98 protein-coding genes, 1 tRNA gene and 1 riboswitch (1 of these 100 running past the window's edge) are annotated in these 115343 nt (G+C 62.5%); of the genes, 47 read left to right on the plus strand and 52 right to left on the minus strand.

Annotated features, from left to right (window positions below):
* Positions 1 to 271: 271 nt before the first annotated feature.
* Positions 272 to 1729 (plus strand): NAD-dependent succinate-semialdehyde dehydrogenase, encoded by a 1458-nt coding sequence (locus AC07FD_RS20065; RefSeq protein WP_378922012.1) that lies wholly within the window; start codon positions 272 to 274, stop codon positions 1727 to 1729.
* A gap of 776 nt (positions 1730 to 2505) precedes the next feature.
* Here AC07FD_RS20065 and AC07FD_RS20070 read toward each other — a convergent pair.
* The 4 genes from AC07FD_RS20070 to AC07FD_RS20085 form a co-directional block, all read right to left on the minus strand.
* Positions 2506 to 2727 carry a hypothetical protein gene (locus tag AC07FD_RS20070; RefSeq protein WP_465264470.1) on the minus strand — a complete coding sequence of 74 codons (222 nt, stop codon included), beginning with the start codon at positions 2725 to 2727 and terminating at the stop codon, positions 2506 to 2508.
* A complete protein-coding gene (locus AC07FD_RS20075; protein WP_342586850.1) occupies positions 2651 to 2986 on the minus strand; it encodes a toll/interleukin-1 receptor domain-containing protein in 336 nt (111 codons plus the stop codon). Before AC07FD_RS20075 ends, AC07FD_RS20070 begins: the two co-directional genes overlap by 77 nt.
* Positions 2987 to 3396: 410 nt before the next feature.
* Entirely contained in the window at positions 3397 to 4749 is a 1353-nt protein-coding gene (locus tag AC07FD_RS20080) for a HipA domain-containing protein (RefSeq protein WP_095082132.1), read from the minus strand.
* Positions 4750 to 4753: 4 nt separating this feature from the next.
* Positions 4754 to 5536: a helix-turn-helix transcriptional regulator gene (locus AC07FD_RS20085; RefSeq protein WP_206073678.1), complete on the minus strand. Its 783-nt coding sequence runs from the start codon at positions 5534 to 5536 to the stop codon at positions 4754 to 4756.
* Between the two features lie 720 nt (positions 5537 to 6256).
* Here AC07FD_RS20085 and AC07FD_RS20090 point away from each other — a divergent pair.
* The 5 genes from AC07FD_RS20090 (at position 6257) to AC07FD_RS20110 (ending at position 11737) form a co-directional block, all read left to right on the plus strand.
* The gene (locus AC07FD_RS20090) at positions 6257 to 6580 is read left to right on the plus strand and encodes a hypothetical protein (RefSeq protein WP_143748679.1); all 324 of its coding nucleotides are present in this window, start codon (positions 6257 to 6259) and stop codon (positions 6578 to 6580) included.
* 827 nt (positions 6581 to 7407) lie between these two features.
* Positions 7408 to 8640: an IS701 family transposase gene (locus AC07FD_RS20095; protein WP_245331023.1), complete on the plus strand. Its 1233-nt coding sequence runs from the start codon at positions 7408 to 7410 to the stop codon at positions 8638 to 8640.
* A gap of 217 nt (positions 8641 to 8857) precedes the next feature.
* Positions 8858 to 9256 carry a hypothetical protein gene (locus AC07FD_RS20100; protein ID WP_143748680.1) on the plus strand — a complete coding sequence of 133 codons (399 nt, stop codon included), beginning with the start codon at positions 8858 to 8860 and terminating at the stop codon, positions 9254 to 9256.
* Positions 9257 to 10448: 1192 nt separating this feature from the next.
* Entirely contained in the window at positions 10449 to 10886 is a 438-nt protein-coding gene (locus AC07FD_RS20105) for a hypothetical protein (protein ID WP_095082202.1), read from the plus strand.
* Positions 10887 to 11482: 596 nt separating this feature from the next.
* A complete protein-coding gene (locus AC07FD_RS20110; RefSeq protein ID WP_206073701.1) occupies positions 11483 to 11737 on the plus strand; it encodes a hypothetical protein in 255 nt (84 codons plus the stop codon).
* Positions 11738 to 11761: 24 nt separating this feature from the next.
* On the opposite strand, the gene ggt is transcribed toward AC07FD_RS20110, so the two are convergent.
* The 3 genes from ggt to AC07FD_RS20125 form a co-directional block, all read right to left on the minus strand.
* Entirely contained in the window at positions 11762 to 13501 is a 1740-nt protein-coding gene (ggt, locus tag AC07FD_RS20115) for a gamma-glutamyltransferase (RefSeq protein ID WP_478351267.1), read from the minus strand.
* Between the two features lie 92 nt (positions 13502 to 13593).
* Complete coding sequence (gene rhaI, locus AC07FD_RS20120; RefSeq protein ID WP_478351268.1) at positions 13594 to 14886, minus strand: L-rhamnose catabolism isomerase; 1293 nt, start codon at positions 14884 to 14886, stop codon at positions 13594 to 13596.
* 113 nt (positions 14887 to 14999) lie between these two features.
* Positions 15000 to 17102, minus strand: a complete 2103-nt coding sequence (locus AC07FD_RS20125) for a bifunctional rhamnulose-1-phosphate aldolase/short-chain dehydrogenase (protein WP_478351269.1) — start codon at positions 17100 to 17102, stop codon at positions 15000 to 15002.
* Positions 17103 to 17287: 185 nt separating this feature from the next.
* On the opposite strand from AC07FD_RS20125, the gene AC07FD_RS20130 reads away from it, so the two are divergent.
* From AC07FD_RS20130 to AC07FD_RS20160, 7 genes are all read left to right on the plus strand, one after another.
* Positions 17288 to 18097: a DeoR/GlpR family DNA-binding transcription regulator gene (locus AC07FD_RS20130; protein WP_457151000.1), complete on the plus strand. Its 810-nt coding sequence runs from the start codon at positions 17288 to 17290 to the stop codon at positions 18095 to 18097.
* 55 nt (positions 18098 to 18152) lie between these two features.
* Positions 18153 to 19148, plus strand: a complete 996-nt coding sequence (gene rhaS / locus AC07FD_RS20135; RefSeq protein WP_457150999.1) for a rhamnose ABC transporter substrate-binding protein — start codon at positions 18153 to 18155, stop codon at positions 19146 to 19148.
* Between the two features lie 114 nt (positions 19149 to 19262).
* A complete protein-coding gene (locus AC07FD_RS20140; protein ID WP_478351270.1) occupies positions 19263 to 20819 on the plus strand; it encodes a sugar ABC transporter ATP-binding protein in 1557 nt (518 codons plus the stop codon).
* Positions 20816 to 21796: an ABC transporter permease gene (locus tag AC07FD_RS20145; protein ID WP_478351271.1), complete on the plus strand. Its 981-nt coding sequence runs from the start codon at positions 20816 to 20818 to the stop codon at positions 21794 to 21796. The genes AC07FD_RS20140 and AC07FD_RS20145 overlap by 4 nt, the downstream gene beginning before the upstream one ends.
* Positions 21793 to 22788 (plus strand): ABC transporter permease, encoded by a 996-nt coding sequence (locus tag AC07FD_RS20150; RefSeq protein WP_478351272.1) that lies wholly within the window; start codon positions 21793 to 21795, stop codon positions 22786 to 22788. The genes AC07FD_RS20145 and AC07FD_RS20150 overlap by 4 nt, the downstream gene beginning before the upstream one ends.
* Complete coding sequence (gene rhaM, locus AC07FD_RS20155) at positions 22788 to 23105, plus strand: L-rhamnose mutarotase (protein ID WP_478351273.1); 318 nt, start codon at positions 22788 to 22790, stop codon at positions 23103 to 23105. The genes AC07FD_RS20150 and rhaM overlap by 1 nt, the downstream gene beginning before the upstream one ends.
* A complete protein-coding gene (locus AC07FD_RS20160; RefSeq protein ID WP_478351274.1) occupies positions 23102 to 24493 on the plus strand; it encodes an FGGY-family carbohydrate kinase in 1392 nt (463 codons plus the stop codon). The genes rhaM and AC07FD_RS20160 overlap by 4 nt, the downstream gene beginning before the upstream one ends.
* Here AC07FD_RS20160 and AC07FD_RS20165 read toward each other — a convergent pair whose 3' ends face one another.
* The 3 genes from AC07FD_RS20165 to galE all read right to left on the minus strand — a co-directional run bounded on the left by AC07FD_RS20165 (position 24494) and on the right by galE (position 28675).
* Positions 24494 to 26320, minus strand: coding sequence for an alanine racemase (locus AC07FD_RS20165; RefSeq protein WP_478351275.1), 1827 nt, complete (start codon positions 26318 to 26320; stop codon positions 24494 to 24496). It abuts the gene before it with no gap.
* A 2-nt stretch (positions 26321 to 26322) separates the two neighbouring features.
* Positions 26323 to 27573, minus strand: a complete 1251-nt coding sequence (locus tag AC07FD_RS20170) for a D-amino acid dehydrogenase (protein ID WP_478351276.1) — start codon at positions 27571 to 27573, stop codon at positions 26323 to 26325.
* A 106-nt stretch (positions 27574 to 27679) separates the two neighbouring features.
* Positions 27680 to 28675, minus strand: a complete 996-nt coding sequence (gene galE, locus AC07FD_RS20175) for a UDP-glucose 4-epimerase GalE (RefSeq protein WP_478351277.1) — start codon at positions 28673 to 28675, stop codon at positions 27680 to 27682.
* A gap of 266 nt (positions 28676 to 28941) precedes the next feature.
* On the opposite strand from galE, the gene hemA reads away from it, so the two are divergent.
* Positions 28942 to 30219, plus strand: coding sequence for a 5-aminolevulinate synthase (gene hemA, locus AC07FD_RS20180; protein WP_478351278.1), 1278 nt, complete (start codon positions 28942 to 28944; stop codon positions 30217 to 30219).
* A 27-nt stretch (positions 30220 to 30246) separates the two neighbouring features.
* Here hemA and AC07FD_RS20185 read toward each other — a convergent pair whose 3' ends face one another.
* Positions 30247 to 31413, minus strand: a complete 1167-nt coding sequence (locus AC07FD_RS20185; RefSeq protein WP_478351279.1) for a pyridoxal phosphate-dependent aminotransferase — start codon at positions 31411 to 31413, stop codon at positions 30247 to 30249.
* 112 nt (positions 31414 to 31525) lie between these two features.
* Complete coding sequence (gene mscL / locus AC07FD_RS20190) at positions 31526 to 31948, minus strand: large conductance mechanosensitive channel protein MscL (RefSeq protein ID WP_478351280.1); 423 nt, start codon at positions 31946 to 31948, stop codon at positions 31526 to 31528.
* A 279-nt stretch (positions 31949 to 32227) separates the two neighbouring features.
* Here mscL and AC07FD_RS20195 point away from each other — a divergent pair, with 279 nt between their 5' ends.
* Positions 32228 to 35716 (plus strand): PAS domain-containing hybrid sensor histidine kinase/response regulator, encoded by a 3489-nt coding sequence (locus AC07FD_RS20195; protein ID WP_478351281.1) that lies wholly within the window; start codon positions 32228 to 32230, stop codon positions 35714 to 35716.
* A 22-nt stretch (positions 35717 to 35738) separates the two neighbouring features.
* On the opposite strand, the gene AC07FD_RS20200 is transcribed toward AC07FD_RS20195, so the two are convergent.
* Positions 35739 to 36398, minus strand: coding sequence for a response regulator transcription factor (locus AC07FD_RS20200; RefSeq protein ID WP_095082229.1), 660 nt, complete (start codon positions 36396 to 36398; stop codon positions 35739 to 35741).
* 124 nt (positions 36399 to 36522) lie between these two features.
* On the minus strand, positions 36523 to 36951 hold the full coding sequence (locus AC07FD_RS20205; protein WP_477422593.1) for a hypothetical protein: 429 nt from the start codon (positions 36949 to 36951) through the stop codon (positions 36523 to 36525).
* Between the two features lie 107 nt (positions 36952 to 37058).
* Between AC07FD_RS20205 and AC07FD_RS20210 the strand changes: the two genes are divergently transcribed.
* Positions 37059 to 37409, plus strand: a complete 351-nt coding sequence (locus tag AC07FD_RS20210) for a DUF952 domain-containing protein (RefSeq protein WP_478351282.1) — start codon at positions 37059 to 37061, stop codon at positions 37407 to 37409.
* The gene (locus AC07FD_RS20215; RefSeq protein ID WP_478351283.1) at positions 37406 to 38485 is read left to right on the plus strand and encodes a quinone-dependent dihydroorotate dehydrogenase; all 1080 of its coding nucleotides are present in this window, start codon (positions 37406 to 37408) and stop codon (positions 38483 to 38485) included. Before AC07FD_RS20210 ends, AC07FD_RS20215 begins: the two co-directional genes overlap by 4 nt.
* Here the strand turns inward: AC07FD_RS20215 and AC07FD_RS20220 are convergent.
* Entirely contained in the window at positions 38478 to 39818 is a 1341-nt protein-coding gene (locus AC07FD_RS20220) for an MATE family efflux transporter (RefSeq protein ID WP_478351284.1), read from the minus strand. The two genes, AC07FD_RS20215 and AC07FD_RS20220, sit on opposite strands and share 8 nt — an antisense overlap.
* 147 nt (positions 39819 to 39965) lie before the next feature.
* Between AC07FD_RS20220 and AC07FD_RS20225 the strand changes: the two genes are divergently transcribed.
* Complete coding sequence (locus AC07FD_RS20225) at positions 39966 to 40871, plus strand: histone deacetylase family protein (RefSeq protein WP_478351285.1); 906 nt, start codon at positions 39966 to 39968, stop codon at positions 40869 to 40871.
* Between the two features lie 55 nt (positions 40872 to 40926).
* On the opposite strand, the gene AC07FD_RS20230 is transcribed toward AC07FD_RS20225, so the two are convergent.
* Positions 40927 to 41190: a DUF6460 domain-containing protein gene (locus tag AC07FD_RS20230; protein WP_478351286.1), complete on the minus strand. Its 264-nt coding sequence runs from the start codon at positions 41188 to 41190 to the stop codon at positions 40927 to 40929.
* A 475-nt stretch (positions 41191 to 41665) separates the two neighbouring features.
* Here AC07FD_RS20230 and AC07FD_RS20235 point away from each other — a divergent pair, with 475 nt between their 5' ends.
* From AC07FD_RS20235 to AC07FD_RS20285, 11 genes are all read left to right on the plus strand, one after another.
* Positions 41666 to 42268, plus strand: a complete 603-nt coding sequence (locus tag AC07FD_RS20235) for an outer membrane protein (protein ID WP_478351287.1) — start codon at positions 41666 to 41668, stop codon at positions 42266 to 42268.
* Positions 42269 to 42486: 218 nt separating this feature from the next.
* Positions 42487 to 42879: a hypothetical protein gene (locus AC07FD_RS20240; protein WP_478351288.1), complete on the plus strand. Its 393-nt coding sequence runs from the start codon at positions 42487 to 42489 to the stop codon at positions 42877 to 42879.
* 40 nt (positions 42880 to 42919) lie between these two features.
* On the plus strand, positions 42920 to 43594 hold the full coding sequence (locus tag AC07FD_RS20245; protein ID WP_478351289.1) for a response regulator: 675 nt from the start codon (positions 42920 to 42922) through the stop codon (positions 43592 to 43594).
* Complete coding sequence (locus AC07FD_RS20250; protein ID WP_478351290.1) at positions 43591 to 44475, plus strand: hypothetical protein; 885 nt, start codon at positions 43591 to 43593, stop codon at positions 44473 to 44475. The genes AC07FD_RS20245 and AC07FD_RS20250 overlap by 4 nt, the downstream gene beginning before the upstream one ends.
* Entirely contained in the window at positions 44451 to 45032 is a 582-nt protein-coding gene (locus tag AC07FD_RS20255) for a sensor histidine kinase (protein ID WP_478351291.1), read from the plus strand. Before AC07FD_RS20250 ends, AC07FD_RS20255 begins: the two co-directional genes overlap by 25 nt.
* A gap of 117 nt (positions 45033 to 45149) precedes the next feature.
* Positions 45150 to 46169: a glycosyltransferase family 2 protein gene (locus AC07FD_RS20260; protein WP_478351333.1), complete on the plus strand. Its 1020-nt coding sequence runs from the start codon at positions 45150 to 45152 to the stop codon at positions 46167 to 46169.
* On the plus strand, positions 46162 to 46863 hold the full coding sequence (locus tag AC07FD_RS20265) for a class I SAM-dependent methyltransferase (RefSeq protein WP_478351292.1): 702 nt from the start codon (positions 46162 to 46164) through the stop codon (positions 46861 to 46863). The genes AC07FD_RS20260 and AC07FD_RS20265 overlap by 8 nt, the downstream gene beginning before the upstream one ends.
* A gap of 10 nt (positions 46864 to 46873) precedes the next feature.
* Positions 46874 to 47317 carry a GtrA family protein gene (locus AC07FD_RS20270; RefSeq protein ID WP_478351293.1) on the plus strand — a complete coding sequence of 148 codons (444 nt, stop codon included), beginning with the start codon at positions 46874 to 46876 and terminating at the stop codon, positions 47315 to 47317.
* A gap of 38 nt (positions 47318 to 47355) precedes the next feature.
* Entirely contained in the window at positions 47356 to 48837 is a 1482-nt protein-coding gene (locus AC07FD_RS20275; protein WP_478351294.1) for a hypothetical protein, read from the plus strand.
* Between the two features lie 215 nt (positions 48838 to 49052).
* A complete protein-coding gene (locus AC07FD_RS20280; protein WP_478351334.1) occupies positions 49053 to 50942 on the plus strand; it encodes an acyltransferase family protein in 1890 nt (629 codons plus the stop codon).
* A gap of 93 nt (positions 50943 to 51035) precedes the next feature.
* A tRNA-Gly gene (locus tag AC07FD_RS20285) sits at positions 51036 to 51109 on the plus strand.
* Here AC07FD_RS20285 and AC07FD_RS20290 read toward each other — a convergent pair.
* Together AC07FD_RS20290 and AC07FD_RS20295 are read right to left on the minus strand one after the other, a co-directional pair.
* Positions 51098 to 51352 carry a hypothetical protein gene (locus AC07FD_RS20290; protein WP_478351295.1) on the minus strand — a complete coding sequence of 85 codons (255 nt, stop codon included), beginning with the start codon at positions 51350 to 51352 and terminating at the stop codon, positions 51098 to 51100. The genes AC07FD_RS20285 and AC07FD_RS20290 overlap by 12 nt on opposite strands.
* Positions 51353 to 51462: 110 nt before the next feature.
* A complete protein-coding gene (locus AC07FD_RS20295) occupies positions 51463 to 52452 on the minus strand; it encodes a LysR family transcriptional regulator (protein ID WP_477225371.1) in 990 nt (329 codons plus the stop codon).
* Between the two features lie 311 nt (positions 52453 to 52763).
* Between AC07FD_RS20295 and chvE the strand changes: the two genes are divergently transcribed.
* From chvE to araD1, 4 genes are all read left to right on the plus strand, one after another.
* Positions 52764 to 53834, plus strand: a complete 1071-nt coding sequence (gene chvE / locus AC07FD_RS20300) for a multiple monosaccharide ABC transporter substrate-binding protein (protein WP_184877702.1) — start codon at positions 52764 to 52766, stop codon at positions 53832 to 53834.
* Between the two features lie 121 nt (positions 53835 to 53955).
* Positions 53956 to 55488, plus strand: coding sequence for a multiple monosaccharide ABC transporter ATP-binding protein (gene mmsA / locus AC07FD_RS20305; RefSeq protein WP_478351296.1), 1533 nt, complete (start codon positions 53956 to 53958; stop codon positions 55486 to 55488).
* The gene (gene mmsB, locus AC07FD_RS20310; protein ID WP_095082262.1) at positions 55485 to 56777 is read left to right on the plus strand and encodes a multiple monosaccharide ABC transporter permease; all 1293 of its coding nucleotides are present in this window, start codon (positions 55485 to 55487) and stop codon (positions 56775 to 56777) included. Before mmsA ends, mmsB begins: the two co-directional genes overlap by 4 nt.
* 192 nt (positions 56778 to 56969) lie before the next feature.
* Positions 56970 to 57962, plus strand: coding sequence for an AraD1 family protein (gene araD1, locus AC07FD_RS20315; RefSeq protein WP_478351297.1), 993 nt, complete (start codon positions 56970 to 56972; stop codon positions 57960 to 57962).
* A 45-nt stretch (positions 57963 to 58007) separates the two neighbouring features.
* Here araD1 and AC07FD_RS20320 read toward each other — a convergent pair whose 3' ends face one another.
* Together AC07FD_RS20320 and AC07FD_RS20325 are read right to left on the minus strand one after the other, a co-directional pair.
* Positions 58008 to 58781 (minus strand): ABC transporter substrate-binding protein, encoded by a 774-nt coding sequence (locus AC07FD_RS20320; protein ID WP_478351298.1) that lies wholly within the window; start codon positions 58779 to 58781, stop codon positions 58008 to 58010.
* Between the two features lie 100 nt (positions 58782 to 58881).
* Positions 58882 to 59976, minus strand: a complete 1095-nt coding sequence (locus AC07FD_RS20325) for a 2'-deoxycytidine 5'-triphosphate deaminase (protein WP_478351299.1) — start codon at positions 59974 to 59976, stop codon at positions 58882 to 58884.
* Positions 59977 to 60114: 138 nt separating this feature from the next.
* A riboswitch (SAM riboswitch) is annotated at positions 60115 to 60192 on the plus strand.
* Positions 60193 to 60249: 57 nt separating this feature from the next.
* Between AC07FD_RS20325 and AC07FD_RS20330 the strand changes: the two genes are divergently transcribed.
* Complete coding sequence (locus AC07FD_RS20330) at positions 60250 to 61440, plus strand: O-succinylhomoserine sulfhydrylase (protein WP_477289842.1); 1191 nt, start codon at positions 60250 to 60252, stop codon at positions 61438 to 61440.
* A 14-nt stretch (positions 61441 to 61454) separates the two neighbouring features.
* Here AC07FD_RS20330 and AC07FD_RS20335 read toward each other — a convergent pair whose 3' ends face one another.
* Entirely contained in the window at positions 61455 to 62606 is a 1152-nt protein-coding gene (locus tag AC07FD_RS20335; protein ID WP_478351300.1) for a ceramide glucosyltransferase, read from the minus strand.
* Between the two features lie 223 nt (positions 62607 to 62829).
* Between AC07FD_RS20335 and apaG the strand changes: the two genes are divergently transcribed.
* Positions 62830 to 63222 (plus strand): Co2+/Mg2+ efflux protein ApaG, encoded by a 393-nt coding sequence (apaG, locus tag AC07FD_RS20340; protein ID WP_478351301.1) that lies wholly within the window; start codon positions 62830 to 62832, stop codon positions 63220 to 63222.
* A gap of 37 nt (positions 63223 to 63259) precedes the next feature.
* Here the strand turns inward: apaG and AC07FD_RS20345 are convergent, their stop codons facing one another.
* The 3 genes from AC07FD_RS20345 to AC07FD_RS20355 all read right to left on the minus strand — a co-directional run bounded on the left by AC07FD_RS20345 (position 63260) and on the right by AC07FD_RS20355 (position 66501).
* Positions 63260 to 64294, minus strand: a complete 1035-nt coding sequence (locus tag AC07FD_RS20345; protein ID WP_478351302.1) for an Hsp33 family molecular chaperone — start codon at positions 64292 to 64294, stop codon at positions 63260 to 63262.
* 78 nt (positions 64295 to 64372) lie between these two features.
* On the minus strand, positions 64373 to 65284 hold the full coding sequence (gene argF / locus AC07FD_RS20350) for an ornithine carbamoyltransferase (protein ID WP_457152060.1): 912 nt from the start codon (positions 65282 to 65284) through the stop codon (positions 64373 to 64375).
* A 17-nt stretch (positions 65285 to 65301) separates the two neighbouring features.
* Positions 65302 to 66501, minus strand: coding sequence for an acetylornithine transaminase (locus tag AC07FD_RS20355; protein ID WP_478351303.1), 1200 nt, complete (start codon positions 66499 to 66501; stop codon positions 65302 to 65304).
* 356 nt (positions 66502 to 66857) lie between these two features.
* On the opposite strand from AC07FD_RS20355, the gene AC07FD_RS20360 reads away from it, so the two are divergent.
* Entirely contained in the window at positions 66858 to 67376 is a 519-nt protein-coding gene (locus AC07FD_RS20360; protein WP_457152058.1) for a GcrA family cell cycle regulator, read from the plus strand.
* An 84-nt stretch (positions 67377 to 67460) separates the two neighbouring features.
* On the opposite strand, the gene AC07FD_RS20365 is transcribed toward AC07FD_RS20360, so the two are convergent.
* The 3 genes from AC07FD_RS20365 to AC07FD_RS20375 form a co-directional block, all read right to left on the minus strand.
* Positions 67461 to 68471: a magnesium and cobalt transport protein CorA gene (locus AC07FD_RS20365; RefSeq protein WP_184877679.1), complete on the minus strand. Its 1011-nt coding sequence runs from the start codon at positions 68469 to 68471 to the stop codon at positions 67461 to 67463.
* Between the two features lie 91 nt (positions 68472 to 68562).
* Positions 68563 to 69288, minus strand: a complete 726-nt coding sequence (phoU, locus tag AC07FD_RS20370; RefSeq protein ID WP_478351304.1) for a phosphate signaling complex protein PhoU — start codon at positions 69286 to 69288, stop codon at positions 68563 to 68565.
* Positions 69289 to 69401: 113 nt separating this feature from the next.
* Positions 69402 to 70667, minus strand: coding sequence for a sensor histidine kinase (locus AC07FD_RS20375; RefSeq protein WP_478351305.1), 1266 nt, complete (start codon positions 70665 to 70667; stop codon positions 69402 to 69404).
* Positions 70668 to 70852: 185 nt separating this feature from the next.
* On the opposite strand from AC07FD_RS20375, the gene ppk2 reads away from it, so the two are divergent.
* Positions 70853 to 71761, plus strand: a complete 909-nt coding sequence (gene ppk2, locus AC07FD_RS20380) for a polyphosphate kinase 2 (RefSeq protein WP_478351306.1) — start codon at positions 70853 to 70855, stop codon at positions 71759 to 71761.
* 68 nt (positions 71762 to 71829) lie between these two features.
* Here ppk2 and AC07FD_RS20385 read toward each other — a convergent pair whose 3' ends face one another.
* The 3 genes from AC07FD_RS20385 to AC07FD_RS20395 form a co-directional block, all read right to left on the minus strand.
* A complete protein-coding gene (locus AC07FD_RS20385; protein ID WP_478351307.1) occupies positions 71830 to 72579 on the minus strand; it encodes an enoyl-CoA hydratase-related protein in 750 nt (249 codons plus the stop codon).
* A gap of 14 nt (positions 72580 to 72593) precedes the next feature.
* On the minus strand, positions 72594 to 73232 hold the full coding sequence (locus AC07FD_RS20390) for an acyl-homoserine-lactone synthase (RefSeq protein ID WP_095082315.1): 639 nt from the start codon (positions 73230 to 73232) through the stop codon (positions 72594 to 72596).
* Between the two features lie 97 nt (positions 73233 to 73329).
* Positions 73330 to 74061 carry a helix-turn-helix transcriptional regulator gene (locus AC07FD_RS20395; protein WP_095082317.1) on the minus strand — a complete coding sequence of 244 codons (732 nt, stop codon included), beginning with the start codon at positions 74059 to 74061 and terminating at the stop codon, positions 73330 to 73332.
* Positions 74062 to 74318: 257 nt separating this feature from the next.
* Here AC07FD_RS20395 and AC07FD_RS20400 point away from each other — a divergent pair, with 257 nt between their 5' ends.
* Positions 74319 to 75170, plus strand: coding sequence for a transporter substrate-binding domain-containing protein (locus tag AC07FD_RS20400; protein ID WP_478351308.1), 852 nt, complete (start codon positions 74319 to 74321; stop codon positions 75168 to 75170).
* A 24-nt stretch (positions 75171 to 75194) separates the two neighbouring features.
* On the opposite strand, the gene AC07FD_RS20405 is transcribed toward AC07FD_RS20400, so the two are convergent.
* Positions 75195 to 75608 (minus strand): tellurite resistance TerB family protein, encoded by a 414-nt coding sequence (locus tag AC07FD_RS20405; protein ID WP_478351309.1) that lies wholly within the window; start codon positions 75606 to 75608, stop codon positions 75195 to 75197.
* A 157-nt stretch (positions 75609 to 75765) separates the two neighbouring features.
* On the opposite strand from AC07FD_RS20405, the gene AC07FD_RS20410 reads away from it, so the two are divergent.
* Complete coding sequence (locus AC07FD_RS20410) at positions 75766 to 77412, plus strand: lysine--tRNA ligase (RefSeq protein WP_478351310.1); 1647 nt, start codon at positions 75766 to 75768, stop codon at positions 77410 to 77412.
* On the opposite strand, the gene AC07FD_RS20415 is transcribed toward AC07FD_RS20410, so the two are convergent.
* The 8 genes from AC07FD_RS20415 to AC07FD_RS20450 form a co-directional block, all read right to left on the minus strand.
* Complete coding sequence (locus AC07FD_RS20415; protein ID WP_478351311.1) at positions 77378 to 78229, minus strand: thermonuclease family protein; 852 nt, start codon at positions 78227 to 78229, stop codon at positions 77378 to 77380. The genes AC07FD_RS20410 and AC07FD_RS20415 overlap by 35 nt on opposite strands.
* A gap of 9 nt (positions 78230 to 78238) precedes the next feature.
* Complete coding sequence (locus AC07FD_RS20420; RefSeq protein ID WP_478351312.1) at positions 78239 to 78889, minus strand: S24 family peptidase; 651 nt, start codon at positions 78887 to 78889, stop codon at positions 78239 to 78241.
* A 160-nt stretch (positions 78890 to 79049) separates the two neighbouring features.
* Positions 79050 to 79355 carry a hypothetical protein gene (locus AC07FD_RS20425; RefSeq protein WP_478351313.1) on the minus strand — a complete coding sequence of 102 codons (306 nt, stop codon included), beginning with the start codon at positions 79353 to 79355 and terminating at the stop codon, positions 79050 to 79052.
* A 198-nt stretch (positions 79356 to 79553) separates the two neighbouring features.
* Complete coding sequence (locus AC07FD_RS20430; RefSeq protein ID WP_478351314.1) at positions 79554 to 81770, minus strand: 3-hydroxyacyl-CoA dehydrogenase NAD-binding domain-containing protein; 2217 nt, start codon at positions 81768 to 81770, stop codon at positions 79554 to 79556.
* A 15-nt stretch (positions 81771 to 81785) separates the two neighbouring features.
* Positions 81786 to 82994 carry an acetyl-CoA C-acetyltransferase gene (locus AC07FD_RS20435; RefSeq protein WP_478351315.1) on the minus strand — a complete coding sequence of 403 codons (1209 nt, stop codon included), beginning with the start codon at positions 82992 to 82994 and terminating at the stop codon, positions 81786 to 81788.
* An 85-nt stretch (positions 82995 to 83079) separates the two neighbouring features.
* A complete protein-coding gene (locus AC07FD_RS20440; protein ID WP_478351316.1) occupies positions 83080 to 84252 on the minus strand; it encodes an acyl-CoA dehydrogenase family protein in 1173 nt (390 codons plus the stop codon).
* A 50-nt stretch (positions 84253 to 84302) separates the two neighbouring features.
* The gene (locus tag AC07FD_RS20445; RefSeq protein WP_478351317.1) at positions 84303 to 86093 is read right to left on the minus strand and encodes an acyl-CoA dehydrogenase; all 1791 of its coding nucleotides are present in this window, start codon (positions 86091 to 86093) and stop codon (positions 84303 to 84305) included.
* 274 nt (positions 86094 to 86367) lie between these two features.
* Positions 86368 to 86829 carry a MerR family transcriptional regulator gene (locus tag AC07FD_RS20450; protein ID WP_478351335.1) on the minus strand — a complete coding sequence of 154 codons (462 nt, stop codon included), beginning with the start codon at positions 86827 to 86829 and terminating at the stop codon, positions 86368 to 86370.
* A 454-nt stretch (positions 86830 to 87283) separates the two neighbouring features.
* Here AC07FD_RS20450 and AC07FD_RS20455 point away from each other — a divergent pair, with 454 nt between their 5' ends.
* The 4 genes from AC07FD_RS20455 (at position 87284) to AC07FD_RS20470 (ending at position 94634) form a co-directional block, all read left to right on the plus strand.
* Positions 87284 to 91354, plus strand: a complete 4071-nt coding sequence (locus tag AC07FD_RS20455) for a peptidoglycan-binding protein (RefSeq protein ID WP_478351318.1) — start codon at positions 87284 to 87286, stop codon at positions 91352 to 91354.
* 192 nt (positions 91355 to 91546) lie between these two features.
* Positions 91547 to 92470 carry a sulfite exporter TauE/SafE family protein gene (locus AC07FD_RS20460; RefSeq protein WP_095082339.1) on the plus strand — a complete coding sequence of 308 codons (924 nt, stop codon included), beginning with the start codon at positions 91547 to 91549 and terminating at the stop codon, positions 92468 to 92470.
* Positions 92470 to 93261, plus strand: a complete 792-nt coding sequence (locus AC07FD_RS20465) for a TIGR02186 family protein (protein WP_457151523.1) — start codon at positions 92470 to 92472, stop codon at positions 93259 to 93261. Before AC07FD_RS20460 ends, AC07FD_RS20465 begins: the two co-directional genes overlap by 1 nt.
* A 116-nt stretch (positions 93262 to 93377) precedes the next feature.
* The gene (locus tag AC07FD_RS20470) at positions 93378 to 94634 is read left to right on the plus strand and encodes an Hsp70 family protein (RefSeq protein WP_457151524.1); all 1257 of its coding nucleotides are present in this window, start codon (positions 93378 to 93380) and stop codon (positions 94632 to 94634) included.
* A 10-nt stretch (positions 94635 to 94644) separates the two neighbouring features.
* Here AC07FD_RS20470 and AC07FD_RS20475 read toward each other — a convergent pair whose 3' ends face one another.
* Positions 94645 to 95553, minus strand: a complete 909-nt coding sequence (locus AC07FD_RS20475) for a LysR substrate-binding domain-containing protein (RefSeq protein ID WP_478351319.1) — start codon at positions 95551 to 95553, stop codon at positions 94645 to 94647.
* A 278-nt stretch (positions 95554 to 95831) separates the two neighbouring features.
* Here AC07FD_RS20475 and AC07FD_RS20480 point away from each other — a divergent pair, with 278 nt between their 5' ends.
* From AC07FD_RS20480 to AC07FD_RS20490, 3 genes are read left to right on the plus strand one after another with little or no spacing between them, the layout of a single operon-like run.
* Positions 95832 to 98762, plus strand: a complete 2931-nt coding sequence (locus AC07FD_RS20480; RefSeq protein ID WP_478351320.1) for a molybdopterin oxidoreductase family protein — start codon at positions 95832 to 95834, stop codon at positions 98760 to 98762.
* Positions 98759 to 99493, plus strand: a complete 735-nt coding sequence (locus AC07FD_RS20485; protein ID WP_477225350.1) for a 4Fe-4S dicluster domain-containing protein — start codon at positions 98759 to 98761, stop codon at positions 99491 to 99493. The genes AC07FD_RS20480 and AC07FD_RS20485 overlap by 4 nt, the downstream gene beginning before the upstream one ends.
* A 5-nt stretch (positions 99494 to 99498) precedes the next feature.
* Positions 99499 to 100434 carry a dimethyl sulfoxide reductase anchor subunit family protein gene (locus AC07FD_RS20490; RefSeq protein WP_478351321.1) on the plus strand — a complete coding sequence of 312 codons (936 nt, stop codon included), beginning with the start codon at positions 99499 to 99501 and terminating at the stop codon, positions 100432 to 100434.
* Positions 100435 to 100436: 2 nt separating this feature from the next.
* Here the strand turns inward: AC07FD_RS20490 and pdeM are convergent, their stop codons facing one another.
* The 5 genes from pdeM to AC07FD_RS20515 form a co-directional block, all read right to left on the minus strand.
* Positions 100437 to 101153 carry a ligase-associated DNA damage response endonuclease PdeM gene (gene pdeM, locus AC07FD_RS20495; RefSeq protein WP_457151529.1) on the minus strand — a complete coding sequence of 239 codons (717 nt, stop codon included), beginning with the start codon at positions 101151 to 101153 and terminating at the stop codon, positions 100437 to 100439.
* Positions 101154 to 101166: 13 nt separating this feature from the next.
* Complete coding sequence (locus AC07FD_RS20500) at positions 101167 to 103686, minus strand: ligase-associated DNA damage response DEXH box helicase (protein WP_478351322.1); 2520 nt, start codon at positions 103684 to 103686, stop codon at positions 101167 to 101169.
* Between the two features lie 102 nt (positions 103687 to 103788).
* Positions 103789 to 104649: a C40 family peptidase gene (locus tag AC07FD_RS20505; protein ID WP_477225347.1), complete on the minus strand. Its 861-nt coding sequence runs from the start codon at positions 104647 to 104649 to the stop codon at positions 103789 to 103791.
* A gap of 95 nt (positions 104650 to 104744) precedes the next feature.
* The gene (locus AC07FD_RS20510; RefSeq protein WP_056588405.1) at positions 104745 to 105095 is read right to left on the minus strand and encodes a MarR family winged helix-turn-helix transcriptional regulator; all 351 of its coding nucleotides are present in this window, start codon (positions 105093 to 105095) and stop codon (positions 104745 to 104747) included.
* A gap of 72 nt (positions 105096 to 105167) precedes the next feature.
* On the minus strand, positions 105168 to 106532 hold the full coding sequence (locus AC07FD_RS20515) for a leucyl aminopeptidase family protein (protein WP_478351323.1): 1365 nt from the start codon (positions 106530 to 106532) through the stop codon (positions 105168 to 105170).
* A 124-nt stretch (positions 106533 to 106656) separates the two neighbouring features.
* Here AC07FD_RS20515 and AC07FD_RS20520 point away from each other — a divergent pair, with 124 nt between their 5' ends.
* Positions 106657 to 107478 (plus strand): tetratricopeptide repeat protein, encoded by an 822-nt coding sequence (locus AC07FD_RS20520; RefSeq protein ID WP_457151535.1) that lies wholly within the window; start codon positions 106657 to 106659, stop codon positions 107476 to 107478.
* A gap of 174 nt (positions 107479 to 107652) precedes the next feature.
* Here the strand turns inward: AC07FD_RS20520 and AC07FD_RS20525 are convergent, their stop codons facing one another.
* The 7 genes in view from AC07FD_RS20525 to cpaB are tightly spaced (at most 43 nt apart) and all read right to left on the minus strand, a layout consistent with a single transcriptional unit that may run on beyond the window.
* Positions 107653 to 108675: a type II secretion system F family protein gene (locus AC07FD_RS20525; RefSeq protein WP_457151533.1), complete on the minus strand. Its 1023-nt coding sequence runs from the start codon at positions 108673 to 108675 to the stop codon at positions 107653 to 107655.
* Between the two features lie 9 nt (positions 108676 to 108684).
* Complete coding sequence (locus AC07FD_RS20530; protein WP_477225345.1) at positions 108685 to 109698, minus strand: type II secretion system F family protein; 1014 nt, start codon at positions 109696 to 109698, stop codon at positions 108685 to 108687.
* A 20-nt stretch (positions 109699 to 109718) separates the two neighbouring features.
* On the minus strand, positions 109719 to 111224 hold the full coding sequence (locus AC07FD_RS20535; RefSeq protein WP_095082361.1) for a TadA family conjugal transfer-associated ATPase: 1506 nt from the start codon (positions 111222 to 111224) through the stop codon (positions 109719 to 109721).
* 29 nt (positions 111225 to 111253) lie between these two features.
* On the minus strand, positions 111254 to 112537 hold the full coding sequence (locus tag AC07FD_RS20540) for a CpaE/TadZ family protein (RefSeq protein ID WP_245331028.1): 1284 nt from the start codon (positions 112535 to 112537) through the stop codon (positions 111254 to 111256).
* A gap of 43 nt (positions 112538 to 112580) precedes the next feature.
* The gene (locus AC07FD_RS20545; protein WP_478351324.1) at positions 112581 to 113318 is read right to left on the minus strand and encodes a CpaD family pilus assembly protein; all 738 of its coding nucleotides are present in this window, start codon (positions 113316 to 113318) and stop codon (positions 112581 to 112583) included.
* A 12-nt stretch (positions 113319 to 113330) separates the two neighbouring features.
* A complete protein-coding gene (locus AC07FD_RS20550; RefSeq protein ID WP_478351325.1) occupies positions 113331 to 114848 on the minus strand; it encodes a type II and III secretion system protein family protein in 1518 nt (505 codons plus the stop codon).
* Positions 114845 to 115343, minus strand: partial view of a Flp pilus assembly protein CpaB gene (gene cpaB, locus AC07FD_RS20555; RefSeq protein ID WP_457153293.1) — the 3' portion only. It continues 317 nt past the right edge of the window; only the last 499 of its 816 coding nucleotides appear in the window; its start codon lies off the right edge, out of view; it ends in the stop codon at positions 114845 to 114847. Before cpaB ends, AC07FD_RS20550 begins: the two co-directional genes overlap by 4 nt.

Consider the following 115343-nt stretch of genomic DNA (forward strand, 5'->3'; position numbering starts at 1 on the left):
GGCAGGTCTTTCGCATCCAGCTCGGCGCCGGATGTGTCCGCTGTACATTGCTGGTCTGATCGGGCCGGGCGACCGTAAGAGCGTACAACCGATCAAGATGCTCGGAGAGATGCTCTGAGAGCCAACTTCCGATACTTCCTTCCGTCGAGGAGGTCTAACTGCCATCCGTACGAGGTCCTATGCGACGGGCGAAGGCGAAGATACGTATCCACGCCGCCAGCAGACATATCCATCGCGTTGAGGAGAGCCCCTTTTGCCCATTTTTCAGCCGATGATCCGCTACCTCAAGTCTCGCGAGCTGTTCGCTGGCATCGACCGTATGCCGGCATTGGGCACGCCGGTTAGCGCGCGGACGTTCGAGGTCACTAGTCCATCGACCGGCGAATTGCTGGCCGAACTCCCCGACATGGGTGTCGAAGAAACGCGCGCCGCCATTGACAAGGCCCATTGCGCACAGCCTGGGTGGGCAGCCCTGACGGCCCGGGAGCGCAGCGATATACTCTGGCGCTGGCACCAACTAATCGTGGATCACGCCGACGACCTCGCTGCCATTCTCACCGCAGAGATGGGCAAGCCACTCGCCGAAGCGAAGTCGGAGGTAACCCATGCGGCTGCGTATCTGCAATGGTACGCTGAAGAGGCCAATCGCATCTACGGGGAAACGATCTCTGCACCATCAACAGACCGCCGCATGCTGGTGATCAAGCAGCCGATCGGCGTCGTTGGTACGATCACGCCATGGAATTTTCCCGCCTCCATGGTTGCGCGCAAGATTTCGCCGGCTCTCGCCGCCGGCTGCACAATCGTGCTGAAACCTGCTGAACAGACGCCACTCGTGGCAGGCGCTATGTTCGCCCTGGCCCAGCTGGCCGGTTTTCCCGAAGGCGTGGTCAACCTTATCTACGCTTCCGAAGGCGACGCTATCGGCCGCGAACTCTGCTCCAACGCCAAGGTCCGCAAGATCAGCTTCACGGGCTCGACCGAGGTCGGCCGGCTCCTCATGCGTCAATGCTCGGACCAGATCAAGAAAGTCAGCCTTGAGCTCGGCGGAAATGCGCCTTTCATCGTCTTTGACGATGCAGATATCGATGCTGCCGTTGACGGTGCGATCCAGGCGAAATTCCGCAATGCCGGCCAGACTTGCGTTTCTGCAAATCGCCTTTACGTCCAATCCGGCGTCCACGATGAGTTCGTCGAAAAGCTCGCCGAAAAGGTTTGCCAGCTTTCAGTCGGTGACGGCTTCGATCCGGGGGTGTCCATTGGGCCGCTCATCGACAAACGCGCTCTGGCAAAGATCGAATCCCATATCGCCGATGCCGTTGCGAAAGGCGGAATCGTTCGATGCGGGGGCGATCGCGTCGGCATGGAAGGCACACTTTTTCAACCGACTGTCCTCACCGAGGTTTCTCGCGCGATGACAGTGGCGCAGGAGGAGACCTTCGGACCCCTAGCACCTATCATTCGCTTCCAAGATGCGGATCAGGTTGTCCGCGAGGCCAATGACACAATCTACGGGCTCGCAGCCTACTTTTATGCCTCCAACCTGAAACGCGTGTGGCGCGTGGCCGAAGCTTTGGAATATGGCATGGTGGGCATCAATACAGGACGAATGTCCTCGGAAGCAGCTCCTTTCGGAGGAATGAAGCAATCCGGCATCGGGCGGGAGGGGTCCCGCCATGGGCTCGAGGACTACCTCGAAATGAAATATCTCTGTATGGGCGGAATTTGAAGCAGGGCACGCGCCGGCCGAAACAGGGGTCGGAGCCGGGCTCGTCTTCGGCCGCGAGGGGACGGGGGCTTTGTAGAGCTGAACGGAAAAAGCAGACTCACCTGTTACGTGATAACCACATACTGGTGATAAGAAAGCTTAGCGGTAGGCAAGGCCGGCTCTGAAACAGGAAGCCAGATTGGCAAACAACCAACATATTTCGTACGATTTGTATCAGCCCGGCCAGAACTACGACGGGGTAACATCCAAGCTCAAAGAGCTTGGGAACTGGGCCAAAATCCACAAGTCTTTCTGTATGTGAACCCGTCCTATACGGCCAGCCATGCGGCGGCGCACGTCTGGTCCGCTATGCATACTCGCAATACGTATATGTCGTCGACGCCATGAACAACGAAGCGGCATGCACAATCTGTCGGACGATGCTACCAACTATATTAAGAACCAGTGGTACAAGTAGTCCTTTTCGTCATTTCGCCCTTGTAACGAACCTCATTTTTCTTCACGTTCTCGGCATCGACAGAGGGGCCGCAGAACGAACCCATAGCGGAGATCCGCGCCAAGAGCTCGGATCGATGAAGTAGTCGCTCAAACGTGCGCTTCACCGGCAAGACGCGCAACGGATCGCCCGATGCAAACCCGTGTTAACGGGGTCGAAATGGTAGCAGCGGTCGTAGCAATGGGGGTAGAAGTACACTGGCGCGGCGGCCCGGCGGCTGACACCACGCCGGCGCCCGGACCGCTTGTGCGACGTGGGGCCGGCCACCCCGGTAATAGAGCTACAGGGCGACCAGCTCGGCGAGCTTGGCCGCGACGTCTGCCATCAGATTTTCTGCAGTACTCAGCCCGCTTCGCGAACCGAGCAGGGGGCTGACTTCGCGGAGAGCTTCGTACGTCGTGTCGTGCACAATGGGGACGAGCAGGTCACGCGCTAGGAGTGCCGATAATTCTTTGTCGGCGATGCCCTCTCCTTGGAGGCGGCGCAGCAGCGCAGGGGTCACCAGCACGATCCCGACTCGCGACTTCGTCGCCCTTGTCGATTTCGCGGAGCAACCGCGTGCCGAGGGCGACGTCCTTCTCGCTGAACCAGACCGAGACACCGCGCAACTCGAGCAGATCGTGCAGTTCCGTGGCGGCCCCTCTCCGGTCGTCCCACGCATGGCAGAGAAAGACGTCCCGAAGGTCAGGCCGGGGCGCTCGCTTTTCGACGCTGTCGCGGACCGGCGTGAGTGCCCGCACCTCGGCAAGCGTGTACGCCACGGGCGAACCGGCTCGCGACCATCTCGGCCAAGGAGCCGCTTGCCGCCCTTTTAGGCCTTCGATCCGTTTGCGATGAATGGCGGCTTTCGAAAGTCAGAGAAAGACTTGGTAACGGCCGATTATAGGCGCGAAGCGGGCCAAATGGGTTCATCCAAACCGCGGTTCTTGCAAAAACCCTCTCGGCAATATAGCCCCACAAACGGCACAAACGGGACGTTAATGGAAAATGAAAGCACGATGACTGCATCCGACGAGCAGCACGACAACGCCGACTTGGTATCACTCTCCGCCGACATAGTTTCTGCATACGTGTCGAATAATCTGATACCAGTCCCGGAAAACGTAACCCGTCGTTGTTGGTACAATCCTCGCGTTCCGCCAGACATGGAGGCATGTCTCCATCGATAGATTCAACTCATCAGCCATCCGCCAGCTAGGCCAATGAACGCGTCTCGGTCCCTGGCCGCTTGGGGTATTTCCAACCGCATCGCACCGAGAAGCATGCGCATGTTGGTAGCGATCAAGTCCGCCAAACTCTTCACCTGACGCTTTTCAAGAGCGCCGAGACAGTCCGCGAGGCCTAATGCAATCTCGGACGGATAACGCTGGTGCATGCGTTTGCGTGCCGCAGCACTTTCTATTCCCAGCGCCAGGAGAAACGCATTAAGCTGTTCTGGGGTAACTTCATCGAGCGTTTCCGCCTCACCGATCCTGTAAGCGAGCTCGTCGGTCAGAGTGTCGTCGAGCCTGGTCGGCAAGATATCGTAACGCGGCGCAAAGTGGATTCTGCCTCCAGGTTCATAGAGCAGGGCGAAGTTTTTTGCATGTCCATCGTTATTGCCTATCAGGAGATCAAATATCGTGGCCCTGATGAAGGTTTCCTTCGCCTGGGCGGGATCGACCGTCGCCTCAAGTATCCTGCGGATGCCCGAAACGTCGAAGCGCCGGCCTGCCTTGCCACGCCTTTCGTACTTCATCGAGACCGGCAAACCGAGGGCCTGCGCGAAATCCTCCTGATGAAGACGCACGATCCTGTTCTGTCGGTCTCTGCCTCGGTCGAAGCGGGTCACGAGTAGGGTCTCGATCCCGCCAATCGGCACTACAGAGACTTCGGCCGTGTCGAACCCCAGCGCCCCGGAAAGCCTCATCGCCTCGGCCTCATACCGGGCATCCTGCTGATGATCGCGATCGGGCACTTTCAGGATGTGTGTCGTCGGGCCCCCCGATCCCCGCTTCGGCTCGGCAAACCTACCGTCCGGCAGAACAGTCAGGGCTATCTTGCTTTGCACGCCTGCCAAAGGGGACGGATCTTCAGTTCCGTCCGGCAGGCGTTTGCGCTGATGGAGTGCTTCGACGATCGCGATCATGCGATCCTGCGGAATGGGTACATAGTCGCTTTCGTAGTCGCCCGGGACTTTTGTCGGCGGCGATCCTGACGGAAGAACGGAAAGTGCTCCGGCACAGTCTTTTCCAAGGTGATATAGCAGGCCAGCTATGTCATCGCGGGTCAGGCCTTCTCGTGCCAGCACGTCGGTGAGCACGCCGTTGCGCTCCTGCAGAAGGTTGTCGAAGAATGCTCGCGCTATAACGTCACGGTAAGGTTCTTCGGCAAGCGGAAGGGATAGCGATAAGGCGGTCGCATCTGATCTTCGAAGGTAGTCTGCCTTGTAGACGAAGGCGACTGAGCCGTTTTCGTCACGCACGAGGGCGCCGATCGGATCGACGAAACCGTCCAACCGCACATCAAGGGCAAGCACCTCCATTGTATCAGCGCACCTGAGCAAGCAGCGATATGCCGGCGGCTTGCGCGACCTTCAGGACCTTACCCAATTCAAGTGTGGGTTTGCCGTTTTCCAGTTCGGATAAAAACCTGCGCCCCACTCCAGCAAGGTCAGCGAAACTTTGCTGCGAGAGATGTCGGGCCTCGCGGGCGCGCCGGACTAGCCGCCCAATATCTGAGGCAGAGACGATCTCCAGTCCTAAGGTATCCGTCCCGCTATGGCGCGGTGAGGCCGCGCCGGCGTCCTCGTCCTCGTCGTTAGTCTCGCTGCCGCGCAGCAGATAAGCGTCGGGAAGCGTTCTGGGCAGGGCAACCGTGATGAGTTGTGAAACACCAGGAAGCTTCAGGTTGACCTGCGGTATTGCGCCGGTCAGTTGTTTGGTCAGGTCCCCCAGAGCGTTGACGCGGGAAAGTGCCTCGACGGTCCCCGTCGCATTGACTGATTTCCTGATCGTCTCATTACGATGCAACAAGTCCTTGCTGGCCGCTTCGAGCGCTTCACTGGAAGCATTGATGTGTGCGATGTGTTTCGCCAGGTCTTGAGAAGAGGGAATCTGGGAAAGCGCCTTAGCGATCTCTCCCGCCTGCAAAGAGTTCTTGATCGTGGCATTGTGGCGCGACAGGGCTCGAGTGGCGTTTCTAAAGGTATCGTCAGACGATTTGAGATCCGTGAGAAGCTTCGTCAGATTCTGGGCAGGACCCGCCTGCGCAAGCAGCTTTGCGATGTCTGTCGCGCTGCCAGCGCCCGTAAATTGCATTCTTTTGGCCATGCTTTGCTCCCGAGCGGGAACATAGCCTTGCTTCTTCAGACTTTCAAGAAGATTCGCTCCCGAACGGTATCATAGCTCATATTGATCCCGAACGGGTTCAGGCGCTTTTAGTGAGAACATTCTAACGCCGTCTGATACCGTTCGGGTGCATAAGTAGTCGAGGGCCGATTGTCCATGCCTGCGGGCCGACCGTCCGATGTCGGACTGGAGCACGTCGGCGATATTCCTAAAATGTGGGATCGATTTGTCTGGCAGGCTACCAATACATGGTGCATAACAAGTAGAAAGCTCAATTTTTTCAACGGCATGGCGAGAAATCGAAAGACGCCTTCCCCCGCCAGTCAATCCCTAAAAAAGGCCGGGAACCATGGGGTTTGGCGATTTTCGCTTAGTGACCAACTAACCAATCTACTAATCAACCGTTCAGGCAGCACAATCACTTCCGATTGTCGCCGTGGGCGGTATTTAATCCGCGCGGGTTTGGGAAAGGGTGTCGGATGATGCGTGGGCGATTTGGCACGATCCCAGCAACATGTTTAGCCAATATGTCGAGGCACGATTGTTCCTAAGACGTTTCTCCCGGCTATCGGCTACGTGATCGTTGAAAAGTCGCGACGGCGCTGGGTGCGAGGTACCATCCCCACCAAGCCCATCCAGTCGTGCAATTGAGGATTGGGGCCGTTTGTGCTTGGATGATCGATGGGCATATGGGAGGGCGACATGAGCGCAAACCAGCAGTCACCTTGGGAACGGTTAGACGCGGCTGCCACGGATCGATTGATCGAGCGGCTTCTCATGGGAGTTGGCCTTGCCGGTATTGTTGCGGTCGTTGCAGTAGCAGTCTGGCTGTACAGCGGCGTTGGTTTCGGCCATTGGTTTGGCTATGTCGTGGCGGTTTTGGTCGCCGCCGGCCTTGCATCAATCCGCATTGGGGGGATAGGCATAGGCCTTTTGGTGACAGCGCTGGCAGCGTTCCTCTTTGGCGTGCTGGGGTTGATTGGCGGTTTGATTTTTACCGTCCTGTTCTTGTTGGCCAGACGGTAGCCCGCAATGCGAATTTCGGATGCTGACTATTACACCTTGGGCCATTTTATCTCCGCAGTCCTAACAAGGGTGCGAGACGGCCAACTGTTCTGCCGGCGAAGGTCGCTCCGCAATAATGCACACGTTGACAGCGTGGGATCGCGAGAACTGGCAAGAATTCGGGCCGTGGATGACGATGATGATGGAACAATGGAAATCCGACGACACCAACCGGACCTAGAAGGCCAGAATTCCTTTGCCGATTTGCGATTGCGGCTAATTCGAATATCTGTTGCTCACTTTAGTCTGGTCATTGAACCACTTTCGGCGAAGCCGATGCCGCGTATGTTGCGGCCAACGCCGCAAACCCATCCGGGTCGGACGCTCTAGCCGTCGCGATAAAGTAAAGTTCCTCGCCCTGCGCCTAATCTAACCCACATCCTCAGCTCGGCTTTGTACGTTCTGGTCAGGTCCAGCTCCAGAAAAGGCTGTTGGTTGCGATGTGGCTGAGCGCCTGATCGAGGGGCAGGACACAGCCGCCCATATCGTCGATGTCTTCCCATTTTCGGCGGTGTGACCAGTAGGCGATGCTGACCTCATCGCCTCTGCCGGTCGGCTTGAGACGGGCGATCGGCGCCTCGGTTGCCAGCAGGTACAGGTGGTAGGCACCTTTGTCCTGGTAGCAGCCAACGCCGCCACCATTGGCCTCGTCGAACGCTTCGATGCCAGGGCCACGTCGTCCTTTTCCATTGTGCAGTCATAGCTGCCGCGGGCCCGGGCAGGCCTGATTCACTTCGCCGCACGGTCATTGCCTTGCAACATGTGCTGGCCGGGATTCGAAGCATGGGATGCTGCACCATCCCAGCGCCGCTGTCGGCGATGCCGTTCCCCAGATCCTGCGCCAGTGGCTTCAAGCGTTGCGCACCTGCTTCACAGCGCCCAGTTGGGAACATGTCCTTGTTCTGATCATGGGAGCTTTGCTGGCGCCGGGCAAGCGGACCGTCAGTTCCTGCCTACGCATGACCGGCCGGGCCGAGGCCGCCAACTTTGCAAGCTACCACCAGATCCTCAACCGAGCCTGCTGGAGCCCCCGCAGCATTGCCAGGCGATTGCTGGGCCTTGTGGTCGAACGGCTCGTGCCAGATGGCCTCATCGTCATTGGCATGGACGACACCATCGAACGACGATGGGGACGCCGGATCAGCGCACGGGGCATCTACCGGGATCCAGTGCGCTCCAGCCATGGCCATTTCGTCAAAGCCAGTGGCCTGCGCTGGTTGAGCTTCATGGTGCTAACCCCGGTGCCATGGACAAGCCTGGTAAAGGCCTTGCCGGTCTTGACCCTGCTTGCTCCGTCCGAGCGATCCGACCATCAACGCGGGCGGCGCCACAAGCTGCTGACCGACTGGGCGCGGCAGGGCGCACTGCAACTCTGTCGCTGGCTGCCGGGGCGCCGCATCATCTTCGTGGGCGACAGCAGCTTTGCCGTCCATGAACTGGCCCATGCCATCACTGCCAGGGCAACGCTCATCAGCCGGCTGCGACTGGATGCCAGCCTGTTTGCGCCGCCGTCAAAGCGGACCACGCGCACCGTCGGTCGGCCAGCGCAAAAAGGTCCAGCGCTACCAAAGCTCAAGACACTCCTGTCCAACCCCGCCACGACCTGGGCCAGGATCATCGTGTCCGCCTGGTATGGCCATGTCGAAGGCAAGACGCTCGAGATCACGTCTGATACCGCCTTGTGGTACAGGCCCGGTACCCCGGTAATGCCGATCCGCTGGGTGCTGGTCCGGGATCCCGATGGCAAACGCGCCCCTCAAGCCTTCTTCAGCACGGACATCCCCTCGAGCCCGCCGAAATCATCGCCCTGTTCGTCCGGCGCTGGCAGATCGAGGTCACGTTCGCTGAGACCCGTGCCCATCTTGGCGTTGAGACCCAGCGGCAATAGTCCGACAAGGCCATTGCACGAACCACCCCGGCATTGCTCGGGCTCTACAGCTTCATATCGCTATGGGCCTGCGATCTGCTCACCGGCACTACCACCCCATACGCCGCAGCGTGGTACCGAAAAACCAGCCTGACGTTCAGCGACGCCATCGGCGCCGTCCGCCTCGCAATCTGGATCGGCGATATTAATCAACACTCCCCGCCAAACCGGGAGCGACAAAATATCCCGCAAGAGCGCATCCTGCGAATGGCCCAAGCCCTGTGCTTCGCCACCTAACGTACAAAGTCGAGCTCAGTTCGTCGGGTGTCGAAACCAATCGCATCAATCAGGATGGCACCCGGGAAGAGGCAATGCTCAGCCGCCTGCTAGGCGAGTTCCGGGAACCGCTTTTGCAGATCATGCCTGCCGCTCTGATTGACGAGATAGATCTCTTGTTCAACTTTCGCGGCGGACCCCCGATACGCCATGAACTTGCACACGGGAAAATGACCGATGGCGAATTCTGGAGCCCGGACGCTACCTATTCGATATGGTTGGTTCTCCACATCGTGATTTTGCCAACGCTGAGGTTCTGGGATGATGTTGCGGCAGAAATAACGCATCGCGGCCGACGCTGGTTCTGCATCAGCCTCGTTCCTGCTCTGGTTTTTGCACTGGAATTTGCTCATGATGGAAAGTTATTGATCTTTCTATCGCAAGAAATCGGATTGAATCCCGCTCTGCCATGTCAAGGGGCACAGAGGTCATAACTGAATACGATCGACTGGACAGCAAAGGAATTTCCCATCGGGAGAATGGCCGTACCGGAGGACCTTCGGATCGATCCCCACACCCCATCGGGTGGTGATCTAGTCTAGGCCAAAATCTAGTAGCACGGCGATCGGTTTCCGAGTTGAAGTGTATGTGCGGTTGCGTTGAGTGAGGCAATATTCGGGAACCGAACCAATCCACAGAAATATTTTGTTGGTATTTTTGTTGGTTAGTGCTGTCGCTGTGCGAGTTCCAAGCGTTTGAAAACAAAGCTAGATTTTCTTGGCTTGGATTCCGCCTCTGGGCACCATTATCCATCTGAAATCGCTTAATAATTTGCCGCACTGCGCACTCGGCTTCCTTATGCAGTCGTTTGCCTTGACGCGCTCATGAATGAGAAGTTCTTCGTGGGCAGAGGTTCACGTCGGCACGCACCAACTGAAATGCCAAGCGTGGCGCCCGATCCCATGAAATTCTCCGACGCTTTTGAATTTACGGCGATGATCGTCGCATTGGTGGATATGGTACCGATTTGCCAGCCATGGCCTGCTAAGAGTACGCGAAAACAGATCAAGAAATCTCTACCCCCCACTACTACCTTTAGACATGATGTCCCACCTCCCAATATCCGTTAAATTCAAGTACGCCGCAGCGTTGCTTGGCATTCAAGCTACCGCTGGACTAAAGGGGCGCATTATGCACCAAGTCAAAGTCGTGTGCCCTAACTGCCAGATGCCGGGCGCTGGACCACTGAGGATGAACTGCACAAAGTGCGGCGGAACTGGCTTTGTCTACGAGTCGAGAATGGATCCCGGTCCAGCTAGGGGCTTCCTCCGGCTGGTTGTTATCGGCGCCGCTATCATGCTGACCTATTGGTACGTTACCGGCATCACCTACCATGGGTATTAAACCGCCAAGCCGCCTTCCGCCTGTGCGCTATCGCCCTTGACGATCGGGGTGCATTTCCCCTCATGCGCGCGATCCCAGACTGACGCGCGAAAAATCCGCCTGACTTGGGCGGGTTCGCGGCGCATCTCTACACCTTAACGGAGACGCGGAAGCCTGCCCGTGGCGTCATAGCACATCGTCGAGTGAAACAACTTTGCGCTCGTTGGCCTACCAGCGGATTTGATTTGCTTGGTGATCCCCCAACCTTAGGGCAAACTACCTGCCGGGGCTCCAGGAGGAGAAATGAGAGCACGCGCTGCAACGCTCGGGGATCTCGAGGATGTCTTTCGCGGCCTGTCCAAGCGGATGTCGGACGAATACGTCGCTGCCGGCAAGGACAGCAAGATCGCTTACGACAATTTGATGATGAACTTGAAGGAAGGCCGTGCGCATGCGCTTGTCGAGGGCGACAAGACAGTGGCGATCATCGCCTGGCATGAGAACAGCGACGCTGCCAATACGCTGTTCGCCGCACAGGAGGATTTCTTCCGTGCCGCGACCATTCGCTTCTGCAAACGGCATATCAGGCACATCCAGGCACTCGCCGGCAACCTGCCCATTCACTCGCGCAGCTGGCTCCAGGGGTCGGATGTCGCAAGATGGTTTCACCTAATCGGCTATGTCGAGCGCGGCCAGGAGAACGGCGCCACTGTCTTCGAGCTGCCGCCGGCTCGCGGATAGAAATCGCGGTGTCAGGACAGAAGTTTGGCCGCATGCCTTGGCGATCAATGGATACGTTCACATTTCGTCATCCTGGGGCGGAGCAACGAGCAAAGCGATGCGGCGCAGGCCATCAGCGGCTTGAAACGCGCCGCATGAAACTGTGGCGATGCGACGCGTCGTGAGCGATCAGGCTGTCGGCGAGCGACGGCAAGGCGATTCGGCCACGCTACGCACAGTGCGACGTCACGTCCCACCGAAAATCGCCGCACGGATGACCAATCCATGTTCGGCATCATTTTTCCTCCACGAATTCGTTCCATGATGGGATGGTCCACGGCAGCCTTCGGGCAGGTGTGCCCAGGATTATCCGAGATCAAAGACGGCCAAGGGCACGAATCAAAAAAGTCGGCGGCACGCTGCGGCGGAAAGGTGTAGAAGACCGTGCCGAACGCATCGAGGGCAGTGTGATCGGGTTGCGCTCGGCAAGGCTTGATGATTTGTTGCCGCTATACGGAGAACGAGTAATGCGTGAGCCTGCCGGTCAAGACGAATATGGGTCGACCAATCCCTTCGACCCGGACGATCTGCCGACGTTGAATGCGATAGGTCCAAGCATGGGAAGCGGCAACGACTTCGAGAAATATGCGGTTGCCGTGATCATCGTGTTCGGCGCGCTGATCATTGGTGGGTTGATGGCCGCGTCGATGACCTTCGGGCACCGCAATGGGTTCCTCTTTGCACTTGGCGGCGCCACATCGGCCTGGATATCGGGAAACGCGCTGCTGCTCGACCGGCCGCGCATCTACGCGCTGTTTGTCGGCATCGCCGCGTTGTTGCTGATAGCGTCGACCGTCACGCTGATTTCGTGACGGTCCGGCTTGTGAATTAAGACATCAATATCCGAGCGCTTCGCCCGATGCGGCACGGCTGTCGATAGCGCCATTGTAGCGCGCGCCGCCGCCCTTCTCGATCTCCGCCAGGCTCTTGCCACCGACCAGGATGCCCGCAGCCTGGCCCCAGGTCTTATCACCGAGATCGAGGTGGTAGCCCATGCCGGCCAGCAGTTTTTCGGTGTCTGGCGACAGGCCGAACGGCTCGATGTAAACCGTGTCGGGGAGCCACTGGTGGTGGATGCGCGGCGCGTCGATCGCCTCCTGGATGTTCATGCCATGGTCGACGACGTTGACGATGGCTTCCAGCGTGATGGTGATGATGCGCGAACCGCCCGGGCTGCCGATGACCATGAACGGCTTGCCGTCCTTGGCCACGACGGTCGGGCTCATCGACGACAGCGGCGTCTTCTTCGGCTGGATGGCATTGGCCTCGCCCTGAACCAGACCATAGAGGTTGGGCACCCCGGGTTTCTGGGTGAAATCGTCCATCTCGTTGTTGAGCAGGATACCGGTGCCGTCGGCGACGACGCCGGCGCCGAACGAGCCATTCAGCGTATAGGTAACGGCGACCGCATTGCCGTCATTGTCGATGATCGAATAATGCGTCGTCTCCTTGCTCTCGCCAAAGCCCTTCGGCATCAGGTCCTGCGACACGCCGGCCCGGAACGGATCGATCTTGTCGCGAATGTCCTTGGCATAGACCTTGTCCAACAGTTTCGAGACCGGGTTGTCGACGAAATCGGGATCGCCGAGTGCTGAATTGCGGTCGACATAGGCATAGCGCATCGCCTCGACCATGACATGGACCGTGTCGGCGGAACCGGCGCCGAGATAGGACAACGGATAACCTTCCAGCACGTTGAGGATTTCACAGATGATGACGCCGCCGGAGCTTGGCGGTGGCGACGATGTGATCTCATAGCCGCGATAGGTACAGGTCACCGGCTTCAGTTCGCGAACCGCATATTGCTCGAAGTCCGGCTTGGCCAGGATGCCGCCCTTGGCGCCGCTTGCCTTGACGATGGCGTCGGCAATGGCACCTTTGTAGAAGGCATCAGCGCCTTTCTCGGAAATGGCGGCGAGCGAGGCGGCAAGGTCCGGCTGGACCAGCCGCTCGCCGATGCCATAGGGCTTGCCATCGGGTTTCAGGAAGATGGCGGCAGCCGCGGGGTCCTTCGCCAACCTGTCGGCACTGCCGGCAAAGGAGGCGGCATCGCCCTGATTGAGGACGAATCCGTCCTTGGCATAGCCGATGGCCGGCGCCATCAGATCCTGTCTGGACAAGGTGCCGTATTTTTCGCGCGCCATCTCGAAGCCGGCGACGGAACCAGGCACGCCGACCGCGAGATAGCCGTCAAGGCTGGCGCCCTTCACCGGATTGCCGTCCTTGTCGAGATACATGGTCTTGGTTGCCGCCAGCGGCGCCCGCTCGCGAAAGTCGAGGAAGGTCGATTTGCCGTCCTTGAAGCGGATGGTCATGAAGCCGCCGCCGCCAATGTTGCCGGCATTGGGGTAGACGGCGGCGAGCGCATAGCCGACGGCGACTGCCGCATCGACCGCATTGCCGCCCTTCTTCAGGATATCGACACCGACTTCAGACGCCAGATGCTGGGCTGTCACCACCATGCCATGCTCGCCCTTGGCTGGCGCGGGTGACGCGGCGAAGGCGCTCGTCAATGGCGCCAGGACGAAGGTGATGGAGAGACTGGCGGCGATCAGTGTCCGACGGGTGAGAGGCATGGCGGTTCTCCAGGCGGGGGGACGCCTAGAAGAACCCGTTGGGATCGCCGAGTCCACCCGTCAATGATGGACCAGACGGATCAATTGAGATGTCAGACAATGCCACCCGAGGCGCCGGCGACCGCCGGGCGTTCCGCCGCCACCTTGGCGCGGTAGCCGGCCGCCCGGTAGGCGGCGACCGGATCGATGGCGCCACCGGTCTTCAGCCGCGCCATGGCGAGGATAGGCTCGACATCGGTGCGGTAGGCGGCTTTCAGCGTCTGCGTCGCCATCAGCGCGTCATTGCCGTCCTGATAGACTTCCAGCGCCCTGCGGTCGACCAGCAGCGCCTGCGCATAGGCGCGCTGGACCTCGACCGCCGACAGCATCAGGCTCTCGATCGGATCGGTGACGTTGTGGCTCTGGTCGAGCATATGGGCCGGATCAAAACCCTCGGCGCTTGAAAGCTCGGCATCGACCAGTTCGTTGAACACGAGGAACAGCCGGTAGGGATCGATCGAACCGGCATCGAGGTCGTCATCGCCATATTTCGAATCGTTGAAATGGAAGCCGCCGAGCTTCTTGAACTGGATCAGCCGCGACACGATCATCTCGATGTTGACGTTGGGCGCGTGGTGACCAAGGTCGACGAGGCAGAACGCCTTGTCGCCCAATTCCTTGGCGATCATGTAGTTGGTGCCCCAGTCCTGCACGACGGTGGAGTAGAAAGCCGGTTCGTACATCTTGTGCTCGGTGAACAGCTTCCAGCCGTCCGGCAGTCCGGCATAGACCTCCTTCATGGCGTCGAGATAGCGCTCAAAGGCTTTGGCGAAATTGACCTGGCCGGGGAAGTTCGAACCGTCGCCGATCCACACCGTCAGCGCCCTGGAGCCAAGCGTGTTGCCGATCTCGATACATTCGAGATTGTGCTCGACCGCTTGCCGGCGCGTGCCGGCATCGGCGTGCGACAGCGAGCCGAATTTATAGGAAAGCGTCTGGTCCTTCGCATCGGAGAAGGTGTTGGAATTCATGGCGTCGAAGCCGAGGCCGAACCGCGAGGCCGCCTGCTTCAGCCGGTTCGGATCGGCCTTGTCCCACGGAATGTGCAGGGACACCGTCGGCGTAGCCTGCGTCAATTGCCTGATGACGGCGCAGTCCTCGATCTTGTCGAAAATGTCACGCGGTTCGCCGGCACCAGGGAAACGAGCAAAGCGGGTACCGCCGGTGCCGACGCCCCAGGACGGGATCGCCACGGCGAACTTCTCGACCTTGTCGCGGATGGCTTCGATGGCGATGCCGCGACGGTCGAGGCGCTCGCCGAGCGAGGCGTAGTCGCGCTCGAGATCGGCCTTGCGCGCGGCATTGTCCTTGTCGACGAGGTCAGCGGAGATGATGGATTCGGACATAGTTGTTCCTCCCAAAATGCGTTCGGTCGGCGCTGCCCCTCATCCGCCTGCCGGCACCTTCGCCCCGTATAGAGACGGGAGAAGGGAAGCGCTCCGGCACCGCTTTCAAACGATTATCGCGTAAAACTCTGCGCGTTGCCCGCGTCGACATTGATGATGTTGCCGGTGGACTTGGCCGACATGTCGGAGGCGAAGAAATAGATGGCTTCGGCGATGTCCTCGGGGAACACCGAGCGCTTAAGCATCGAGCGCGAGCGGTAGTGCTCCTCCAGGTCGTCGGTCGACATCTTGTAGGCGGCGGCGCGTTGTTCCTTCCACTCGCCCGTCCATATCTTCGAGCCGCGCAGCACGGCGTCCGGGTTGACGACATTGACCCTGATCTGCGCTTCCGCGCCTTCCAGCGCCAGGCAACGCGCCAGATGGATCTCGGCAGCCTTGGCCGTGCAGTAGGCTGCGGCATTGGGCGAGGCGGCAAGGCCGTTCTTGGAGGCAACGAAGACGACGTTGCCACCGATCTTCTGCACCCTGAACAGCCGGAACGCTTCCCGCGAGACCAGGAAATAGCCGGTCGACAGGATGTCCATGTTCTTGTTCCACAGCGCCAGCGTCGTCTCCTCGATCGGCGCCGAGGACGCCAGGCCGGCATTCGACACCAGAATGTCGATGCCGCCGAACTCGACCGCCGTCTCGGCGAAGCCCGCGATCACCTGATCCTCCGAGGTGACGTTAATCAGCACCGGCCGGACGAAATCCTTGCCATAGGCCTTGGCCAGCTCATCATTGGCGCTGGCGAGCGCTGTCTCGTCGATGTCGGCCAGCACGACACAGGCGCCTTCGCGCAGCAGCCGGTTGGCGGTTGCACGGCCGATGCCGCCGGCGCCGCCGGTGACCAGCGCGATCTGGCCGGCGAGCGCCTTGGGCTTCGGCATGCGCTGCAGCTTCAGGTCCTCGAGCAGCCAGTATTCGATGTCGAAGGCTTCCTGTGCTGGTAGGCCGACATAGGACGAGACCGTCGAGGCGCCGCGCATGACGTTGATGGCGTTGACATAGAATTCGCCCGAAATGCGAGCCGTCGCCTTGTCGCCGGCGAAGGTGAACATGCCGACGCCAGGCATCAGGTAGACCACCGCATTGGGATCGCGGATGGCGGGCGAATCCGGGTGCTTGCAGCTGTCGTAGTAGGCCTGGTAGCCGACGCGATAGGCGGCGATGTCGTCGGCAAGGCGCGCGATGACGGCATCGACATCGGGCTTTGCCGGATCGAATTCGATCACCAGCGGGCGGATCTTGGTGCGCAGGAAATGGTCCGGGCATGAGGTGCCGAGTGCCGCGAGCGGCCGCAAGTCCCTGGAGTTGACGAATTCGAGTACGGCGGGCTGGTCGTCGAAATGGCCAAGCTTGTGGCTCTTTTCCGAAATCAGGCCGCGAATCCTCGGCATCAGTTTCGCGGCGATGGCGCGGCGTTCGGCAGCTTTGAGCGACTTGACCGCTTCACCGCCGAAGATGGCAAGACCTTCGGAGCGGCGCTCGAACCATTCGATCGCCTGATTGATCACAGAGATCGTCGTCTCGTAGCACTCCCGAGGGGTATCACCCCAGGTGAACAGCCCGTGGCTTTCCAGGATGATGCCCTTGGCGGCGGGGTGTTCGAGGCAGAACTTCTCCAGCCACAGGCCGAGTTCGAAGCCCGGCCGCTTCCATGGCAGCCAGCCGATGGCATCGCCAAAGATCTCGCTGGTCAGTGCCTTGGAATCCTTCGCGGCGGCGATGGCAATGATCGCGTCGGGATGCATGTGATCGACATAGGGTTTCGGCACGAAAGCATGCAGCGGCGTGTCGATCGAGGCCGCGCGTGGGTTCAGATTGAACGTGCAGTGCGGCAGGAAGCCGACCATCTCGTCTTCATGCGCAAGGCCACGGTAAAGCCCCTTCAGCGCCCGCAGCTTGTCCATGTAGAGGGTGGCGAAACCATCTGTTTTAATCGAGGCGCTGTCGCCGCCCGAGCCCTTGACCCAGAGCACTTCGACGTCCTCGCCGGTGAGCGGATCTTTCTGCCATATCTTCGAGGAAGTGTTGCCGCCGCCATAATTGGTGACGCGTTTATCGGAACCGAGCGTGTTCGAGCGATAGACCAGCCGCTCCGGCTCACTCATCGATTGGGCCTTGGCCTCGTCCCACAGATTGGCGAGGCGCGCGCCGGTGCGCTTGTCGAGCATGGATGATCCTCCCGAAGGCACGCAAACGGTGCGGCCCATTTGGTCCGAATTTCCACGGAAGCGTCCGACTTGTCAATCACAAACGATCAACATCGATCATATTGCACTGCACAATGAAATTATATGATCGGAAATGATTGACACTGCGCGGTTTGGGTGCCTAGATGTTTGGGCAGGGAGGAACCATGCACGAAAAAGAGCGCCACAGGATCATTCTGTCCGCCGTCCAGGAAAAGCCTGTGGTGACGGTGCAGGAGATGGTCGACCTGACGGAGTCCTCCGAGGCGACGATCCGGCGCGACATCGCTGCACTCCACGTGCAGAAGCGCCTGCGCCGTGTGCGCGGCGGCGCCGAGGCGATCTCGCCGCCGCAGTTCATCGGCCTTGCCGGCCGGCCCTTTTCCGTCAACGAAACCCTCAACGCCGCGCAGAAACGGGCGATCGCCCGCGAAGCGGTCGAGCTTTGCAAGGACGGCGAACCGATCATCATCAATGGCGGCACCACCACCTTCCAGATGGTGCATTTCCTGACCGGCCGCCGCATGCCGATCTTCACCAATTCGTTCCCGATCGCCGAGCACCTGCTCAAGCATTCCAAGAACACGGTCATGCTCTCGGGCGGCACCATCTACCGCGAACAGAACATCATCCTGTCGCCCTTCGACAATGACGTGACCCGAAATTTCTACGCACGCCGCATGTTCATGGGCGCGCAGGGGCTGGGGCCGCTCGGGCTGATGGAAGGCGACCCGCTGTTGATCCAGGCGGAGCAGAAGCTGATCGACCAGGCCGACGAACTGGTGGTGCTGGTCGATTCCTCGAAATTCCGCAAACGCTCCAGCCTGATCCTGTGCGGCCTGTCGCGCATCGCCACCGTGATCACCGATGACGGCATCGAGGATCGCGAAGCCAAGATGTTAGAGACCGCCGGGGTGGCGCTGATCGTCGCCCGCAAATCGGCAACCAACAAGGAAGAATCTTCACTGCAGGCCTGAGGCCAACTCACGCCCGCAGCGGCGATGGAATGCAACGCTCAAGGGAGGATATTCGATGAGCTTTTTGAAGAAATTGATGGTGACGGCGGCATTCTCGGCCGCCATGTTCGTGAATGCAGCCTACGCGGAAAACGTGAAGATCGCGCTGGTGGTGAAGTCGCTCGGCAACGGCTTCTTCGATGCCGCCAACAAGGGCGCCGAAGAGGCGGCCAAGGAACTCGGCGGCGTCGACATCATCTACACCGGCCCGACCAAGGCGACCGCCGAGGCCCAGATCGAAGTGGTCAATTCGCTGATCGCCCAGAAGGTCAACGCCATCGCCATTTCGGCCAATGACGCCGACGCGCTGGTGCCGGTGCTGAAGAAGGCCATGGAGCGCGGCATCACCGTCATCTCCTGGGATTCGGGCGTCGCCAAGGAGGGCCGCCAGCTTCACCTCAACCCGTCCGACACCGGACTGATCGGCGAGACCATCATCAAGCTTGCCGCCGACTATCTGCCGGAAGGCGGCGACGTCGCCATCCTGTCGGCGTCTTCCACCGCGACCAACCAGAACGCCTGGATCGACGCGGCCAAGAAAATCCTGCCGGAGAAGTTCCCCAAGATCAAACTCGTCGCCACCGTCTATGGCGATGACGATTCGGCCAAGAGCACGGACGAAGCCAAGGGCCTGCTGAAGTCCTACCCGAACCTCAAGGCGATCATCGCACCGACCACCGTCGGCGTTGTTGCCGCCGCCCAGGTGGTGACCGACGAAAACCTGATCGGCAAGGTCAATGTCACCGGTCTCGCGCTGCCGTCCGAGTTCAAGAAGTTCATCGATAACGGCGCCTCTCAGGCGGTTGCGCTGTGGAACCCGATCGACCTCGGCTACTCGGCCGTCTATCTCGCCCATGATCTGGCGGTGAAGAAGGAAGAGGCCAAGCCCGGCGCCACGCTGTCGATCGGCCGCGTCGGCAAGGTCACGCTCGACGACACCAACTCGGCTGCGATGGCTCCGCCCTTCCAGTTCGACAAGAGCAACATCGAGAAGTTCTCCAAGATCTATTGATCTCGGACGCTTGCACCCTCCCCCTTGTGGGGAGGGTCGGCGAGCCGGCTTTGCGCAGCAAAATCGGCGAGACGGGGTGGGGGTGGCGACATCTCCACACACCAGGACCTTGATATGCTAGACAACACCCACCCCGCTCAAATTGTTCGCGACCTTCCCCACAAGGGGGTGGGTGACGCAGCCCCACGCCTGGCGCTGTCCGGCGTCTCCAAGAGCTTTCCCGGCGTGCGCGCATTGCACGATGTCAGCCTGTCGCTCTATCCGGGCCAGGTGACAGCGCTGATCGGCGAAAACGGCGCCGGCAAGTCGACGCTGGTCAAGATCATGACCGGCATCTATCAGCCCGACACGGGAACCATCACCATTGACGGCCAGGCCGTCACTCTGCCCAGCGCGCACGCCGCCTTCGGCTATGGCGTCACCGCCATCCATCAGGAAACCGTGCTGTTCGACGACCTGACAGTGGCTGAAAACATCTTTCTCGGCCACGCGCCGCGCACGCGCTTGGGCACTATCGACTGGCGGACGATGCGCAAAAATGCGCGCGAAGTGCTCGATACAATGCACGCCGGCCATATCGACGCCGATACAAGGCTGAAGGACCTCGGCATCGCCAACAAGCATCTCGTCGCCGTCGCCCGTGCGATGTCGATCGACGCCCAGATCGTCATCATGGACGAGCCGACGGCCGCGCTTTCGATGAAGGAGATCGAGGAGCTTTTCCTGCTCATCGAGTTCCTCAAGAGCGAAGGCAAGGCGATCCTGTTCATCAGCCACAAGTTCGACGAGATCTACCGCATCGCCGACCGCTACACGGTGTTTCGCGATGGCGAGATGGTTGGTGAAGGGTTGATCAAGGATGCCGGGCAGAGCCAGATCGTGCGCATGATGGTCGGCCGTTCGGTCGACCACATCTTTCCGCAGCGCAAGGCCGAGATCGGCGCGCCGGTGCTTTCCGTTTCCGGCTTGTCGCACCCAACCGAATTCAACGACATCGGCTTCGAATTGCACAGGGGCGAGATCCTCGGCTTCTATGGCCTTGTCGGCGCCGGGCGCAGCGAGGTGATGCAGGCGATCTCCGGCATCACCCGCACCACGGGCGGCACGATCACCCTGGAAGGCAAGACGATCGCGCCGAAATCGGCGGCGGATTCGATCGATGCCGGCATCGTCTACGTGCCGGAGGAGCGCGGCAAGCAAGGCGTGGTGATCGGCCTGCCGATCTTCCAGAACGTCTCGCTGCCTTCGCTCAAGCTCACCTCCAAATCCGGCTTGCTGCGGCTGTCGGAGGAGTTCGCGCTCGCCCGCTCCTACACCGAGCGGCTCGACCTGCGCGCCTCCTCGCTCAGCCAGGATGTCGGCACTTTGTCGGGCGGCAACCAGCAGAAGATCGTCATCGCCAAATGGCTGGCGACAGCGCCCAAGGTGATCATCCTCGATGAGCCGACGAAGGGCATCGACATCGGTTCCAAGGCCGCCGTGCACGGCTTCATGGCCGAGCTGGTGGCGCAAGGCCTGTCGGTGATCATGGTGTCGTCCGAATTGCCCGAAATCCTCGGCATGTCCGACCGCGTCGTCGTCATGCGCGAAGGTCTCGTCGCGGCGGTCTACGACAACAAGGAACTGGACGCCGAGACGCTGGTCAGGACGGCAGCGGGGATCGCGGCATGAAAGCCCTTCTCAAATACCGCGAAATCTGGCTGCTCGCGGCCATCATCGTGCTGATCGGACTGATCTCGACACGCTTCCCGGCCTTCGCCGATCCCGGCAATCTGCGCCAGGTATTCAACGACACCTCGATCCTGATGATCCTGGCCCTCGGCCAGATGGTTGTCATCCTGACCCGGTCGATCGACCTGTCGATGGCGTCCAACCTCTGCTTCACCGGCATGGTGGTGGCGATGCTGAACGCAGCGCACCCGGCAATCCCGATCCCACTGCTGATCGTCGTCGCACTGGTCGTCGGTCTGGTGCTCGGCGCTATCAACGGCCTGCTGGTCTGGCGGCTGAACATCCCCTCGATCGTGGTGACATTGGGCACGCTGACCATCTATCGCGGCGCCACTTTCGTCCTGTCGGGCGGCGCCTGGGTCAATGCCGACAAGATGAGCCCCGACTTCATCGGCTTTCAACGCGCGGCCTTCCTCGGTATTCCGGTGCTGTCGTGGATCGCCATCCTGGTGATCGCGTTGTTCTTCGTCTTGATGACGCGCACGGCGCTCGGCCGCTCGATCTACGCCATCGGCGTCAACCCGACTGCATCGGTCTATGCCGGCATCGATGTCGGCCGGACGAAATTCATCGTCTTCTGCATCTCCGGCATGATCGGCGGCCTTTCCGGCTGCCTCTGGATATCACGCTACGTGATCGCCTCGGTCGAAGTCGCCAATGGCTATGAGCTCAACATCATAGCCGCCTGCGTCATCGGCGGCATTTCGATCGCCGGCGGCATCGGATCGGTCGGCGGCGCGGTGCTTGGCGCGTTGTTTCTCGGCATCATTTCCAACGCGCTGCCGGTCATCAACATCTCGCCCTTCTGGCAGATGGCTATTTCGGGCAGCGCCATCATCCTTGCCGTCGTGCTCAACGCGCGCAGCGAACGTCAGCAGGGCCGCATCATCCTTAGAAAAGTGGAGGCGGTGACATGACCGAAATCCCTGCCCCGCGCCACATTCCCGACCGGCTCGACAAGCCGCTGAGCTCGGCGATCTTCTCCTGGGAAGCGCTGCTGGTCGTGGTGGCCGTCGCCATCTTCGCCATCAACAGCTTCGCCTCGCCCTATTTCCTCGATCCCTATTCGCTGTCGGATCTCACCTTCAACTTCACCGAGAAGGGTCTGATCGCCTTCGCCATGGCGCTGCTGATCATTTCCGGCGAGATCGACCTGTCGGTCGCCGCCATCATCGCGCTGGCGTCGACCATGATGGGCATGGCCGTGCAGGCCGGCGCCGGCACGCCAGTGCTAGTGCTGATCGGCATCGTCGTCGGGCTCGGCTGCGGCGCCTTCAACGGCCTGCTGGTCACAAGGCTGGGATTGCCGTCGATCGTCGTCACCATCGGCACGATGAGCCTGTTTCGCGGTATCGCCTTCATCATCCTCGGCGACCAGGCCTACAAGGGTTACCCTGAAAGCTTTGCCTTCTTCGGTCAGGGCTATGTGTGGTGGGTGGTGTCGTTCGAGCTGGTGCTCTTCCTCATCGCGGCTATCGTCTACTGGCTCGTGCTGCACCGGACGAGCTTCGGCCGCCGCGTCTTTGCCATCGGCAACAATCCGGTCGCGGCCCAGTTTTCCGGCGTGCGCGTCAGCCGCATCAAGTTCATCCTGTTTTGCCTGACCGGGCTGATGTCTGGCATCGCCTCGGTGCTGATCACCTCGCGGCTCGGCTCGACGCGGCCGTCGATCGCTCAGGGCTATGAGCTCGAAGTCATCACCATGGTGGTGCTTGGCGGGGTCAGCATCCTGGGCGGCGCCGGCAGCATCCTGGGCGTCGTGCTTGCCGCCTTCATCATGGGGCTGGTGACCTTCGGGCTTGGCCTGCTCAACGTGCCCGGCATCGTCATGTCGATCTTCATCGGCCTGCTGTTGATTATCGTCATCGCGCTGCCGATCGTCTGGCGGCGGCTGCGCGGAGGACGATGATGGCTGAGAAATACGCGTTCAAGATGAAGCTCAAGCCGGGCATGAAGGCCGAATACAAGAAGCGTCACGACGATATCTGGCCGTCGCTGGTCGCTCTCCTGAAGCAGGCGGGCGTTTCCGATTACTCGATCCACCTCGACGAAGAGACCAACATCCTGTTTGGCGTGCTGTGGCGGCGAGACGGCCATGGCATGGGCGATCTGCCGAGGCATCCGGTGATGCAGCGCTGGTGGGCTCACATGGCCGACATCATGGAGACCAAGCCGGACAACGAGCCGGTGGCCGTGCCGCTGGAAACCGTGTTCCACATGGCATGAGCGCGATGCGCCACATCGCCGTCATCGACATCGGCAAGACCAATGCCAAGGTGGCGCTGGTCGATCTCGCGACGTTGAGTGAGGTCGCGCTGCGCCGCATGGCCAATGCGCCGGTGCGACAGGCGCCCTATCCTCATCAGGATGTCGAGGCGTTGTGGACGTTCATCCTCGACAGCCTTGCCGACATCAACCGCGAACAGCGCATCGACGCCATTTCGATCACCACGCATGGTGCGACGGGCGCGCTGGTCGACGCCGCGGGCGAACTGGTGCTGCCCGTCCTCGATTATGAATTCGATGGGCCCGACAGGCTGGCGGCGGACTACGACGCGATCCGCCCGCCCTTTGCCGAGACCGGCACGCCACGCCTGCCGCTCGGCCTCAATCTCGGCGCGCAATTCTTCTGGCAGCAGAAAAGCTTCGCGGCGGATTTCGCCAGGGCTGCCGCGATGCTGATGTATCCGCAGTACTGGGCGCTGCGCCTGACCGGCGTCGCCGCCAACGAGGTGACTTCGCTCGGCTGCCACACCGATCTGTGGAACCCATGGACGGCGGATTTTTCGTCGCTGGTCGACCGCCTGGCCTGGCGCGAGCTGATGGCGCCGGTGCGGCCAGCCAAGGACCGCCTCGGTCCGATCCTGCCTGTGCTTGCGGCACGAACCGGGCTCGATCCGCGGACGCCGGTGTTCTGCGGCCTGCACGATTCCAACGCCTCGCTGCTGCCGCATCTCCTGTCCGACGCGCCACCCTTCTCCGTGGTCTCGACTGGCACCTGGGTGGTGTCGATGGCGGTCGGCGGCAAGCAGATCGTGCTGGACGCGGCGCGCGACACGTTGGTCAACGTCAGTGCATTGGGTGCTCCTGTCCCCTCCGCTCGCTTCATGGGTGGACGCGAGTTTTCCGTGCTGACGGAAGGCCAGCCGGACAACTGGACCGAGGATGATGTCGGCGCCGTGCTGGCGCGAAAGACATTGCTGCTGCCCTCGACCCAGCGAGAGTCGGGCCAGCAAGGGTCGGGGCCGTTCCCGCATCATGTTGCGACGTGGCTCAACACCGAGGGCGTGAACAGCGGCCAGCGCTTCGCTGCCATCTCGTTCTATCTGGCGCTGATGACGGCGACCTGCCTCGACCTGATCGGTGCCGCCGGCCCGACCACAGTCGAAGGGCCCTTTGCCCGCAACCTTCTCTTCACACGCATGCTGGGCGCAGCCACAGCCCGTTCCGTCATCGCCTCGGAAGCCGCGACCGGGACCAGCATTGGTGCCGCGCTGCTTGCAACGGACAGGGTAACGGCTCAAGGCAAAGGCGAAAGAATGGAGCCGCCGACCGAGCCGGTCTGGGCCGACTACGCCAGCGCATGGCGTGCGGCGGTCGAAGCGCCGGGCTGACTACAAAATTCGCTTGCCGAACGCCGACATGACGAAGTTGATCGTGTCGGTGCCTATCCGGGGCTCCAGATCCGCGGTCAGGCCTGAAACATCCATCGACAGCAGCCCACCGGAGAGAGCGATCGCCTCCATCGCCTGATGCGTTTCGCGCACGGTCAGCCCACCAGAGCCGGCCGCCCAGCCGGCGAACTCGGTAACCTCGGGCGAATAGCTGACGTGAAAACCTTGCGTGCCTGATGTGGCGATGCGGATCGCTTCGTGCATCAGGTCGCGCATACCCATGGCGTCGATGTCGGTCATGGTGAAGGCCGAGACGCGCGAATCCTTCAGCACCCGCGCTTCAGCCGGATCGGCATGGCGCAGCCCGACGATGACGACATTCTCCGGCGACAGTTGTGGCTGCAGCGCACCCGCCTTGTGATCGAGGCCGAGCGCGCGCGCCAGCACCGAGCCTTCCGGCAGGTCGATGCCGTCTTCGTCCTCGGGCATCAGGGCGGCGATGGAATCGATCCAGATCAGCCCGAAGGAATGCGTCGCACGCGCCGTGGCGGTCAGCGCCTTGTGCGCGACGCGACGGTCGGCGCCGGCGGCCAGGCGGATCAGCCCTGACGGCGGCCGCTCGACATCGGCGAGTTCCACCACATCGAAATTCATCGCTTCCAGCCGCGCGCCGGTGCCTTCCCGGGCCAGGATGCCGGCAGCGCCCTGTTCAGCTGAGATCGACACCATCTTACGGCCGGAAAAATCCTCGACATCGTGCATCGGGGCCTTTTCGACATATTCCGAGGTCATCGCCAGCAGCATGGCGCCATAGCTCATGCGGAAGGCGACACGGTCGCCAACGGCGGGCGGCGGGTCGGCGTCGGCCACATCCAGCAGCAGATGGTCGCTTGAGGCGCCGAGCACCCGCACCCCCTTGGCGATCGGCGTCAGCCCCTCGACCAGCACGTCCTCGCGGCCGATATTGGCGATGGCGCGCAGCCTGTCGCCCTCGTCAGGAAAGACTGGCTGGTTGCCGAAGGCGTCGTAGCCGGATTGCCCGATCGGCCGTGACGGCTTGAGCTTGACCTCGATGATGTCGCTGGTCAGGCGGCAGGCATCGGGTTCGAGTTCAGCCCACGGCACATCGCGGAAGGTTTCGACGCCGCCCTGCAGGATCGCTTCGCCGACACGCAGATTGTTGATGCCGGCCGGCAGCTTGCGTTCGAGCAGCAGCGGCAGCGACGACGAAGCGCCACCGGAAATCCAGTCGAGGCTTTTGCCGGACAGACGCTCGGTCTTGTAGGCGTGGGCGACGAGTTGCCCGAGATTTTCCTCGGTCGGCATGATGGCGCCGAAACAGCCGAGATTGGTGCCGATGCCGGCGATGCGCACGCCCTTGAACTGCAGGATCTGCTCGACGGTGGGGATAAGATCGCTCGGCCAGATGCCTTCGCGAAGATCGCCGAGGTCGATCATAAGCATGATGTCGTGAACGCGGCCCATGCGCTCGGCAATGCGCGAAATCTCGCGGATGATGGTCAGTTCCGACTGCAGGCTGATGTCGACGGTGCGCACCACTTCCTCGACACGCGCCATCGGCGGGCTGCGCAGCAGCATGATCGGCGCGTTGATGCCGCTGTCGCGCAGCCGGCGGATGTTCTCGAAACGCGATTCGGCGATGCCGGCGACGCCGCCGCGCAGCATGGCGCGCGCCACTTGCGGCATGCCGCAGGTGCCCTTGGTGACGCCGAACACCTTGATACCCGACAATGCGCAGCGCTCGACGATCGTGCGCGCATTGCGCTCGATGCGGCCAAGGTCGATGGCGACTTGCGGTCCCGACATGTCTACCCCCCGTAGACCAGTCCCTGCGGATCGATCTCCGGCTTGCGACCGGCGACCAGATCGGCAAGGAATTTGCCCGAGCCGCAGGCCATGGTCCAGCCGACATGGCCATGCCCGGTGTCGAGATAGAGGTTCCCGTAGCGCGCCTGGCCGATGACCGGCACGGAGTTGGGCATCATCGGCCGCAGCCCTGCCCATAGCTCCGCCTTCTTCTCATCGAAGGCGCCCGGAAAAAGATCCTTGCCGGCCCTGAACATGGCGGCGAAATCGCTCGGCCGGTGGGTGCGGTCGAAGCCAGTGAATTCGGCGGTCGAGGCGAGCCGCAGCCGGTTGCCCAGCCTGGAATAGGCGATCAGCTGGTCTTCGTCGGCGCCGCCCATGGTCGGACCCTTGCTGTCGTCCTCCAAGGGAATCGTCGCCGTGTAACCCTTCACGGGATAGACGGGCAGGTCGATACCGTAACGGCGGCCGAGCAGGCCGCTTTCCGGTCCCATCGAGATGACCACGGCATCGCCAGTGATCGGTCCGGTCGAGGTCATCACCGCGCGTATCCGATCGCCCTCGATGTCGAGACCTTCGACCGTCGTGCCGTAGAGAAATTTCACACCCAGTTTCTCGGCGGCATAGGCGGCGAGCTTTTCCACGAACTGCCGGGAATCACCGGTCTGGTCGACCGGCGAATAGACGCCGCCAGCGATCTTTTCCTTCACGCCGGCAAGACCTGGTTCAAGCTCGATCAGCCGGTCGCGGCCGACGATCTCGATCGGCAGGCCATGCTCGGCCAGATAGCGGTAATTGTCGGTGCCGGTGTCGAGACTGTGCTGCGAGCGGAAGAAATAGAGGATGCCCTTCTTGCGCTCGTCATAGCCGATCCCGGTATCGGCGGAGATGGCGTTGATGCAGTCGCGGGAATAGAGCGCCAGACGCAGCTTGACCCGGCTGTTGGCGCGCAAGCGCTCTTTCGTGCACTGGCGCAGGAAGCGCAGGCTCCAGGCGAGGAAATAGGGATCGAAGCGCAGTCGCACCTTGATGCCGAGATCATGGTTGTAGAGCGCGCGCAGGAATGTCTTCAGCGCCGCCGGAGAGGCCCAGGCGGTGGCGTCGCCCGGCGACACCAGGCCGGCATTCGACTGGCTGGTGCCGCGCGCCGGCGCCGGATGGCGCTCGATCACGGTGACCTCGTGGCCGTCGCTGGCCAGATAATAGGCGGCCGCCGTACCGACGACGCCGGCTCCAAGCACCGTTATTTTCATACCATTCCCCAAAGCTCTTCGCGGCGTAGCGCCTCCACGTATGCCGCGAATGCCTTCAATAGCGCTTCACTGCGCGCCTTGCGAGCCCTTGGGAGAAAGCCCTTGTTCAGCCCCTTGCGGAGTTCTTGCCGGTCAGGATGCGCTCCCAGGCCAGCGCGTCGGCAACGATCTGGTCGAGATCGTCGCGTTGCGGGGTCCAGCCGAGTTCGGCGCGGGCGAGATCCGAATTGGCGACCACCGCCGCTGCGTCGCCGGGACGGCGAGCGCCCATCTTCACCTCGAAATCATGGCCGAAAGCACGGCGCACGCTGTCGATGACCTCGAGCACCGAATAGCCATGGCTGTAGCCGCAATTGGCGACGAGGCTTTGTCCCCCGTCGCGCAGCCGCTGCAGGGCAAGGCGATGCGCAGCCGCCAGATCGCTGACATGGATATAGTCGCGCATGCAGGTGCCGTCCGGCGTCGGATAATCGGTGCCGAACACCTGCATGAACGGGCGCTTGCCGAGCGCCGTTTCGCAGGCGACCTTGATCAGATGGGTAGCGCCCGGCGTCGACTGGCCGGTGCGGCCTTTCGGGTCGGCGCCGGCGACGTTGAAGTAGCGCAGCGCGGTGTAGCGGAGCCCGTGCGCGATCGCCGCATCGCGCAGCATCCATTCGCTCATCAGCTTGGACAGGCCATAGGGCGATTCCGGCGCCAGGCGGGCATCTTCGCGCACCGGCTCCAGTCCGGCGCCGCCATAGACGGCGGCGGTCGAGGAGAAGATGAAATTGGGCACGCCCTCGCGCACCGCGGTTTCGATCAGCGTGCGCGTCTTGCAGGTGTTGTTCTCGTAATAGCCGAGCGGATCGGCGACCGATTCCGGGACCACGATGGAGCCGGCAAAATGGATGATCGCGTCGACCTTGTTGTCCCTGATGATCGAGCCGACCAGTTCCCTGTCGGCGACATCGCCGACCACCAGCTTCGCCTCCGGCGCCACTGCCCATTCGAAGCCGGTGGAGAGTCGGTCGAGAACGACCACGCTCTCGCCGGCATCCAGCAACTCCCAGACCATATGACTGCCGATATAGCCGGCACCGCCTGTTACCAAAACCGTCATCCCAGTCCTCGCATCTCAAGATTTATCGGAAACTGTCTCAACCACCGCCTTACTGGAAAGCCTGCCGCATGGCCATTACAACCCGTGGTCACCGGCATCATCGGCATGTGGCATCATCCTGAAACAAAATTGATCCACATCAAGGGAATAGGCCACGGTCCGTGGTCGTTAGGAACAGGTCCGGGGCGTGGCATTTTGACCAAAAAGGCCCGGTGGACGACCAATGGGCCAATGATTATGATCCCGCGCAAAATTGGGAAGTCGACATGAACTATCAGCGGTTCTTCGAGGAAGCGATCGACCAACTCCATGCCGAGCGTCGCTACCGCGTCTTCGCCGACCTCGAGCGCATTGCAGGCAAGTTTCCGCGCGCCATCTGGCGTTCCAATGGGCGCGCCGAGGAAATCACCGTCTGGTGCTCCAACGACTATCTCGGCATGGGCCAGCATCCCGATGTCATCGCCGCGTTCCAGAATGCGGCGGGCAAGATGGGCTCCGGCGCCGGCGGCACCCGCAACATTTCCGGCACCAGCAACCCGCTGGTCGAGCTGGAACTGGAGCTTGCCGACCTGCACGACAAGGAAGCCGCACTCGTCTTCACCTCCGGCTTCGTCTCCAATGAAGCCTCGATCTCGACCATCGCGCGGCTTTTGCCCAATTGCCTGATTATTTCGGACGAGCTGAACCACGCTTCGATGATCGAAGGCGTGCGGCGTTCGGGGGCGGAAAAGAAGATCTTCCGCCACAATGACGTCGCGCATCTGGAAAGCCTGCTGCAGGCGGCGGGCCGCGAACGCGCCAAGCTGATCGTCTTCGAAAGTGTCTATTCGATGGATGGCGACATCGCGCCGATCAGGCAGATCGTCGAGCTCGCCGAGCGCCACAACGCCATGACCTATATCGACGAGGTCCATGCCGTCGGCATGTACGGATCGCGCGGCGGCGGCATCACCGAGCGCGAAGGCCTGGCCGACCGCATCGACATCATCGAAGGCACGTTGGCCAAGGCGTTCGGCACGCTGGGCGGCTACATCACCGGCACCAGTGCCGTCATCGACGCCGTGCGCTCCTATGCGCCGGGCTTCATCTTCACCACGGCACTGCCGCCGGCGATCGCCGCCGCCGCGACCACCTCGATCCGCCATCTCAAGCGCTCGCAGGCCGAGCGCGACGCGCAGCAGCGGCAGGCGACGCGAACCAAGCAGATCCTCTCGGCCGCCGGCCTGCCGGTGATGGAGTCGCCGACGCATATCGTGCCGCTGCTGGTCGGCGACCCGGAACTCTGCAAGATGGCCAGCGACCGCCTGCTTGGCGTGCACGGCATCTACATCCAGCCGATCAACTATCCGACCGTGCCGCGCGGCACGGAGCGGCTGCGTATCACGCCGACGCCGTTCCATTCCGACGCGCTGATCGCCGAACTGCAGGACGCGCTGGTCGAGACCTGGGATGCGCTGGGCATACCCTATGGCTCCGCTGGTCGCCCCTCCGTCGCCAAGAGCGACCGGATCATTCCACTGCTGGTGCCCAAGTCAGGCGGCTGAAGCCAGGCGGCGGAAGCCGCCGCCTTCTCAAACACTCTTCATCCACTTCGCCAGCCGGTGCGCGGCTTCCTCGACCTGGTCGAGGCGGCGGTGGAAGCACAGTCTGAGGAAGGCTTCGCCGCCGGGGCCGAAGGCCGTGCCGGGCGCAAGGCCGACATTGGCCTTGTCGACGATGTCGAAAGCGGCGGTGCGTGAATCGGTGATGCCGTCGACCGTGAAGAACAGATAGAACGCCCCTTGCGGCACGGTGAACCGGGCGCGGCCGGTGGCACCGAGAATGCCGCAGACCAGGTCGCGCGCCTTCCTCGCCCGCTCGACCTGTTCGGTAATGAAACCATCACCCTCATCAAGGGCGGCGACCGCGCCGCGCTGCATGAACTGGGCGACGCCCGAGTTGGAATACTGGATTAGGTTCTCGAACACCTGCTGCAAGGCAGGATGGGTCTTGATCCAGCCAACGCGCCAGCCGGTCATCGCCCAGTTCTTGGAGAAGCTGTTGACGAACAGGATGCGATCCTCAGCCGTCGCGATGTCGAGGAAGGAGGGCGCACGGCCATGGCCGTAGTGGAACAGCGAATAGATCTCGTCGGCGATGATCCAGAGATTTTTGGCGCGGGCGAGATCGAGGATCGCCTGCAAGGTCTCGTGGTCGGCGGTCCAGCCGGTCGGGTTGGACGGCGTGTTGATGAACAGCGCCTTGGTGCGCGGCGTGATCGCCGCCGTGATCTTCTCGACGTCGCAGGACCAGCCATTGCCGGAGTGATCGAGCGTGACCGGCACCGGAACGGCCCCCGAAATCGCCGCGGCAGCGTCGAAATTCGGCCAGGCTGGCGACAGATAGACAACCTCGTCGCCGGCGCCGGCGAGCGCATCGAGCGCCAGTTGGATGGCATGCATGCCGGACCCGGTGACGATGAACTGTTCCTCGGGGAACGTCTTGCCGAAATGCCTGGCATAGTAACGGGCAAGCGCCTGCCTGAGATCGGGGATGCCCCTTTGCCAGGTGTAGAACGTCTCGCCGGCTGCCAGAGCCTTCGAAGCGGCATCGGTGATGAAGGCGGGCGTCGGCAGATCGCCCTCACCGGCCCAGAGCGGGATCATGCCCTCGCGCAGGCGGCCGTAGTTGACGACGGCGACAATTCCGCTTTCGGGCGCCGCCCGGGCTTCCGCGCGTAAGCTGTCGATCAAGGTCATGGCGGGTCCGTTCCAATCTCGAGCGTCAATCAGCGCTCCTTACCAGATGCGAAAACAGAAAACCCCGGCCGCGAACGACCGGGGTTATGGTCCAGCAAAGCCGCCCGCGAGATTAGCGCTTGGCGAGCAGGTCGCGAATCTCGGTCAGCAGCGCAACGTCGGCGGGCGGCGGCGCCGCAGGTGCCGCAGGCTTTTCCGCCTCAAGCCGCTTGCGCAGGTTGTTCACCGCCTTGACCATGAGGAAGATGATGAAGGCAAGGATGAGGAAATTCAGCAACGCGGTGATGAAGCTGCCATAGGCGAAAACAGCGCCTTGCTTTTTGGCGTCCGCCAGCGCGGTGGCGTTGACGGCCGAGGACAGTCCAAAGAAATAGTTGTTGAAGTCCAGTCCGCCGAAGATCGCACCGACGATCGGCATGATGACGTCGTCGACCAGCGAAGTGACGATCTTGCCGAAGGCCGCGCCGATGATGACGCCGACCGCAAGGTCCATCACATTGCCCTTGGAAATGAATTCCTGGAATTCCTTCAGCATTCGACCCTCCTTGTCGTGACCGGCCGCTCTGCCGTTCCGTCCTTTCGGCATCGACCTGAGGGCAACATAACAAAAACCTGGGGTTGCAACATGGCCAAACAGGAGAAAGCAACCGGTTTCTCCTTACATGACGGAACCTCGGGCGGCGCCTTGGACGTCAGCTTGGTTGCGGTCTGAAGGTCGCCACCATGCTTCCAAAGCCGCAATGGACTCGGACGCCAAGCTGTGATTGCGTTCGGACAAGCCGGATAAAAGGCGGCAAAGGAGGAAATTTCAGGCGTGCAGGGCTTGTTCATCGTCATCATCGCGATCGCCTATGTGACGCTGCTGTTCGCCATCGCCAGCCTGGGCGACCGCCGCTCGGCGTTATCCGGGCCGAGCCGGGCGCGGCCGTTCATCTATGCGCTCAGCCTTGCCATCTATTGCACGTCCTGGACCTTCTTCGGCTCGGTCGGCCTCTCCTCCGAGCGCGGCCTCGAATTCCTCGGCATCTATACCGGCCCGGTACTGGTGTTCGTGTTCGGTTTTCCACTGCTCAACCGCATCGTGCGGCTGGCCAAGACAGAGAAGATCACCTCGATCGCCGACTTCCTTGGCGCCCGCTATGGCAAGAGCTTCACGGTCTCGGCGATCGCAACGCTGATCGCGACCATCGGCGCGGTGCCTTATATCGCGCTGCAGTTGAAGGCGATCTCCGGTTCGGTCAGCCTGATGGTCGAGCATTACACCGGCTCGCCACCCTCCTTCGATCCGTTCGTCAGCGACATCTCGCTGGTCGTCGCCATGCTGCTGGCGCTGTTTGCGGTGCTGTTCGGCACACGTCATGCCGATGCCACCGAACATCAGGATGGGCTGGTGCTGGCAGTTGCGGTTGAGACCGTGGTCAAGCTCGCCGCTTTCCTGGCAATCGGCCTGATGGTCACCTTCCTGATTTTCGGCGGCCCTGACGACATGTTTGACAAGTTGGCGCAGAACGCACAGGTCCGGCAGGCGATGGGCTACAACACCTCCCTTGCCACCTGGCTGGTGCTGACTTGCCTGAGCGGTTTCGCCATCATCATGCTGCCGAGGCAATTCTACGTCACCATCGTCGAGAACCGCGGCGAGGCCGAGTTGCGCACCGCGACATGGGTGTTTCCGCTCTATCTGGTGGCAATCAATTTGTTCGTGCTGCCGATCGCCTTTGCAGGCCTGTCGCTGGTCGGCACCGGGACCAGCAGCGATCTCTATGTGCTGTCGCTGCCGTTGTTCAGCGGCCATGATCTGCTGGCGATGGCAGCCTTCATCGGCGGCCTGTCGGCGGCAACGGCCATGGTGATCGTCGAAAGCGTGGCGTTGTCGATCATGATCTCCAACGACCTCGTCATTCCGCTGTTCGTGCGCCGCCTGCTCAAGACCTCGACCTCCGAGAACGAAGACTGGTCGACGCTGATCCTCAATGTGCGGCGCGGGGCGATCTTCATCCTGCTGTTCATCGCCTTCCTCTACTACCGCGAGAGCACCAACAGCGCGCGGCTGTCGTCGATCGGCCTGATGTCGTTCGCGGCCATTGCCCAGTTCGCGCCCGCCTTGATCGGCGGACTGATCTGGCGTGGCGCCAACGGCCGGGGTGCTGCACTCGGCATGGTCGCCGGGATCCTCGTCTGGGGCTACACGCTGCTGCTTCCATCGCTTGCCGCACCCGACACCGACATCATCGCGCACGGGCTGTTCGGCTTCGAGGCGCTGCGGCCGCAGGCGCTGTTCGGCACAGTCGCCGAACCGCTGAACCATGGCGTGTTGTGGAGCCTGTCGATCAACGCGGTGTTCTTCGTGCTCGGCTCCCTGTCGCGCGCGTCGGTGCCGTTGGAGCGCATCCAGGCGTCGATCTTCGTGCCGCGCGATGCCGGGCCGATGCCCAGCCTGCGCCGCTTCCGCACCGCCATCACCGTCAACGACCTCAAGGACACGATCTCGCGCTATCTCGGCGTCGAGCGCACCGAGCGCTCCTTCCAGTCGTTCGAAAAGACCAGCGGCGCCTCGCTGCACGGTAAAGAGCAGGCGAGCATGGACGTCATCCGCTTTTCCGAGCAGCTGTTGGCCAGCGCCGTCGGCTCTTCCTCGGCACGGCTGATCCTGTCGCTGCTGTTTCGGCGCCACGACCGCGAATCCAGGGATGCATTCCGGCTGCTCGACGACGCCACCGAGGCACTGCAGCACAATCGCGACCTCTTGCAGATCGCGCTCGACCAGATGGAGCAAGGCATCACCGTTTTCGACCGCGATTTCCGCCTGATCTGCTGGAACCGCCAGTACCGCGCGCTGTTCGACCTGCCAGACGAGATGGGCCAGGTCGGCGTCTCGCTCGACCGCATCCTGCGCCATCTTGCCGAGCGCGGCGACATTCCATCGGACCAGCGTGTGGCGATGCTCAACCGGCTGACCAGCTTCGTCAGTCCGTGGCAGATGGAGTTGAAGACCAGCGGCCGCATCCTGGAGCTGCGTTCCAACCCGATGCCGGATGGCGGCATCGTCGCCACCTATGCCGACATTTCCGGACGCGTCGAACAAGACCTGGCGCTGAAGCGCGCCAATGAATCGCTAGAGCAGCGCGTCAAGACCCGTACTATCGAGCTGACCCGCGTCAACGAAGAGCTGGCGCAGGCACAAATGCTGGCCGAGGAAGCCAATCTCGGCAAGACACGCTTCCTTGCCGCCGCCGGCCACGACATCCTGCAGCCGCTGAACGCTGCCCGGCTCTATTGCTCGTCGCTGATCGAGAAGGCAGGCAAGGGCCCCGCCGGCAAGGCAGCGGTCAACATCGAATCCTCGCTGGAATCGGTCGAGACCATTCTCGGCGCCGTGCTCGACATCTCCCGCCTCGATGCCGGCGCGATGAAGCCGGACGACACCGCTTTCAACCTCGACGGATTGCTGCGCCAGATCGGCAATGATTTTCGGCCACTGGCCGCCGAAAAGAAACTCGGCCTGACGATCATGCCGTCGTCGCTGACCGTGATGACGGACCGCAACCTGCTGCGCCGCCTGATCCAGAATCTCGTCTCCAACGCCATCAAATACACGCGTAACGGCCGTGTGCTGGTTGGCGTTCGCCGGCGCGGCGACCTGGCCGAAATCCAGGTGATCGACACCGGTATCGGCATCGCCGGCGACGAGCTGAACACCGTCTTTCACGAATTCACCCGGCTGGACGAAGGCGCACGAGAAGCCGAGGGCCTCGGTCTCGGTCTTTCCATCGTCGATCGCATCGCCCGGGTGTTGCGCCTGGAGATCCGGATCTTTTCAAATCCGGGCAAGGGTACGCGCTTCTCCGTCATCCTGCCGGTCGCGGCCGTGCAGGAGCCGCGACGCGAGATCGAAACCAGGGTCCCTGCCCGCGCGACAGCTTCGCTGGCCGGCCTGCGTGTGCTCTGCATCGACAACGATGCCCGCATCCTCGAAGGCATGCGGCTCCTGCTCGAGGGCTGGGGCTGCAATGTCGACACGATGTCAGGCTCGAGGGATCTGGCGGGTGCCACGATGCACCGCCCGGACATCGTCCTTGCCGACTACCATCTCGACGGTGAAACCGGCCTCGACATCATCGTCAGGCTGCGCGCGATCCATGGCGACGCGCTGCCGGCCGTGCTGGTCACTGCCGACCGCTCCAACGAGGTGCGCACGGCCGCGGGCGGGCTCGAGATTCCGGTGATCAACAAGCCACTGAAACCGGCAGTGCTGCGTTCGATGATGGCCAGGGTCAGGCCGCTGGCATCGGCGGCCGAATGACGATTCCGACGAGACCCGCGTGTCAGCCGGCCGGCTGCAGCGGGTCGCTGCCGATCTTGGACAGCAGGATCACTGCCTGGGTGCGGCTATCGACGCCGAGCTTCTGCAGGATGGCCGACACATGCGCCTTGATCGTCGCCTCGGAGACGCCGAGCTCATAGGCGATCTGCTTGTTGAGCAGGCCCTCGGCCAGCATGCCGAGCACGCGGGTCTGCTGCGGGGTCAGCGCCTGCAGGCGCTTGATCAGGTCGGAAATCTCGGGATCGCGCTCGACGCCGAGATCGATGCCGACGGGCGCGGCGATGTCGCCGGCAAGCACCGACTGCACGGCGTCGCGGATCTCCTCCATACTGGCCGACTTGGAGATGAAGCCGGAAGCGCCGAGATCGAGCGCACGCCTGATGGTCGCCGGATCGTCATGCGCCGAGACCACGACCAACGGCACCGCCGGATGGATGCCGCGCAGCGAGATCAGGCCGGAAAGGCCGCTGGCGCCCGGCATCGACAGATCTAACAGCACCAGATCGACATCTTCGTTGGCCACGACCAGCGCCTTGGCGCTCTCGAAATCACCGGCCTCGTGGATTGCCGCGACATTGCCTATGCCGGCGAGCGCTTCGCGCAGCGCACCGCGAAACAGCGGGTGGTCGTCGGCGATGACGAAAGAATAGCCTGACGGCAAATGTCCCTCCCCGAATCCCGATGATTTTTTAGCTCTTTGCGGGACCAGTTGGACGATTATGAGGGGCTGCGCGCTGTTTTCAAGCGGCAAAGCCAGCGCGCCGCGTTTTCCCTGTTTCGAGCGCTCAGGTCTTCTGCGAGTTGAGCTGGGCGCCGTTGTCCTTGTCCATATCCTTGACGATGCCCATGAAACCACGCAGGAAACGCTCCATGTAGCTCATCGTCTTGTTGAAATCCTCCTCGCTCGGCAATTGCGATTCGAGGCGGGCGGAGAGCGAATTCTCGAGCTTGGTAACGCGCTCGTCCATCGCCTTCATCGAGGTCTGGAGGCGGTCGACCTCATCCTGGAAAGCGGCGCGTTCGTCGGCCGCCATCTTGCAGACGAGCTGGCCGGAGCGTTCCTCGCAGATCGACATCGCACCGGTCTGCGTATCCATGCGGACAAAGCCGTTATCAGACTTTTCCAGCCGGTAGCGATCGGTTTCTTCCGAATAAGCTGAAGCCGCGACCAGCGAAACGAGCGCGGCGGGGATCAAGATGTGCTGCAGACGCATGTTGTCCTCCATGGCCAAAGCCTGATTTATCGCATGTTTGCGCCGGAAATGGGGAAGACCCTTGGCTTGGTCTTTCCCGCGTGGCTGGTTCGGACTATAGCGCAACCATGTCTCAGTTTATCTACAAGATAACCCCGGAAGCGCCTTGGCGCGAGGCCGAAGCCAATGGCCGCTTCACCGGCGCGCCGATCGATGTCGCCGACGGCTTCATCCATTTCTCCACGGCAGGGCAGGTCAGGGAAACGGCGGCGAAGCATTTTGCCGGCCAGACCGGCCTCCTGCTGGTCGCCATCGACGGCTCGCGTCTGGGCGCCGCGCTGAAATACGAGGTCTCGCGGGGCGGCGCGCTGTTTCCGCATCTCCATGGCGTGCTGGACCTGAAAGCTGTCCTTTGGGTCCGACCGCTGCCGATTGGCGCCGACGGTACCCACCAGTTCCCGGCACTGGAGGCCGGATGAGCGTGCTCGACCGGCTCGGCCAGAAGCTGCTGTTCACATTCGATCCGGAAACCGCGCATGGCATGTCCATCGCAGCGCTGCGATGCGGCCTGCCTGTCGGCGCGCGGACAACGCGCGATGCGCGGCTGAAGGTGACGGTCTGCGGCATCGATTTCCCCAACCCGCTCGGCATGGCGGCCGGCTATGACAAGAACGCCGAGGTGCCCGATGCGCTGCTTGGGCTCGGCTTCGGCTTTGCCGAGGTCGGCACGGTCACGCCTCTGCCGCAGGCTGGCAACCCGAAACCGCGCATCTTCCGGCTGACGGCGGATGAAGCGGTGATCAACCGGCTGGGCTTCAACAATGAAGGCCACGCGGCCGCCGAAAAGCGCCTCACTGCCCGCAAGGGCCGTCCCGGCATCGTTGGCGTCAATATCGGCGCCAACAAGGACAGCGCCGACCGCATCGGCGACTATGAGCGCGGCGTTACCCGCTTTGCGCCCTACGCCAGCTATCTGACCGTCAACATCTCCTCGCCCAACACGCTGGGCCTGCGCAACATGCAGGCGCGCGAGCAGCTCGGCGAGCTTTTGTCACGCGTCATGGCCGCGCGCGCCGCCGCAACGGTGCAACCGCCGGTCTTCCTCAAGATCGCGCCGGACCTGGTCGAGGCCGAACTGGAAGACATCGCTGCAGAGGTGACCGAGAAGCGGATCGACGGTGTCATCGTCTCCAACACCACCATCTCCCGGCCAGGGCTGCGCAGCGGCGACGCCGCGCGCGAGACAGGCGGGCTCTCCGGCAGACCACTGTTCGAACGCTCGACCATCGTGCTGGCCAGAATGCGCAAACTGCTCGGGCCAGAGCTTGCCATCATCGGCGTCGGCGGCGTCGATTCGACCGACGCGGCGCTGGAAAAGATCCGAGCCGGCGCCGATCTCGTTCAGCTCTATACCAGCATGATCTATGCCGGCCCCGCACTGCCGGGCCGGATCGTCGCCGGGATGGCACGCTTTGCCGAAACGGGGCGCCTCAGATCCATTCGCGATTTGCGCGACAGCCATCTCGATCAATGGGCGTCGAAACCGCTCAGCTGAACGCCGTCCGCAATCGCAGCCGCAAAATCGTCAGCAGGCTGAAGCCCCGCGCCAGCAAGAAGACGTGCAACGCCGCCCACAGGCCATGATTGCCGAAGGCAGGCGCCAAGGTGAGCAACGCGACCACAAAGACCAGGAACGACAGCAGCATCATGTTGCGCATGTCACGCGACCAGGTCGCACCGATGAAGACGCCGTCCATCTGGAAAGCCAGGACGCCGCTCAAGGCAGTGAACGCTGCCCACGGCAGGTAGATATCGGCGACTGAACGGACCTCCACCGACGTCGTCACGAGAGCAACCAGATTGGCGCCGGCCAGCAGTAGCACCAGGGTCGCCGCGCCCGCCAGCCCGAACCCCCAAAACAAGGTGAGCCGCACGGCCTGCCGGAACGGTGTTGCCGCACGCGCGCCGACGGCACGGCCGGCCAGTTGTTCGGCGGCGGTGGCAAAGCCATCGAGGAAATAGCCGGCAACGAGAAAGAAATTCATCAGCACGGCGTTGGCGGCCAGCGTCACCGTGCCGAACTGCGCACCCTGGCGGGTGAACAGCGCGAACGCGGCCAGCAGCGAGAACGAACGGATCATGATGTCGCGGTTGAGCGACAGCATGCGCAAGAAGGCGGCCATGTCGAGCAGGCGGTGGCGTGGCAAGGACGGCGCCGCCCGGAACCGGCGGACCACGATCGCCAGGCCGAGCAGCATGGCAAGGAACTCACCGGCGACGGTAGCCCAGGCGACGCCTGCTACGCCCCAGCCAAGCTTCAATCCAAGCAGGAAGCAGAGCGCGATGTTGATGCCGTTCAGCACCAATTGCAGCATCAGCCCGAGCCCGCCCTCGCCGCGCCCCAGGACATAGCCGAGGATGGCATAGTTGATCAGCGAGAAGGGGGCTGCGAGCATCCTGATGTGGATATAGACGGCCATTGCCTCGCTGACGCGCGGTTCGGCGCCCATGAACTTTTGCCCCGCGATGGCAACCAGTGGCGCAAGTGCGGCGAGCACGATGCCGGCGACAACCGCGATCAGCACCGCGCGCCAGAACACCGCCTGTTCCTCCAGTTCGTCGCCGCGCCCGAAGGCCTGGGCGACGAGGCCGGTGGTGCCCGAACGCAGGAAATTGAAGGTGGTGAAGACGACGTCGAAAACAAGCGCGCCCGCCGCCAGGCCGCCGAGCAAGGCGGCGTCGCCGAACTGGCCGACGACAGCCGTGTCGACCAGGCCGAGCATCGGTGTCGTCAGATAGGCAAGCGTCATCGGCACCGCGATGGCGAGCACGGACCGGTTGGTGACGACAAAGGACCTGGCGTCGGCTGGGATTGCACCCTTGTCCAAAGGATTGCTGCCTTGCTGATTGCGGCTTGGCTGATTGCGGCTTGATCGAACAGCCGGTGTGCCCCATTTTGCCGGCATCGCGCAATCACCCATCCCGTGACGGCCAACCGAATCCCCGGTCTGGCGCGAGCCCGCCGGACCGAGTTCATGCCCCTGCAGATCGTCCACCATCCCGACTACGACGCCGGCTTCGCCGTCAACCATCGCTTTCCGATGAGCAAATATCCGCTGCTGATGGACGCCTTGCGCGCACGCGGTCTGGCCGGGCCCGGCGCGCTCAACACCACCGAACCGGCGCGGGCATCATGGCTGAAGCTTGCCCATGCGGCGGAGTATGTCGACCAGGTCATCAACTGCTCGGTGCCTGAAAAAATCGAGCGAGAGATCGGCTTTCCGGTTGGCCCACGTGTCTCCTTGCGCGCCCAGCTTGCCACTGGCGGCACGGTACTGGCGGCGCGGCTCGCCTTGCGCCACGGCATCGCCTGCAACACTGCCGGCGGCAGCCATCACGCGCGGCGTTCGCAAGGCGCCGGCTTCTGCACCTTCAACGATGTCGCTGTCGCCGCGCTGGTGCTGCTTGCCGAGGGCGCCGCGCGAAACATTCTGGTCGTCGATCTCGACGTGCATCAGGGCGACGGCACGGCCGACATTCTCGCGGACGATCCACGTGTGTTCAGCTTTTCCATGCATGGCGACCGCAACTACCCTGCGCGCAAGATCGCCTCCGACCTCGATGTCGCGCTGCCCGACGGCACAGGTGACGCTGCCTATATCGAAAGGCTCGCCGCCATCCTGCCGGAATTGTCGGCGCAAGCGCATTGGGACATCGTCTTCTACAATGCCGGCGTCGACGTCCATGCCGAGGACCGGCTTGGACGGCTGTCGCTATCGGATGACGGCCTGCGCGCCCGCGACGACATGGTGATCAGCCACTTTCGCACGCTGGGCATTCCCGTCTGCGGCGTCATCGGTGGTGGTTATTCAACCGATGTGGCAACGCTCGCCGCTCGCCACGCCATCCTGTTCGAGGTGGCGTCAAGCCATATCAGATAATCCTTTTACGCATGATCTTGTCCGAAAACCGGTTCCCACTTTTCGGGATCATGTTCTACTTCCGATAGCTGGCGATCCTGACGAGGATGAAGGCCGGGACGACGATCGCCGCACCCAGCAGGATGTAGCCGAGAAAGCGATCGATGGCGTGGAAGCCGAGATCCCAGAGATCGGTGAAGAACTTCCGGATGCCATAGAACACGTCCATCGGCGACCAGCCGAAGGCATTCATGACCAGGCCGACGAGGAACGACACCACCAGCAGCTTCAGGATCACCCTGAGCGGCGAGTCGCCGAGAAAGCGCGTCAATGCGGACAAGGCCCGTCTCCCGATTGAGGTGCCCAGACTCGAGGGCGTCGGCCCAGACATACGCACTTGGCTTCCCGGCTTCAAGCTGACAGGTTTGCTTGGATAGCCGAGGCCTTGGACGAGACCGAGCGCGGCACTGTCGTGCGAATGATACTGATCGAGCCCATGCCGATTTGCTAAGAATCGGTAAATAGCACCTATCTAATTTGTTGAAAATAAAGCGAAAAATCTTCATTTTTCGATTTCCCGCAATGTGCGTGCAATTTTCGCCTGCGAGATAATCCACGTCTTTCAGGCAGAGGTTGCGCGAAAGATCCGGTCACCCACCACGACTGCCTTGCGTCAGTTCCCCGTGACCCGCGCGACCGTTCCCGACGAGACAAGTGAGCCGGAGCAATGACAGCCCAACGGTCAGGCTCCCAAGAGATCAACCTGCGTGTCATCGGATGCGCGTGCGTGTGGAGTAATGCAATGTCCCCAAGCAATGATGCTGCTGACGGCAAGCGCGCTTGGCATATGCCTGAACGGTTCGGCAATGGCCGCCGATCTTTCGCCTGCCTACAACGATCCCCCCGCCTTCGAGTGGAGCGGCGCTTATGTCGGCGTGCATGGCGGCACGGCGTTCACAGGGATGCCAAACCCGTTTGCGGGCAGGAATGGTCTCAGCGGCGGCATCCAGGCCGGCTATAATCAGCAAGTAGGCCCGGGAATCCTGGGGGCCGAGATCGAAGGCTCCTATCTGGGCAGCGCCGAGCACGACATCGAGGGCGGCAAGATCAAGGAAAAGTGGCGCGGTGCCGCCAAGGCCAGGGCCGGCTTGAGCTTCGACCAGACGCTGCTCTTCGGAACCGGGGGCGTTGCGATGACCAAATTCGACAAGGGCGACAAGGTGAGCAGCACCGACGGATGGAAACTCGGCTATCTTGTCGGCGCCGGTATCGAGCAGGGTTTCGCCGGCGGCCTCTCGGCCAAGGTCGAATATGACTATGTCCGCACCCCCGGCGTCGAAACGACGTCGGCCTTTGGCAAATCCAAGGCGACGATCGGCAGCCATGAACTGAAGGCCGGCATCAACTATCGGTTCTAGAGAAGGCCCCGGTTCGGTTGAACTCAGCCGTCTTGTAGTCCGTTCGAACAGAGCTTGCGCGGTGCCCGGAGGCAATGGGTGCCGCGCAATTGCGTGCCTCCATCTGCGCCGGCATCGGCGCGCATCAGCAGACTGCGCCCCAGCCAACTCGTCCGTAATGTCGATGCAATCTTCACACCCTAGGTGCCGCGGATGACTTTGATGATGGGAATCAGATAATGCCCAAACGCAGCGCAAATCAACTTATGTGGATATCAAAGGCGTTCTTCGTCGCAATCGTGCTGGCGCTGACGGGATGCGCCTCCGACATCATGAAGAACTACATCGGGCAACCGGTCGAATCGGTCGTTCTGGACTACGGTCCGCCAACCGCCGTCGTTGACCTCGGCCAGGGCGAGCGGGCCTATCAATGGCGCAAAATATCCACCAATGCGGTTTCCGGGACCTCCAGCGGCGAGGATCGCCACACAAAACACGGAACAGTCTACGAAGAGACCGAAACGCCGGGCTATATCGAACGTCAGGAATGCTTCTATACGTTCTACGCCCGCTCTTCGGGCGGCCGATGGTTCATCACCAATTTTCGCCAACCGAAGCTGGAATGCGAATGAATTGCCTCAGCCCGCTGGTTGCCCGTGACGGGGGATGCGCATGCGCATCCTGCTGATCGAGGACGAACTGGAAATGGCCTCGGTGCTGAAGACGGCGCTCGAGCGCCAGGACATCATCGTCGATCATGCCGCGACACTGGCCGATGCCGAGGCCATGGCCCGGCTCGGATATCACGACGCCGTGGTGCTGGACCGCCGCCTGCCGGATGGCGACGGCCCCAGCCTGATACCGCGCCTGCGGGCCTTGCATCTGGATGTGCCGGTGATCGCGCTGACGGCGCTCAGCGGGCTCGACGACCGGGTGGCCGGGCTCGACGCCGGTGCCGACGACTACATGGTCAAGCCGTTCGCCACGGTGGAACTGGTTGCCAGGCTCAATGCCTTGCACAGGCGTTCGTTCACCACGCGCGCCAACCAGACGGTGGTCGGCCGCCTCACCTATGATTTCCGCCATCGCGAGGCGCTTGTCGAGGATCAGGCGCTGGAGCTGCCGCGGTGCGAACGGCTGGTGCTCGAAACGCTCATCCGCAGGCCGGGCCGGACCATCATGCGCGGCACCCTGGAAGAAGCCGTCTATGCCCTCGACGACGAGATCGGCTCCAATGCACTGGATGCGCACATTTCGCGGCTGCGCCGCAAGCTAGACGATGTCGCTGCCGGCATCGAGATCAGGGCCATCCGCAACCTCGGTTATCTCTTGCGGGCGGCCTCGTGAAGAAGCCGCGCACACGCTCTCTGCAATGGGTGCTGGTGCGGCGGCTGATCCTGCTGCAGGCGGCGACGCTTCTCATCTTCATCGTGCTGTGCGCAGCCGCGCTGTGGATCGCCAATCCGCGGCTGCTGGTCGACAACGAGGCTGCCGTCGCCGCCATCAAGGAGGCCGTCGACCGAGACGGGAACGGCAAGCTGATCGTCCATCAGACCGACGAGCTCGCCACCTTTCGCGAGGGCTTCCCCAATGTCTGGTACATCGTTCGCGACGGCAGCGGCCAAAGTGTCCGTTTCGGCAACGTGCCTGATGTCTACGCCAGGAATTTTGGCGATCTGCTTGGCGAGGCTGATCATGCCACCATCGGATTTTCCGAAGATGACTTGAGGCCGGAGGCCTATCTCGAAAGGGTTTCGACCAAGGCGGGCACGGTGCAGATCATCGCCGCGACACGGTCGTCGCGCGACGAAACCGAAGGGCTCGAAGTCAACATTTCGGCGACTATCGACGTCGCCAGGAATCCCGACGGCAGCAGGAACTGGGAGAAAGCGCTTCCGGCCCTCGCGGTCATCATCATCATCCTCCTGTTGCCGATCGTCCTCGTGATGGGAACCACGACCCTGGTGACCACGCCCGCGGTGGTGCGCCGGTCCTTGCCGGCCTTGTCGAAACCGTCCAGCAGGCCGCGCGCATCGATATCAGTACGCGCGCGATGCAGCTGCCGGTCAAGAATGTGCCGCAGGAAATCGCGCCATTGGTGCATGCGTTCAACCAGACGCTGGCGCGTCTCGCCCAAGGTTATGACCGGCACAATCGCTTCCTCATCGATGCGGCCCATGAACTGCGCACGCCGATCGCCATCTTGCGTACACGCGCCGAATTGCTGAAGCAGGAACCGCAAAGCGCGCGCCTGCTTCATGACATCGAGCGGCTGTCGCATCTCGCGCAACAGCTGCTCGACCACCAATTCGACCACCAATTGCTCGACCGCCCGACGGACCAGCGCCAGATCATCGATCTCCGCGACCTTGTCAGCCGGGTCGCCGCCGACTTCGCCCCGCTTGCCATCGAGGCCGGCTATGACCTTGCCTTCGAGCCCTCGCCCGACAAGGCCCATGTCGAGGTCAACGTCCTGCAGATCGAACGCGCGCTCGCCAATCTTGTGCGCAATGCCATCGACCATGGCGGCGGCAACGGCACGATCACCATAGCCATCGACGAGACCGGCGGCGTCGAAGTGCGAGATGAAGGCCCGGGCATTCCGGCGGAAGAGCACGAGAATGTCTTCGAACCCTTCTACCGCTTGCAGCCGCAGTCACGTGGGGCAGGTCTGGGTTTGAACCTTGCCCGACAGATCGCGTTGCTGCACAATGGTACCATTCGGATATTGACCGGGCCCTGGCGGGGTGCCCGCATCCGCATGGAACTGCAGGTTCGTTCATGATTTTGGCCACTGACGGCAGAAGGGCAAGCCGACTAAACGTTGCCGCTGGCTTATCTGTTTTCTAACCAATTCCCGCTATTGCCATTCCAATAGCGGGAGCAAGGGCTTTTGGTGGAGATGGAGAAAAACACCGCGCGAAGCGCCGTCATGTTGTCGGTGGTCGTCCCATGCTACAACGAGCTGGATGGGGTGGCCGAACTTCATCGACGGGTGACGGACGCATGCCTGGAACAGGGCTCGTCCTATGAGATCGTGCTTGTCATCGACGGCGCGACCGACGGCACGCGCGAGGCCATTTTCCAGTTGGCCGAAACGGACGACCATGTCGTCGCCATCGACCTTGCCCGCAACTACGGCCACCAAATCGCGTTGAGCGCGGGGCTCGAATTCTGCCGCGGCCAGCGCATTCTCATTCTCGATGCCGACCTGCAGGATCCGCCTGAGCTGCTCGACGCGATGATGGCGAAGATGAATGAAGGCTTCGATGTCGTTTACGGCCAGCGGCAGAGCCGCGACGGCGAAAGCTGGTTCAAGCTCGCCTCCGCCTCGATGTTCTATCGCTTGCTGCGCCGCATAGTCGACGTCGAGATCGCGGCGAATTCGGGGGATTTCCGGTTGATGAGCCGCCGCGCGCTCGACCATCTGAACGCGATGCCCGAGCGCTACAGGTTCATTCGCGGCATGGTGAGCTGGATCGGGCTGAAACAGGTGGCCTTCCCCTATGAAAGACACCGGCGCTTTGCTGGCACCACCCACTATCCCCTGAAGAAGATGGTTCTTCTGGCGGTCGACGCGATGACCAGCTTTTCCATCGCGCCGCTGCGGTTCGCCTCGCTGCTCGGAATGCTGTTCGGGCTTCTGGGGCTGGTTGTGCTCTGCTACACCCTCATCGAATGGTCGGTCGGAAACGTTTTGCCCGGCTGGACCAGCCTTGCCGCGATCGTGCTTATCCTGGGCAGCGTCCAGCTTATGGTGCTTGGTATCTTCGGCGAGTATCTCGGGCGCATGTACATGGAGACAAAGCGGCGGCCGCTTTACTTCGTCAACGAGATCGTTTCGCGCAACCGGGCAGCCAGTGACAAGGATCTGCCGGTCCATCGCCTGCAGAAAATGGCGAAGAGGGCCGCTCGTGCTTGAGGCGGAGTTCGACCAGTTTGCACGAGAATACCAGGAGCAGCATGCCGCCAGCATAAAGCTGAGCGGCGAAACCCCAGACTTCTTCGCCAAATACAAGATCGACGACATCGCCGCGACGCTGCGGCGGGCCGGCGTGAAACCGCGACGGATACTCGATTTCGGCGCCGGTGTCGGCAATTCGCTCGGCCACTTGCGCGATGCCTTTCCCGACAGCGAGATCACCTTGCTCGATCCTTCGCGCGAATCGCTCGACATCGCCAGCAAGCGCTTTCCCGGCCAGGCCGCCTTCACGCATTTCGATGGCAAGACAATTCCCTTTGCCGACGGCAGCTTCGACCTGGCCTTCGCGGCTTGCGTCTTCCACCACATTCCCGAGGACCTCCAGGTCGGACTGCTCGCGGAGATCGGCAGGGTGCTGGCCGATGGCGGCAGCTTCTTTGTTTTTGAGCATAATCCGTGGAACCCGCTAACCACGCACGCGGTGAGAAATTGCGCCTTCGACGAGAATGCGGTTTTGATAAATGCGCGCGAGATGCGCAGGCGCATGGCCGCGGCCGGACTTTCCAACACCCGGATCGTCTACAGGATTTTCTTTCCCCGGCTGCTTGCGAGGCTGAGGCCATTCGAGCGCTTCCTCACTAAGATACCTGTCGGAGCCCAATATTTTGCGCATGCGGTCAAACCTGCCATTTGACTATCCGAGGATGCTGCGATTTGGCGCCGTCGGTCTGTTGAACACGGCGCTGGGATACGCGGTCATTCTTGCCGGGCTTGCGCTGGGTTTTGGCGACATCGTCTCCAACGCCACGGGCTATGCCGCCGGTCTTGTCCTCGGCTTCTTCCTCAACCGCCAATGGACGTTCACACGAGCCGATGGTTTCCGCGCCGGAACCCTGTTGCGATATGGGGGCGTCTTCCTGGTCGCCTACAGCATCAATCTGGCAGTCGTGATCGCCGCCCGCTCAGCAGGCTTCACCGAAAGCCCCCTGGTTCATCTGGCGGGAATCTGCGTCTATTCGGTTGTCTTCTACCTCGGTTCGGCTCACTTCGTGTTTGTCGGACGCGAAGGTCGCGCAGACGATAGGGTCGACCGGAACATTCACTTGACCGATAGGCCCCGGCGGGCGCCGACCAGTCGAACTCCTTGAACCAAACTGTCATCGGAAACGATTAGAGGCGGCGCACCATGGACAACGCCCAAGCCAGTGTGGAGGCCGCAACGTACGACGAGCGGATCCGCCTGATATTCTGCCTGTTCACGGCCTGTGTCGCGGCGGTGGTGCTGGCCGCCTTTGCCCCTTCCATCCTGCAGGATCCCGACAGTTGGTGGCAAGTGAAGGTCGGACTGGATCTCCTGGCAAACCGGACATTTCCGACGGTCGACCCTTACTCCTACACTTTTGCCGGCCAGCCATGGATTGCCAAGGAGTGGCTGGGCCAGGTCCTGCTGGCTCTTGCCTACCGGTCAGCAGGCTGGAACGGCGTGGTCGCCCTGATCATCGCCATGATTTCCCTGACGGTTTTCCTGATGGGGTGGTTTCTCAGCACATGGCTGAAGCCGATCCTGTCGATTGCGTTGGCCTTTGTCGCGGCGGTCGCGATCGGCCCGATCTATACTGGGCGCCCACATATCTTCACCTTCCCGATCATCATCGTCTGGACGGCGGTGCTCTTTCGTGCGGCAAGGGAAGAAAGGGCGCCGCCCTGGTGGCTGCTTTTGCTGGTTGTGTTGTGGGCGAACCTGCACGCCACCTTCACCGTGAGCTTCGTCATCGCAGCTTTCGCCGGTCTCGATCTGCTGACGCGCACAGGTCTCTCGAAACCGGCCCTCTTGGCGAAATGGATCGCATTCGGTCTGCTTTGCCCGCTGGTCAGCCTGATCCACCCCTATGGCGTCCAGGCCATCCTGGCGACCTTCGCGGTGGCCTATGGCAATGAGGCAGTGTCGCTGATCGTGGAATGGCGACCGTTCAATGTGCAGGATTACCCTCTCCAGGAAGTTGTGATGCTGGTGGCACTGTTCGGGCTGCTGGTGTCACGGTTGCGAATTGGCTGGGCCAAGGCGTTGTTCATCGTCTTCACCTTGCATGCCTTTCTCGCCCACTTGCGATTCATGTATCTGTTCTTCCTCCTGGTTCCGGTGGTGATCGCGATGGAGGTTGCACAGCAATATCCCTCGCTTTCGGCCACCGCATGGCTGGCTGAGAAGCGCGACGGGCTGGAACAATTCTTCGCCAGGCGGTTCTACGCGATTTGCGGCGCGGCAGCTGTTTTGCTGATCGGCGCGGTCGCCGTGCTCGGCAGCGCCTACCAACTCGTGCCGAGCCCGAACCATTCGGCCAGCGGGGCGCTGGCATTCGCCGAAAGCCATCATCTGTCCGGCAACGTGCTGAATTCCTACAATTTCGGCGGCACCCTGATTTTCCACGGGATCAAGACCTATATCGACGGCCGGACGGACCAGCTCTTCCTGGGCGGTTTCACAAAAGCCGATGACGAGACGGGGCACAGCAACGGCAAGCCGCTCCTCGAAGCCCAGCTGAAGAAATACGCAATAGGCTGGGCGCTGCTGGCAGCCAACGACAATCGCATTCCCTTTCTCGACCAACTGGGCTGGAAGCGGGCCTATTCGGACGCTTACGCGGTGATCTACCTGCCCGGCGCCTGATCCTGCCGCGCCGGCGCGAACCGGCTTCGTCAGCATTCGAACTGGCATATGCCTTGACACTCATATTGCGGTGCAGCAAAGTTGCGCCGCAGAGGACAGGCCTGTGAGACCGACGAGCCGGGATTTTTTACGCGAGCGGGACATTGCCGTATGAGCGGCGTCTCGAACTCCGCATCACCAATGCCTCCGGCTGCGGCGCGCGCGAGCCGGCCCGGATGAACTACAGGCGCGACATCGATGGCCTGCGGGCCGTGGCGGTGCTGCCCGTCCTGCTCTTCCACTTCGGCGTCTCCGCCATTCCCGGCGGCTTCACCGGCGTCGATATCTTCTTCGTCATATCGGGCTATCTGATCAGCGGCAGCCTGCTCGACGATCTCGAGCGCGGCCAGTTCTCGATCGGTCGCTTCTATTGGCGCCGCGCACGGCGCATCCTGCCGGCGCTGACCTTCGTCATCCTGCTCGCGAGCATTGCCGCCTGGTTCATCCTGCTACCGTCGGACCTGCACGAATTCAGCTTGAGCGTGATCGCCGCCTCGACCTTCTGGTCGAACATGTATTTCTGGAAGACGACGAACTATTTCTCCATCGACGCCGAACTGCGGCCACTGCTGCACACATGGTCGCTTTCGGTCGAAGAGCAGTATTATATCTTCGCGCCGATCCTGCTCTATTTGATCTACCGATATCTCTCGAGGCGCTGGCTGACGGTACTGCTGCCGATCGCCATCGGCAGCTTTGCCGTGGCGGTCATGGCAACCTCGCTTGCGCCGACCGCCGGCTTCTATCTGTTGCCGACGCGCCTCTGGGAACTGGCGCTTGGCGCCATGCTGATGCTGAAGAAGCCACCGGCGCTTGCCAGCCGGCCGGCGATGGAACTCATCGGCCTCGCGGGCTTTGCCCTGATCGCCTTCGGCTTCCTAACGATTTCGGAGAGCGACCCGTTTCCGGGTTACAATGCCTTGTTCCCCTGCATCGGAACCGCCCTGCTCATCTATGCGGGCCACGATCACCCCGGCGCCGACAGGCCGGCACCTCTTGCGACCCGCGTCCTTCGGTTCGCGCCGCTGGTCTGGGTTGGCCTCATTTCCTATTCGCTCTACCTCGTTCACTGGCCGATCAATTCGTTCGTCCACTATCTCTCGCTGAAGGCCATCGGCGTGCCGACGGTCATCGCGATGATGGTGGCCAGTTTCGCCCTGGCGACATTTTCCTGGAAGTATGTCGAGCAGCCTTTTCGCCGGAAACGGGCGTTCACCGCCCCACTGCCGATCTTCGCCTTTTCGGCGACTGCGATCGCCCTGCTCTGTGTCGGCGGCTTGGCCGGTGCGCTCGGCGGTGGTTTTCCGCAACGGTTCCCGGACTTCTCGACGGAGCCGATCCGGGTCGGCGACTGGCGCAACGGCGTCTGTTTCAACGAAGGGGCCGGCATCGACACCTGGAACCTCGCCGACTGCACCCGCACGCAGGGCTTTGCCACCAACGTGCTTTTGTGGGGAGATTCCTTCGCCGCCCACTATGTTTCGGGACTAGACGCCAACGCCCAGAAAATCCAGGCCAATGTCATCCAGTACACCTATGCCGGCTGCCCGCCCGACCTGACCTATTTTTCCTATGCCCGGCCAAGCTGTACGCTTTTCAACGAACGGGCTCTGTCGATTATCCGCGACGCCAACATCCGGGCGGTGATACTGAGCGGCCGATGGACCGACTACCAGGTCAGAGGCTTCGATGGCCTGCAAAAAACGATCGATCGTCTTCGCGACATGGGCGTCAAGGTCTATGTCATCGGCCAATCGCCGGAATTCATCGCCGACGTCCAGAAAATCGCTTTCTTCGCAAGACGGGAGCATGCCGGGAATACGTCCTGGCCGACGGCCATGGATTCGGGCATCAACAAGCGGGTGCTGCCGTTCGCCAAAGGGGCGACATTCATAGATCCGCTGGTATATCTGTGCGATGCGGCCGGCTGTTCGTACGCCGATGCCGACAGCAAGCAATTTCTCTATTTCGATTATGGTCACTTCTCTTCCGCCGGCGCGACATTAGCCATCTCGAAGTACTGGCCAAGCTTTGCCGCCGGCAACAAGCTCGCCAGGGCAAGATAGCAATCGCAGGTCGATACGCATCGCCGCAGCCTGCGGTGTAAAAGCCGCTTTGCGATTGCCCGAAGGCCAACCCACATGGTAACGAGGGATCGCGCGGGTATGATGTAATGGTAGCTTGTCAGCTTCCCAAGCTGAACGCGAGGGTTCGATTCCCTCTACCCGCTCCAGCCACCAATGGCGCCAGAAACAATTTCAGCGCCTGCCTGTTCGTCGAACACAACCGAGCAGCCCCGTGCAAGCGCGACCGTTGCAAGCGCGTTTGCCACTACGTCATCCGATGAGACGAAATCGCCGGTCAGTACCCGCAATTCTTCCACGCCTTCAGCCATCGATACGAAATTCCCGACAGATCGTTCGTGCTTGCAGGCCTCGACCACGCAAAGCAGGTCGATCATTTCGAAGCTGCGCATGTTCGGTCTCCTGAAGAAATCGTCCGTTGCAGGGATATGAACGCATCGGCAGGAAATAATGTTCCCGCCTTGCTGTTCGCCAGCCCCGAACTCGACGCCTGGCCGAGCCGTCATCCCACCTCTCGCAGGATGAAGTCGTGCAGCATCTTGGCGGCCGGCGACAGCACACGGTTCTTCACCGTGATCAGGCTGTAGGGCCTGACCTCGATGTCGAATTCGGTCTGCACGACGTCGATGGCGCCGGCCAGCCCATCGGGATTCTGGATGAATTTCGCCACCTGGACCGATACTGGCGCAATCGCATCGGAATGCGCGACCATGACCAGGGTCAAGAGCAGCGAGCTGGTGTTGAGGATACGGTCCGGCAAAGCGATGTTGCGGTTGAGGAAATTGCTCTCCATCGCCTGGCGCAAAGGCGACCCGCCCGACTGGAAAACCCAATCGTAGGCGGCGGTGTCCTCCAGCCGCACCGCCTCGCCCTTGGTGAGCGGATGGCCCCTGCGCACGATCAGGCAGGCCTTCTCGACGCCGATCACGCGCGACTCGAAGAGCCGCGGATTGAGATCGTCAGGGATGCGCGCGATGATGAAATCATGGCGTGTGGCGATCAATTCGCGTGCCAGCACGTTGGAGGTCTCGACCTGCATGGTGATCTCTATGCGCGGATAGATGCGGCGGATTTCGCGAATCGCCGGCACCGCCAGCTCGATTGCCGGTGCCGTCACTGCGCCGAGGAACACCGAGCCGCCTTTGCCCGCCTTGAGTTCGGAAATTTCGCGGTCGACCTCGCGCATTTCTAGGAGGATCGAGCGCGCGCGCCTGGATAATGCCTTGCCGAAAGGCGTCAAGGTGATGCCGCGCGGCAGCCTTTCGCACAGCTTGACCTCCAGCACGGCCTCCATTTCGCTGATCATGCGCGAAGCCGCCGGCTGAGAAATGTTCATAACTTGGGCTGCCGCGCTCACCCGGCCATGGTCGTCGAGCGCGACGATCATGCGCATATGGCGTAAGCTGAGGCCACTGCGCAGCAAGGTTTCGCCGTCGCCCGGCATCTCTCTGTAACCATTTGAAATCGCAGTCGGATTCCTTAGCGCCGCCATAGCCTCTCCTTGCTTCTGTTCGCAGGCGGCCAGCGGTCGCGCCAGCCGTCTCGCCTCGATAGCATATACCAATATTGATATAGCAATCATCAAAGATCGCATTTGACAGTTATGGCAAAGGATCACAACCTTCGCGCGTTCCGAGACGCGACGGTCGCAGACGAGAAAAATCGTATCGATTGAAATCAGCGCCTCGGGGCCATGGGAGGATACCGGAGATCGATATGACGGCAGCAGTGCCTTGGCGCTTCTGCACGATTGCGCGGCCCGCGACCCCCGGGGTGCCGCGTCCATCAACCAGGGAGAGTTAAGTGAAAATCATCAAGACGTTAGTCGCCGCCTTGGCGGTCAGCATCGCGGCCATGTCGGCCACCGCCTACGCAGCCGACAAAGGCCTCGTCGGCGTGCTGATGCCCACCAAGACCTCGCAGCGCTGGATCAATGACGGCGACGCCGTCAAGTCCCAGCTCGAGGCTCTGGGCTACACCGTCGACCTGCAATATGCGCAGGACGACATTCCAAACCAGCTCAGCCAGCTGGAAAATGAAATCACCAAGGGCCCGAAGGCGCTGATCATCGCCTCGATCGACGGCACCACCCTGTCGGACGCGCTGCAGAAGGCCGCTGACGCCGGCGTCGTCGTCGTCGCCTATGACCGCCTGATCAAAAAGACCGCCAATGTCGACTACTACACGACCTTCGACAATTTCGGCGTCGGCGTCATCCAGGCGAATTCGCTGGTCAAGGGCCTCAAGGAGCGTTTCCCGAACACCAAGCCGTGGAACGTCGAACTGTTCGGCGGCTCGCCCGACGACAACAACGCCTTTTTCTTCTACAATGGCGCGATTTCCGTCCTGCAGCCACTGATCGACGACGGCTCGATCAAGATCAAGTCCGGCCAGACCGGCATGGACAAGGTCGGCACGCTGCGCTGGCTGGCGGCAACCGCTCAGGCCCGCATGGACAATCTGCTCTCGGCCAACTACTCGGACGGCAGCCGCGTCGATGGCGTTCTGTCGCCCTATGACGGCCTGTCGCGTGGTATCACCGCATCGCTGCGCGCTGTCGGCTACGGCACGGACGCTCAGCCCTGGCCGATCGTGACCGGTCAGGACGCCGAGACCGCCTCGGTGAAGCTGATCATCTCGGGCGAGCAGTACTCGACCGTGTTCAAGGACACCCGCGAACTGGCCAAGTCGACCGTTGAGCTCGTCGACAAGGTGCTGTCGGGTGGCAAGCCGGATGCCCTCGACACCAAGACCTACAACAACGACGTCAAGGTCGTTCCCTCGATCCTCTTGACGCCGCATGAAGTCGACAAGTCGAACTACCAGGCGCTGGTCGTCGACTCCGGCTACATCAAGGCCGACGAGCTGAAGTAATTCGGTTTCAAATCCAGGGGTCCTGCGCAACGCAGGGCCCCTTTTCGTTCACCAGCAGGCCCGGTATTGTTACCGACCTCGCCGGCAGTGTTTGCCGACCTCTCAGGGAGCGGTAGTCCCAATGGCCTCGACGATTTTGGAGATGCGCGACATCACCAAGACGTTCCCCGGCGTGAAGGCGCTGTCGAACGTCAACCTCAGCGTCGAGGAAGGCGAGATCCATGCCGTGGTCGGCGAGAACGGCGCCGGCAAGTCGACGCTGATGAAGGTGCTGTCAGGCGTGTATGCGTCCGGCACCTATGATGGCGCGATCGTCTACCGTGGCGAGGAATGCCATTTCAAGGGCATTCACGACAGCGAACACAAGGGCATCGTCATCATCCACCAGGAGCTTGCGCTGGTGCCGATGCTGTCGATCGCCGAAAACATTTTCCTTGGCAACGAACACGCCAGATTTGGCATCATCGACTGGAATGCCAACGAGACACGTACCAGCGCCTTGCTGAAGAAGGTGGGCCTCAAGGAGGACCCCAAGACGCTGATCACCAATATCGGCGTCGGCAAGCAGCAACTGGTCGAGATCGCCAAGGCGCTCAGCAAGGAAGTGCAACTGCTGATCCTCGACGAGCCGACCGCGAGCCTGTCCGAAAAAGACAGCCAGGCGCTGCTCGACCTGCTGCTCGAATTCAAGCGGCAAGGCATCACCTCGATCCTGATCTCGCACAAGCTCAACGAGGTGAACCGGGTCGCCGACAAGGTCACCATCATCCGCGACGGACGGACCATCGAAACACTTGCCAAGAAAGACATCTCGGAGGACCGCATCATCACCTCGATGGTCGGTCGTTCGCTCGACGACCGCTATCCGCCGCGCGAGCCCAAGATCGGCGAGGTGGTGCTGCAAGTGAAGAATTGGTCGGTCTATCACCCGATCCATGCCGAGCGGCAAGTGATCAAGGGCATCGATATCGATGTCCGCAAGGGTGAGGTGGTCGGCATCGCCGGGCTGATGGGCGCCGGACGCACCGAATTCGCGATGAGCCTGTTCGGCCGCTCCTATGGCCGCCGCATCACTGGCGAGGTGCTGCTCAAGGGCAAGCCGATCGATGTCTCGTCGGTGAGCAAGGCGGTGGAACACGGCATTGCCTACGTCACCGAGGACCGCAAGACCTACGGTCTCAATCTCATCGATCACATCAAGCACAACATCACGCTGGCCAACCTGCCCGGCGTGTCGCGCCACGCCGTGATCGACGACCTGCGCGAACTTGCCGTCGCCAATGACTACAAGGCCAAGACCAACATCCGCTCGTCCAGCGTCTATCAGATGACCGGCAATCTGTCGGGCGGCAATCAACAGAAGGTGGTGCTGTCGAAATGGCTGTTCGCCAATCCGGAAGTGCTGATTCTCGACGAGCCGACGCGCGGCATCGACGTCGGCGCCAAATATGAAATCTACACTATCATCGCCCGCCTCGCCTCCGAGGGTAAGGCGATCATCGTCATCTCGTCGGAGATGCCAGAACTGCTCGGCATCACCGACCGCATCTACGTCATGAACGAAGGCCGCATCGTCGGCGAAATGACGGCGAGCGACGCCAGCCAGGAAAAGATCATGCGCGCCATCGTTCGGGGAGAAGGAAAAGCATCATGACCACCGAAAGCGCTCCCGCGCCGAAAAGCGGCGTCGCCGAAGATGTGCAGCAGGGGCCGCGTGTGGCCGTCTCGGCGCTGATCACGAATCTGCGCGAATACGGCCTGATCCTGGCGCTGATCGCGATCATGGTGTTCTTCCAGTTCACCACGTCCGGCACGCTCTTCAAGCCGGTGAACCTGAGCAATTTGGTGCAGCAGAACAGCTTCATCATCGTGATGGCGCTGGGTATGCTTCTGGTGATCGTTTCGGGCCATATCGACCTCAGCGTCGGCTCCGTCGCCGGTTTCATCGGCGCGCTGGCGGCAATGATGATGGTCATCTGGCCGCTTGGCCCCCTCAGCAATCCGCTGGTTGTGTCGATCATCTGCCTCATCATCGGCGGCGGCATCGGCGCGGCCCAAGGCTACTGGATTGCCTATCACCGAATACCGAGCTTCATCGTGACGCTGGCCGGGATGCTGATCTTCCGCGGCATCTGCCAGGCGCTGCTGGGTGGCGGGTCTTCCGTTGGGCCGCTTCCAGATGGCTTCAAGGCGCTCAGTTCCGGCTTCATTCCGGACGTGATCGGCCCCTTGACGCTGATCCCGCCGACGGTGAACGCCGCCGGCAAGACCATCATCGGCAGCGGCCTGACGCTGCACATGACGACGATCCTGATCGGCGTCGTCGCCGTGCTCGCCTATGCGTATTTCGGGCTCAAGGCACGGCGCACGCGCGAGCAGCACGGCTACGAAGCCGAACCTTTCACGCTGTTTGTCATCAAGACCCTGGTGACCAGCGCGCTGGCGCTGTTCCTGGTCTACCAGTTCGCCAGCTACAGGGGCCTGCCGATCGTTCTCATGGTGATGGGCGTGCTGATCGCACTGTTCGTGTTCGTCACCAAACGCATGACGATCGGCCGGCGCATCTACGCAATGGGCGGCAATGCCAAGGCGGCACAGCTATCGGGCATCAAGACCGAGCGACTGACCCTGATGGTGTTCGTCAATATGGGCGTGCTGTCGGCGCTTGGCGGCCTGATCATCGCGGCGCGCCTTGGGCAGGCGGTGCCGGCGGCAGGCCTTGGCAGCGAGCTTGACGTCATCGCCGCAGTGTTCATTGGCGGCGCCTCGGCGATGGGTGGTGTCGGCCAGGTCATCGGCGCGGTGGTCGGCGGCTTCATCATGGGCGTGATGAACAACGGCATGTCGATCATGGGCGTCAACGTCGACTGGCAGCAGGTGGTGAAAGGCCTGGTGCTGCTCGGCGCGGTGGTGTTCGACGTCTACAACAAGAACAAGGGCTGAGGGAACCAGGAAGGCATACGGGTCACATCGCGGCGCTGCCCGGCGGCACGAAAAGAAGTCCCTGAGGGACCAGGCTCGCGAGCGCAATCCGAATGGAGAATTTCACCCGTGGCATGGACGAGGTCCTGGCCGCGCTGGGCAAGGTTTGCCGTCCCGGCAGCCCCTGCCAAGGCAAATGAGAGAGGATTCATCATGCTGATCTCCCAGATTCTCGATGACGCCGAGACCATCCGCGTCGTTGCCCGCAACGGCGGCAAGACCCGGATCATCAATGGCGCGCGCAGCGTTTATTCGCTGGCGATGGAGGCCGCCCGCACCGGCGTCGGGCTCGTCGCGCTGATCGAACGCAAGGGGCTTGGCGAGACAATCGATCTCGATGCCGCCTACAAGAAGGGGCGGCTGCTGTCGCCGATCAACCACCCCGATCCGGCGCACCTGCATCTGACCGGCACCGGACTGACGCATCTCGGCTCGGCCGCGACACGCGATTCCATGCACAAGAAGCTCGGCGCCGACGGCGAGGAACAGCTGACCGATTCCATGAAGATGTTCCGCATGGGGCTGGAGGGCGGCAAGCCGGCGAAAGGCCAGATCGGCGTGCAGCCGGAATGGTTCTACAAGGGCAACGGCACGATGGCGGTGGCGCCAGGCGCCGCACTGCTGTCGCCGGCTTTCGCTAAGGACGCCGGCGAAGAGCCGGAAGTGGCCGGCATTTACGTCATCGGCGACGACGGCGCGCCGTTCCGTGTCGGCTTCACGCTGTCGAACGAGTTTTCCGACCACGTCACCGAGCGCGTGAACTATCTGTTCCTGGCCCACTCCAAGCTGCGCAACGCCTCATTCGGGCCGGAAATATTGATCGGCGACTTGCCCTCCGACATCCGCGGCAGCTCGCGCATCTATCGCGACAACGAGGTGCTGTGGGAAAAGCCGTTCCTGTCAGGCGAAGCGAACATGTCGCACACCATAGCCAATCTCGAACACCACCACTTCAAATATGCGGCTTTCCGCCAGCCAGGCGACGTGCATGTGCACATGTTCGGAACGGCGACGCTGTCCTTTGCCGACGGAATCAAGACCGAGGCCGGCGATGTGTTCGAAATCGAGGCCAAGGATTTTGGCCTGCCGCTGCGCAACCCACTCGAGATCGAGCAGCCGGTCAAGGTGGCGGTGAAGGCGCTTTGACAGCACGACCTCCCCCACGAGTGGGGGAGGTCGGCCGTTCGAATCTCAATAAATATCGAAGTCGAAGTACTTGGCCTGGATCTTCTTGTAGGTACCGTCGGCAACGATGGCGTCTATTGCCGCATTGAGCTTGTCGCGTAGCGCGGTGTCTTCCAGGCGAACGGCAATGCCGGCCTGGGTCTCCGTACCCTTGACGTCGCCGACCAGCTTGCAACAGCCTTCACTTGCCTTCTTCAACCAGTCCACCAGCACGAACTTGTCAGAGATGACGGCATCGAGACGGCCGTTCGTCAGATCGGTGATCGCCTCTTCCTGGGTCGGGTAGAGTTTCGCCTCCGCGCCAGCCTTGCCGTAGACATTCTGGGCATAGTCGGCCTGCGTGGTCGAAGCCTGAGCGCCGACCGTTTTGCCGGCAAGCGCTGCCGGTTCGGTCGAGGTGAGTTCGGTATCCTTCGGCGCCACCAGCGCGAGCGGAGTCGTATAGTATTTGTTGGTGAAGGAGACCTGCTTCTTGCGCTCCTCGGTGATGCTCATCGAGGCGATGATGGCATCGAATTTCTTGGCCTGCAGGGCGGGGATGATGCCGTCCCAGTCCTGGGTGACGATCTCGCACTCGACCTTCATCTGCGCGCACAGCGCATTGGCGATGTCGATATCGAAGCCAACAACATTGCCGTCCGGGGTGATGGTGTTGAACGGCGGATAGGCACCCTCGGTACCGATCTTCAGTTTCTCAGCAGCCTGCGCCGACAGAGAGCCGGCCGCCATCAGCAACACGGCAGCACCTGCTGCCGATATGATCCATTTTGAAATCCGCATTTTCTTGGTTCCCCTTGAACGCCGCCAGCTTGGCGACCAGAAAGCCAGCCAAGCATGACGAGCCAGCGCAGGCAAGTGTATTGCCCGACGGGAATTGGGTTCAGCGCGCTGGGCGGAAATGCTTGGACAGCTTCAGGCCTTGCGCCTGGTAGTTGGAGCCGAGATCGGTGCCGTAGAGCGCCTGCGGCCGCTTCAGCATATGCTCGTAGACCAGCCGGCCGACGATCTGGCCATGGTCGAGGATGAACGGCACTTCGTGGCTGCGCACTTCGAGCACTGCGCGACTGCCGGTGCCGCCGGACGCCAAATGGCCGAAACCCGGATCGAAGAAGCCGGCATAGTGGACGCGGAACTCGCCGACCAGCGGATCGAACGGTGTCATCTCGGCGGCGTAGAGCGGCGGCACATGCACCGCTTCCTGGCTGACGAGGATGTAGAATTCATCGGGATCGAGCACCAGTTCGCCGGCGCCGCTCTTGTGGATCGGCTCCCAGAAGTCGACGACCTCTTGTGCCGCGCGCTTGTCGACATCGACGAGACCGGTGTGATGCTTGCCGCGATAGCCGACCAGGCCGTTCTGATCGCCGTTGAGATCGATCGACAGTGCGATGCCGCCGCCGGAAATGTTCGGCGGCTCGGTTGCGACCAGCATCTCGGCGCGATGCAGGTCATGCAGCTCGGCTTCCGAGAGCAGTGCATTGCCGGTGCGGAAACGGATCTGGGACAGACGCGAACCGGTACGCACGACGATCGGAAAGGTGCGCGGGCTGACCTCGAGATAGAGTGGGCCGTGATAGCCGGCGGCGATCTTGTCGAACTCGTGGCCGCGATCGGTCATGACGCGGGTGAAGATGTCGAGCCGCCCGGTCGAACTCTTCGGATTGGCCGAGGCCGAAATGTCCGCCGGCAATGCCAGGCTTTCAAGCAAGGGCACGATATAGACGCAGCCGGTCTCCAGCACCGCCCCCTCTGCGAGATTGATCTCGTGCAGCTGCAACCGGTCGAGCTTTTCCGAAACCTTGTGGTTGGGACCCGGCAGGAACGAGGCCCGCACCCGCCAGGCCTTGTCGCCGAGCCGTAGATCCAGGCTCGCCGGCTGGATCTGATCGGCATCGAACGCGCGCGCCGACTTCAGCGCGCCGGACCGGAACAGCGCCGAAATGTCCTGATCGGGAAGAATGCCTGTCTGCCGCAAGGCTCCACTCCTAGGCCAGGCGATTTTCTGTTCGCAGGTTCTTGCCGCAAAACCGTGGAACACTGCTGCGGAACCTGCTTGGTACAAACCTCTTAATCAAGCCGGCAATTGACGCAAGCGTGGCGCGGGTCTAAAGGGTCGTTATCCCGTGGTGATTTGGCCGGTCGGCTTGCAGCCACGTTAAACAAGTCGCTAAAGGACCGTCGGGCCGCAAGGCCGTATGGACCGGTTGCGACTTTCGCGGCCGGTTTTTTTGTGTCTGGAACAAAAGCGATGAGCACCAAGAAGCGTAACTGGAAGCCTCAAACGACACTCGTGCATAGCGGAACCCTGCGTTCCGGTTTCGGCGAAACCTCCGAGGCGATGTACCTGACCCAGGGCTATGTCTACGAAACGGCGCAGGCCGCCGAAGCCCGCTTCAAGGGGGAGGAGCCGGGATTCATCTACTCGCGCTACGCCAACCCGACCGTCGACATGTTCGAAAAGCGCATGTGCGCGCTCGAAGGCGCCGAGGACGCGCGCGCCACCGCATCCGGCATGGCCGCGGTGACGGCCTCGCTGTTGTGCAGCGCCAAGGCCGGCGATCATATCGTGGCAGCACGCGCGCTGTTCGGCTCCTGCCGCTGGGTGGTCGAGACGCTGGCGCCGAAATATGGCATCGAGGCGACGCTGGTCGACGGCACCGACATCGCCAACTGGGAAAAAGCGGTCAAGCCGAACACCAAGCTGTTCTTCCTGGAAAGCCCGACCAACCCAACGCTGGAAGTGGTCGACATCGCCGCGGTTGCCGCGCTTGCCAATTCGATCGGTGCGCGGCTGATCGTCGACAATGTCTTTGCCACGCCCCTGCAGCAGAAGCCGCTGCAGCTCGGTGCGCACATCGTCGTCTACTCGGCGACCAAGCATATTGACGGCCAGGGCCGCTGTCTCGGCGGCGTCATCCTGTCGGACAAGAAGTGGATCGACGAGAACCTGCACGACTATTTCCGCCACACCGGCCCCAGCCTGTCGCCGTTCAATGCCTGGACGCTGCTGAAGGGGCTGGAGACGCTGCCGCTGCGCGTGCGCCAGCAAACGGAAAGCGCCGGCAGGATCGCGGATTTCCTGGCCGAGCGGCCCGAAATCGCCCGCGTCATCTATCCCGGCCGTGCTGACCACCCACAGGCGGCCATCGTCAAGAAGCAGATGTCGGGCGGCTCGACGCTGATCTGCCTGGACGTCAAGGGAGGCAAGCAGGCGGCCTTCGCCTTGCAGAACGCGCTCGACATCGTGCTGATCTCCAACAATCTTGGCGATGCCAAGAGCCTGATCACCCATCCGGCGACGACTACGCACAAGAATCTGAGCGACGAGGCGCGTGCCGAACTCGGCATCGGGCCGGGCACGCTCAGGCTGTCGGTCGGCCTGGAGGATACCGACGATCTTCTGGAAGACATCGAACAGGCGCTGAAGTCGGCAAAGTAAGAAGCCTTTGGCTATCAGGCGCCGGACGGCGTCTCTTCCAGCTCGGCTGCCTTGGTGCCGATGGTCATCGCGTTGCCGCGCCAGTCGACGGCGCCACCCAGCCAGCCGCGCGCCCACATCGCCGGCAGGATCAGGTCGCGCATCATGATCGCCGCGACCATGCGCGGCGACAGGTACCAGCCCTTGGACCAGGCCAGGGCGCACTCCGGAAGGTAGAAGGCCGCCAGCACGGCAATGGCGGTTGCCGAGAGGCTGAGGCCGGCGCTTGCCGCCGCCAACAGCGCGAGTGCCAGCGGCACCACTGCCCCGGTCAGGATTTCGGGTGCGAAAAACCATGGGAAGGTGACGCGGCGCAGGCGCGCCCAACGGGCCTGACGCGACCAGATCTCGTCAAAGGTGCGCCGGCCGAGCGGTTGCTCGAAGGGCGCGGCGACGAGATTGACGCGCAGGCCAAGGCCATTGACCAGCTTGGTCGCGGCAGCGTCCTCGGCGATCTCGGCGGCGAGCGCACGGATGCCGCCACTGGCGTCGAGCATCGGCTTGTTCCAGAGCATGCTCTTGCCCTGGGCAAAGCCGAGGCCAAGCGCCTCGCCGGCATATTGCCAGCGCGCCTGCAGCGTGTTGAGGAAAGCGCACTCGACCTCGGCCCAGAAGCCAGCGGGCCGCGAGCCGATCGGCGTCGAGCAGACAAGGCCGGTGTCCGGCCGCCATGCAGCCATCAGGTGCTGGACGTAGTCTCTCGGCATCAACACGTTGGAATCGGCCAGGACAACCCAATCGTGGCGCGCCGCCTCCCAACCCTTGACGCAATTGTTGAGTTTCGGGTTGGCGCTGATGCGGTCGTCGCCGATCAGCAGCCGCGCCGGCACCTTGGGAGAACGGGCGATGGCGGCACGGATCAGCCTGACCACCGGATCGTCGGCATGGGCGACGCAGAAGACCAGTTCGTAGCGCGGCCAGTCGAGCGAGAGGGCGCGCTCCAGCGTCTCCTGCGTGAACGGCCCGACACCACGAGATGGCACGATAATCGACACCGGCAGTGGCTTGCCGGCCGGCGGCGCGATGGTGCGGTGCCGCTTCAGACGCGAAGCGGCGAGCAGGATGCTGGCGAGGTTTGAAAGGATGAGAGCGATCGAAAGCGAGGCGGCTATGAGGGTGAGTTCCATCGAGACCTGGCCACTCCAGAAAAGACGGCCCGCGTGATGGCCGTTTTCAATAGTTCGACAGAGCGCCGAGTCGCCCGCTTCGTGCACACCACCATTGTCATGTGTCACTTAAATGACATTCTTTGTCGGCACCTGCCTTTCAGGCCGGGCGCGACAAGACGCGCACGTTGACCTGCTCGCTCGGAGCGAGGACAGTTCGACCTGGATTGTTTTGGAGCCGCTTATGTACCGCGCCGTGACGCGCAACATCGAAGTGCAGGTCAGGCCGTTCTATCTGGAGGACCGCTCGGATCCGTCGGAGAACCGCTATGTCTGGGGCTATCAGATAACGATCGACAACCAGTCGGATGAGTTCGTGCAGTTGTTGTCGCGCTATTGGCACATCACCGACGGCACCGGCCGGGTCGAGGAGGTGCGCGGTCCAGGTGTCGTCGGCGACCAGCCCGAACTCAACCCCGGCGACAGCTATCAATACACGTCCGGTTGCCCGCTTTCGACACCGTCCGGCATCATGGTCGGGCACTACACGATGCGCAACAAGCGGGGCGAGACGTTCGACATCGCCATCCCCGCCTTCTCACTCGATCTGCCGGGGACGCGGCGGACGATGAATTAGCTTCGCCTCACCGGCCGCAGCCGGTGAGGCGCGTTCTCTACTGGGCCGCCGCAAATTCCGCCGGATCGAAGTCATATTGCTTCGAGCAGAATTCGCAGGCGACGTGGATGCCGCCGTCTTCGGTGCTGTCCTTGATCTCCTGCGCCGAGAAGCCCTCGAGGATGCCACGGATCTTGTCCCTCGAGCATGAGCACTGGTCGGCGACCGGTACGCCGCCGAAGACGCGCACGCCATGCTCGTGGAACAGCCTGTACAGGAGCCGCTCGGCGCCGATCGTCGGGTCGATCAGTTCGGTCGGCTCGATGGTGCCGAGCAATGCCAGCAGCTCCTGCCAGGAATTGTCGGCCGGATCGTGGATCTCCTCGCGCGGATCGCCATCGCCGCCCGGCAGGTCCGGAACGCGCATGCGCTCGGGCGACTGCGGCAGGAACTGCGCCAGGATGCCACCGGCACGCCACTGCTCGCGAGCGCCACCGACGCCAGGCGTCAGCAGCTTGGCCACCGAAAGCCTGATATCGGTCGGAATCTGCTCCGACTGGCGGAAATAGGTGCGAGCCGCCTCTTCCAGCGTTTCGCCATCGAGCTTGACGATACCCTGATAGCGCTGCGTGTGAGCACCCTGGTCGATGGTCAGCGCCAGCACGCCGCTGCCGAGCAGCGTCTGCTGAGACGTTTCGCCGGCCGCGACCAGCGCCTCCAGCCGGTCGGCATCGAAGCGGGCATAGGCGCGCAGTGCCGAGGGCGTGGAAAAATCCGCCACCAGCATGTCGACCGGCCCGTCGGTGCGGGTCTGCAGAATGAACTTGCCCTCGAACTTCAGCGAGGTGCCGAGCAGCACCGTCAGCACGCAGGCTTCCGCCAGCAGGCGGGCGACCGGCTCGGGATAGTCGTGACGGCTGAGGATGGCGTCGAGCATCGGCCCGAGCTGGACGGTGCGGCCGCGCACGTCGAGCGGGCCGACCTCGAAGGGCACGACGTGATCGTCGCCGGCGTAGCCGAATTCGCCGAGTTTGGGGTGATGTTCAGTCACTTGATAGGTTTCCAACATGACAATGCTCCAGGGCGCGGCCATGCCGCCCTGGAGGGCGCATGCTTCGAAACGCGCTTGATTTGCGTGATGCGGCGCAGATAGGCATCACACCCCCAGAGATCAAGCGCCGAGACACCAGGCGAGCACGGCCTTCTGGGCATGGAGCCGGTTCTCGGCCTCGTCGAAGACCACCGAATGCGGCCCGTCAATGACCTCGTCGGTCACTTCCTCGCCGCGGTGCGCCGGCAGGCAGTGCATGAACAGCGCCTCCGGCTTGGCCTTCGCCATCAGCTTGGCATTGACCTGGTAGGGCGAGAACACGTTGTGGCCGCGGGCGCGATGCTCCTGGCCCATCGACACCCAGCAATCGGTGACGACGCAGTCGGCCTGGTCGACGGCTTCCTCGGGCGAGCGGGTGAAGTGCAGCTTGCCACCATGCGCCTGCGACCAGTCGATATGCTTCTGCTCCGGCTCGCTGCCTTCGGGCACGGCGACGTTGAGGTTGAAGCGGAACCGCGCCGAGGCCTCGAGCAGCGAATGCAGCACATTGTTGCCGTCGCCGGTCCAGGCGATGGTCTTGCCGGCAACCGGACCGCGATGCTCCTCGAAGGTCATGATATCGGCCATCAGCTGGCAGGGATGGGTGTCGTCGGTCAGTCCATTGATGACCGGAACGGTGGCATTCTCGGTCAGTTCGAGCAGCCGCTCATGCGAGGTGGTGCGGATCATGATCGCGTCGACGTAGCGCGACAGCACCTTGGCGGTGTCGGCAATGGTCTCGGAGCGGCCGAGCTGCATCTCGGTGCCGGTCAGCATGATGGTTTCGCCGCCGAGCTGGCGCATGCCGACGTCGAAGGACACGCGGGTGCGCGTCGAAGGCTTGTCGAAGATCATCGCCAGCACCTTGCCTTCAAGCGGCCTGGTCCGCTCGCCGGCCTTGAGACGAGCCTTTCGCACCACCGCATCGTCAAGCATGAAGCGCAGATCGCCTTCGGAAACGGCGGAAAGATCGGTGAAATGGCGAACTGACATCAGCAATGGTTCCGGGATTACTTCGCGGCGGCGGCGGCGATCGCCTCCGCCAGTCCCTTGGCGCCGGCGCGGATGCGGTTGAGCGCGTCGTGGATCTCGGCATCGGTGACGGTGAGCGGCGGCAACAGGCGAATGACGTTGTCGCCGGCCGGAACCGCCAGCAGGTGCTGGTCGCGCAATGCCATGTTCACCTTGGTGTTGGGCATGGCGCATTTGAGGCCGAGCATCAGCCCGGTGCCCCTGATGTCCTCGATGACCTCGGGAAACTCGTCGGCGACCGCAGCCAGCCCCTGCTTCATCAGCAGCGCCTTGCGCTGGACATCTTCGAGGAAGCCGTCCTCCAGCACCACGTCGAGCACCGCGTTGCCGACCGCCATGGCCAGCGGGTTGCCGCCGAAAGTGGTGCCATGCACACCGGACGTCATGCCAATGGCCGCTTCATCGGTGGCAAGGCAGGCGCCCATCGGGAAGCCGCCGCCAATGCCCTTGGCGATCGCCATGATGTCGGGAGTGACGCCGGACCATTCATGAGCGAACAGCTTGCCGGTCCGGCCGATGCCGCACTGGACCTCGTCGTAGATCAGCAGCAGGCCGTGCTGTTCGCACAACTGCCTGAGCCGCTTCAACGACTGCGTCGGCACCGGTCGGATGCCGCCCTCGCCCTGTACCGGCTCGATCAGGATCGCCGCGGTCTCCTGCGTGATCGCCTTTTCGGCCGCATCGATGTCATCGAAGCCGACCTGGTCGAAGCCCTCGACCTTGGGGCCAAACCCTTCAAGGTACTTGTACTGACCGCCCGCAGCGATAGTCGCCAGCGTGCGGCCATGGAAGGCGCCCTCGAAGGTGATGACGCGGAAGCGTTCGGGATGGCCCTTGACGAAATGGTAGCGCCGCGCCGTCTTGATCGCGCATTCCAGCGCCTCGGCGCCGGAGTTGGTGAAGAACACCTTGTCGGCGAAGGTGGCGTCCACCAGCCGCTCGCCGAGCCGGCTTTGGCCCGGAATCTCGTAGAGATTGGAGACATGCCAAAGCTTTGCGGCTTGCTCGGTGAGTGCGGCGACCAGATGCGGATGGCTGTGGCCCAGCGAATTGACGGCGATGCCGCCGGCGAAATCGAGATATCGCTCGCCCTTGTCGGTAACCAGCCAGGTGCCTTCCCCATGGTCGAAGGCCAGGGGTGCGCGAGCAAAGGTCTCGTAAAGCGCCGAACCGCTCATTATATGCGTCTCCGGTACCGGAAAATCAAAAAAGCCGCCAAAGCGGCGGCCTGTGAGGCTTATCGGGTTTTTCGGCCATGAAGTCAACGAAAACGTCGCGTAGTGCCCCGCGGCAAGCCCTCCGACGCAACGCCGGCTCACGAGCGACCGGGCAAGTTGGGGAAAACCTAAAAAACCGATTCGTGTTGCACTTGGGACTCTTGTCACCGAGTCAGCGCATAGAGTAGTTGTAGTCAAGAAATAACTAGATTTCGTGCGGCGGACCTAATCACCAGATATATGTGGTGTCTGCCCCGGCAAATGTTGCCGGGCCGGGAGTGGATTCCGATTGCCGCACGCTTAGCAGGAGCGGTCTCATGAACTGGACTGACGAGCGGGTAGAACTTCTCAGAAAACTGTGGTCCGAGGGTCTGAGCGCAAGCCAGATTGCTGCGCAGCTTGGGGGGGTCAGCCGCAATGCGGTCATCGGTAAGGTGCACCGGCTGAAACTGTCGGGCCGCGGGCGGTCGACAGCCACGCCGGCACGCCAGAAGAAGGCGGCGCAGGGATCGACCGTTCAGAAATCGGTGTCGCGCGCCGCAAGCACGGTCCGTCATGTCACGACATCGATCGGCGCAACGGCATTGCAGACGCAGTTCGACGCCGAACCGGTGGCACGCCACTACATCCGCCCGGTCGAGAATGTCGTGGTGCCGATCTCACGGCATCTGCAGCTCGTCGAGCTGACCGAGCGGACCTGCAAATGGCCGAACGGCGATCCGCTTTCGGAGGACTTCAATTTCTGCGGCAACGAGGCCGCCGAAACCGGCCCCTACTGCAAGTACCACGCCCGCGTGGCGTTCCAGCCGGCATCGGAGCGGCGGCGGAGTCGCTGAGCGAATAGGAACTGATTGAGCGTCCGCGAGGAGGCAATCCAGTTTTCCCCTATTCGCTACTCCCTGTTCGCTATTCGCTTTCTTTCACAGCCAGCCATTCTTGCGAAAGCGCCAGTAGAGAAACGAGCAGATCAGCGCGATCGTGGCCAGCACCACCGGGTAGCCGTATTCCATCTTCAGTTCCGGCATGTCGCTGAAATTCATGCCGTAAATGCCGGCGAATGCCGTCGGCACCGCCAAGATGGCGGCCCAGGAGGCGAGCTTCTTGGAGATCGCCGTTTCCTGGCTCTGGCCGACCAGAAGGCTGGCCTCGAAAGCAAACGCCAATACCTCGCGCAGACTGTCGATCTTTTCCTGCACGGTCCGGATATGGTCGGTCACGTCACGAAACAGCGGATGCATGGCCGTGTGGATCTGCGGCAGGTCGGCACTGGTCAGCCGGCGACAAACCTCAACCAGCGGCAGTGCCGCATTGCGCAGACGCAAAAGATCGCGGCGCAGCATATAGAGCCGCTCGATGTCGGGACCGGTCATCGGCTTCAACAGAACCCTGTCCTCGATCACCTCGACCTCGTCCTCGATCTGCTCAAGGACCGGCATGTAATTGTCGACGATGAAATCGAGAATGGCGTAGAGGACGAAATCCTCGCCCTTGGCCAACGAATGCGGGCAGCTTTCCCAATGCTGACGAACGGCGGCATAGGAGGTGGACGGGCCATGCCTGACGCTGACGATGTAGCCGCTGCCGACGAACAAATGGGTCTCGCCGAAGGTGACCCGTCCGTCGATCAGCTGTGCGGTTCGAGCGACGATGAACAAGGCGTCGCCATACTGCTCGATCTTCGGCCGCTGGTGCGGGTGCTCGGCATCCTCGATCGCCAGTTCATGCAGGTGAAACTGTGCCTGGACGCGAAGCAGCAGGTTGCGGTCGGGCTCGAGCAGGCCAATCCAGACGACATGACCGGTTTTTTTTGCCCATTCGCCGGCTTCCTCGATGGGAATGTCGGCGATGCGACGCCCAGCCGTGTAGACGCCGCAAGCGATAATGCCGGAGGTCGGCGCAGGCGCCGGAGTCAGGTTCCGAACATTTTCCATCACAACCTCCCGAAGCAAATCCACGGACGAGGATACAGGAAAGCCCGGAAAGTCTAGCGCAATTCGGATGATGGTTCGAGAGTGCGACCGTTCAATTAACCGGAGGCGTCGCGGAAAGGCTGATCTTGTCGGTCTTGTCGCCCTTCGGCCGCTCGGCCGGCATCTGCTCGCCGGTGACGATGTAGTAGATGGTCTCGGCGATGTTGGTGGCGTGATCGCCGATGCGCTCGATGTTTTTGGCGCAAAACAGCAGATGCGTGCAAGGCGTGATGTTGCGCGGATCTTCCATCATGTAGGTCAGCAATTCGCGGAACAGCGACGTGTACATGGCGTCGATCTGGTCGTCGCGGTCGCGCACGAAGCCGATCTTGTCGACCGAGCGCGATGCGTAGACGTCGAGCACTTCCTTGAGCTGGGTGAGCGCCAGGTTGGCCAGGGCCTCGAGGCCGCGGAACAGGCTAGTCGGCTGGCGTCCGTCGATGACGGCGCCCACCCGCTTGGCAACGTTCTTGCCGAGGTCACCGACCCGTTCGAGGTCGGCGGAAATGCGGATGGCGCCGACGATCTCGCGCAGGTCCGTCGCCATCGGCTGGCGCTTGGCGATGATGATGATCGCCTTGTCGTCGATTTCGCGTTGCCCTTCATCGAGCACTGCATCGTCGCGGATGACCTTCTGGGCGAGGCCGGGGTCGGCATTGACGAGGGCGGCAACCGCCTGTTCGACCATACGCTCGGCATGGCCGCCCATCGCCGCGATGCGCTTCGACAGATATTTCAGCTCCTCGTCATAGGCGCTCATGATATGCACGGACTGCATGGCGAAATGCCTTCCCACGGGTGTCTTGTTTTGAGTCGTTTCCTCGAATCCCCGCTGATACGCTAGCCGGATGACAGAAAAAAGAAACGGTCCCGTGGAGAACTAGGGCAGTATCAGTGCGTCGGCAAATGAACCGAGAAGGCAGCGCCCTTGCCGAACTCGGACTTGATCGAAAGCCGGCCATTGTGGCGTGTCAGGATATGCTTGACGATCGACAGACCGAGGCCGGTTCCCTTCTGGGTGCGGCTGGTCTCGACATCGACGCGATAGAAGCGCTCGGTGATGCGCGGAATGTGTTCCTCGGGAATGCCGGGGCCAAAGTCCCTGATGGTCACGTCGATGCCTGGCTCCGAGCCGGGATCGCCGCGCGCGATCGACACCACCACGCGGCCGCCCGACTGCCCGTACTTGCAGGCGTTTTCCAGGAGGTTCTCGAAAACCTGGAAGAGCTCGTCGCGATCCCCCGGCACATCAAGCGGGCCGTCGGCGTAATCCCGTTCGACGATAACGCTGTTTTCCCTGGCCAGCGGTCCGAGCGAATCGATGACGCTATCGACCGTCTCACGCAGGTCGACCTCGGTTCCCGGCTTCAGATAGGGCTTCATCTCGAGCCGCGACAGCGACAACAAATCATCGATCAGGCGCGCCATGCGCCCGGTCTGGCTCTGCATGATCTGCAGGAACTGGTCGCGCGCCGCCGGGTCGTTGCGGGCCGGTCCGCGCAGCGTTTCGATAAAGCCGGAGATCGAGGCGAGCGGCGTGCGCAGTTCGTGGCTGGCATTGGCTATGAAATCGGCGCGCATGCGGTCGATCCTGCGCGCTTCGCTCTGGTCCTTGAACACCAGCACATAGAGATCGGTGCCGTGGCCGACCGAGGAGGCACTCACCCGGTAAGCCCGTTCGACCGGCAGCTTCTCCGTATAGTCGACGACGTCAGAGGCGACATCGCCCGACAGCACGCCGTCCAGCAGAGCCTGCATTTCCGGCGCCCGAAATTTCAGCGACAGCGACAGGCCGGGCGCGATCCCGCCGAAGGCGGCGAAGGCGGCGGCATTGGCGTGGACGATGGTGGCGGTCCGATCGAAGATGATCAGCGGGTCGGCGACGGCGGCCGCAAGATATTCGCCGGAGAGCCGTTGCAGGCCGATTGCCTCGATCGCCGCGGCACTCTCGGCCGATTGGCGCGTGCCTGTGACCGGCAGCATTGCCGCTGCGAGCAGCAGCGCCAGCGCCGCAAGGACGACAAAGCCGGATATCGCGGCCAAGGCATACACGCCGAGAATCGCGACGACGCCGGCGAGCAGCAGCCAGCGGCTGTTCCACAGCCGGACGGCCAGGCCTTGCGCCATGCCTCTCTGCTCTGCGTCCAGGTCAGCCATTCGCTCGCGCGCCCGCACCCCTTGCCTCGCACCCGGTCGACCGGCGACGGAAACTTCCGCGGGACCGGTCTAACGCATGACCCAGAAAATCGGAATCGATTTTCTGAAAGGATCATGCGCAAAATCAAAAGTGCTGTAGTGGCTCCCAATAGCATGAGTCCGGAAGCAGAAAAGGGTTCGTCTCGATGAAAAAAGCCAAGGAAACTCCCGCCGTGCCGACTTCGGGTCCGCTGAAGATCAGGATCGGCGGCAAGGAGCGGGAGTTCGATATTGAAAATCCCGTGCTTCCCGACTGGGTCGAGGACAACAAGCTGACCGCCGGCGGTTACCCCTACGACAAGAAGATGAAAAGCGAGGAGTATGACGAGACGCTCGAGAAATTGCAGATCGAGCTGGTCAAGGCGCAGGCGTGGCTGCAGTCGACGGGAAAACGGGTGATGGCGCTGTTCGAGGGCCGCGACGCCGCCGGCAAGGGCGGCACGATCTTCGTGCTGCGCCAGTACCTGAACCCTCGTACCGCGCGCAACGTGGCGCTGACCAAGCCGGCCCCGACAGAGCAGGGGCAGTGGTACTTCCAGCGCTATGTCGACCATTTTCCGACATCGGGCGAGTTCCTCACCTTCGACCGCTCCTGGTACAACCGCGCCGGCGTCGAGCCGGTGATGGGTTTTTGTACGCCGCAGCAGCACGAGCAGTTTCTCGACGAGACACCGCATTTCGAACGGATGATCGCCAATGAGGGCATCCACTTCTTCAAATTCTGGCTGAACATCGGGCAGGAGACGCAGCTCGAGCGCTTTCACGATCGCCGCTTCAGCCCGCTGAAAAGCTGGAAGTTTTCGCCGATCGACGTTGCCGGGATCACCAAGTGGGACGACTACACCAAGGTCCGCGACACCATGTTCGAGCGCACCCACAAAGAATTCGCGCCGTGGATCATCATACGGGCCAATGACAAGCGGCGCGCGCGGCTCGGGGTCATTCGGCGCATCCTCCTGTCGCTGCCCTATGACGGGCGCGATCTCGACATCATCGGCAAGGAAGACAAGAAAATCATCGGCGAAGGCCCTTCGTTTCTGGGAAAGCAAGACTGACGTCTTTTGCGCCGCGCAGCCAGAGGCCGCGCGGCGCGTTCGTCATCGACGCCTTTCTGTCAGACCGTTCAAGCCACCAGCCGGGCTATGCGCTGCAATCGCCGCAGCGTGGTGTCGTCCTGCAGCGCCTGCTGGAAAAGCGAAATCTCCTGATCGATACGGTCGCACAGCGCGCTGGTGTTGCCCTTGAGCAGGCCCCGCGTCTGCAGCAAGGCGGCGACCGGCTTCTTGACAAGTTGTCTCGCCCGGCCAAGGGCCGCGCCCTCGACGCTGCCGCCCGGCACGATCTCGGCGACGAGGCCGAGCGCCCTGGCATCCTCGGCGCGAAGTGTGTCGCCGAGGCAGAAGAAGCGGAAAGCACCGGCGTAGCCGAGTTTCTGCGGCGCCAGGATGCTGGTCGCGGCATCCGGGACCAGGCCAAAATCGACGAACGGCACCCGGAACGTGCTTTGATCGGACGCGATCACCATGTCGCAATGGAATAGGATCGTGCAGCCGACGCCGACGGCATCGCCATCGACGCAGGCTAGGATGGGCTTGGGAAACGTCGCCAGCGTGCGAAACAGATCGGTGACGGCGGCGATCAGTTTCTGGTGCTTGGTGGCGTCGAGGAATTCGGAGAAATCGCCGCCGAGACAGAAGCATCCCGACAGGCCGCGCAGCACGACGACGCGCACCTCCTCATTGTCGGCGGCTTCATGGAAGGTCTTCGCCAGGCTTTCATAGGCTCTTCTGTCCAGCACCGGCCGTCCGTCATTCGACGATACGGTGACCATTAGCGTGTGGTTGCGGAGTTCTGGTTGCGGATGGGGGCTCATGACTGTCTCCGATTTCACGACGCACGCCTTTGGCCGAGCATGTCGGGGTATCCCCTGGTCAGCACGGGAGCAAAATGATTGCGGCGCGAACGCACCACATCGAGCGTGTGCTCGTTGAAGGTAAGCAAGGTGGCTACGACCTGCTGGTTGCCATAGGTGCGCTGATAGCCCAGCGGGGTCGCCAGGAAATGCAGCTGCAATGCGCGCAGCACCCACATCGGCTCGAACTCGATGATCACCTGGTTGACGTTGCGCTTCAGTCCCCACTCGACGAAGCCAGCGATCAGCTCGGTGCCGACGGTTGACACGCCGCGACGGCCATCGCGGTAACCTGGAGCGACCGCATAGCGGGTCAACTCGTAGATGTTGGGTCCGGAGGGCGGCGTTCCTTCAAAGAGGTCGGTCAGCACCTCGGTCAGCAGATGTCCCCGCGTGGTCGGCAAAAGCCTCTGGTAGCCCGCGACTTCACTGCCCCTGATGACGATTTGATGGACGGCCTCGTCATGATCGAACTGGTCGCATTCTAGCCCGTCGGGGCGCCTGAGGTCCTCCCATCCCATCTCCTCGACGAATATCTTGTAGCGCAAGCGATGGACCGCCTCCCAAAGGTCCGGGCGTTCCATCAATTCTTGGGTTGTGAGAGAAAAAAGCATTCCGTCATCTCCTGGTTTCAGAGGAAGATACGGCCGTGCTTCGATGAGAAAATTGCGTGATCGCGTAGGCTAGAATTGCTAGGCCGGCACGGCCGACCTAACTAATGTAGCCCCGCCTTATCGCTTCGGCGACCGCCTGAACCCGGTTGACGGCACCAAGTTTGCTTTTGGCGTTAAGAAGATGTTTCTCGGAGGTGTGTTCGGAGATGCCGAGGATTTGCGAAATCTCCCACTCGGACTTGCCAACGGCGGCCCATTGCAGGCATTCGCGTTCGCGCGGCGTCAGTACGATGTGATCGATGGTGTTGCTCGCCATCGTGTGGAGCTGCATGGCGCGGCCGACCGCATAGGTCGACACCAGCGACACCAGGCCGAAATCGGCCGCCGACAATTCGACTGCCTCGCCGCCCAGCGACACCATGACGATCTGGCCGTCGAGCGTGATCAGCGGAAAGGCCAGTCCGTCGCGCAACTTGAACGCGCCGGCATCGCCCATCACTTCGCCGCTGCTCTTGTCGATTCGGGCGCCCTGTGAGGCTTCGCGCCACTGGAACGGCGCCTGCAGCTGTTTCATGTGGCTGACGACCGGGTCGTGATCGACATAGTTGCGCGCCACATAGCGCTCCAGCCATTCAACAGGCCAGTCGCACAGAAGCACATGCTGCTTTTGCTGGCCGCTTGGCGTGCCCGGCTGCGGCACGGTTCCCGCCATCAGTGCGGTGAGCCCGAAATCCGACGTTACACCCAGCAACGTTTCGCAGACTGCCGCCGCCGTTCCGGCGTGCTGCAGTTGGTCTATGAATTCCAGCGTGCGATCGAACTGACCCATCGCAACATCAACCCTATGTTGCCTCATGCATTGCGACCAATGATGCGTGCTTCGTTTGCACTTCACCACCGACCACGGATTGCAAACCGCATGTTTCCGGTCGTGGTTCTCACCTTGGTCCCCCAACCAAGGCAGCCACTGCTATTTGCAAACTCCCTAAAGCATATCCTGAAATCGACGCGTTGAAATCAAAAAGCATTGTGCCTTTGTCATATTCGTACCAAAACCTGCCAACACGACTGCGGGGGAGTCTTATCTTGGCGTTCCAGTGGAGGTTTTTGGCTCTTGCGTCGCTGCTGATCGCAGCGCTGTCGGTCGCCGGTACCGCGCGCGCCGCTGAGCCGCAGGTGCCGGTGCTGTGGGATGCCAAGGAGCGGCTGCCGAAACCGGACCTTTCGGCACTGCCCCGGCTGCGCTTCCTGACGACCACGGATTTTCCACCCTTCAATTTCCTTGACGGCTCGGGAAAACTGTCCGGTTTCCATATCGATCTGGCGCGCGCCATCTGCGCCGAGCTTGGTATTGTCGACAAATGCCAGATCCAGGCCCTGCCCTGGGCAGAGCTCGAAGGCGCGCTGCAGAAAGGCGAGGGCGAAGCGATCATCGCCGGCATCGCCGCAACGGCCGAATCGCGCTCGACCTATGCCTTCTCACGCTCCTACCTGCAGTTCCCGGCCCGCTTCGTCACGCAGAAGAGCAAAGATCTGAGCGAACCGGTCTTCGACAAATTGCGTGGCAAGCGTGTCGGCGTGCTCGCCGGCTCGGCGCATGAGCGCATGCTGCGCGACTATTTCAACACCGTTCAGATCGTCCCCTTCGACAGGCCGGAAGAACTCTATGCCGATCTCAAGGCCGGCAAGCTCGACGCCGCCTTCGGCGACGGCATGCGGCTGGCCTTCTGGCTGGGCGGCTCGGATGCGGCCGGCTGCTGCCGCTTTGCCGGCGGTCCCTATCTGGCGCCCGAATATCTGGGGTCTGGCATGGCCATCGCCACCAGGGCGGACGACCCCGCACTGGCCGCCGCGTTCGACTACGCGCTGCAGGAGATCTCGATGAAAGGCACGTTCGCCGAATTCTATCTGCGCTATTTCCCGGTCAGCTTTTTCTAGTCTAGCCAACCGAAAGGCAGCGCCCTAAGTCAGGGTGCGCAGCCTCGCCTTGGCGGCACGACCGATGGCGGCGACCGTCAAGGTGTCGAGGTCGAGCTGACGCCGGATGAGCTGCAGCACCCGGACTTCTTCCATGCGCATTTCGAGATCGACGGCGGCCACCTCGAAGGCGGCGGCATAGGCGGTGTCGTGCAAGCGCTCGGGCAGCGCCCCGGCGACCCGCGCAAGAACGCCTTCCAGGCCGTCCTTTTCATTCAGCATCTTCTGGCAAGCCTGGGCGACGCCGACCAGCCGGTCGTGGTTGAAATCCTCGAACACCGGCCAGGAGCGGACGACGTCGCCGATCCGGGCCAGTTCGACATCGGTCATGTCGCGATCGGAAGCCGAGGTGATGACCATCAGGTAGATCAGCGCTTCATGCGGCGTCGGCAACGGCATTCTGTACTCCTTGAATGGGCTCCGAAGGTAGGAAAGCGGTATCTGCACCGCAAGGAAAAAGCGCTGCACGCGTTGACGCTCCGGCCACGCACGCCTAGAGACCGGTTGAAAACCCCTGCTCCGGGCAACACCGGCGATTTATTTGGAAAACTGTGACATGGCGGGATCAAACATCTTCGATCTCAATCCCGAGCTGCTGGCGGCCGCGACCGAGAGCAAGGCATGGCCGTTCGAGGAAGCCAAGAAGATCATCGAACGCTACAAAGGCACCGACTTTCCTGAAACCATCCTGTTCGAGACCGGCTACGGACCGTCCGGGCTGCCGCATATCGGCACGTTCGGCGAGGTGGCGCGCACGACGATGGTGCGGCACGCCTTCCGCGTCCTGACGCAGGACAAGGTTGCGACCAAGCTGCTGTGCTTTTCCGACGACATGGACGGCATGCGCAAGATCCCCGACAACGTGCCGGATCGCGCAGCGCTGGAGCCACATTTGCACAAGCCGTTGTCGTCGGTGCCCAATCCGTTCGGCGACGATTATGCGAGCTTTGCCGATCACAACAACGCGATGCTTTGCCGCTTCCTGGACACGTTCGGCTTCGACTACGAGTTCGCCAGCGCGACGCAATATTACAAGTCGGGCCGCTTCGACGCGATGCTGCTGCGTGCCGCCGAACGCTATGACCAGATCATGGCGGTGATGCTGCCAACGCTCGGCTCCGAACGGCAGGCGACCTACAGCCCGTTCCTGCCGATTTCGCCGAAAAGCGGCCGCGTGCTTTACGTGCCAATGAAGCATGTAGACGCCAAGGCCGGCACCATCACCTTCGACGATGAAGGCACCGAGACCACGCTTTCGATCACCGGCGGCAGGGTGAAGTTGCAGTGGAAGCCGGATTTCGGCATGCGCTGGGCAGCGCTCGGCGTCGATTTCGAAATGTTCGGCAAGGACCACCAGACCAATGCGGTGGTCTATGACCGCATCTGCAACATCCTGGGTGGGCGTGCTCCAGAGCATTTCGTCTATGAGCTGTTCCTCGACGAGAATGGCCAGAAGATCTCGAAGTCGAAGGGCAACGGGCTGACCATCGACGAGTGGCTGACCTATGCGCCGACCGAGAGCCTCGGGCTTTACATGTACCAGCGGCCGCGGCAGGCCAAGAAGCTGTATTTCGATGTCATCCCGAGGGCGGTAGACGAGTATTACACCTTCCTCGCAGCTTACCCGCGGCAGGACTGGAAGGAACGGCTGGGCAACCCGGTCTGGCATATGCATGACGGCAACCCGCCGGTCATCGACATGCCGGTGCCGTTCTCGCTGCTGCTCAATCTGGTCAGCGCTTCCAACGCGCAGAACAAGGATGTGCTGTGGGGCTTCATTTCGCGCCATACCGCGGGGGTGACGCCAAAGACGCATCCCGAGCTCGACCAGCTGGTCGGCCATGCGATCCGCTATTTCGACGATTTCGTGAAGCCGACGAAAACCTTCCGCCCGGCCGACGAGGTCGAGCGCGAGGCGCTGGCAGCCCTCGACACGGCGCTTGGTGCGCTGCCGGCAGACGCCAACGGCGAAGCCATCCAGAACGCTTCGCTCAATGTCGCACGCAGGATCGAACGCTATCAGGATCACTCCAAGCAGAGCCCGGAAGGTGGCCCCGGCGTATCGGGCGCCTTCTTCCAGATGATCTACCAGGTGCTGATCGGCCAGGAGCGCGGCCCGCGCTTCGGCTCGTTCGCCGCACTCTATGGCATTGCCGAGACGCGGGCGCTTATTCAGCGGGCGCTGGCTGGTCAGCTGGCTTAAGCACGCCGTCGACCTCTTCCAGGATCGAGCTCGGCGCCTGAGGCGCAGGGCTCGGTGCGGCCGGCATCGCAGGCATGCCGGAAAGGTTGGGCGCCGATCCGAAAATGCCCTTCTTCGCCGTGCGCGCCTTGTCGCCGGCCTCGACATAAGGCCCACCCTTGGCGGCCCGAGCCCAGCCGTTTTCGACCAGCCATTGACCGACGTCCTGCTTGCCGATCCGGCATTCGGCGGCGATCAGGTCGCGACCGCCCTCGGGCGGCACGGTGCAGACCACCGCGCGGCCACGCAGGAAGGCGCGGAACGCCGTTCGCGCCCGGATGCCGCACGGCCAGGCTTTGCCGTCATCGCTGCAGGTCTCGTCCTGCGTGACGATGTCGATGCCCGACACCGCGACCGAATAGCCCTTGGCCTCGATCAGGCCGGCGGCCTGCGCGACCGGCTGGAACAGCTTTGTTCCGTTCCAGTCGTCGGGCATTTTCGGCCTGGGCGGCACCGCCAGCGCCAGCTTGCTCAACGGCTCGCGCGGCTCGACACGCTCAAGCCCCTCGGCGGGCAGTTCCGGTGGCGCGATAATTTCAGGATCGGTCGCCCTCGAATGTGGCGCCGGCTTGGGCGGCTGCGAAGCGGTTATGGCGGATGTCGCCGGCTCTGCGAGCACGGTCTCGGCGCCCTCCTGCGAGATCGTGTCGGCGCCCGGATCGACCTGATCCACCGTGACTACGCCTGCACTTCCCTTCAGCGTGCGACCGCCAGCGACGACCATTGCCGCCATCGCCGGGACCATCAGAACCGCCAGGACAAGATGAGGGAGCCGCACCAGCCGGACCTACTGGCTTGCCCAGACAATCCGCGCCACCCATTCGACATCGCGCATGGGAATGTCGCGGTCCGGATGATCGGGATTGAGCGAGACCAGTGCAATCGACTTGACGGTCTGGCGCTCGAGCACCTTGGCCATCACTTCGCCGGCGGTGGTCTTGACGACGACACGATCGCCCTTGCGGGTGATGGCGCCCGGCTCGACGATGAGGACGTCGCCATCGCGGTAGAGCGGCAGCATGGAATCACCTTGCACCTTCAGCGCATAGGAGCTCTCCGTCGATTGCGCCGGCAGTTCGACCAGGTCCCAGCCCTGCCCGGCCGGAAAGCCGGCATCGTCGAAGAAGCCGCCGGCGCCGGCCTGGGCAAAGCCGAGCAACGGCACCGAGCGCCTGTGGGCTACCCGTGCTTCCTGGGCTGACGCGGCCCTGCCCTCGATCAGGCCGGTGAATTCGTCGAGCGTAGCCCCTGTCGCCTCGATGATCTTGGCAAGCGATTCGGTCGACGGCCAGCGCGGCCGGCCATCCGACGACAGACGTTTCGACTTGTTGAAGGCCGTCGAATCGAGCCCCGCGCGCCGGGCCAGCCCCGAAGCCGACAGCGAATAGCGCTCGGCGAGAGCATCGATGGCAGCCCAGACACGGTCATGCGAGAGCAAGCTCGCTCTCCCTCGAAACAGGAAAAAATGCCTCTTCCTGTCTAACGCGCAACCGCCGCCATGTCCACCGGGCGCAGCCAGCGGATCGCCGACAAAACTGTGTGCCGCCGCGACAGCGCCGCGCGGTTCAGTGATCGGACATCAATGGTCGCCGATGAACCTATCCGGCCATCGCCGCCATCGCCCTGGGCAAGCCCTTCCTGAGTTCCTCGGCGTTCATCACCGGGATCAACTCGACGCTGGCATTGAAGGCGAAGAAGAACCGCTCGGCGACATAGGGCATATCCGAACTGTCCTTTACCTCCACGACGAGATAGGCCGTTCGCCGGCCACCGTCGGCGGTGAAATAGGCGGCCTCCGGGTTGAGGTCGGACAAGGTGTGCTCGATGAACTTGGCCATGCTGCCGTTCTTGATCGCCTTGTTGCCTTCCTCGGCCGGGATGGAAACTCTCAGCATCATACGCATGACGATTACGTCCTTCTGCCAACTTTAGGTTAGCAAAAGCTAATTTATCACCGACGGACCGCATGGGAAAGCTGAAGCGCGCTGGCCACAGCTACGTGCCGTGGCCATCATGCGCAAATTAAAGGGGCGACAAGCGTCGTTTGCGTCGCTGAAGGACGCGCAGCGCTGCCGTCGCGCCCAGATATAGATCGGCCGGCGTCAGGCTGCCTGCTTCACGTCACCGGCGTAAGGATTGAAGCGCTCATAAAAGGTCTCGCCCTTTTCGGCCATATCGAGCAACAGCTTGGGCGCCTTGAATTCGGCGCCGTATTTCTTCTGCAGCTTCTTGGCGATCTTGACGAATGCCTTGGCGCCGATGCCGTCGATATAGGACAGCGCACCGCCGGTGTAGGGCGCGAAGCCGAAGGCCAGGATCGAGCCGACATCGGCCTCGCGCGGGTCGGTGACGATGCCCTCTTCCATCACCCGGGCCGCTTCCAGCGCGATGGTGACCAGCAGCCGCTGCTGCAGCTCTTCATAATCGACCTTCTCGGCCGCAAGCTGCGGATAGAGGTCCTTGAGGCCCGGCCACAGCTTCTTCTTGGCCGGCTTGGCGGGATAGTCGTAAAAACCCTTGCCGTTCTTGCGGCCGAAGCGGCCATGATCGTCGACCATGGTGTTGATCAGCGCCATTTGCTTCTGGTCGACGGCGGTGTCGCCGAGATCGCGCATGGTCTGCTTCATGATTTTCTGCGCGAGGTCGATGGCCGTCTCGTCGGTCAGGGCCAGCGGGCCGACCGGCATGCCGGCGGCTTTCGCCGCATTCTCGATCATGGGTGCAGGCACGCCTTCGATCAGCATTTTGTAGGCTTCCGACATGTAACGCAGCACGCAGCGGTTGACGTAGAAGCCGCGCGTGTCGTTGACGACGATCGGCGTCTTCTTGATGGCGCGGACGAAATCGATGGCTGTCGCGAGCGCCTTGTCGCCGGTCTTCTTGCCCAAAATGATCTCGACCAGCATCATCCTGTCGACCGGCGAGAAGAAATGGATGCCGATGAAGTTCTTCGGCCGCGCCGAGTTCTTGGCCAGCGACGAGATCGGGATGGTCGAGGTGTTGGAGGCGAAGATGGCCGAGGCTTTAAGCACCACTTCTGCCTGTTCGGTAGCGCTCTTCTTGACGCCGGAATCCTCGAACACCGCTTCGACCACCAGGTCGCAGCCGGCAAGGTCGGCATAGTCGGCCGTAGGTGTGATCAGCGACAGAAGTTTGTCCTTCTCCTCCGGCTTGGCGCGGCCTTTCTTCACCTGGTCCGAGACCAGGCTGTCGGAATGTGCCTTGCCCTTAGCGGCCGAATCCATGTCGCGGTCGAGCAGAACCACCGGAATGCCGGCCTTGGCGGTGACATAGGCGATGCCGGCGCCCATGAAGCCGGCGCCGAGAATGCCGATCTTCTTGAACTTGGTTTCCGGTACGCCGGGCGGGCGACGCGCGCCCTTGTTCAGTTCCTGCAGCGACACGAACAGCGAGCGGATCATCGCCGCCGCTTCCTGGGTCTGCATGATCTCGGTGAAATAGCGCTGCTCGATGCGCAGGGCCGTGTCGAACGGCACCAGCAGGCCTTCATAGACGCACTTCAGGATCGCGGCGGCAGCTGGATAATTGCCATAGGTCTCGCGGCGCAGGATCGCGATGGCCGGCGGCCACAGATTGAAGCCGGCTGGTGAATAGATCTGGCCTCCGGGCAGCTTAAAACCCTTCTCGTCCCACGGCGCCACCGGCTTCAGGCCGTTCCTGATCATCGCCTTGGCGGTGTCGACCAGCTTGGCCGGTTCGGCGATCTCATGAATCAGGCCCATCGACTTGGCCTTCTGCGGCGACAGCGCCTGGCCGGAGGTCAGCATCTGCAGCGCCTGCTGCTGATCGGTCAGCCGCGGCACGCGCTGGGTGCCGCCGGCACCCGGGAAGATGCCGATCTTCACTTCGGGAAGCGCCATCCTGACCTTGTCGCTATCGGCGGCGACACGGCCGTGGCAGGCGAGCGACAATTCGAAGGCGCCGCCCATGCAGGTGCCGTTGATCGCCGACACCCAGGGCTTGCCCGACGTTTCCAGCTTGCGGAACAGGCCGGTCATAGTGCCGGCATTGTCGAACAACGCCTTGGTGGCCTTTTCGACGTCCTTGTCCTTTTCAGTGGCGAAAGTGGTCAGCATCTTCTGCAGCAAGGTGATGTCGGCGCCGCCGGAGAAGGTGTCCTTGCCGGAGGTGATCACCGCGCCCTTGATGGCGGCATCGCCCGCTACCGCGTCGACGATGGCGTTCAGTTCCAGCATCGCCTCTTCGGTGAAGACGTTCATCGAGCGGCCCGGCATGTCCCAGGTGACCAGCGCAATGCCGTCGGCGTCGATGTCGAGGGTGAAATTGGTGTAGCTCATGATTTCTCTCCCCTGTCAGACGCGTTCGATAATCGTTGCGGTGCCCATGCCGGCACCGATGCACAGCGTCACCAGCGCGGTGTTGAGATCGCGGCGCTCGAGTTCGTCCAGAACCGTGCCGAAGATCATCGCGCCGGTCGCACCGAGCGGATGGCCCATGGCGATGGCGCCGCCATTGACGTTGATCTTGTCGTGCTCGATATCGAAGGCCTGCATGTAGCGCAGCACCACCGAGGCGAAGGCCTCGTTGAGCTCGAACAGGTCGATATCCGACAGCTTCATCTTGGCACGCTTCAACAGCTTCTCGGTGACGTCGACCGGACCGGTCAGCATCAGCACCGGTTCGGAGCCGATGTTGGCGAAGGTGCGGATGCGAGCGCGCGGCTTCAGCCCCATCGCCTTGCCGGCCCTCTTCGAGCCGAGCAGAACAGCGGCGGCGCCATCGACGATGCCGGACGAATTGCCGGCATGGTGGACGTGGTTGACCTCTTCCACCTCGGGGTGCTTCTGCACCGCGACGGCATCGAACCCCCCCATTTCGCCGGGCATGACGAAGGACGGGTTGAGCGAGGCCAGCGACTGCATGTCGGTCGACGGGCGCATGTGCTCGTCGTGGTCGAGGATGGTCAGGCCGTTCTGGTCCTTGATCGGAATAACGGACTTCTTGAAGCGGCCATCGGCCCAGGATTTGGCCGCGCGCTTCTGGCTCTCGACTGCATAGGCATCGACGTCGTCGCGCGAGAAGCCGTATTTGGTGGCGATCAGGTCGGCCGAAATGCCTTGCGGTACGAACCAGCCGGGCAGGCCAACCGAAGGATCCATGAACCACGCGCCGCCGGAGGCGCCCATGCCGACCCGCGACATCGATTCGACGCCGCCGGCGATGACGATGTCATCGGCGCCCTGCGCGATCTTGGCGCCGCCGAAATTGATGGCGTCCAGGCCCGAAGCGCAGAAGCGCGAGATCTGCATGCCAGGCGCCTTGGTGTCATAGCCGGCCTCGAAGGCAGCGGCGCGCGGAATGACCGAACCCGCCTCGCCGACCGGATCGACGCAGCCGAAGATGATGTCGTCGACATTGCCGGTGTCGAGCCCGTTGCGATCGCGCAATGCTTCGAGCGTCTTGGCGGCAAGTCGCACCGCCGGCACCTCGTGCAGCGATCCGTCCTTCTTGCCCTTGCCGCGCGGCGTGCGCACAGCGTCATAGACATAAGCTTCGGCCATCTTTTTGCTCCTTGGGTTTATCGAACGGCTTTAGACTGATGCATATCGATCTCCCAAAACCGGGACCACTTTTGGGCGACGTGCATTAGAGCGAGCGTCCGATCAGCAATTTCATGATCTCGTTGGTGCCGCCGTAGATGCGCTGGACGCGGGCGTCGCGGAACATGCGGGCGATCGGGTATTCATTCATGTAGCCATAGCCGCCATGCAATTGAAGGCATTCGTCGACGACTTTTCCCTGCAGGTCGCTGAGCCAGTATTTGGCCATCGACGCCGTTACCGGGTCGAGGCCACCGGCGATGTGGCGGGTCACACAATCATTGTAGAAGACGCGGCCGATGGTTGCCTCGGTCTTGAGTTCGGCCAGCTTGAACTGGGTGTTCTGGAAATCGATGATCGCCTTGCCGAACGCCTTGCGCTCCTTCACGTAGTCGATGGTCAGCGCCAGGGCGCGCTCGATCATGGCAATCGCCCCGGTGCCGATCTGCAGCCGCTCCTGCGGCAATTGCTGCATCAGCTGGACAAAGCCCTGCCCTTCCTCATGGCCGAGCAGGTTGGAGGTCGGCACGCGCATATCGTTGAAGAACAGTTCCGAGGTGTCGTTGGCCTTCAAGCCGATCTTGTCGAGGTTGCGGCCGCGCTGGAAGCCTTCGACCTCATCGGTCTCGACGACGATCAGCGAGGTGCCCTTGGCGCCCTTCTCCGGATCGGTCTTGGTGACAACGATGATGAAGTTGGCAAGCTGGCCATTGGTGATGAAGGTCTTGGAACCGTTGATCTTGTACTGGTTGCCATCCTTCTGCGCCCGCGTCTTGACGCCCTGTAGGTCGGAGCCGGCACCTGGCTCGGTCATGGCGATGGCGCCGATCAGTTCGCCGGTCGCCAGCTTCGGCAGCCATTTCTTCTTCTGCTCTTCAGAGCCGTAGTGGAGAATGTAGGGGGCGACGATCGAATTGTGCAGGCCGATGCCGAAGCCATCGACACCGACATGGCCAATGGCCTCGATGATGGCGCTCTCATGCGCGAAGGTACCGCCCGAGCCGCCATACTCCTCCGGCATCGAGGCGCAGAGCAGACCGGCAGCGCCGGCCTTCAACCAGCTCTCGCGGTCGACCATCTCGTTCTTCTCGAATTCGTCGTAGCGCGGCGCGATTTCCTCCGACATGAAGCGGTGCGCCATGTCGTAGAGCATGCCGACCTCGTCCGCCGCCCAGGCGGGCTTCGGCAAAGAGAGCACTTCGGCGGGATTTGTCGCCACGATTTCCTCCGCGTATCGACAGACAGGGCCGGCGGTGCCGGCGTTCGAGCTTAGAACGCTTCCGCCGGCAGAGCCATCAGCGTGTCGGCACCGCTCGAAATGCGGGCGAGGTGAGCGCCGGTTTCCGGCATGATCCGCTCCATGAAGAAGCGCGCCGTCACAACCTTGTTGTCGTAGAAGGACTGCGAACCGTTGGCCTCCGTCTTGCCAAGCGCCGCCTTGGCCATCTGCGCCCACATATAGCCCAGCGCCACAAGGCCGAAGAGATGCATGAAATCGGTCGAGGCGGCGCCCGCATTGTCGGGCTTGGCCATGCCGTTCTGCAGCAGCCACATGGTGGCGGCCTGAAGGTCGTTGAGGCCCTTCTTCAGCGCCTTCGTGAACGGCGCCATCTTCTCGTCGGAACGGTTTTCCTCGCAGAATTCGCCGACCTCCTTGAAGAAGGCCTGCACGGCGCGGCCGCCATTCAAACCGAGCTTGCGGCCGACGAGGTCGAGCGCCTGGATGCCGTTGGCGCCTTCATAGATCATGGCGATGCGGGCATCGCGCACGAACTGGCTCATGCCGTGCTCTTCGATGTACCCGTGACCGCCGAACACCTGCTGCGCCATCACGGCGTGGTCGAACCCCTTGTCGGTGAGCACGCCCTTGACCACCGGCGTCAACAGGCCGGTGTAGTCGTCGGCGGCCTGGCGGTCCTTGTCGTCGCCAGAGCGGTGGGCGACGTCGGACTTGATCGCCGTCCACAGCGCCAGCGCGCGGCCGGCCTCGTTGAAGGCCTTCATGGTCATCAGGCTGCGGCGGATGTCGGGATGGACGACGATCGGGTCGGCCTTCTTGTCCGGCGCCTTCGGCCCCGACAGCGAGCGGCCCTGCAAGCGATCCTTGGCGTAGGCGGCGGCGTTCTGGTAGGCGATCTCCGACAGCGACAGCCCTTGCAGGCCGACGCCGAGGCGCGCCTCGTTCATCATCGTGAACATCGCCTTCAAACCACCATTGGCCTCGCCGAGCAGCGTGCCTTCGGCCTCGTCATAGTTCATGACGCAGGTCGAATTGCCATGAATGCCCATCTTCTCCTCGATCGAGCCGCAGGAGACGGTGTTCCTGTTGCCGGGATTGCCCGAGGCGTCGAGCTTGAGCTTCGGCACGATGAACAGCGAGATACCCTTGACGCCTTCCGGCGCGCCTTCGATGCGGGCCAGCACCAGGTGGACGATGTTGTCCGACATGTCGTGCTCGCCGGCCGAGATGAATATCTTCTGGCCTGAAATCTTGTAGGTGCCATCGCCATTCGGCACCGCCTTGGTTCGCAGCAGGCCAAGATCGGTACCGCAATGCGGCTCGGTCAGGTTCATGGTGCCGGTCCAGGCACCCTCAACCATTTTCGGCAGCCATTTGGATTTCTGCTCGTCGGTGCCGTGTGTGATGATCGCCGCGATCGCGCCCTGCGTCAGGCCCGGATACATCATCAGCGACATGTTGGCCGACACCATATATTCGGCAACGGCGGTGTGCACCGCGTAGGGCAGGCCCTGGCCGCCGAACTCGACGGGTGCGGCCAGACCCATCCAGCCACCCTCGCGATACTGGCCGAAGGCCTCCTTGAAACCTTTCGGCGTCGTCACCGAGCCGTCGTCATGGCGCACGCAGCCTTCCATGTCGCCGACACGGTTCAGCGGATGCATGACGTTTTCGGCGAGCTTGGCACCTTCGGCGAGGATGGCCTCCAGTACATCGGGCGTGGCGTCGGCAAATCCGGGAAGGTTCGAATAGCGCTGATAGCCCAGCACCTCGTTGAGCACGAACAGCGTATCCTGGACCGGAGCCCTGTATGTCGGCATGCTTTCCTCCACCCTGCAGACCTGTCCGAATGCCCCTGAAGTATACCAAGGGTGGCATGCGGACCCATTTTGCGAGCGGGATAGCAAAAATTGACGTTTGCGTAAACGTCAATTTTTTCGATGCGACAAGATTTCCCGCCCACCGCGCGGTGAACGTAGCGGCGAGGCGTTGCACAAGCTAGCGGCGAGAGGCTGCATTGTTCCGCGGCCAAGACGACGAAAAGCCGCGCGGCAGGGCCACGCGGCTTTGATAGTCAGACAGTCAGCGGATGAGTTAGCCCGCGACGCTCGCCTGCGGCGCCGAACGCTGGGCCAGCATCTGGCGCACCGCCGACATCGAGCCGCTCAGCTCGTTGATGGCGTCATCGATCAGCGCGCGCTGCTTCTGCAGCCGGGCAAGCTGCTTTTCCGACTTGTCCAGCGCCAGCCGCAGCTGCTTGGTGTTGGAGCCGGTCGGATCGTAGAGGTCCATCATCTGCTTGACGTCGCGCAGCGAGAACCCAACCTTGCGGCCAAGCAGGATCAGCTTCAGCCGGGCCTTGTCGCGGCGCGTGTAGAGACGGGTCGAACCGTCGCGCTGCGGGTTAAGCAGGCCCTTGTCTTCATAGAAACGCAGCGTGCGCAGCGTCACTCCATATGTCTTGGCCATCTCACCGATGCGGACAAGGTCCTCGCCGGTTTCGACAGACATATTGTTGGTATTGGCCGCGGTCTCGCCGGCCGAGATAAGCTTCATGGTCACTGGCTTTCCCCATCTGGTGGCGTCGCGGTCCTGGACCGTGCGTCGCCTGACTGGAAGCGGGGGCTTGCTTCCGGTCGTGGTTTCAACAAACAAATCGCAAACAGCACGCTCAGGGCGCCTTTTACGTTTACGTCAATTCTATACCGATAGCCGCCTCATGACGCAAGGGCGTTCTGCGCGGCGAGCGTTATGCCGCACCGTGCTGCCGGCATCCGACATCCTTGCAACTTCTTAAGTTTGGTTAACGCGTTGTTTACCACGTTGGGCGAAATGTGGGCGCGTCGGCTACCCGTGGTTATCCTGTATCGAATTTTTCACGGTTTTTCGGAGCGCGGGTGAGAGCCCGGGAAGCTCGTCTTCCACCGCGGCATAGCCGCTGTCGCCTCGTTCCGACAGGGACTTGGGGGAACTGGCCGCGAGCCAGCCAATCTGAAAGACGGACGCACCGATGAACAGCAAGCGGTCCTACCTCGATACACTCAACGCCGGCAGGCAGCGCAGGCCGCAGACCACGCTCGAGCAGTTGAACCGTTCCCTCGAAACGCTGGAGCAGCGGCTGGAGCGTACGCGCGAGGACCCGATGGCACGGCCCGAGCCCCGCCAATACGGGGCCGATGCGCGCTATCCAGCAGCCCAACCCTCTGGCCAACCCTCCAGCCAGCAGCGGTGGTACGAGGATCCGCAGCCGGCGCCGCGCCCGACGAGCCCGCCGCCGCCCGCCGCCGCTTTCGGGCAGAATTACCAGGCCATCGCCCGCGACATCGATCGCGTGCGTGGCCAGGAGGACGGCGTTGCCATGGTCGGCAAGATCGCCGGCGAGTTGCGCGGCATGCGCGAGGAACTGCGCCACCAGATGACGGCTGGGCTGCAGCGGGAATTCGAAGCGCTGCGCAAGGACATCGAGCGGGCTTTCCAGTCGGGCGCCAGGCCGGGCACCTCGGCCAAGGGCAGCGCCGAACTCGGCCTTGAATTCGAACGGCTCTCCGGCGCCATCCAGACACTGGCCGAGAAGAGCGACGACAGAAGCGTCAATATGCTGCGGCTCGAGCTCGAACAGGTCAAGGCCGCGCTCGACACGCTGGCGCGCGAGGAGAGCGTGCAGAAGGTCGACCGCCGCTGGGACGATTTCGATCGCCGGTGGACGGCCTTCGAGGACCGCGTCGACGCCGATCAGCGCAAGCGCTCCGACGACCCCGGCCTATCAATGCTGACCGACCGGCTGGAGCAGATCAGCAACGCCGTCAACAATCTGCCGGAATCGCTGTCGCTGCGCTCGCTCGAGGAAAAGGTCCGCACGCTTGCCGGCGCCGTCGATCATTTCGCCAGCCAGCAGGACAATCGTGGCAGCGACACGCTTGGCATGATCGACGAGCGGCTGGACGAGATCTCCCGCGCCATCGTCGCCTCGACGGTCGCCGCGCAAGCCAATTCTTTCGACCACGAGGCTTTCGAGCGCATCGAGAAGCGGATCGACTCGCTTGCCCAACAGATCGAGGAAGTTGCGCAGGACCGCCCGGGCAACGCTGTCATGGACCGGCTGAGCACCCTGTCGAGCCGTGTCGACGAGCTCGCCGGCCGCGCCAACCTGCCCGAGCAGGCGATGGAGCGCCTGGCCAAGCAGATCGCGCTCATTGCCGACAAGATCGACCAGGCGCCTGCCATGCCCGACGCCGACTATATCTTCCATGGCCTGGAGCAACGCTTCGACGTGCTGTCGAGCATGATGGAACGTCGCCAGGGCGACGCCATCGAACAGGGCAACATGCTATTCCGCGATCTCGAGCGGCGGCTGGACGAGGTGGCCGACAGGCTGGACCAGCGCATGCCGCATGTCGACAGCGCCGGCATCATGGAAGCCATCGACGCCCGCTTCACCGCGCTGGCCAAGCGCATCGAAACGCGTGTTCCCGATCCCGCAGGCGAAGCCGCGATCCGCGGCCTGGAAAGCCGGCTCGAAGACATTTCAAGCCGGCTGGACGCATCGGCCGCGCAGGTGGCCGGCATCGATCCGGCGCTGATCCGCAGCCTGGAGGCGCAGGTCGCCGGCCTGTCCGCCCACCTTTCAAGGCCCAGCACGCCCCTGCCGGAATTCGAGGACATCAGCCCGCGTCTCGACGAGATCGAGAAGTCGCTGTCCGGAACGCGCGATTCCATCCTCGGCGCGGCGCGCGAAGCGGCCGAGAACGCGGTGCGTTCGCTGGCCGGTTCGAGCGCCAACACGACAGCCGTTTCCGGCCTCGCCCAGGACCTGAAGACCCTCGAAACGCTGACGCGGCGCTCGGACGAGCGCAATTCGAGAACATTCGAAGCCATCCACGACACGCTGCTGAAGATCGTCGACCGGTTGGGTTCGCTGGAACCCGGCGAACCGGTCGAGGCGGTGAGCGAACTCCTGGATGCGGCTGCGGTCGGACCCAACAGCCGGCGCGGTGCGCGGCGGTCCAAGATGGCCGTCGAGGCACCGTCAATGGATATCGATCAGCCTGTACCGCTTACCGGGGACATGGCCGATCTCGATGGCCGCGCCGCCGCTATCCTGCGCAATGATCCGGGCATGCGTGGCGACCTGGATACGCGTGGCGACCTGGGTACGCGTGGCGACCTGGATATGCGTGGCGACCTGGATATGCGTGGCGACGTGGGCACGCGCTCACCAGCCGAAGCCGCCGCTGCCGCGGCCCTGGCTGCCCTCAGTTCCGACACCATCGCCGAGAAAAGCGAACAGGCAGGCGGCCGCAAATCGTTGTTCGGCGGGTTGGCACGTGCATTCAGGGGCAAGAAGGAGGCCGACATTCCGCCGCTGGCCGGCTCGGCGCCGATTGCCCCGACACCGAGCGTCGACCTCGACGAACCGCTCGACCCAAAATTGGCCAATCGGCCGCTGGAGCCCGGCTCCGGCGCACCTGACCTCAATGCCATCATGAAGCGCGTGCGCGACGAGCGCGGCCAGCCGGCCAAGCCAAGCGACACCGATGCCGCAAAATCGGATTTCATCGCTGCAGCGCGGCGCGCGGCGCAAGCGGCGGCCGCCGAGGCCGATGCGCTGAAGCGCCAGTCGACGATGACCGGACCCGTGAAGGCACTGCGGATCGGCGACCTGCTCAAGGCGCGGCGCAAGCCGATCCTGATGGCGGCTGCCGCAATCATGCTGGCGCTCGCCGGTCTGCAACTAGGCAAGGCCTTCTTCGCCGATCCGGCGCAGATGGCAAGCAAAGACGCCGCGCCGATCGTCGCCTCGCAACCGGTGCAAACCGCCTCGGTCGATGCCGCTAGCCAGCCGAAGACGGACGTTCAGCTGCAAGCCGTGGAAAGCGCGCCGGCCCGTTCCGTCAGACAGGCCGAGCCGTCCGAACCGGCAGCCAAGGATGACATGGCCGCGCAAAGCACGATGGCCACGCCGCCAAGCATCGAGCCTTCGATGGATGCGGCACCGACAGCCGAACCGGTTCCTGCGCCTGTTGCTTCGGCGACGCCCGCAGATGCGAGCCCTGCGGCGCCCGACATCACAGCTTCGGCTGCTGCGCTCCCGGCTGGTCCGGCCCCGATTTCTGCGGAAGCGACCGATGCCGATACCGGGCCTGTGATGGCCGAGCCGAACACCGCCAAGGACACGACGGGCGCGGTTCCACCGGCGGACGCTTCGCCGGCGGCGGCCACCGCCAAGTTCGACATTCCCACCGACGTCGGCCCGCTCGCATTGCGCGATGCCGCTGCCGGCGGCGACGCCAAGGCGTTGTTCGAGGTCGGTTCGCGCTACGCCGAGTCGCGTGGCGTCAAGGAGGACATGGCAGCAGCCGCCAAATGGTACGAGAAGTCGGCCGAACTCGGCTTCGCGCCGGCCGAATACCGCATCGGCAATTTCTTCGAGAAGGGCATTGGCGTCGCGCGCGATATCAAGAAGGCGAAAACCTGGTACCAGCTGGCCGCCGAGCAGGGCAACGCCAGCGCCATGCACAACCTGGCCGTGCTGTTCGCCATGGCCGCGGATGGCGTCACCGACAATGAGTCGGCCGCGCACTGGTTCCAGGCGGCGGCAGACGTCGGCGTCAAGGACAGCCAGTTCAACCTCGGCATCCTTGCCGCCAAGGGCGTCGGCATGAAGCAGAACCTCGAGGAGTCCTACAAATGGTTCGCGCTCGTCGCCAAGACCGGCGACAAGGATGCGGCGGCCAAGCGCGACGAGATCGCCAATGCGATGCGGCCCGAGCAACTTGAACGCGCCCGTGCCGCGGCCGAACTGTGGAAGGCCAAGCCGCTGGATGCGGGAGCCAATTCGGTCGACATTCCCGAATCCTGGCAGGACGGCACGCCGCAGACGACCGCCAGCGTCGACATGAAGAAGGCCGTCGAGAACATCCAGCGCATCCTCAACAAGAATGGCTACGATGCAGGCGACGCCGACGGCAAGATGGGCCAGAAGACGAAGACCGCGATCATGGCTTTCCAGACCGATAACAAGCTGCCGGCGACCGGCACGGTCGATGAAAAACTGGTCAAGGCGCTGCTGGCGCGCAAATAACGGCAGATGCGTCGCTTCCACGACGCCCTTGCCACACATTTGCCTGTTAACTGATTGAGATGTTTTTTGTTTCGGCATTGCTGCGTGGTTTGACTTCGTAGCACCTCCGGCGCAAGAACAAACTGGCTTGTCGGGTCAAGATGCCCGCAACGGTTGCATTCACCGACAGGCAAAACTGATCGAGACTGACGGGTGGGCATCTATCTCCCGATCGCGGAAATTTCCGTCAACGTCTTCGTGCTGCTGGCCATGGGTGCGGCAGTGGGCTTCCTGTCGGGCATGTTTGGCGTCGGCGGTGGCTTCCTCATCACGCCGCTGCTGATCTTCTACAACATCCCCCCGGCGATCGCCGTCGCCACCGGCGCCAACCAGGTCATCGCCTCCTCCTTCTCCGGCGTCCTTTCGCACATGAAGCGAGGTACGCTCGACTTCAAGCTCGGCGGCGTTCTGCTGGCCGGGGGCATCGTCGGCTCCACCGGCGGTATCTTCGTCTTCGCCTTCCTGCGCAGGCTCGGCCAGCTCGACCTGTTCATCTCGCTGCTTTATGTCGTGCTGCTCGGCACGGTCGGCGGGCTGATGCTGGTCGAAAGCGTCAATGCGCTGCGCGCCACGCGCAGCGGTGCGGCACCGGTGCTGAAAAAATCCGGCCAGCACAACTGGATCCACCGCTTGCCGCTGAAGATGCGGTTCAGGGCCTCGAAACTGTTCGTCAGCGTCATCCCGGTGCTGGGTCTTGGCGCCGGCATCGGCTTCCTGTCGTCGATCATGGGCGTCGGCGGCGGCTTCATCATGGTGCCGGCGCTGATCTATCTGCTGAAAGTGCCGACCAACGTCGTCATCGGCACTTCGCTGTTCCAGATCATCTTCACCTCCGCCTACACGACGCTGGTCCATGCCACAACCAACCAGACGGTCGACGTCGTGCTAGCCTTCCTGTTGATGGCGGGCGGCGTTGCCGGCGCCCAATACGGCGCCAAGGCCGGCCAGAGGCTGCGCGGCGAGCAGCTCAGGGCCTTGCTGGCGCTGCTGGTGCTCGCGGTGGCGATCCGCCTCGCCATCGACCTCTTCGTCACCCCGCCCAATCTCTACTCGCTGACCGCCACGGGCCTCAACTGATGAGGGGCCCTAAAGCGTTCGCAACCGCCATTGTCCTGTCGTTGCTCGCGGCCGTCGTTCCGGTTAAGGCACAGACACCACCGGTAGAAGGCATCCAGATCGGCCTCTCCACCGACAATGTTTCCATCACCGCCGGCTTTTCCGGCGCCGACCTGACCATTTTCGGCTCGCTGGAAAATCCCGACCCGCTGGTTGCCCGTCAAGGCAGATACGATGTCATCGTCGTGCTCGAGGGTCCGCCGCGCCCGGTCGTGGTGCGCCGCAAGGACCGGGTGCTCGGCGTCTGGGTCAACCTGGAGTCCGAAACCTTCGAGAATGTGCCGATGTCGTATTCGGTGGCGACGACGCGGCCGCTGCAGGACATCACCGAACCGAACAGCTACAAGCAGCTGTCGCTCGGTGCCTCCAACCTCTACATGCAGCCGGCCGACGCTGGCGACAACCCGGCGACCATCGAGGAATTCACCGCGGCGCTGCGCAGCCGCAAGACAGCGACCGGCCTCTACAGCGAGAATGTCGGCGGCGTGCAATTCCTGTCGCAGAACCTGTTCCGCGCCACCGTCAGGCTGGCACCGAACGTTCCGGTCGGCACCCACAAGGCGCGCGCCTTCCTGTTCAAGAGTGGCGTGTTCATCAAGGAAAGCTCGGCCCAGCTCGAAATCCGCAAATCCGGCTTCGAGCAGTCGATCTTCCGTGTCGCCCACAATTATTCCTTCCTCTATGGCGTCTTCGCGATATCGCTGGCCATGCTGACGGGCTGGCTCGGTAGGGTGATCTTCCGAAAGGATTAGGCGCGCCGGATTTCCAAAAAGGGTTTCCCTTTCCGGCGTCTTGCGTTAGAGAGCACGCCCCCGGCCCGACCGGACACGAGTTGCCGCTCCCCAAAGACAAAATCAGGAAACTTGCCATGCGACCAGCATTCGGCGGTATCGACTTTGGCACTTCAAACTCCACCGTTGGCGTGGTCCGCAACGGGCAGCCGCGCCTCGTCGCACTTGAAGATGGGCAGGTCACGCTGCCCAGTGCCGTGTTCTTCAACTTTGAGGACAACCGCACCTGTTTCGGACGCCACGCCATTGCCAACTACACCGACAGCATCGAAGGCCGGCTGATGCGCTCGCTGAAGAGCGTGCTCGGCAGTTCGCTTGCCCACGAGAAGACCCGCATCAAGTCCCGCTCGATCGGCTTCATGGAGATCGTCGGCCTGTTCCTCGGCCACCTCCGCAAAAAACTGGAGGAAGATGCCGGCGGCGTGGTCGAAACGGTGGTGCTCGGCCGCCCGGTGCAATTCGTCGACGACGACCCCGAGGCCGATACAAACGCCCAGGGCGAACTTGAGAAGGCCGCGCGCGCCCAGGGCTTCAAACACATCGCTTTCCAGTTCGAGCCGATCGCGGCGGCGCTCGACTATGAGCAGAAGGTGACGCGCGAGGAACTGGCGCTGATCGTCGACATGGGCGGCGGCACCTCGGACTTTTCGATCGTGCGCGTCTCACCGCAGCGCTCGCGCTCGCTCGACCGCAAGGACGACATCCTGGCCAGCCGCGGCATCCATATCGGCGGCACGGATTTCGACCGGCTGTTGAGCATCGCCCATGTGATGCCGCAGCTCGGCTATCTGACCCCGACCAAGGACGGCAAGCGCAATCTGCCGGCCAGCTACTTCATCGATCTCGCGACATGGCAGCGCATCAACCTGGTCTACACCGCCAAGGCAATGACGCATCTGCGCCAGATCCGCTACGAGGCCGAGCGCGCCGACCTGGTCGACCGCTTCATCCACATTGTCGAGCATCGCTATGGACATGCGCTGGCGGCCCTTGTCGAAAAGGCCAAGATCGAGCTGACCGACAGATCATCGGCTCAGGTGGCGGTGAAGCTGCCGGGGGCGGCGTTCGCCGCCGAAATCACGCGCACCGGGCTGGACGCCACGATTGCAAGGGACATCGAGCGGGTCACCGCAACGGTCGGGCAGACCATCCGCGACGCCCAGGTCAAGCCATCCGACATCACCGCGGTGTTCCTGACCGGCGGGTCGACCGCAATCCCGCTGGCAAGACGAGAGATTCTCTCCTTGGTGCCGCAGGCATCCGTCATCGACGGCGACATGTTCGGCTCGGTCGGGCTTGGCCTGGCGCTCGACGCCCAGCGAAAGTTTGGCTGACACGGCCCACTCACGGGCGGACGGGCGCCGCTTCATCGGCACTGGCGCTGAGATGCGCCTTGAGCGCCATCTGGGCAAGGCTCGCCTGCCGGTCGCGGTGGGTGATGATGGCGAAGTCGCGCTTCGGCAGGTCAATAGGCACCGCGCGCAAACTGCCTTCGGCAATCGCGCCGCCGACGACGAGTTCGGAAATGATGGTGGCGCCGGCACCCGCCTCGACCGCCTGGCGGATAGCCTCGTTGCTCGGCAGCACCAGGAATATCTGCAGGTCGGCGAGTGAAATTCCTTCGCGGCGCGCCAGATCCTCCAGCACTTCGCGCGTGCCCGAACCACCCTCGCGGATGATCCAGCGCAGGCCCTTGATGTCGGGCCGGCCTTGCGAGACTTCGGCGATCTCCGGATGGGCACTGGCGACGACCAGCAACAGCCTGTCGACGTCGACCTTGGCGCGACGCAGGATGTCGGATTCCGTCCGCCCCTCGACCAGACCGAGATCCGCCGCACCATCGAGGACATTGGCCTCGACCTGCCTGGTGTTGCCGATGGTGACGCTCAACCTGACGGCGGGATAGGCCTCGTGGAAGGAAGCCAGCCGGCGCGGCAGCCAATAGCTGGCGATGGTCTGGCTGGCGGCGATCGAGAGGCTGCCGGTGACCGTCTGCGAGACATGCTCCAGCACATTGCGTGCAGTGGCCGCCCGCTCCAGCACGGCCTTGGCTTCCGGCAGGAAGCGGTGCCCGGTCTGGGCGAGCTCGATGTTGCGGCCGACCCGGTTGAACAGATGGACGCCGTGCTGCTCTTCAAGCGCGCGAATAGCGGCAGACGCGGCCGATTGGGAAATGCCAAGCAGCTCGGCCGCCTTGGTCATGTGGCCACGCTCGGCAACGGCGACGAAAATCCGCAATTGGTCCAGGGTCATGCGTGCATTAAGAACCAATATCGATCGAATTTACAAGAACAACTGATTAGACAGATCGATAGCTTTATTCTACGTTTTCGAGTGAAGTTAGAAAAAATTCGCCACCGAATCGCAGGGAACAAAATGATCGGGCGGTTCAGATCCCTGCTTGCCCATTGGACCCGCGGCATCCGGCGGCGGCTGGCCGGTGACCGATACCACCCGGAAGAGCACTATATGCGCGGCCCCGGGCCGAAGACTCGAGCCAAGTCCGCCGGCCGTGCGGGCACCAGCGGATCATGATGCACCGACCGCCGCGCGGCGCAAATTCGGCACCATCGCAACGCCCGCTTGCCGACACCAGGGCGCCCGATGAAGGCGACGGCGTCGACACTTCGCCAAGCATTTCCGACAGCATCGCCAAGACGACCTGCTACATGTGCGCCTGCCGCTGCGGCATCGACGTGCACATCAAGGCTGGCAAGGTCCGCTACATCAACGGCAACAAGGACCATCCGGTCAATCGCGGCGTGATCTGCGGCAAGGGCAGCTCTGGCATCATGCAGCACTACAGTCCGGCCCGGCTGAAAAAACCATTGCTGCGCACAGGCCCGCGCGGCTCGGGAGAATTTCGCGAGATCGAGTGGGAGGAAGCCTTCTCGATCGCGACCGAACGGCTATCGGTCATCCGCCGGACCGATCCGAAAAAACTTGCCTTCTTCACCGGTCGCGACCAGTCGCAGTCGCTCACCGGCTGGTGGGCCAGCCAGTTCGGCACGCCTAACTTCGCCGCGCATGGCGGCTTCTGTTCGGTCAACATGGCGGCCGGCGGCCTCTATACGATCGGCGGGTCGTTCTGGGAGTTCGGCGAACCCGACTGGGACAACACCAGATACTTCATGCTGTTCGGCGTCGCCGAGGATCACGATTCCAACCCGATCAAGATCGGCCTCGGCAAGCTCAAGGCGCGCGGTGCCAAGGTGGTTTCGATCAATCCGTGCCGGACAGGCTACAACGCCATTGCCGACGACTGGATCGGCATCCGACCCGGCACCGATGGCCTGTTCGTGTTCGCCCTCATCCACGAATTGCTGAAGGCCGGGCGCGTCGATCTCGACTATCTCCTGCGGTACACCAATGCGCATTTGCTCGTCATCCAGCAGCCGGGCGCGGCGGATGACGGCCTGTTCGTGCGTGACGCCGGCGGCAATCCGCTGGCCTGGGACAGAGTTGCGAAGAGACCGGTCAGCGCCACCGATACCGAGGCCAAGCCTGCACTGACGGGCAGCTTCACCGTCGACGGTCGCCGCTGCGTACCGGTGTTCCAGCTCATCGCCGACCGCTATCTCGATGAGAGCTACGCACCCGACGCGGTGGCAGAGCGCTGCGGCATTCCCGCCGACACGATCCGCAGGATCGCCGCCGAACTCGCGCATGTCGCCTTCGAACAGACGATCGAATTGCCGGTCGCCTGGACCGACTGGGCCGGGCGCCGGCACGAGACGATCAAGGGGCGGCCAGTGTCGATGCATGCCATGCGCGGCATCTCCGCCCATTCGAACGGCTTTCACACCTGCCGCGCCGTCCATCTCTTGCAGGTGCTGCTCGGCACCGTGGATGTTCCCGGCGGCTTCCGCTTCAAGCCGCCCTACCCGAGATCGGCGCCGCCGGGCCCAAAGCCTTCAGGCAAGACCGTCAAGCCGATGACGCCGCTCGACGGCATGCCGCTCGGCTTCGTCTGTGGGCCGGACGACCTTTTGGTCGACGACGCCGGCATGCCTGTTCGCATCGACAAGGCCTATTCCTGGGATGCGCCGCTGGCGGCACATGGCCTCATGCACACCGTCATCCGCAATGCGTGGGCCGGCGACCCGTACCCGATCGACACGTTGATGATGTACATGTCGAACATGGCATGGAATTCCTCGATGAACACTGTCGAGACCATGGCCATGCTGACCGACCATGACGAAGCGGGCAACTACAAGATCCCCTTCATCATCTATTCCGACGCCTATTATTCCGAGACGGTGCCGTTCGCCGATCTCGTGCTGCCGGACACAACCTATCTCGAACGCCATGATTGCATCAGCCTGCTCGACCGGCCGATCAGCCATGCCGACGGACCAGGGGACGCTATCCGCCATCCCGTCGTCGAGCCGGATCGCGATGTCAGGCCGTTCCAGTCGGTGCTGATCGAACTCGGCGCGCGGCTTGGCCTGCCGTGCTTCGTCAATGACGATGGCTCGGCCAGATACCGCGACTATGCCGATTACATCGTCAACCATGAGCGCACGCCCGGCATTGGCCCGCTTGCTGGCTGGCGCGGCAAGGATGGCGCCTCGTTTGGCAAGGGCGAGGCCAATCCGGACCAATTGCAGCGCTACATCGACAATGGCGGCTTCTGGCACCACGATTTCGCCGAGGACCAGCGCTACTACAAGATGGCCAACCGCTCCTATCTCGACTTCGCGGTGCAGATGGGCTTCATCCCCAAGGCTGAGCCGGTCGTCTTCCAGCTCTATTGCGAGCCTCTGCAGCGCCTCAGGCTGGCCGCACGCGGCCATGGCCGCGTGGTGCCGCCAGAGGGCGACCGCCGGCGCATCGAGACCTATATGGACCCGCTGCCGTACTGGTACATGCCGTTCGAGGAAGCGGCCGTCGATTTGCAAGACTATCCGCTGCACGCGCTGACGCAGCGGCCGATGCATATGTATCATTCCTGGGGCTCGCAGAATGCGTGGCTGAGACAGATCACCAGCCAGAACCGGCTGTTCGTGCATCACCGGACCGCCGCTGGTCTCGGTCTTGTCGATGACGACTGGGTGTGGATCGAAAGCATCAACGGCAAGGTCAAGGGGCAGATCAAGCTGGTCGACGGGGTGAACGAAAGCACGGTCTGGACCTGGAACGCGATCGGCAAGCGGCGTGGCAGCTGGGGGCTGAAGGATGACGCCGCCGAATCCAATCGCGGCTTCCTGCTCAACCACATCATTGGCGACCAGACTTCGGCCGACGCCAACGGCAAGCGCTATTCGAACTCCGATCCGGTGACCGGTCAGGCGGCGTGGTTCGACCTGCGCGTGCGCATCGTCAAATGCGCGGCCGAGGAAGCCGGCTTCACCGAGCCGCAATTCGAACGTTTCCAACAACCGCCTGGCTTCGAACCCTCACCCGACAGACTGACCTTCGGCGCTGAGTTCCGCCGGGCAAGGGAGGCGGCCGAATGACCTGTCTGCCAAGTCAAAGCGGCAAGAAGCTCGGCCTCGTCATCGATCTCGACACCTGCGTCGGCTGCCAGGCCTGCGTCACGGCCTGCAAGGAATGGAACACCGGCGGCCACATGGCGCCGCTGACCGACATCGACCCCTATGGCGGCCATGTCGACGGCGTCTGGTTCAACCGCGTCCACAGCTACGAACACACCACCGAGATGGGCGGGCGGACCGTGAACTTCCCGCGCTCCTGCCTGCATTGCGAGACGCCGGCCTGCGTCACGGTCTGCCCGACCGGCGCCTCCTACAAGCGGGCCTCGGACGGCATCGTGCTGATCGACGAGGACAAGTGCATCGGCTGCAAATTGTGTAGTTGGGCCTGCCCCTATGGGGCGCGCGAATTCGATCGTGATGTCGGCGTGATGAAGAAGTGCACGCTGTGCGTCGACCGCATCTACAATGACAACCTGGCTGAGGAAGACCGCGTGCCGGCCTGCGTCGCCGCTTGCCCGACCAGCGCCCGGCATTTCGGCGATCTCGGCGATCCCGCGTCGGCCGTCTCGCAGCTGGTGGCGGAGCGTGGTGGCGTCGACCTGATGCCGGAACTCGGCTATCACCCGACCAACAAATATCTGCCGCCGCGCGCCCACACCAAGCGCGCCGCATCGGTGGCCGCGCCGGCACTCGAAGCGGTGCGGGCCGAAGGGGGCTTCCTGGGCTGGGTCGACCGCATGCTTTCGAACTGACATCCATGCACCCAGCCTTCTCCGTCGTCTTCTTCACCACCGCGACCGGCGCCGGCTACGGGCTGCTGGCGCTGCTTGGGGTGCTCGGAGGCTTCCAGATCATCCCGCCCGATTTCTGGTTGGGCCTCATCGGCATGGGCCTGGCGCTCGGCCTGATCGTGGCCGGGCTACTGTCCTCGACAGGCCATCTCGGCAGACCCGAACGCGCCTGGCGAGCGTTCTCGCAATGGCGCAGCTCATGGCTGTCGCGCGAAGGCGTTGCCTCGGTCATCACCTTCGTTCCGGCGGGCCTGTTCGGCATCGGCTGGGTGTTTTTCGGCCGCAGTGGCGGCTGGGTGGCCATCGCCGGATTTCTGGCGGCCATCGGTGCGGTCGTCACCGTCTGTACCACCGGCATGATCTATGCGTCGCTGAAGCCGATCGCCCAGTGGCATAGCCGCTTGACTCTGCCCGGCTACCTCATTTTTTCGGCGATGACCGGCAGCGTGCTGTTGAACGCGCTGCTGCAGGCATTTGCTCTCGGCTCGAAGACGCTTCTAGTGGCCTCGGTGTTGTTCAGTCTGCTCGGCTGGGGCTGGAAGCTGGCGACCTGGCGCTACAACGACCGGCTGGAAATCCCAACCAATGCCAACACCGCGACGGGGCTCGCCGGCGGCACGGTACGATCGCTGGAATGGCCGCATACCGAAGAGAATTATCTGCTCAAGGAGATGGGGTTCCGCATCGCGCGCAAGCACAGCGCACGCCTGCGCCAGATCACCCAGGTTCTGGCCTTCGCTTTGCCCATCCTGTTGCTGGCCGCCGTATTTGCCTCGCCGTGGCCCTTCGCGGCGCTGCTGTCGCTGCTCGCGGCCGGCGTCCAGTTCGCCGGCATGCTGGTCGAACGCTGGCTGTTCTTCGCCGAGGCAAAGCACACTGTGACGCTCTACTATGGACGCTGACCTCAGCCCGGTCTGAGCATCGACCGTGAAATCGCGAAAATGCGCTCGGCGCCGAGCATGTAGGCCATCAGCGTGTCCAGCCGGAACAGCCCGGCATAGGCGCGATCGAGCACGTTGAGCGAACCGGTATAGGCGCCGAAGGCCGGCATGATCATGCGGCCGCCATCGCCGGCAAAGCAGCGCCGCCGCACCGAACGCCCACGTTGCACGATGCGCGCGCACGGATGCAGATGACCCGCTATTTCGCCTTCGACACGTTCCTTCGATGGCTCATGCCGGAACAACAGCGAGCCTATGGCAAGTTCGCGCACCGTCTCGCCGGGCAGGTCGGCGGGCGCTTCCGGATCGTGATTGCCGGCAACCCAGAACCAGTCGCGGCCGGATATCAGCGCTTCCAGCCGTTCGCGGAAGCTCGCATGCATGCGCTCGGCGCCGCCGCCATCGTGGAAGCTGTCGCCCAGGCTGATGACGATGGATGGCTGGTAGTCAGCGATCACGGCCTGCAGTCTCAGCAACGTCGCACCGGTGTCGTAAGGCGGGATCAGCGCGCCGCGCCGCGCCAGCGACGAACCCTTTTCGAGATGCAGGTCGGAAACGGCCAGAAGCCGCAGATCCGGAAAATAAAGCACGCCGCGCCGGTCGCAGACCGCACGCTCGCCGGCGATGCCGACAAGGTCGGCCTCGGCGATCAGCGACGTGCGCGCCAGTGAAAAATTCATCTCGAAATCAGTCTCATCTTTGGCCCATCGCCTCCTCGACCAGATCGGCGGCTTCCATGAGCAGGGACTCGTTGGCGCCGCCATTCACCAATTCCTTGCCGATCTCCAGCATGATCGGCACGGCCAGCGGCGATATCTGCTCAAGATGCTTATGCATGATTCGACCGCGGACACGCGAGAGCATCTCGGCAAGTCTGCTGACATCGAGCAGTCCCGCCGATGCATCGGTGCGCGTCGCCTGCAGCAGGATGTGGTCCGGCTCGTGGCTGCGCAGCACATCGTAGATCAGATCGGCCGACACCGTCACCTGGCGGCCGCTCTTCTCTTGCCCGGGAAAACGCTTCTCGATCAGTCCGGCGATGACCGCGCAGGTGCGAAACGTCCGCTTCAGCATCCAGCTGTCGTTCAGCCAGGCCTCGAGGTCGTCGCCGAGCATGTCCTCGTCGAACAGGGCGGCCAATGACGGCTTCTTCGCCTTGAACAGCGCCGCCATGTCGTCCAGCGCCCAGACGGCCAGCGAATAGTCGGTGGCGACGAAGCCGAGCGGGCGGGCGTTGGCGCGCTCCAGCCGCCGCGTCAACAGCATGCCGAGCGTCTGGTGCGCCAGCCTGCCTTCGAAGGGATAGGCGACCATGTAGTGGCGGTTGCCCCGCGGAAAGGTCTCGACCAGAAGGTCGCCGCGCTTCGGCAGCACTGACTTTTCCTTCTGCAGCCGCAGCCAGTCGGCGACCTGCTCGGGCAGCGCCTGCCAGCGGTTGCTGTCGGCCAGCATGCCGCGCACCTGGTCGGCGAGATAGGTCGAGAGCGGAAACTTGCCGCCGGCATAGGACGGCACGATGATGTTGGCGCCGGCGCCGTTGGAGACGACGCATTCGTTCTCGCGGATGCCCTCGAAGCGCAGCACCTTGCCGGCAAACAGGAAATTGTCGCCGGGGCGTAGCGTCTCGGCGAAATACTCCTCGATCTTGCCCAGCACCGGCCCGCCGCGCCCAGCCATGCCACGGCCCTGCCTGACATAGCGGACATTGAGTTCCGGCATTTCGACAATGGTGCCGACATTCAGACGGTATTGCTGGGCGACACGCGGATGCGAGACGCGCCATAGCCCGCCGACCGTCTTTCGAATGCGGGCGTAGCGCTCATAGTTCTTCAGCGCGTAGCCGCCTGTGGCGACGAAATCGACGACACGGTCGAAGGTCTCGCGTGCCAGTCCTGCATAGGGCGCGGCACTGCGTACCTCTTCGAACAAATGGTCGGCATAGAAGGGCGCCCCGCAGGCGACGCCCAGTACGTGCTGCGACAGCACGTCGAGCGCGCCGGTGATCAACGGCGGCGTGTCCTGCGCGCCGAGATAGTTGGCGTCGAGTGCGGCACGGCATTCCAGCACCTCGAAACGGTTGGCCGGAATAAGGATCGCCTTGGACGGCTCGTCCATGCGGTGGTTGGCGCGGCCGATGCGCTGCGCCAGGCGGCTCGCGCCCTTCGGCGCGCCGACATGCACGACCAGGTCGACATCGCCCCAGTCGATGCCGAGATCGAGCGTCGACGTCGCGACGATGGCGCGCAGCGCATTCTCGCCCATCGCCTTCTCGACCCGCCGGCGCTGGCCGACATCGAGCGAACCGTGATGCAAGGCAATCGGCAGCGAGTCCTCATTGGCCCGCCACAGTTCCTGGAACAGCAATTCGGCCTGGCTGCGGGTGTTGACGAACAGCAGCGTCGTGCGGTGCCTTTTGATCGCCTCGTAGATTTCAGGAATAGCGTATCGGGCCGAATGGCCGGACCACGGCACATGCTGCTCGGAGTCGAGAATGGAGATGTCGGGCTTGGCTCCGCCGGCCACGGTGATCAGGCCGGCCATGGCGCCTGGCGGATTCTGGCCGACCAGCCAACGCCGCAATTCGTCGGGCTCGGCGACCGTAGCCGACAAGCCTATCGTCTGCAGGCCAGGCACGTAGCTGCGCAGCCGCGCTAGGCCGAGCGCCAGCAGATGCCCGCGCTTCGACGTCACCAGCGAGTGCAGCTCGTCGAGCACGACATAGCGCAGATCCTCGAAGAAGCGACGGGCATCGGGCGCCGCGATCAGCAGCGCCAGTTGCTCGGGCGTGGTGAGCAGAATGTCGGGCGGCACCAGTTTCTGGCGCTGACGCTTGTGCGACGGCGTGTCACCGGTGCGCGTCTCGATGGTTACAGGCAGGCCGATCTCTTCAACCGGCTTGCCGAGATTGCGCTCGATGTCGACCGCCAGCGCCTTCAGCGGTGAGATGTAGAGGGTATGGATGCCGCGATGCGCCTGCCCCGGCTTTCGCCTTGGCCGGTTGGCCAGTTCGGTCAGCGAGGGCATGAAGCCGGCCAACGTTTTGCCGGCCCCGGTCGGGGCGATCAGCAGCACCGATTTCCCGCCCTGGGCCCTTGCCAGCAATTCGATCTGGTGGGCACGCGGCGACCAGCCTTTCTCGCCGAACCACCTGATGAATGGTTCGGGCAGGGCTACAGTGGCATTCTGTTCGGCAAGGCGCGGCTGCTCTGTCACGCGCCAGAGGTAGCGCGAAGGCAGGCAATCGCCAAGAAGAATCGGAACAAAAGGGGATCGTTCTTCCCTTCCCCCTTATGGGAGAAAGGACCGCCTCTCACTTCACGGCCGCCGAAACCCGGTCGGGCCGCCATAGAGATAGCCGATGCGGGCGATCGCCTCCTTCAGCCCTTCGCGCGACACCAGCATGGTGTGGCCATTGGCATGGATCATGGTATCGGCGTCGGTCATGACGGCGACATGGCCTTTCCAGAAGACGAGGTCGCCGCGCCGCAACCCGGTGTAATCGGGGCCAGGATCGAGCGGCTCGCCGAGAGTCGCCGCTTGCATGTCGGAATCGCGCAGCACGTCGCTTCCGGTCATGCGCATCGCCAGTTGCACAAGGCCCGAACAGTCGATGCCGAAACCCGAAGCGCCGCCCCACAGATAAGGTGTGCCGAGAAACATCTCGGCCACCGCAACATAGTCGGCGGCCGCATCACCGACAGGCCGCAGATGGCCGGCGATGATCGCCTCGCCGGAAGGCAGGACGGCATAGTGCGTGCCGCGCGTTTCGGCTGCACCCGTCACCGCAACCGTCGATCCCATCGACAATTGTCCGGCGATCGGAAACCGCAGATCCGGCGCAGGGTAGAGGAAAGTGCGCGGCACCGACACGATATGGGTCGCCGCCTGATCCCGCCCGCCCAGCATGGTATCGGCGACGTAACCGACATAACCATCGCGCTCGGCCTGGATCCAGGCCCAGCCTTCGGCGACCTCGAAGACGAGTACATCATCGCCCAACAGGGCTTGGGTGTTGACGCCGGCATCCGGCCGCGGCGCTTTGCGCACATCGGCCACGGACGCGGTGATCCGCGCCGGCCGGCCGGCGACGAAGCGGTCGGCGGCAACCTCGCCCTTCAGCCGCGCATCGGCAAGGTCGGAACGGAAAGCGTGAAGGCGGGCATCCCTGGCGGTCAAATCAGCAACTCTGCTTTATTATGTTGACGCATGATCTTGTCCGAAAAACCGGTTCCCGCTTCTTGCTGCGCTGACCTGCGGTTCGGGATCGTGCTTTAGATGGGCAATTCGTGGGCCTTGGCAATGATACCATCGCCGAAGCGCTCGACAAAGAGCGCGCCCTCGACCGTGCGCCTGATCAGCACATTGCGCTTGTCGAGCTCGTCGCGATGGCGCGACACGAGCTTCAACGCACCCATCGTGTCGAGCGCGCGGGTGATCACCGGCTTGGTGACATTGAGGCGGGCGGCGAGCCCGCGCACCGTGTGCGGCGGCGGATCGAGATAGATGGTGAACAGGATCGCCGTCTGACGCATGGTCAGGTCGGGCGCGTCGTCGCGCACCTGCGACAGCATCACTTGCTGCCACAGTCGCAAGGCCTGGCTGGGGCGCATGGCAATCGACATCCGACCAGCATGACGGCAAATTGTTTCGGTTCCGTTTCAGTTTCTGCAATTTGCCGGCTCTGCTTGTCGCTATCAGCCAAAGCGTTTCGAGATGATCCGCTCCAGCGCGCGAATGCCTTGCGCCTCGCCGCCTGCGGGGCCATGCGGACGGTCGGCGGGGTTCCAGGCGAAGATGTCGAAATGCGCCCAGCCGGCGGTCTTTTCGACAAAGCGCTTCAGGAAGAGTGCCGCCGTGATCGAGCCGGCGAAACCGTCGGTGGTGACGTTGTTGATGTCGGCAATCTTCGACGACAGTTTTGCATCGTAAGGCCGCCACAGCGGCATGCGCCACAACGGATCCTCGATCGCGACGGAAGCCACCGCCAGGTCGGACGCCAGCGCTTCATCGCCGGTATAGAAGGGTGGCAGGTCGGGGCCGAGCGCGACACGGGCTGCCCCGGTCAGCGTCGCCATATCGACCAGAAGCTGCGGTTCCTCCTCGTCGGCCAAGGCCAGTGCATCGGCCAGCACCAGCCGCCCCTCCGCGTCCGTGTTGCCGATCTCGACGGTGATGCCCTTGCGGCTCGTCAGCACGTCGCCCGGCCGAAAGGCGTTGCCGGCGATCGAATTCTCGACCGCGGGAATGAGCACGCGCAGACGCACCTTCAGGCCGGCGGCCATGATCATCGAGGCGAGACCAAGCACATTGGCCGCGCCGCCCATGTCCTTCTTCATCAACAGCATGCCGGACGACGGCTTGATGTCGAGACCGCCCGTGTCGAAACAGACGCCCTTGCCGACCAGCGTCACCTTCGGCGCGCCTTGCTGCCCCCATCTCATGTCGATCAGGCGCGGCGCGCCGGTCGACGCGCGACCGACGGCATGGATCATCGGGAAATTCCGATCGAGGAGATCGTCGCCCTTCACCACCGAGATTTCGGCCTCGTGCGCTGCGGCCAGGCTCCGCACCGCCTTCTCCAATTCTTCCGGACCCATGTCGCTGGTCGGCGTGTTGACCAGATCGCGTGTCAGGAAGACGCCATCGGCAATGCGGCGAACGCGCCCGGCATCGACGCCGGCCGGCAATACGAAGCGCAGCGCCTTGCCGGGTTTCTTGCCATAACGGGTAAAGGCATAGCCGCCGAGCACCAGTGCGGTTGCCGCCAACTCCGGCTCGGCCGGCGCGGAGGCGAAATGCCAATCGCCTTCCGGCAAGGCTTTCGACAACGCACCAAGAGCGAGTGCGCCCTCGCCATCGCCGATACCGAACAAGGCGCCGCCGAGGGCTCCCTTTTCGCCGGGCACGACCAGCGTCCTGCCTGCCTCGCCTGAAAAGCCGTTTGCCCTGGCCCAGGCGACCGCGGCAGGCGCAAGACCGGCTGCTTCCAGCCCATCCCTGGCGACCAGATGGACCGGCAGCGCGCCCGGCAGTTTCTTTTCGACGAGTTCGACAGGCATTCGATGTTCTCCGTGCGGCGCCCTTGAGTCGCCATTCTTAACCGTCCGTTAGGGTTAACAGAATATTTCTTCGGGAGGGAAGATGGCCACGCAATGGCCGCGTATGAATGGAGGCCCGGTGCCGATGCCGACCAACCGCACGATCAATGCCACGGGAAAACGGTTCATCACCACGGCGCTCGTGCTGGCGCTCGCGGCCAGTGTCGCCGGTTGCGCAACCGACAAGTTCACCACCGGTTCGATCGGACGCAACAGCGGCAAACCGCTGGAGGCCATGTCGGGCGGGGAACTGCACACTGCAACGGCGGCACTTGGCCAATCCTACGCCAGGAACCCCACCGACAAGCGTATCGCCACCAATTATGCGGCGGCGCTGCAGATGGATGGCGACGCCGACCAGTCGCTCGCCGTGATGCGCAAGCTGGCGATCGCCCTGCCGAAGGATCGCGACGTGCTCGCCTCCTATGGCAAGGCGCTGGCTGCCAATGGCCAGTTCGAGGCCGCACTGGACGCCGTGCGCCGCGCCCAGACACCGGAATATCCCGACTGGAGGCTGGTATCGGCCGAAGCGGCCATTCTCGACCAGATCGGCCAGAAAGACGACGCGCGCCAGCTTTATCGCAAGGCTCTCGAACTAAAGCCGAACGAGCCTTCGGTGCTCTCCAATCTCGGCATGTCCTACGTGCTGGAAGGTGACCTGCGCACCGCCGAAACCTATATGCGCTCCGCCGCGCAGCAGCCGAACGCAGACAGCCGGGTGCGCCAGAACCTGGCGCTGGTCGTCGGCCTGCAGGGCCGTTTCGACGAAGCCGAGAAGATCGCCTCGCAGGAACTCTCGCCCGAACAGGCACAGGCAAACGTCGCCTATCTGCGCCAGATGCTGGCCCAGCAGAACGCCTGGAGCCAGCTCAAGGACCAGGACAAGCCAAAGTCTGCGACCAACTAGATCTCGTCGCGCCGAACTCGCTTTAAGTCTTTGTTTGATGCATGTCGTTGGCCCAATACCGCTGCGTTCTTGTGCGACATGCTATGGACGACAATCTGCGACAACCTTGAAATGAAGAAGCCGCGCTACGTTCAGCGCGGCTTCTTCATTTCTGATGCGGGACGAGCCTCGCCTCTATTGCGCTGTCGATGATGGTGCCGAACGATCGCCGAAGATGCCGCGCTGGCTGACCTGAATGCCGGCGGGGCCCAGAATGATCGCGAAAAGCACCGGCAGGAAGAACAGGATCATCGGCACGGTGAGCTTCGGCGGCAAGGCCGCCGCCTTCTTCTCCGCCGCGTTCATGCGCATGTCGCGGCTTTCGGCGGCCAGCACGCGCAGTGCATGCGCCACCGGCGTGCCGTAACGTTCGGCCTGGACGAGTGCCTGCGACACCGACTTGACCGATTCCAGGCCGGTGCGGCTTGCCAGGTTCTCGTAGGCCTGCCTGCGCTCCTGCAGATAGGAAAGCTCGGCGTTGGTGAGGATGAATTCTTCCGCCAGCGCCACCGATTGCGCGCCGATCTCGTCGGCGACCTTGCGCAGGGCCGCTTCCACCGACATGCCCGATTCGACGCAGATCAGCATCAGATCGAGCGCATCCGGCCACGCCATCTGGATCGACTGCTTGCGCTTGGTAGCGCGGTTGTTGACGTAGACGACCGGAGCGTAGAAGCCGCCATAGGCAACGAGGATGCAGACGAACACCCTGATGACCAATGGCTTGTCGGGCAATCCTCCGAGTACGAAGGTGTAGATTGCGCCCAGCGCGAAGCCGACAAAAGGAAGCACGAGACGGAAGAAAAGAAACCGCGTCAGCGGGTTCTGTCCGCGAAAGCCGGCGACCTTGAGTTTCTGCAATGTGCCCTCATCGGCGAGCGCGCGCCTCAGATCCAGCCGGTCGACAATGTTGCGCATACCAACCGACTGTTCCTCGCGCAGGCCCTTGCGACGGCGATCCGCTTCGACGGCAAGCCGGGCGCGCTGCTTGGCACGCAGTTCGTCGCGTTCCAGCGCGACGGTTTTCATGCGTGACTTGAGCTGGTTTCCGCCAAACGCCGGCAGCAAGGTGAAAACGGTCGCAAACACCGCTATGGCGACCAGCATCGCGATCAGGAAGCTCGGATCGGTCAGGGATTTGATGACTTGGTCGGTCATGCCAGCATCCTAGACTTCGAAGTTCATCATCTTGCGCATCACAAAGATGCCGATCGACATCCAGACCGCCGAGCACCCAAGGATCAGGTGTCCAACGTTGGTGACGAACAGCGGCATCAGGTAGTTCGGGCTCGACAGGTAGACGAGAAACGCAACGATGAAAGGCAGCGCACCGATGATGGCGGCGGACGCTTTCGCTTCCATCGACAGTGCCTGGACCTTGGCTTTCATCTTCTTGCGATCGCGAAGCACGCGCGAAAGATTGCCCAGCGCCTCGGATAGGTTGCCGCCAGCCTGCGATTGAATCTGGATGACGATGCCGAAGAAGCTCGCCTCCGTGCAAGGCATGGTTTCGGGCATGCGCAAGGTCGCATCGGGGATCGACAGGCCCATCTGCTGGGAATCGACGATACGACGAAATTCGGTCTTCACCGGTTCGGGAGATTCGTTGGCTATCAGGCGCACGGCGTCGTTCAGCGGCAGGCCGGACTTGACTGCACGCACGATGATATCGAGCGCGTTTGGAAATTCGTTGAGGAATGCCTTTACGCGGCGGGCGCGACGAAACGAGACGAACCAGCGCGGCAGGCCGAGTGCGCCGGCCAGCAGCACGCCCGGCAGAACGAGCCGCGGCGCTCCGGCCACAAAGGCAACCATCGTCAAAGCGAGGCCGCATATGGCGGAGTATATATAGAAGCGCTCGACGGTGATCTTCAGGCCAGCCTGACGGAGTTGGGCTTTCAGCGGTGGTTTCTTGACCCTGCTGTCGTTGGTTTTCTGCTTTGCGTCGAGCTCGTTCAGCGAATCCTGAACCGACTTGCGCCGCTTGACGGCTTCCGCCGCGCGGTCACGCGAGGCCTTGACGACGGAGCGATCAGTCTCGGCGGACTTGATCGTTTCAAGCCGCTTGCCGACCTGTTTCTCGTTGCTGATCCGGGTGAACAGGAATGCATAGGCGACCGCGCCGGCGCTAAAGCCGGCGAGCACGACAAACGCCAGTACTGTGCCGTCAATTCCAAACATTGGCCAGAACCCTCACGCCGTCAGTCAGCGCGTTTCTCCATCGCTTCGAGCGCAGTGGCGAGGCGCTGCTCCTCGCCATAGTAGCGAGCCCGGTCCCAGAAATGCGGACGACCGATGCCGGTCGATACATGCTCTCCCAGCAGCCTGCCATTGGCGTCCTCGCCCTTGATGTTATAGAGGACGATATCCTGCGTGATGATGACGTCGCCCTCCATGCCGATCACCTCGGTGATGTGGGTGATGCGACGCGATCCATCGCGCAGGCGCGCCGCCTGGATGATCACGTCGATGGAGCCGACGACGATTTCGCGCACGGTTTTCTGAGGCAGCGAATAACCGCCCATCGCGATCATGGATTCGATACGGTTCAGGCACTCGCGCGGGCTGTTCGAGTGGATCGTTCCCATCGAACCGTCATGGCCGGTGTTCATCGCCTGCAGAAGGTCGAACACCTCGGGTCCGCGCACTTCGCCGACGATGATGCGCTCGGGACGCATGCGCAGGCAGTTCTTGACCAGGTCACGCATCGTTACCTCACCCTCGCCCTCCAGATTGGGCGGGCGGGTTTCGAGGCGCACGACATGCGGCTGCTGCAATTGCAGCTCGGCCGAGTCCTCGCAGGTGATGACGCGCTCCTCGCGGTCGATATAGTTGGTCAGGCAGTTGAGCAGAGTCGTCTTGCCCGAGCCGGTACCGCCCGAGATGACGATGTTGCAGCGAACACGACTGATGATCTTGAGAACTTCGGCTCCCTGCGGTGAGATGGCGCCGAACCTGACCAGCTGATCCAGGGTCAGCTTGTCCTTCTTGAATTTGCGGATGGTGAGCGTGGCACCGTCGATGGAGAGCGGCGGCGCGATGACGTTGACGCGTGAGCCGTCGGGAAGACGCGCGTCGCAGATCGGGCTGGATTCGTCGACACGGCGGCCAACCTGGCTGACGATGCGCTGGCAGATGTTGAGGAGCTGCTGGTTGTCGCGAAAGCGGATGCCGGTCTGTTCGACCTTGCCGTTGACTTCGATGTAGACGTTCTTGGAGCCGTTGACCATGATGTCGGCGATGTCATCGCGCGCCAGCAACGGCTCGAGTGGCCCATAGCCGAGCACATCGTTGCAGATGTCCTCGAGAAGTTCCTCCTGCTCAGCGATCGTCATCGCGAAATTCTTGATCGCGATGATGTCGTTGACGATGTCGCGAATTTCTTCGCGTGCGCTTTCGGGATCAAGCTTGGAGAGCTGCGACAGATCGATGGTGTCGATGAGCGCGGCGAAAACCTGGCTCTTGGTGTCGTAATAGGATTCGCTCTTTTCGCGTTGGACCCGCTTCAGGTCCGGTGCCGATGACGGCGCATCGATTGTGCGGCGCGCCGGCGGCGCGACAGGTGCGCTTGGCGGAGGCGCAGCGGGGCGGGCAAGCACCGCCGTATCCGCAGAACTTACGGCCGCCGGCGCAACCGGGGTCGGTGCCGGCTGGCGAAATTCCGGCGTGAACCGGTTTCCGTCGTCGCTGCCTCTTTTACCAAACATGATCTGCTACCGATTCCACCGCTGAAACGTCATTTCTTGTTGCGCGAGAGCCTGCCAAGCAGATTGCCAAGCCCTGCCTTCTTCTTCGTCTTGATTTCACTGCGCCCAGTCAGCACGTGCGCGATTTCGTTGATCATCGCGACAACCGAGTTCTTGGCATCCATTTCGCCAAGCATGCGCCCGTTGTTGGCGGCATTGCCGAACAGCAACGGATCAAAGCCAATGACCGACATCGGCGTCAGGCCGAGCGGCTCGGTGAAATCGGACGGTGAAATCTCCGGGCGCTTGGGGACGCCGGCCTGGTTGATGATCAGCTTCGGCGGCGGGTCGTTGGGACGAAGTCGCTTCAACATGTCGAACAGGTTCTTGGTGTTGCGCAGATTGGCCAGTTCCGGCGTCGCCGTGATGACGATCTCGTCGGCCTTGATCAGCGTGTTCTTGGTCCAGCCCGTCCAGGCATGGGGAATATCGAGCACCAGTAGCGGCACGCTGCGCTGGGCGGTGTCGATGAGCTGCGCGAAGGCTTCGGGATCGAAGTCATAGACCCTTTCGAGCGTCGAAGGGGCTGCCAGCAGCGACAGGTGTTCGGCGCACTGGGTCAGCAGACGGTCGAGATAGACTTCATCGATGCGCTCCGGCGAAAACACCGCCTCGGCGATGCCTTGCGCCGGATCCCGGTCGAAATTGATGTTGGCCGTACCGAAAGCGAGGTCGAGATCGGCGACGACCACCTCGGATTTGAACAGGGTGGACATCGCCCAGGCCACATTGTGGGCAATCGTGGAGGAACCGACGCCGCCCTTGGCGCCGACAAAGGCGATCGAGCGGCCGAGCGGCTCGGCTTCCGGATCAATGAAAATCGACGACACCACGCTGACGATGTCAGCCATCGAGACAGGTGCGATCACATATTCGGAAATGCCGGAGCGGATGAGCTCGCGATAGAGACCGACATCATTGTAATGACCGATCACCACCACCTTCGAGGTCGGATCGCAATATTCCGAGAGCTGGGCGAGTTGCTCCAGCAATTGCTTCGGCTCGCTGCGCGATTCCAGCAGGATAAGATTGGGCGTCGGCGCCGACTGATAGAATTCGATGGCGGTGGGGACGCCGCCCATATGGACCTTGAGATGCGCCTTCGTCATGCGGCGGTCCTCGCCGGCGCGCTCGACCGGATTTGCAACGCCCTCGGTCTCGCAGAATGCCTGGATCGAGATGCGCGGGATCGGCCGCAATGCCTGCATCGCGGCGATGTCTTGCTGCGAAGTATCGCTGCCATCCACCGGGGCGTCGTAGGCAAGGTTGCTCATGATCATACTCTTTCGCGTGGCCTGTTCTGTCCGAGACGGCGGCTCAGTAATCTACTTCCGAATTGCCAAGGAAATCGCCCGAGATGCCCCTCTGACGGTAGACATCGATCACCGCGCCGCGATTTTCAGCATCGATGTCGGTAGATTTCCGCGGGCCGAGCAGATCGGCCGGGTTGGCCATCTGCGCGGCGAGATTGTTCTGATAGGAGCAGCCGAAGTCGGCATAATGCTTGTTTTCCGAGGTCTCGACCAGGTCAGCTGGCCAGCGTCCGCATTTGTCGGTCTGGGCTCTCACCGAGACAAAGGAGACGCGAACCGGCGAGGAGATCTCGCTCGAGGCGGCCTGATAGGAGGTGACGACGACCCGGTTGCGCTTGACACCAGCGGCGACCGCGAGCCGTGCGAAATCGCGGGCGGCCGCCGTCGCGGCGACCTCGTTGGCCGACCCGCTCGGGACCTGGATCGTCAGCGTCGGGGCGGCACTCTTGTCATAGCTGTCGAGGAAGCCCAGAAGCGTGTCGCGCTGCGATCCGGTCATGCCGCGATCGCCGGCGCCGACAGGCAGGTCGATCTTCTGGTTCTTCTCCGCGATCACGATCGGATGATTGGTGCGATAATCATCCGGAATCGCACCGACGGTGACGCTGTCGCGATTGGCGCAGCCGGACAGCAGCGCCGCTACCGCAATTGCCAGGACCGGAACGGCTCGCCCGCAAATCCGCGAACGGCCAAAGCGCATCGTCGTTGCGATGGTGCTTGCCTTCAATGCTGACTGAGACATATCCGCTCCCGCCTATTTGTAGATGAAGCCGACAACGCCATGGTAACGGCCGTTGGGCTTGTCAGTCTGCATGGTACCGTAGACGCGATTGACCCTGCCAAGGAACATGGCGGCGCCATCGCTGGCAGCGTTGAAATTGTCGTCCGGCTTGGCAAGGTCGTTGCGTGCCACGGGCCGTGCGAGATACGGCGTGATGATGATCACCAGCTCGGTTTCGTTGCGTACGAAATCCCTGCTGCGGAACAGCGCGCCGAGCACCGGAATCTTTGTTAGTCCGGGCAACCCGTTGACGGCTTGCCTGACATCGTCGCGAACCAGGCCGGCGATCATCATGGAGCCGCCCGAGGGCAGTTCAACGGTCGTATCGGCAAGGCGCTTGCGCAGTGACAGGGCATTCATGCCGGGGCTGGTCACGCCACTGGAAAACGAAACCGACCCTTCCGTTGTCGGCTCGGAAACCGAGGTTCTGACTTTCAGGCTTATGCGGCCGGGAGACAACACCACCGGCTGGAATTCCAGACCGATGCCGTACTCGATCTTGTCGACGCTGTAGGTCTTCAGGCCGGTCTGGTTGTCGGTCGATACATTCTGGGAGACGCCGCTCACCATGTTGTATTCACCACCGACCTTGAAGGTCGCCTTCTCGCCGGACACGGCGGTCAAGGTCGGCTCAGCCAGTGTCTTCATGACGCCGGACTGCTCCATGGCGTTGATATAGGCCTGCAGCCCCGAGGCGCCGATGTTGAAGCCCGAATTCGACAGCTGCTTGCCGAGGCCGGTGAAATTGTCGCTGACCGCGCCGTAGCTGATGCCGTTGCTGCCGCCACTGCCGACCATGTTGACGCCGAGCTGCTTCATCACCGAGCGGCTGACTTCGGCGACCGTCACCTTCAGCGTGACCTGATCGTCGCCGATGATCTGAAGCAGGTTGACGATCTTGCTGGTGCGGCGTTCCTGGTCCGGATTGTCGATCTGGACACCGTTCTGGGCCGAACCGCCGGCCGCGGTCTGCGAATATTGTCCCGTGGTCGCTTCACCGCCCGACACGAAGATCGTCGCTAGGTCGACGGCGCGTTTTGCGTCCAGCGGCGTGTCGACCGTCCCTGTCAGGACGACGTTGTCATTCAGCAGTTCCACCTTGATTGCCGACGTTGGAATGAAGCGCTTGATATAGTCTTCAAGGCCGGCAACGTCGCGTTCGACAGCCAGATCCAGGCTGACGATCTGCTCGCCATTCGGACCGAAGACAAAGATGTTCGTCTCGCCGACCGCCTTGCCGAACAGATAGATACGCCTTGCGGTGCGGGTCACCGCATCGGCAACCGCCGGGTTGGCGACGAGAATATCGTAGGCATCGCTCGGCAGGTCGATGACCACCGACTTGTTGAGGCCAAGCTTGACGCGCTGGGTTGCCGTCGATGCAGTGACCTGCGCGTTCTTTGCCTCGACGAGGCCTTGCACGTTCGTTCCGATGAGCAGCAGGCCGAATGCCGCGGCTACAATTGCCGGCAGTTTACCACTTAGCCTCATTTCCTTGCCCCTACTTCGGAAACTTCGCCCGACTTGATCAGCCTCACCGTTCCCCTGCGGCCATTGCCGGAAACGAGATAGTCGGCCTCGCCCAGATTCTTTTCCTGGGTGTCCGCGACCGCCCGTAGCGCCAGGGTCAGGCGATCCGCCATCTGCTGGGCAACGGTGATGATCTCCGCCTGACGCGGTGTCAGTTCCAGCGTGGCTGTCTGGCCCACCCTGGTCTTCTTGCCTTCCTCGTCCTCCTGAATGGTCTGGTCGATTGCCAGGACGCGGATGTTCTTGAGGATGGTTTCAGTGTTGAAACTGGTGGCGCCGCCGCCGCTGGCATCGCCCCTGCGGGTCATGATGACATCGACGAAGTCGTTGGGAAGAATGAAGCCGCCGGCCGACGTGTCGGCCGAGATGGCGGTGGCGACCGCCCGCATGCCGGAAGGCAGGATCGACGACATGAAGCTCTGCCCCTCGCCGATCAGCTTGGAACGCCGCAGAGGC

The organism is Mesorhizobium waitakense (genome assembly GCF_056431085.1).

What these genes read in the sequence shown, in the direction of transcription:
- AC07FD_RS20095 (WP_245331023.1), top strand. Translation starts at nt 7,408, where the DNA reads ATGCTGCACCATCCCAGCGCCGCTGTCGGCGATGCCGTTCCCCAGATC.
- AC07FD_RS20170 (WP_478351276.1), bottom strand. Translation starts at nt 27,573, where the DNA reads ATGAAAATAACGGTGCTTGGAGCCGGCGTCGTCGGTACGGCGGCCGCC.
- rhaM (WP_478351273.1), top strand. Translation starts at nt 22,788, where the DNA reads ATGGCTGAGAAATACGCGTTCAAGATGAAGCTCAAGCCGGGCATGAAG.
- AC07FD_RS20085 (WP_206073678.1), bottom strand. Translation starts at nt 5,536, where the DNA reads ATGGCCAAAAGAATGCAATTTACGGGCGCTGGCAGCGCGACAGACATC.
- AC07FD_RS20535 (WP_095082361.1), bottom strand. Translation starts at nt 111,224, where the DNA reads ATGTTTGGTAAAAGAGGCAGCGACGACGGAAACCGGTTCACGCCGGAA.
- AC07FD_RS20490 (WP_478351321.1), top strand. Translation starts at nt 99,499, where the DNA reads ATGCACCCAGCCTTCTCCGTCGTCTTCTTCACCACCGCGACCGGCGCC.
- rhaS (WP_457150999.1), top strand. Translation starts at nt 18,153, where the DNA reads ATGAGCTTTTTGAAGAAATTGATGGTGACGGCGGCATTCTCGGCCGCC.
- pdeM (WP_457151529.1), bottom strand. Translation starts at nt 101,153, where the DNA reads ATGAATTTTTCACTGGCGCGCACGTCGCTGATCGCCGAGGCCGACCTT.
- hemA (WP_478351278.1), top strand. Translation starts at nt 28,942, where the DNA reads ATGAACTATCAGCGGTTCTTCGAGGAAGCGATCGACCAACTCCATGCC.
- AC07FD_RS20130 (WP_457151000.1), top strand. Translation starts at nt 17,288, where the DNA reads ATGCACGAAAAAGAGCGCCACAGGATCATTCTGTCCGCCGTCCAGGAA.
- AC07FD_RS20260 (WP_478351333.1), top strand. Translation starts at nt 45,150, where the DNA reads ATGGAGAAAAACACCGCGCGAAGCGCCGTCATGTTGTCGGTGGTCGTC.
- AC07FD_RS20410 (WP_478351310.1), top strand. Translation starts at nt 75,766, where the DNA reads ATGGCGGGATCAAACATCTTCGATCTCAATCCCGAGCTGCTGGCGGCC.
- galE (WP_478351277.1), bottom strand. Translation starts at nt 28,675, where the DNA reads ATGACGGTTTTGGTAACAGGCGGTGCCGGCTATATCGGCAGTCATATG.
- AC07FD_RS20480 (WP_478351320.1), top strand. Translation starts at nt 95,832, where the DNA reads ATGATGCACCGACCGCCGCGCGGCGCAAATTCGGCACCATCGCAACGC.
- AC07FD_RS20125 (WP_478351269.1), bottom strand. Translation starts at nt 17,102, where the DNA reads ATGCTCGACAAGCGCACCGGCGCGCGCCTCGCCAATCTGTGGGACGAG.
- AC07FD_RS20150 (WP_478351272.1), top strand. Translation starts at nt 21,793, where the DNA reads ATGACCGAAATCCCTGCCCCGCGCCACATTCCCGACCGGCTCGACAAG.
- mscL (WP_478351280.1), bottom strand. Translation starts at nt 31,948, where the DNA reads ATGCTGAAGGAATTCCAGGAATTCATTTCCAAGGGCAATGTGATGGAC.
- AC07FD_RS20240 (WP_478351288.1), top strand. Translation starts at nt 42,487, where the DNA reads ATGCCCAAACGCAGCGCAAATCAACTTATGTGGATATCAAAGGCGTTC.
- AC07FD_RS20390 (WP_095082315.1), bottom strand. Translation starts at nt 73,232, where the DNA reads ATGCTTTTTTCTCTCACAACCCAAGAATTGATGGAACGCCCGGACCTT.
- AC07FD_RS20530 (WP_477225345.1), bottom strand. Translation starts at nt 109,698, where the DNA reads ATGTTTGGAATTGACGGCACAGTACTGGCGTTTGTCGTGCTCGCCGGC.
- ggt (WP_478351267.1), bottom strand. Translation starts at nt 13,501, where the DNA reads ATGCCTCTCACCCGTCGGACACTGATCGCCGCCAGTCTCTCCATCACC.
- AC07FD_RS20385 (WP_478351307.1), bottom strand. Translation starts at nt 72,579, where the DNA reads ATGAGCCCCCATCCGCAACCAGAACTCCGCAACCACACGCTAATGGTC.
- AC07FD_RS20425 (WP_478351313.1), bottom strand. Translation starts at nt 79,355, where the DNA reads ATGCGTATGATGCTGAGAGTTTCCATCCCGGCCGAGGAAGGCAACAAG.
- AC07FD_RS20090 (WP_143748679.1), top strand. Translation starts at nt 6,257, where the DNA reads ATGAGCGCAAACCAGCAGTCACCTTGGGAACGGTTAGACGCGGCTGCC.
- AC07FD_RS20540 (WP_245331028.1), bottom strand. Translation starts at nt 112,537, where the DNA reads ATGAGCAACCTTGCCTACGACGCCCCGGTGGATGGCAGCGATACTTCG.
- AC07FD_RS20275 (WP_478351294.1), top strand. Translation starts at nt 47,356, where the DNA reads ATGGACAACGCCCAAGCCAGTGTGGAGGCCGCAACGTACGACGAGCGG.
- AC07FD_RS20145 (WP_478351271.1), top strand. Translation starts at nt 20,816, where the DNA reads ATGAAAGCCCTTCTCAAATACCGCGAAATCTGGCTGCTCGCGGCCATC.
- AC07FD_RS20100 (WP_143748680.1), top strand. Translation starts at nt 8,858, where the DNA reads ATGCTCAGCCGCCTGCTAGGCGAGTTCCGGGAACCGCTTTTGCAGATC.
- AC07FD_RS20445 (WP_478351317.1), bottom strand. Translation starts at nt 86,093, where the DNA reads ATGCCGACATACAGGGCTCCGGTCCAGGATACGCTGTTCGTGCTCAAC.
- AC07FD_RS20475 (WP_478351319.1), bottom strand. Translation starts at nt 95,553, where the DNA reads ATGACCCTGGACCAATTGCGGATTTTCGTCGCCGTTGCCGAGCGTGGC.
- AC07FD_RS20405 (WP_478351309.1), bottom strand. Translation starts at nt 75,608, where the DNA reads ATGCCGTTGCCGACGCCGCATGAAGCGCTGATCTACCTGATGGTCATC.
- AC07FD_RS20210 (WP_478351282.1), top strand. Translation starts at nt 37,059, where the DNA reads ATGTCTCAGTTTATCTACAAGATAACCCCGGAAGCGCCTTGGCGCGAG.
- AC07FD_RS20330 (WP_477289842.1), top strand. Translation starts at nt 60,250, where the DNA reads ATGAGCACCAAGAAGCGTAACTGGAAGCCTCAAACGACACTCGTGCAT.
- AC07FD_RS20295 (WP_477225371.1), bottom strand. Translation starts at nt 52,452, where the DNA reads ATGGCGGCGCTAAGGAATCCGACTGCGATTTCAAATGGTTACAGAGAG.
- argF (WP_457152060.1), bottom strand. Translation starts at nt 65,284, where the DNA reads ATGTCAGTTCGCCATTTCACCGATCTTTCCGCCGTTTCCGAAGGCGAT.
- AC07FD_RS20550 (WP_478351325.1), bottom strand. Translation starts at nt 114,848, where the DNA reads ATGAGGCTAAGTGGTAAACTGCCGGCAATTGTAGCCGCGGCATTCGGC.
- AC07FD_RS20470 (WP_457151524.1), top strand. Translation starts at nt 93,378, where the DNA reads ATGCGACCAGCATTCGGCGGTATCGACTTTGGCACTTCAAACTCCACC.
- AC07FD_RS20140 (WP_478351270.1), top strand. Translation starts at nt 19,263, where the DNA reads ATGCTAGACAACACCCACCCCGCTCAAATTGTTCGCGACCTTCCCCAC.
- AC07FD_RS20455 (WP_478351318.1), top strand. Translation starts at nt 87,284, where the DNA reads ATGAACAGCAAGCGGTCCTACCTCGATACACTCAACGCCGGCAGGCAG.
- AC07FD_RS20465 (WP_457151523.1), top strand. Translation starts at nt 92,470, where the DNA reads ATGAGGGGCCCTAAAGCGTTCGCAACCGCCATTGTCCTGTCGTTGCTC.
- AC07FD_RS20365 (WP_184877679.1), bottom strand. Translation starts at nt 68,471, where the DNA reads ATGGAAAATGTTCGGAACCTGACTCCGGCGCCTGCGCCGACCTCCGGC.
- AC07FD_RS20430 (WP_478351314.1), bottom strand. Translation starts at nt 81,770, where the DNA reads ATGAGCTACACCAATTTCACCCTCGACATCGACGCCGACGGCATTGCG.
- AC07FD_RS20110 (WP_206073701.1), top strand. Translation starts at nt 11,483, where the DNA reads ATGGGAAGCGGCAACGACTTCGAGAAATATGCGGTTGCCGTGATCATC.
- AC07FD_RS20165 (WP_478351275.1), bottom strand. Translation starts at nt 26,320, where the DNA reads ATGTCGGGACCGCAAGTCGCCATCGACCTTGGCCGCATCGAGCGCAAT.
- AC07FD_RS20525 (WP_457151533.1), bottom strand. Translation starts at nt 108,675, where the DNA reads ATGACCGACCAAGTCATCAAATCCCTGACCGATCCGAGCTTCCTGATC.
- AC07FD_RS20205 (WP_477422593.1), bottom strand. Translation starts at nt 36,951, where the DNA reads ATGCGTCTGCAGCACATCTTGATCCCCGCCGCGCTCGTTTCGCTGGTC.
- AC07FD_RS20245 (WP_478351289.1), top strand. Translation starts at nt 42,920, where the DNA reads ATGCGCATCCTGCTGATCGAGGACGAACTGGAAATGGCCTCGGTGCTG.
- AC07FD_RS20545 (WP_478351324.1), bottom strand. Translation starts at nt 113,318, where the DNA reads ATGTCTCAGTCAGCATTGAAGGCAAGCACCATCGCAACGACGATGCGC.
- AC07FD_RS20345 (WP_478351302.1), bottom strand. Translation starts at nt 64,294, where the DNA reads ATGGCCGCGCCCTGGAGCATTGTCATGTTGGAAACCTATCAAGTGACT.
- mmsB (WP_095082262.1), top strand. Translation starts at nt 55,485, where the DNA reads ATGACCACCGAAAGCGCTCCCGCGCCGAAAAGCGGCGTCGCCGAAGAT.
- araD1 (WP_478351297.1), top strand. Translation starts at nt 56,970, where the DNA reads ATGCTGATCTCCCAGATTCTCGATGACGCCGAGACCATCCGCGTCGTT.
- mmsA (WP_478351296.1), top strand. Translation starts at nt 53,956, where the DNA reads ATGGCCTCGACGATTTTGGAGATGCGCGACATCACCAAGACGTTCCCC.
- AC07FD_RS20360 (WP_457152058.1), top strand. Translation starts at nt 66,858, where the DNA reads ATGAACTGGACTGACGAGCGGGTAGAACTTCTCAGAAAACTGTGGTCC.
- AC07FD_RS20335 (WP_478351300.1), bottom strand. Translation starts at nt 62,606, where the DNA reads ATGGAACTCACCCTCATAGCCGCCTCGCTTTCGATCGCTCTCATCCTT.
- AC07FD_RS20320 (WP_478351298.1), bottom strand. Translation starts at nt 58,781, where the DNA reads ATGCGGATTTCAAAATGGATCATATCGGCAGCAGGTGCTGCCGTGTTG.
- AC07FD_RS20185 (WP_478351279.1), bottom strand. Translation starts at nt 31,413, where the DNA reads ATGACCTTGATCGACAGCTTACGCGCGGAAGCCCGGGCGGCGCCCGAA.
- ppk2 (WP_478351306.1), top strand. Translation starts at nt 70,853, where the DNA reads ATGAAAAAAGCCAAGGAAACTCCCGCCGTGCCGACTTCGGGTCCGCTG.
- AC07FD_RS20355 (WP_478351303.1), bottom strand. Translation starts at nt 66,501, where the DNA reads ATGAGCGGTTCGGCGCTTTACGAGACCTTTGCTCGCGCACCCCTGGCC.
- AC07FD_RS20235 (WP_478351287.1), top strand. Translation starts at nt 41,666, where the DNA reads ATGATGCTGCTGACGGCAAGCGCGCTTGGCATATGCCTGAACGGTTCG.
- AC07FD_RS20270 (WP_478351293.1), top strand. Translation starts at nt 46,874, where the DNA reads ATGCTGCGATTTGGCGCCGTCGGTCTGTTGAACACGGCGCTGGGATAC.
- AC07FD_RS20435 (WP_478351315.1), bottom strand. Translation starts at nt 82,994, where the DNA reads ATGGCCGAAGCTTATGTCTATGACGCTGTGCGCACGCCGCGCGGCAAG.
- AC07FD_RS20105 (WP_095082202.1), top strand. Translation starts at nt 10,449, where the DNA reads ATGAGAGCACGCGCTGCAACGCTCGGGGATCTCGAGGATGTCTTTCGC.
- AC07FD_RS20065 (WP_378922012.1), top strand. Translation starts at nt 272, where the DNA reads ATGATCCGCTACCTCAAGTCTCGCGAGCTGTTCGCTGGCATCGACCGT.
- AC07FD_RS20510 (WP_056588405.1), bottom strand. Translation starts at nt 105,095, where the DNA reads ATGTCGATTGCCATGCGCCCCAGCCAGGCCTTGCGACTGTGGCAGCAA.
- AC07FD_RS20450 (WP_478351335.1), bottom strand. Translation starts at nt 86,829, where the DNA reads ATGAAGCTTATCTCGGCCGGCGAGACCGCGGCCAATACCAACAATATG.
- AC07FD_RS20485 (WP_477225350.1), top strand. Translation starts at nt 98,759, where the DNA reads ATGACCTGTCTGCCAAGTCAAAGCGGCAAGAAGCTCGGCCTCGTCATC.
- AC07FD_RS20290 (WP_478351295.1), bottom strand. Translation starts at nt 51,352, where the DNA reads ATGCGCAGCTTCGAAATGATCGACCTGCTTTGCGTGGTCGAGGCCTGC.
- AC07FD_RS20080 (WP_095082132.1), bottom strand. Translation starts at nt 4,749, where the DNA reads ATGGAGGTGCTTGCCCTTGATGTGCGGTTGGACGGTTTCGTCGATCCG.
- AC07FD_RS20280 (WP_478351334.1), top strand. Translation starts at nt 49,053, where the DNA reads ATGAACTACAGGCGCGACATCGATGGCCTGCGGGCCGTGGCGGTGCTG.
- phoU (WP_478351304.1), bottom strand. Translation starts at nt 69,288, where the DNA reads ATGCAGTCCGTGCATATCATGAGCGCCTATGACGAGGAGCTGAAATAT.
- AC07FD_RS20225 (WP_478351285.1), top strand. Translation starts at nt 39,966, where the DNA reads ATGCCCCTGCAGATCGTCCACCATCCCGACTACGACGCCGGCTTCGCC.
- AC07FD_RS20515 (WP_478351323.1), bottom strand. Translation starts at nt 106,532, where the DNA reads ATGCCTGTCGAACTCGTCGAAAAGAAACTGCCGGGCGCGCTGCCGGTC.
- apaG (WP_478351301.1), top strand. Translation starts at nt 62,830, where the DNA reads ATGTACCGCGCCGTGACGCGCAACATCGAAGTGCAGGTCAGGCCGTTC.
- rhaI (WP_478351268.1), bottom strand. Translation starts at nt 14,886, where the DNA reads ATGTCCGAATCCATCATCTCCGCTGACCTCGTCGACAAGGACAATGCC.
- AC07FD_RS20215 (WP_478351283.1), top strand. Translation starts at nt 37,406, where the DNA reads ATGAGCGTGCTCGACCGGCTCGGCCAGAAGCTGCTGTTCACATTCGAT.
- AC07FD_RS20160 (WP_478351274.1), top strand. Translation starts at nt 23,102, where the DNA reads ATGAGCGCGATGCGCCACATCGCCGTCATCGACATCGGCAAGACCAAT.
- AC07FD_RS20395 (WP_095082317.1), bottom strand. Translation starts at nt 74,061, where the DNA reads ATGGGTCAGTTCGATCGCACGCTGGAATTCATAGACCAACTGCAGCAC.
- AC07FD_RS20375 (WP_478351305.1), bottom strand. Translation starts at nt 70,667, where the DNA reads ATGGCTGACCTGGACGCAGAGCAGAGAGGCATGGCGCAAGGCCTGGCC.
- AC07FD_RS20520 (WP_457151535.1), top strand. Translation starts at nt 106,657, where the DNA reads ATGCCGACCAACCGCACGATCAATGCCACGGGAAAACGGTTCATCACC.